This is a genomic window from Lysinibacillus sp. FSL K6-0057 (assembly GCF_038630885.1).
Classification (GTDB): Bacteria; Bacillota; Bacilli; order Bacillales_A; family Planococcaceae; genus Lysinibacillus; species Lysinibacillus fusiformis_F.
Genome location: NZ_CP152047.1, coordinates 576,714 through 692,056, shown reverse-complemented (window position 1 = coordinate 692,056; position 115,343 = coordinate 576,714). Strand labels below are relative to the sequence as shown.

General features: G+C 37.3%; 109 protein-coding genes (2 of these 109 cut by a window edge). 16 read left to right on the top strand and 93 right to left on the bottom strand.

Going from position 1 to position 115,343, the window contains the following annotated elements:
• Nucleotides 1-815, top strand: partial view of a hypothetical protein gene (locus MHB40_RS03265; protein WP_342533907.1) — the 3' portion only. It extends 691 nt beyond the left edge of the window; the window shows 815 of its 1,506 coding nt (coding positions 692-1,506); the start codon falls outside the window, past its left edge; the stop codon is at nucleotides 813-815.
• Between the two features lie 322 nt (nucleotides 816-1,137).
• Here the strand turns inward: MHB40_RS03265 and MHB40_RS03260 are convergent, their stop codons facing one another.
• Complete coding sequence (locus MHB40_RS03260) at nucleotides 1,138-1,734, bottom strand: helix-turn-helix domain-containing protein (protein ID WP_205446977.1); 597 nt, start codon at nucleotides 1,732-1,734, stop codon at nucleotides 1,138-1,140.
• Between the two features lie 508 nt (nucleotides 1,735-2,242).
• Here MHB40_RS03260 and MHB40_RS03255 point away from each other — a divergent pair.
• The 3 genes from MHB40_RS03255 to MHB40_RS03245 are packed head-to-tail and all read left to right on the top strand — an operon-like array spanning nucleotide 2,243 to nucleotide 3,952.
• The gene (locus tag MHB40_RS03255; protein ID WP_205446975.1) at nucleotides 2,243-2,812 is read left to right on the top strand and encodes a hypothetical protein; all 570 of its coding nucleotides are present in this window, start codon (nucleotides 2,243-2,245) and stop codon (nucleotides 2,810-2,812) included.
• Nucleotides 2,813-2,826: 14 nt separating this feature from the next.
• Entirely contained in the window at nucleotides 2,827-3,264 is a 438-nt protein-coding gene (locus tag MHB40_RS03250; RefSeq protein WP_205446973.1) for a hypothetical protein, read from the top strand.
• Entirely contained in the window at nucleotides 3,233-3,952 is a 720-nt protein-coding gene (locus MHB40_RS03245) for a hypothetical protein (RefSeq protein ID WP_342533906.1), read from the top strand. Before MHB40_RS03250 ends, MHB40_RS03245 begins: the two co-directional genes overlap by 32 nt.
• A 600-nt stretch (nucleotides 3,953-4,552) precedes the next feature.
• Here the strand turns inward: MHB40_RS03245 and MHB40_RS03240 are convergent.
• The 4 genes from MHB40_RS03240 to MHB40_RS03225 form a co-directional block, all read right to left on the bottom strand.
• Entirely contained in the window at nucleotides 4,553-6,322 is a 1,770-nt protein-coding gene (locus tag MHB40_RS03240) for a transglutaminase domain-containing protein (protein ID WP_342533905.1), read from the bottom strand.
• A 222-nt stretch (nucleotides 6,323-6,544) separates the two neighbouring features.
• Nucleotides 6,545-6,916: a hypothetical protein gene (locus tag MHB40_RS03235; RefSeq protein WP_342533904.1), complete on the bottom strand. Its 372-nt coding sequence runs from the start codon at nucleotides 6,914-6,916 to the stop codon at nucleotides 6,545-6,547.
• Between the two features lie 101 nt (nucleotides 6,917-7,017).
• Nucleotides 7,018-7,371 (bottom strand): hypothetical protein, encoded by a 354-nt coding sequence (locus MHB40_RS03230; RefSeq protein WP_342533903.1) that lies wholly within the window; start codon nucleotides 7,369-7,371, stop codon nucleotides 7,018-7,020.
• A gap of 174 nt (nucleotides 7,372-7,545) precedes the next feature.
• On the bottom strand, nucleotides 7,546-8,733 hold the full coding sequence (locus tag MHB40_RS03225) for an Ig-like domain-containing protein (protein WP_342533902.1): 1,188 nt from the start codon (nucleotides 8,731-8,733) through the stop codon (nucleotides 7,546-7,548).
• An 866-nt stretch (nucleotides 8,734-9,599) separates the two neighbouring features.
• Here MHB40_RS03225 and MHB40_RS03220 point away from each other — a divergent pair.
• Nucleotides 9,600-10,688 (top strand): YheC/YheD family protein, encoded by a 1,089-nt coding sequence (locus MHB40_RS03220; protein ID WP_342533901.1) that lies wholly within the window; start codon nucleotides 9,600-9,602, stop codon nucleotides 10,686-10,688.
• A 353-nt stretch (nucleotides 10,689-11,041) separates the two neighbouring features.
• On the opposite strand, the gene MHB40_RS03215 is transcribed toward MHB40_RS03220, so the two are convergent.
• The 8 genes from MHB40_RS03215 to MHB40_RS03180 all read right to left on the bottom strand — a co-directional run bounded on the left by MHB40_RS03215 (nucleotide 11,042) and on the right by MHB40_RS03180 (nucleotide 19,811).
• The gene (locus MHB40_RS03215; protein ID WP_342533900.1) at nucleotides 11,042-13,072 is read right to left on the bottom strand and encodes a hypothetical protein; all 2,031 of its coding nucleotides are present in this window, start codon (nucleotides 13,070-13,072) and stop codon (nucleotides 11,042-11,044) included.
• A gap of 400 nt (nucleotides 13,073-13,472) precedes the next feature.
• On the bottom strand, nucleotides 13,473-14,162 hold the full coding sequence (locus tag MHB40_RS03210) for a hypothetical protein (RefSeq protein WP_342533899.1): 690 nt from the start codon (nucleotides 14,160-14,162) through the stop codon (nucleotides 13,473-13,475).
• 112 nt (nucleotides 14,163-14,274) lie between these two features.
• The gene (locus MHB40_RS03205; RefSeq protein WP_342533898.1) at nucleotides 14,275-15,030 is read right to left on the bottom strand and encodes a hypothetical protein; all 756 of its coding nucleotides are present in this window, start codon (nucleotides 15,028-15,030) and stop codon (nucleotides 14,275-14,277) included.
• A 15-nt stretch (nucleotides 15,031-15,045) separates the two neighbouring features.
• A complete protein-coding gene (locus MHB40_RS03200; protein WP_342533897.1) occupies nucleotides 15,046-15,918 on the bottom strand; it encodes a tyrosine-type recombinase/integrase in 873 nt (290 codons plus the stop codon).
• A gap of 177 nt (nucleotides 15,919-16,095) precedes the next feature.
• Nucleotides 16,096-17,970: a hypothetical protein gene (locus tag MHB40_RS03195; RefSeq protein WP_342533896.1), complete on the bottom strand. Its 1,875-nt coding sequence runs from the start codon at nucleotides 17,968-17,970 to the stop codon at nucleotides 16,096-16,098.
• A 17-nt stretch (nucleotides 17,971-17,987) separates the two neighbouring features.
• Entirely contained in the window at nucleotides 17,988-18,410 is a 423-nt protein-coding gene (locus MHB40_RS03190) for a hypothetical protein (protein WP_342533895.1), read from the bottom strand.
• Nucleotides 18,411-18,547: 137 nt separating this feature from the next.
• Nucleotides 18,548-18,994, bottom strand: coding sequence for a hypothetical protein (locus MHB40_RS03185; RefSeq protein WP_342533894.1), 447 nt, complete (start codon nucleotides 18,992-18,994; stop codon nucleotides 18,548-18,550).
• A gap of 190 nt (nucleotides 18,995-19,184) precedes the next feature.
• Nucleotides 19,185-19,811 carry a hypothetical protein gene (locus MHB40_RS03180; RefSeq protein ID WP_342533893.1) on the bottom strand — a complete coding sequence of 209 codons (627 nt, stop codon included), beginning with the start codon at nucleotides 19,809-19,811 and terminating at the stop codon, nucleotides 19,185-19,187.
• Nucleotides 19,812-19,939: 128 nt separating this feature from the next.
• Between MHB40_RS03180 and MHB40_RS03175 the strand changes: the two genes are divergently transcribed.
• Nucleotides 19,940-20,377 carry a hypothetical protein gene (locus tag MHB40_RS03175; protein ID WP_342533892.1) on the top strand — a complete coding sequence of 146 codons (438 nt, stop codon included), beginning with the start codon at nucleotides 19,940-19,942 and terminating at the stop codon, nucleotides 20,375-20,377.
• A gap of 25 nt (nucleotides 20,378-20,402) precedes the next feature.
• Here MHB40_RS03175 and MHB40_RS03170 read toward each other — a convergent pair whose 3' ends face one another.
• The 24 genes from MHB40_RS03170 to MHB40_RS03055 all read right to left on the bottom strand — a co-directional run bounded on the left by MHB40_RS03170 (nucleotide 20,403) and on the right by MHB40_RS03055 (nucleotide 46,072).
• The gene (locus tag MHB40_RS03170; RefSeq protein ID WP_342533891.1) at nucleotides 20,403-21,281 is read right to left on the bottom strand and encodes a tyrosine-type recombinase/integrase; all 879 of its coding nucleotides are present in this window, start codon (nucleotides 21,279-21,281) and stop codon (nucleotides 20,403-20,405) included.
• A gap of 446 nt (nucleotides 21,282-21,727) precedes the next feature.
• Nucleotides 21,728-22,003 (bottom strand): hypothetical protein, encoded by a 276-nt coding sequence (locus MHB40_RS03165; protein ID WP_342533890.1) that lies wholly within the window; start codon nucleotides 22,001-22,003, stop codon nucleotides 21,728-21,730.
• A complete protein-coding gene (locus MHB40_RS03160; protein ID WP_342533889.1) occupies nucleotides 22,000-22,305 on the bottom strand; it encodes a hypothetical protein in 306 nt (101 codons plus the stop codon). Before MHB40_RS03160 ends, MHB40_RS03165 begins: the two co-directional genes overlap by 4 nt.
• 9 nt (nucleotides 22,306-22,314) lie before the next feature.
• Nucleotides 22,315-22,779, bottom strand: a complete 465-nt coding sequence (locus MHB40_RS03155) for a JAB domain-containing protein (protein WP_342533888.1) — start codon at nucleotides 22,777-22,779, stop codon at nucleotides 22,315-22,317.
• Nucleotides 22,780-23,211: 432 nt separating this feature from the next.
• The gene (locus tag MHB40_RS03150) at nucleotides 23,212-25,173 is read right to left on the bottom strand and encodes an Ig-like domain-containing protein (RefSeq protein ID WP_342533887.1); all 1,962 of its coding nucleotides are present in this window, start codon (nucleotides 25,171-25,173) and stop codon (nucleotides 23,212-23,214) included.
• A 195-nt stretch (nucleotides 25,174-25,368) separates the two neighbouring features.
• Nucleotides 25,369-26,145 (bottom strand): hypothetical protein, encoded by a 777-nt coding sequence (locus MHB40_RS03145; RefSeq protein WP_342533886.1) that lies wholly within the window; start codon nucleotides 26,143-26,145, stop codon nucleotides 25,369-25,371.
• Nucleotides 26,146-26,156: 11 nt separating this feature from the next.
• The gene (locus MHB40_RS03140; RefSeq protein ID WP_342533885.1) at nucleotides 26,157-27,029 is read right to left on the bottom strand and encodes a tyrosine-type recombinase/integrase; all 873 of its coding nucleotides are present in this window, start codon (nucleotides 27,027-27,029) and stop codon (nucleotides 26,157-26,159) included.
• 182 nt (nucleotides 27,030-27,211) lie between these two features.
• Nucleotides 27,212-29,773, bottom strand: coding sequence for a hypothetical protein (locus MHB40_RS03135; RefSeq protein ID WP_342533884.1), 2,562 nt, complete (start codon nucleotides 29,771-29,773; stop codon nucleotides 27,212-27,214).
• Nucleotides 29,774-29,859: 86 nt separating this feature from the next.
• Nucleotides 29,860-30,465 (bottom strand): hypothetical protein, encoded by a 606-nt coding sequence (locus MHB40_RS03130; RefSeq protein ID WP_342533883.1) that lies wholly within the window; start codon nucleotides 30,463-30,465, stop codon nucleotides 29,860-29,862.
• 166 nt (nucleotides 30,466-30,631) lie between these two features.
• Nucleotides 30,632-31,135, bottom strand: a complete 504-nt coding sequence (locus tag MHB40_RS03125; protein WP_342533882.1) for a hypothetical protein — start codon at nucleotides 31,133-31,135, stop codon at nucleotides 30,632-30,634.
• Between the two features lie 231 nt (nucleotides 31,136-31,366).
• Nucleotides 31,367-32,416: a hypothetical protein gene (locus tag MHB40_RS03120; RefSeq protein WP_342533881.1), complete on the bottom strand. Its 1,050-nt coding sequence runs from the start codon at nucleotides 32,414-32,416 to the stop codon at nucleotides 31,367-31,369.
• Between the two features lie 230 nt (nucleotides 32,417-32,646).
• Nucleotides 32,647-32,844: a hypothetical protein gene (locus MHB40_RS03115; RefSeq protein ID WP_342533880.1), complete on the bottom strand. Its 198-nt coding sequence runs from the start codon at nucleotides 32,842-32,844 to the stop codon at nucleotides 32,647-32,649.
• Between the two features lie 219 nt (nucleotides 32,845-33,063).
• Nucleotides 33,064-33,366: a DUF960 family protein gene (locus MHB40_RS03110; protein WP_342533879.1), complete on the bottom strand. Its 303-nt coding sequence runs from the start codon at nucleotides 33,364-33,366 to the stop codon at nucleotides 33,064-33,066.
• Nucleotides 33,367-33,495: 129 nt separating this feature from the next.
• Nucleotides 33,496-34,374 (bottom strand): tyrosine-type recombinase/integrase, encoded by an 879-nt coding sequence (locus MHB40_RS03105; protein ID WP_342533878.1) that lies wholly within the window; start codon nucleotides 34,372-34,374, stop codon nucleotides 33,496-33,498.
• Between the two features lie 597 nt (nucleotides 34,375-34,971).
• A complete protein-coding gene (locus MHB40_RS03100; RefSeq protein ID WP_342533877.1) occupies nucleotides 34,972-35,208 on the bottom strand; it encodes a hypothetical protein in 237 nt (78 codons plus the stop codon).
• A gap of 1 nt (nucleotide 35,209) precedes the next feature.
• The gene (locus MHB40_RS03095; RefSeq protein ID WP_342533876.1) at nucleotides 35,210-35,509 is read right to left on the bottom strand and encodes a hypothetical protein; all 300 of its coding nucleotides are present in this window, start codon (nucleotides 35,507-35,509) and stop codon (nucleotides 35,210-35,212) included.
• A gap of 19 nt (nucleotides 35,510-35,528) precedes the next feature.
• Nucleotides 35,529-35,768 (bottom strand): JAB domain-containing protein, encoded by a 240-nt coding sequence (locus MHB40_RS03090; protein ID WP_342533875.1) that lies wholly within the window; start codon nucleotides 35,766-35,768, stop codon nucleotides 35,529-35,531.
• A 58-nt stretch (nucleotides 35,769-35,826) separates the two neighbouring features.
• Nucleotides 35,827-36,543, bottom strand: coding sequence for an IS21-like element helper ATPase IstB (gene istB, locus MHB40_RS03085; protein WP_342533313.1), 717 nt, complete (start codon nucleotides 36,541-36,543; stop codon nucleotides 35,827-35,829).
• Nucleotides 36,540-38,039 carry an IS21 family transposase gene (gene istA, locus MHB40_RS03080; RefSeq protein WP_097075058.1) on the bottom strand — a complete coding sequence of 500 codons (1,500 nt, stop codon included), beginning with the start codon at nucleotides 38,037-38,039 and terminating at the stop codon, nucleotides 36,540-36,542. The genes istB and istA overlap by 4 nt, the downstream gene beginning before the upstream one ends.
• A 113-nt stretch (nucleotides 38,040-38,152) precedes the next feature.
• Complete coding sequence (locus tag MHB40_RS03075) at nucleotides 38,153-38,566, bottom strand: hypothetical protein (RefSeq protein ID WP_342533874.1); 414 nt, start codon at nucleotides 38,564-38,566, stop codon at nucleotides 38,153-38,155.
• A gap of 51 nt (nucleotides 38,567-38,617) precedes the next feature.
• A complete protein-coding gene (locus tag MHB40_RS03070) occupies nucleotides 38,618-38,941 on the bottom strand; it encodes a hypothetical protein (protein WP_342533873.1) in 324 nt (107 codons plus the stop codon).
• Between the two features lie 257 nt (nucleotides 38,942-39,198).
• Nucleotides 39,199-42,111, bottom strand: coding sequence for an Ig-like domain-containing protein (locus MHB40_RS03065; RefSeq protein WP_342533872.1), 2,913 nt, complete (start codon nucleotides 42,109-42,111; stop codon nucleotides 39,199-39,201).
• Between the two features lie 87 nt (nucleotides 42,112-42,198).
• Complete coding sequence (locus MHB40_RS03060; RefSeq protein WP_342533871.1) at nucleotides 42,199-45,498, bottom strand: S-layer homology domain-containing protein; 3,300 nt, start codon at nucleotides 45,496-45,498, stop codon at nucleotides 42,199-42,201.
• 343 nt (nucleotides 45,499-45,841) lie between these two features.
• The gene (locus MHB40_RS03055; RefSeq protein ID WP_342442440.1) at nucleotides 45,842-46,072 is read right to left on the bottom strand and encodes a hypothetical protein; all 231 of its coding nucleotides are present in this window, start codon (nucleotides 46,070-46,072) and stop codon (nucleotides 45,842-45,844) included.
• A 63-nt stretch (nucleotides 46,073-46,135) separates the two neighbouring features.
• Between MHB40_RS03055 and MHB40_RS03050 the strand changes: the two genes are divergently transcribed.
• The 5 genes from MHB40_RS03050 to csaB all read left to right on the top strand — a co-directional run bounded on the left by MHB40_RS03050 (nucleotide 46,136) and on the right by csaB (nucleotide 53,651).
• Nucleotides 46,136-47,986, top strand: a complete 1,851-nt coding sequence (locus MHB40_RS03050; RefSeq protein ID WP_342533870.1) for an S-layer homology domain-containing protein — start codon at nucleotides 46,136-46,138, stop codon at nucleotides 47,984-47,986.
• Nucleotides 47,987-48,329: 343 nt separating this feature from the next.
• Nucleotides 48,330-49,070 (top strand): WecB/TagA/CpsF family glycosyltransferase, encoded by a 741-nt coding sequence (locus MHB40_RS03045; RefSeq protein WP_342533869.1) that lies wholly within the window; start codon nucleotides 48,330-48,332, stop codon nucleotides 49,068-49,070.
• On the top strand, nucleotides 49,067-50,623 hold the full coding sequence (locus MHB40_RS03040; protein WP_342533868.1) for a polysaccharide biosynthesis protein: 1,557 nt from the start codon (nucleotides 49,067-49,069) through the stop codon (nucleotides 50,621-50,623). Before MHB40_RS03045 ends, MHB40_RS03040 begins: the two co-directional genes overlap by 4 nt.
• Before the next feature lie 20 nt (nucleotides 50,624-50,643).
• The gene (locus tag MHB40_RS03035) at nucleotides 50,644-52,557 is read left to right on the top strand and encodes a DUF5693 family protein (RefSeq protein WP_342533867.1); all 1,914 of its coding nucleotides are present in this window, start codon (nucleotides 50,644-50,646) and stop codon (nucleotides 52,555-52,557) included.
• On the top strand, nucleotides 52,557-53,651 hold the full coding sequence (csaB, locus tag MHB40_RS03030; RefSeq protein ID WP_342533866.1) for a polysaccharide pyruvyl transferase CsaB: 1,095 nt from the start codon (nucleotides 52,557-52,559) through the stop codon (nucleotides 53,649-53,651). The genes MHB40_RS03035 and csaB overlap by 1 nt, the downstream gene beginning before the upstream one ends.
• 86 nt (nucleotides 53,652-53,737) lie before the next feature.
• Here the strand turns inward: csaB and MHB40_RS03025 are convergent, their stop codons facing one another.
• From MHB40_RS03025 to MHB40_RS03010, 4 genes are all read right to left on the bottom strand, one after another.
• Nucleotides 53,738-54,727, bottom strand: coding sequence for a hypothetical protein (locus MHB40_RS03025; RefSeq protein WP_342533865.1), 990 nt, complete (start codon nucleotides 54,725-54,727; stop codon nucleotides 53,738-53,740).
• Nucleotides 54,724-55,635, bottom strand: coding sequence for a hypothetical protein (locus tag MHB40_RS03020; protein WP_342533864.1), 912 nt, complete (start codon nucleotides 55,633-55,635; stop codon nucleotides 54,724-54,726). Before MHB40_RS03020 ends, MHB40_RS03025 begins: the two co-directional genes overlap by 4 nt.
• Before the next feature lie 284 nt (nucleotides 55,636-55,919).
• On the bottom strand, nucleotides 55,920-56,750 hold the full coding sequence (locus MHB40_RS03015) for a flagellin (protein WP_342533863.1): 831 nt from the start codon (nucleotides 56,748-56,750) through the stop codon (nucleotides 55,920-55,922).
• A 173-nt stretch (nucleotides 56,751-56,923) separates the two neighbouring features.
• Entirely contained in the window at nucleotides 56,924-57,400 is a 477-nt protein-coding gene (locus MHB40_RS03010; RefSeq protein WP_342442433.1) for a transcriptional regulator, read from the bottom strand.
• Between the two features lie 205 nt (nucleotides 57,401-57,605).
• Between MHB40_RS03010 and MHB40_RS03005 the strand changes: the two genes are divergently transcribed.
• Nucleotides 57,606-59,180: a hypothetical protein gene (locus MHB40_RS03005; protein ID WP_205446894.1), complete on the top strand. Its 1,575-nt coding sequence runs from the start codon at nucleotides 57,606-57,608 to the stop codon at nucleotides 59,178-59,180.
• The gene (locus MHB40_RS03000) at nucleotides 59,177-61,942 is read left to right on the top strand and encodes a DEAD/DEAH box helicase (protein WP_342533862.1); all 2,766 of its coding nucleotides are present in this window, start codon (nucleotides 59,177-59,179) and stop codon (nucleotides 61,940-61,942) included. Before MHB40_RS03005 ends, MHB40_RS03000 begins: the two co-directional genes overlap by 4 nt.
• A 245-nt stretch (nucleotides 61,943-62,187) precedes the next feature.
• Here MHB40_RS03000 and ssb read toward each other — a convergent pair whose 3' ends face one another.
• Nucleotides 62,188-62,586, bottom strand: coding sequence for a single-stranded DNA-binding protein (gene ssb / locus MHB40_RS02995; protein WP_205446890.1), 399 nt, complete (start codon nucleotides 62,584-62,586; stop codon nucleotides 62,188-62,190).
• A gap of 297 nt (nucleotides 62,587-62,883) precedes the next feature.
• Between ssb and MHB40_RS02990 the strand changes: the two genes are divergently transcribed.
• Both MHB40_RS02990 and MHB40_RS02985 read left to right on the top strand, forming a co-directional pair.
• Nucleotides 62,884-63,309, top strand: coding sequence for a YwpF family protein (locus MHB40_RS02990; RefSeq protein WP_342533861.1), 426 nt, complete (start codon nucleotides 62,884-62,886; stop codon nucleotides 63,307-63,309).
• Nucleotides 63,310-63,391: 82 nt separating this feature from the next.
• Nucleotides 63,392-64,363, top strand: a complete 972-nt coding sequence (locus MHB40_RS02985; RefSeq protein WP_342533860.1) for a nuclease-related domain-containing protein — start codon at nucleotides 63,392-63,394, stop codon at nucleotides 64,361-64,363.
• A 237-nt stretch (nucleotides 64,364-64,600) separates the two neighbouring features.
• Here MHB40_RS02985 and MHB40_RS02980 read toward each other — a convergent pair whose 3' ends face one another.
• The 48 genes from MHB40_RS02980 to MHB40_RS02745 form a co-directional block, all read right to left on the bottom strand.
• Nucleotides 64,601-65,026 carry a hypothetical protein gene (locus MHB40_RS02980; RefSeq protein ID WP_205446888.1) on the bottom strand — a complete coding sequence of 142 codons (426 nt, stop codon included), beginning with the start codon at nucleotides 65,024-65,026 and terminating at the stop codon, nucleotides 64,601-64,603.
• Nucleotides 65,027-65,135: 109 nt separating this feature from the next.
• The gene (locus MHB40_RS02975; RefSeq protein WP_205446887.1) at nucleotides 65,136-65,519 is read right to left on the bottom strand and encodes a hypothetical protein; all 384 of its coding nucleotides are present in this window, start codon (nucleotides 65,517-65,519) and stop codon (nucleotides 65,136-65,138) included.
• Between the two features lie 147 nt (nucleotides 65,520-65,666).
• Nucleotides 65,667-66,110, bottom strand: a complete 444-nt coding sequence (gene fabZ / locus MHB40_RS02970; RefSeq protein WP_205446885.1) for a 3-hydroxyacyl-ACP dehydratase FabZ — start codon at nucleotides 66,108-66,110, stop codon at nucleotides 65,667-65,669.
• A gap of 55 nt (nucleotides 66,111-66,165) precedes the next feature.
• Nucleotides 66,166-66,456 (bottom strand): DNA-directed RNA polymerase subunit beta, encoded by a 291-nt coding sequence (locus tag MHB40_RS02965; RefSeq protein ID WP_205446875.1) that lies wholly within the window; start codon nucleotides 66,454-66,456, stop codon nucleotides 66,166-66,168.
• A 47-nt stretch (nucleotides 66,457-66,503) separates the two neighbouring features.
• A complete protein-coding gene (locus MHB40_RS02960; protein WP_342533859.1) occupies nucleotides 66,504-67,343 on the bottom strand; it encodes a flagellar hook-basal body protein in 840 nt (279 codons plus the stop codon).
• A gap of 24 nt (nucleotides 67,344-67,367) precedes the next feature.
• Nucleotides 67,368-68,201 (bottom strand): flagellar hook-basal body protein, encoded by an 834-nt coding sequence (locus MHB40_RS02955; RefSeq protein ID WP_205446864.1) that lies wholly within the window; start codon nucleotides 68,199-68,201, stop codon nucleotides 67,368-67,370.
• Nucleotides 68,202-68,222: 21 nt separating this feature from the next.
• Nucleotides 68,223-69,218 (bottom strand): rod shape-determining protein, encoded by a 996-nt coding sequence (locus MHB40_RS02950; protein WP_004269486.1) that lies wholly within the window; start codon nucleotides 69,216-69,218, stop codon nucleotides 68,223-68,225.
• A 209-nt stretch (nucleotides 69,219-69,427) separates the two neighbouring features.
• Nucleotides 69,428-69,688 (bottom strand): sporulation transcriptional regulator SpoIIID, encoded by a 261-nt coding sequence (locus MHB40_RS02945; RefSeq protein WP_004269485.1) that lies wholly within the window; start codon nucleotides 69,686-69,688, stop codon nucleotides 69,428-69,430.
• Between the two features lie 156 nt (nucleotides 69,689-69,844).
• Nucleotides 69,845-70,522: a M23 family metallopeptidase gene (locus MHB40_RS02940; RefSeq protein ID WP_205446863.1), complete on the bottom strand. Its 678-nt coding sequence runs from the start codon at nucleotides 70,520-70,522 to the stop codon at nucleotides 69,845-69,847.
• A 37-nt stretch (nucleotides 70,523-70,559) separates the two neighbouring features.
• A complete protein-coding gene (gene spoIID / locus MHB40_RS02935; RefSeq protein ID WP_342533858.1) occupies nucleotides 70,560-71,498 on the bottom strand; it encodes a stage II sporulation protein D in 939 nt (312 codons plus the stop codon).
• Nucleotides 71,499-71,579: 81 nt separating this feature from the next.
• On the bottom strand, nucleotides 71,580-72,890 hold the full coding sequence (gene murA, locus MHB40_RS02930) for a UDP-N-acetylglucosamine 1-carboxyvinyltransferase (protein WP_205446861.1): 1,311 nt from the start codon (nucleotides 72,888-72,890) through the stop codon (nucleotides 71,580-71,582).
• A 496-nt stretch (nucleotides 72,891-73,386) separates the two neighbouring features.
• Entirely contained in the window at nucleotides 73,387-73,626 is a 240-nt protein-coding gene (locus MHB40_RS02925; protein ID WP_205446857.1) for a DUF1146 family protein, read from the bottom strand.
• Nucleotides 73,627-73,707: 81 nt separating this feature from the next.
• Nucleotides 73,708-74,115 carry a F0F1 ATP synthase subunit epsilon gene (locus MHB40_RS02920; RefSeq protein WP_205446855.1) on the bottom strand — a complete coding sequence of 136 codons (408 nt, stop codon included), beginning with the start codon at nucleotides 74,113-74,115 and terminating at the stop codon, nucleotides 73,708-73,710.
• A gap of 24 nt (nucleotides 74,116-74,139) precedes the next feature.
• Nucleotides 74,140-75,555, bottom strand: coding sequence for a F0F1 ATP synthase subunit beta (atpD, locus tag MHB40_RS02915; protein WP_205446853.1), 1,416 nt, complete (start codon nucleotides 75,553-75,555; stop codon nucleotides 74,140-74,142).
• Nucleotides 75,556-75,604: 49 nt separating this feature from the next.
• Nucleotides 75,605-76,462: an ATP synthase F1 subunit gamma gene (atpG, locus tag MHB40_RS02910; protein WP_036123615.1), complete on the bottom strand. Its 858-nt coding sequence runs from the start codon at nucleotides 76,460-76,462 to the stop codon at nucleotides 75,605-75,607.
• Nucleotides 76,463-76,509: 47 nt separating this feature from the next.
• A complete protein-coding gene (gene atpA / locus MHB40_RS02905) occupies nucleotides 76,510-78,018 on the bottom strand; it encodes a F0F1 ATP synthase subunit alpha (RefSeq protein WP_036123620.1) in 1,509 nt (502 codons plus the stop codon).
• A gap of 28 nt (nucleotides 78,019-78,046) precedes the next feature.
• Nucleotides 78,047-78,583 (bottom strand): F0F1 ATP synthase subunit delta, encoded by a 537-nt coding sequence (locus MHB40_RS02900; protein WP_205446851.1) that lies wholly within the window; start codon nucleotides 78,581-78,583, stop codon nucleotides 78,047-78,049.
• On the bottom strand, nucleotides 78,580-79,101 hold the full coding sequence (gene atpF / locus MHB40_RS02895) for a F0F1 ATP synthase subunit B (RefSeq protein WP_205446849.1): 522 nt from the start codon (nucleotides 79,099-79,101) through the stop codon (nucleotides 78,580-78,582). The genes MHB40_RS02900 and atpF overlap by 4 nt, the downstream gene beginning before the upstream one ends.
• Nucleotides 79,102-79,275: 174 nt before the next feature.
• Nucleotides 79,276-79,500, bottom strand: coding sequence for a F0F1 ATP synthase subunit C (atpE, locus tag MHB40_RS02890; protein WP_004269474.1), 225 nt, complete (start codon nucleotides 79,498-79,500; stop codon nucleotides 79,276-79,278).
• A 63-nt stretch (nucleotides 79,501-79,563) separates the two neighbouring features.
• Complete coding sequence (gene atpB / locus MHB40_RS02885; RefSeq protein ID WP_205446847.1) at nucleotides 79,564-80,274, bottom strand: F0F1 ATP synthase subunit A; 711 nt, start codon at nucleotides 80,272-80,274, stop codon at nucleotides 79,564-79,566.
• Between the two features lie 36 nt (nucleotides 80,275-80,310).
• On the bottom strand, nucleotides 80,311-80,682 hold the full coding sequence (locus MHB40_RS02880) for an ATP synthase subunit I (protein ID WP_004269472.1): 372 nt from the start codon (nucleotides 80,680-80,682) through the stop codon (nucleotides 80,311-80,313).
• Nucleotides 80,683-81,219: 537 nt separating this feature from the next.
• Nucleotides 81,220-82,341, bottom strand: coding sequence for a UDP-N-acetylglucosamine 2-epimerase (non-hydrolyzing) (gene wecB / locus MHB40_RS02875; RefSeq protein WP_342534742.1), 1,122 nt, complete (start codon nucleotides 82,339-82,341; stop codon nucleotides 81,220-81,222).
• Nucleotides 82,342-82,509: 168 nt separating this feature from the next.
• Complete coding sequence (upp, locus tag MHB40_RS02870) at nucleotides 82,510-83,139, bottom strand: uracil phosphoribosyltransferase (protein WP_008180557.1); 630 nt, start codon at nucleotides 83,137-83,139, stop codon at nucleotides 82,510-82,512.
• A gap of 124 nt (nucleotides 83,140-83,263) precedes the next feature.
• A complete protein-coding gene (locus MHB40_RS02865) occupies nucleotides 83,264-85,420 on the bottom strand; it encodes an EAL domain-containing protein (RefSeq protein ID WP_342533857.1) in 2,157 nt (718 codons plus the stop codon).
• Nucleotides 85,421-85,707: 287 nt separating this feature from the next.
• On the bottom strand, nucleotides 85,708-86,949 hold the full coding sequence (glyA, locus tag MHB40_RS02860) for a serine hydroxymethyltransferase (RefSeq protein WP_205446843.1): 1,242 nt from the start codon (nucleotides 86,947-86,949) through the stop codon (nucleotides 85,708-85,710).
• A 59-nt stretch (nucleotides 86,950-87,008) separates the two neighbouring features.
• Nucleotides 87,009-87,551 (bottom strand): TIGR01440 family protein, encoded by a 543-nt coding sequence (locus tag MHB40_RS02855; RefSeq protein WP_342533856.1) that lies wholly within the window; start codon nucleotides 87,549-87,551, stop codon nucleotides 87,009-87,011.
• Between the two features lie 86 nt (nucleotides 87,552-87,637).
• A complete protein-coding gene (gene rpiB / locus MHB40_RS02850; protein ID WP_205446839.1) occupies nucleotides 87,638-88,075 on the bottom strand; it encodes a ribose 5-phosphate isomerase B in 438 nt (145 codons plus the stop codon).
• A 328-nt stretch (nucleotides 88,076-88,403) separates the two neighbouring features.
• On the bottom strand, nucleotides 88,404-89,687 hold the full coding sequence (locus tag MHB40_RS02845; protein WP_205446836.1) for a HAMP domain-containing methyl-accepting chemotaxis protein: 1,284 nt from the start codon (nucleotides 89,685-89,687) through the stop codon (nucleotides 88,404-88,406).
• Nucleotides 89,688-89,695: 8 nt separating this feature from the next.
• Nucleotides 89,696-90,136 (bottom strand): low molecular weight protein arginine phosphatase, encoded by a 441-nt coding sequence (locus MHB40_RS02840; protein WP_342533855.1) that lies wholly within the window; start codon nucleotides 90,134-90,136, stop codon nucleotides 89,696-89,698.
• A gap of 22 nt (nucleotides 90,137-90,158) precedes the next feature.
• Complete coding sequence (locus tag MHB40_RS02835; protein WP_205446832.1) at nucleotides 90,159-90,656, bottom strand: manganese efflux pump; 498 nt, start codon at nucleotides 90,654-90,656, stop codon at nucleotides 90,159-90,161.
• A 169-nt stretch (nucleotides 90,657-90,825) separates the two neighbouring features.
• Nucleotides 90,826-91,860, bottom strand: a complete 1,035-nt coding sequence (locus tag MHB40_RS02830) for an L-threonylcarbamoyladenylate synthase (protein ID WP_342533854.1) — start codon at nucleotides 91,858-91,860, stop codon at nucleotides 90,826-90,828.
• Nucleotides 91,861-91,961: 101 nt separating this feature from the next.
• Nucleotides 91,962-92,552 carry a stage II sporulation protein R gene (locus MHB40_RS02825; protein WP_342533853.1) on the bottom strand — a complete coding sequence of 197 codons (591 nt, stop codon included), beginning with the start codon at nucleotides 92,550-92,552 and terminating at the stop codon, nucleotides 91,962-91,964.
• Nucleotides 92,553-92,596: 44 nt separating this feature from the next.
• Nucleotides 92,597-93,457 (bottom strand): peptide chain release factor N(5)-glutamine methyltransferase, encoded by an 861-nt coding sequence (gene prmC, locus MHB40_RS02820; RefSeq protein WP_342533852.1) that lies wholly within the window; start codon nucleotides 93,455-93,457, stop codon nucleotides 92,597-92,599.
• Entirely contained in the window at nucleotides 93,444-94,520 is a 1,077-nt protein-coding gene (gene prfA / locus MHB40_RS02815; RefSeq protein ID WP_342533851.1) for a peptide chain release factor 1, read from the bottom strand. The genes prmC and prfA overlap by 14 nt, the downstream gene beginning before the upstream one ends.
• Nucleotides 94,521-94,693: 173 nt before the next feature.
• Entirely contained in the window at nucleotides 94,694-95,266 is a 573-nt protein-coding gene (locus MHB40_RS02810; protein ID WP_342533850.1) for a thymidine kinase, read from the bottom strand.
• Nucleotides 95,267-95,381: 115 nt separating this feature from the next.
• Entirely contained in the window at nucleotides 95,382-95,585 is a 204-nt protein-coding gene (gene rpmE / locus MHB40_RS02805) for a 50S ribosomal protein L31 (RefSeq protein ID WP_004269457.1), read from the bottom strand.
• 203 nt (nucleotides 95,586-95,788) lie between these two features.
• On the bottom strand, nucleotides 95,789-96,838 hold the full coding sequence (locus tag MHB40_RS02800; RefSeq protein WP_205446813.1) for an NAD(P)/FAD-dependent oxidoreductase: 1,050 nt from the start codon (nucleotides 96,836-96,838) through the stop codon (nucleotides 95,789-95,791).
• Nucleotides 96,839-96,948: 110 nt separating this feature from the next.
• Nucleotides 96,949-97,983 carry an iron ABC transporter permease gene (locus MHB40_RS02795; protein WP_342533849.1) on the bottom strand — a complete coding sequence of 345 codons (1,035 nt, stop codon included), beginning with the start codon at nucleotides 97,981-97,983 and terminating at the stop codon, nucleotides 96,949-96,951.
• On the bottom strand, nucleotides 97,980-99,032 hold the full coding sequence (locus MHB40_RS02790; RefSeq protein ID WP_342533848.1) for an iron ABC transporter permease: 1,053 nt from the start codon (nucleotides 99,030-99,032) through the stop codon (nucleotides 97,980-97,982). Before MHB40_RS02790 ends, MHB40_RS02795 begins: the two co-directional genes overlap by 4 nt.
• 45 nt (nucleotides 99,033-99,077) lie before the next feature.
• Nucleotides 99,078-99,872, bottom strand: coding sequence for an ABC transporter ATP-binding protein (locus MHB40_RS02785; RefSeq protein ID WP_205446807.1), 795 nt, complete (start codon nucleotides 99,870-99,872; stop codon nucleotides 99,078-99,080).
• 37 nt (nucleotides 99,873-99,909) lie between these two features.
• Nucleotides 99,910-101,634: an ABC transporter ATP-binding protein gene (locus tag MHB40_RS02780; protein ID WP_342533847.1), complete on the bottom strand. Its 1,725-nt coding sequence runs from the start codon at nucleotides 101,632-101,634 to the stop codon at nucleotides 99,910-99,912.
• 77 nt (nucleotides 101,635-101,711) lie between these two features.
• Complete coding sequence (locus MHB40_RS02775) at nucleotides 101,712-103,613, bottom strand: AraC family transcriptional regulator (protein ID WP_342533846.1); 1,902 nt, start codon at nucleotides 103,611-103,613, stop codon at nucleotides 101,712-101,714.
• 133 nt (nucleotides 103,614-103,746) lie between these two features.
• Nucleotides 103,747-105,030, bottom strand: a complete 1,284-nt coding sequence (gene rho, locus MHB40_RS02770; RefSeq protein WP_205446801.1) for a transcription termination factor Rho — start codon at nucleotides 105,028-105,030, stop codon at nucleotides 103,747-103,749.
• A gap of 228 nt (nucleotides 105,031-105,258) precedes the next feature.
• The gene (glpX, locus tag MHB40_RS02765; protein ID WP_004269449.1) at nucleotides 105,259-106,215 is read right to left on the bottom strand and encodes a class II fructose-bisphosphatase; all 957 of its coding nucleotides are present in this window, start codon (nucleotides 106,213-106,215) and stop codon (nucleotides 105,259-105,261) included.
• Between the two features lie 94 nt (nucleotides 106,216-106,309).
• Nucleotides 106,310-107,596, bottom strand: coding sequence for a UDP-N-acetylglucosamine 1-carboxyvinyltransferase (locus tag MHB40_RS02760; protein WP_205446799.1), 1,287 nt, complete (start codon nucleotides 107,594-107,596; stop codon nucleotides 106,310-106,312).
• 62 nt (nucleotides 107,597-107,658) lie between these two features.
• Nucleotides 107,659-108,309 carry a fructose-6-phosphate aldolase gene (fsa, locus tag MHB40_RS02755; protein ID WP_004269447.1) on the bottom strand — a complete coding sequence of 217 codons (651 nt, stop codon included), beginning with the start codon at nucleotides 108,307-108,309 and terminating at the stop codon, nucleotides 107,659-107,661.
• A 149-nt stretch (nucleotides 108,310-108,458) separates the two neighbouring features.
• A complete protein-coding gene (locus MHB40_RS02750) occupies nucleotides 108,459-109,313 on the bottom strand; it encodes a class II fructose-bisphosphate aldolase (RefSeq protein WP_205446796.1) in 855 nt (284 codons plus the stop codon).
• A 218-nt stretch (nucleotides 109,314-109,531) separates the two neighbouring features.
• Nucleotides 109,532-109,891 carry a response regulator gene (locus MHB40_RS02745; protein ID WP_205446795.1) on the bottom strand — a complete coding sequence of 120 codons (360 nt, stop codon included), beginning with the start codon at nucleotides 109,889-109,891 and terminating at the stop codon, nucleotides 109,532-109,534.
• A 153-nt stretch (nucleotides 109,892-110,044) separates the two neighbouring features.
• Between MHB40_RS02745 and MHB40_RS02740 the strand changes: the two genes are divergently transcribed.
• Nucleotides 110,045-110,575: a DUF2529 family protein gene (locus MHB40_RS02740; RefSeq protein WP_342533845.1), complete on the top strand. Its 531-nt coding sequence runs from the start codon at nucleotides 110,045-110,047 to the stop codon at nucleotides 110,573-110,575.
• Nucleotides 110,576-111,172: 597 nt separating this feature from the next.
• On the opposite strand, the gene MHB40_RS02735 is transcribed toward MHB40_RS02740, so the two are convergent.
• The 3 genes from MHB40_RS02735 to icmF all read right to left on the bottom strand — a co-directional run.
• Entirely contained in the window at nucleotides 111,173-112,765 is a 1,593-nt protein-coding gene (locus MHB40_RS02735; RefSeq protein WP_205446791.1) for a CTP synthase, read from the bottom strand.
• A gap of 445 nt (nucleotides 112,766-113,210) precedes the next feature.
• Entirely contained in the window at nucleotides 113,211-113,753 is a 543-nt protein-coding gene (gene rpoE, locus MHB40_RS02730; RefSeq protein ID WP_205446789.1) for a DNA-directed RNA polymerase subunit delta, read from the bottom strand.
• Nucleotides 113,754-114,216: 463 nt separating this feature from the next.
• Nucleotides 114,217-115,343, bottom strand: partial view of a fused isobutyryl-CoA mutase/GTPase IcmF gene (gene icmF / locus MHB40_RS02725; protein ID WP_342533844.1) — the 3' portion only. The gene runs 2,122 nt beyond the window's last position; only the last 1,127 of its 3,249 coding nucleotides appear in the window; its start codon lies beyond the right edge, outside the window; its stop codon occupies nucleotides 114,217-114,219.

Below are 115,343 nucleotides of genomic sequence, written 5' to 3'. Positions count from 1 at the left end.
TCGATCTATCTGAAAAAGAGCAGCTTATTTTAAATCCAACAATAAACAATAAATGGTGCCTGTTTGAGCTTTTTCGTGAAATTTTGCATAATGTCACAACAGATAAAATATCTGACCCTTTTTATCAAAATATGAGCCAAGCATTATCAAAGCTTGCGATGCTCGATGCTTACTTCTTCGAATACGCCATTATTTACTTTAGAAGAAATCCACATTTTTCAAAAATATTAGCCTTATCGTTAAGTACATTAGATACACCCTATGTGGATATTTATTTACGTACAGTAGAGATGAACACACATCATTCTGATATAGAGAACAACCGTATATTGATTACTACACTTATTGACAATGGGAATATCAAAAATTTATATCAACTTTGTCAAGGATTATTTGATAAGTGGCAGGAATTATTACAATCTCTATTACAAAATCAGCAGTATATTAATGACATCGTTTATTCCAGCTATTATTTTGGCGTACTCCAATATATCCATATGGAATATGATGTGCAACAACTATTTAATGAAATTGAAAAAACACTAGAGGAAATTAAACACCATCAATATAGTTGGAAAAAGAGTTCCAGTGATGAACATATTCATTATTTTATTGGTTTAACAAAGCTTTATACATGGGGTAGCGTATTTCATCAACGTTCCCTCCAGTGGACTGGATATCAACATTTACAAAAGACGATACAAAAGATTCTTCATGATCGGCAAGCTTGGCTATGGTATATTCACAAAGCAACAAAACCAAAAGTCATAGAAGTTATATGTGATTTTTTTGCCATTCAAAACGTTCATGAATAATTGATAGGGGGATATCTTAAAAATCGTATAAGACACTCCCCTATCAACATTTGTATTTAACTAAAGAGAATTCCTTGTCCATCTCCTCGCTCATCTATATCGTCTTTATACTCATCATGCGGTATTGTTTTTTGATGCTCTACCTCCGTCACTAATTCCTCCATAGTTGCCTCTTGAAAGAGACACATGGCAGTTGTTGTTGAAGTACCTCTTACTTAGAAGGGACACCAAAAGTAGATGTTGGCACTCACTTCCACTCCCACAGAGCCTTTCTTACGAGACACAAGAATCGTCCTGAGGGATTTTTGAATCCAAACATTATTTATTTAAAGGCTTGTAAATAGGATATAATATCGAATTCAAGAATATATTGGCTTTTTATAACAACCTTATTAATAAATCGTGTCACATCAAAATGCAGAGTATACTCCTCATCGGCATTTCCTAGATCAATATCCAAAATTAATAAATATGGTTTTCTGTTTTCCTGATGAAGTTGTCTAATAAAGCTTTCGATTTGACTATCCACAAACTCTTGCGAACGGAAAGTCTTTCCGTCCGAACATTGGATTGATATTAAAATTTCTTTCCCATTTTCCAATTTTATATAATAATCATGCGGATATATTAATTTACATTCATCTACTAATTGAATAAACGTATTTTTATTACTTTGACAACTGGCTAAATCATAGGAAATTTGGTGTTTTAATTCATATTCATGCCATCTGATTCTATCACCTATTTTTTCTGCATTTAAACCGCTTAACCATTTCTCCAATTGGTATTCCTCTATGCGAACACTTCCGTTATTAGCATTTAATTTCACAACAGGTAATCCTCTATGCATCCAACGTTCCACAGTCTTACGGGAAATTTTATAATGCTCACAAATTTCATTAATCGTTAATAATGGCATCTTAACTTCCTTCCTCCCTATAATGTAGTTGTTTAATTTATTATATGAGACATTTTATGACATTTCAATACTTTTTGTTTTTCTTGTATCTTATAAACCAGTCTCTTCAAAAATCATGTCACTGTCATGCTTTTACCACTATTTTCATATTATAAGGAGAATTAACTTATGCAATTGTGCCGGAATGTTATTGAAATACCAACTATGACTTGTTCGAATAGAGAATTTTCAGACCCGGAAATCCAAACAATGCTAACTATAAAACGCTATATTAGTATCATCACATAGCCTGCATGTATTTCATTATGAAAGATACTAACATTCAAACCTTAAAGAAAAAACAGTTAAGTGGTTTTGCTCACGAATCTGGTTTCTTTAATTAAAGGGCATTACATCATTTGTTTGCATAACGTAAAATCGTCAACTTACATGTAGAGAGTTTCGAAGTTGTATTTCGAAGCATTTCGGCTATACTTAAAGTATAAAACCTTTCGGAGGTGGATTAAACATGACTCAAAACATCCGAGAATTTATTGGAATGAAAAAAGATACAATGACAAGAGCAGATGAATTACTGGATTCAATTCTCATCACTATTTTTGAGGGATTTGAAATATATTTCAATATTCAACGGCAAAACTATAGCAAATTAGAAGATTTCTTCCATGATTTTTTAATTAAACACCCTAACAAAGAATATGTAGCCAATTGGTTCTTTACTAAGGGAATTCCGCAACTTAATCAATTGGATACTCCTATCAACATTGTATTTGATATCGAAGCATTTTTAGAATATGAACAATTTATTTTGGATACAGATATCACTGAAGGCACAATGCATGATTTTTTATATTCAATCACAGAAATCATTCCAGCAATCAATACTTATGTTAGTGAATATTATGAAGAGGCAATAAACGGTTCATTACCACAACAAGAAGATGTCATTTTATCTTCTGTATCACTTATAAATGACCCTCAATCATTTATAACAGACCAACAAGCATTAACTTGGTCTGTTGAAATGCCAAAAAGCTCTGCTAATAAAGAACAAGCAGAGCTTTTACTATCTATATAAAGGAGTAATTTCCAATGGAAAATAACGAACTTATTAAAGAATATGTCATTGCCAAGACTTCTATTCAATTAACAAATGTAAAACTAGTTAATTCAAGTTTTACACAAGTACTAGAAACTAATGATTTTCAACCAGCTATGTCACTTAAATACGAAGTGAAGCATGAAAATGAAAAGGTTTATGGATACCTACATACCACTATCAAAGGTTTAACTTCTACAGGTGAATTAGCTTTCAATATTAATGTTACCTATAAAGGCGAATATGTTTCTGTAACAGATATTGATGGAATAGATACGTTAATGAAATTCGCAAACATTCAAACAGTTCCACAGCTAATTTCTTACGCACGCTCACATATTTCAGCGATTACTAGCCAAATGCTTCAGCAGCCAATCCATTTACCAACTATGGATATAATTGAATCGTTATCAAAAAATAAAGGACAATAAAATGATAACGTTTGAGCCATCAGATATTAAAAGACCTGCACTAGATGCATTAGCAAAAGAAATAGCAACGGCTGTACTGAAATATCGTAGTAGAAATGAGGATATCACTGTATTTCTTAGACGAAGTGGAAATACACTAGAATCTTATAATAGATTTTATAAACAATGGAGTGCTCAATTTAACAAGAGAAAGCATCCCGCAGACGTTCTAGAATTTTCAGCTTTGCTTGGGAAAATAGGAACTGTTTGTGCGGATGATAAGGATTGGAAAAAACTGAGAGGTCTAATAGCTGAAAGCCTTTTCGAACCTTTTTTTGATAAAAAACATAGTGGTTCCTTAAAAGGTTATGGGGTAAAGGTGCTGATAGATGGTGTTCCTGTTTTATATAGACCAGCAGTTATTACAGAAACTGACCGTAACCGTCAATCTGTTGATGCCGGGGCATGGGATGGCGAAGTCGGTGAATTTGTCGAGGTAAAATTCAGCCCAAATGCCTTTCAAGAAAAGGACATTAACTATCTCAAACTATTAGAACAACACCTAGAAGAAAAAGAGATTAAACATGAGATTGTTTTAGCAACATTTGATGATATCATTATGACTAAAGGTGAACTAAAGGATAAAAATTTAATCGATGATTCTTCTAAATTCAAAATAATCGGTAGAGAAGACTTCATACAATATTAAAGCTCTAGATAAATAGAAAACCAGCTCCGTGATTCACTCACCAAGCTGGTTTCTTTCATTTATGCGACCATAAATCATTTGTTAGCATAACGTAAAATTTTCAAGAGTTCTTGTTCATAGCCATATTTTAAAAAAACTCAATCAGCGCGATTCCAAATAGCTGTTATATTTCTGCAAGGAGGCATAGTTTTAAAATACGCCACGTAACAACTTAGAAAAGAGGGCACCACATTTCACTTTATTGGCATGATACCTAGCTTGAGCTTCTTCAACTAGAGTGCTAGCCTTCCTCCTTCGAAAGCTTCAGTTAGAATAAAGGGTTTTCCAAAATTGCACGAACATTTTCTAGCAAATTTTTTTCAAATTGGTTGCACTCACACTGCTAGTACATCAAACTACTCTTTTAAGTAGACTTGTGATAGCCTCAATAAGTTACATAATTATTAATTTCCTTTTCGATTGCGTCGTATTGCAGTGCTTGAAATACCATCTCCTGAATACTTCAAACGCTTGTAAACTACAAGCTCATAACATAAAAAAATAAGAGCTTCGTGACTCATTTGGCCACGAAACTCTTATTTTTGTTCTCTCTTAATTCAATTATTTTTGATATTTAAATTGTAAATGAATACCTTTATCCAGCGTTTGATTATTTGAGTTTTTCAAATTTGATTTAATCACAAGCGTATAGGGGATACCTTCTATATAATTGTTCATTGGCGTTACCGTAATTTTTTTGCCATCTACTCGAACAGAACTATCTATTGGGTCGCCAAACATATCAAGTAATACAATTTGCTTTAAGTTTTCAGGAGTGTTTAACACTTCTTGACTTAACTGGATTGTCCAAGGCTTCTTTACATCATTCACCTTCGGCACAGATGTCCAAGCTGTTGAGTCATTAAAGGTAAGCGACTCCATTTTTTGATATTTCTCTCTTATGAGCTTAATGCGCTGCTGTACTCCATTTGATAGTCGTAATTGCTCAGATTGTGAGAGACTATCAAATAATGAAAATAATTGCTCTGCCTTCGATTTAAAATCTTTACTTAGAAATACGATTTGATTCGACAATTCTGTAACTTGGTTAATTTTCGTATCATCAGTAGGATTTTCTTGAAGACTTTCACGATAGATTTCAACATTGTTATTATAAGCTACTAAATTGCTACCTTCACGTGTTATCTTTGTCACTCGTTTGTTGGCAAGCATCATACTATTTGAGCCATTAGACTTCATTTTATAGAGATATCCACCATTTGAATAGTTACTAAAATATAACCAGTCATTTGCATAAAACAAATGTTGCACACGCGTATCGGATACCTTCTCTTCTTGTAAATTCATACTCCCTAAATCGATCTTATATAATTTTTGGTTGTCAGAGCCATTTGGATAATATAAAACTTTATTAATTTGTATTGGGCTTTCCACATTTCTCATTGCCACAAAACGCTCACTTGTTGCATTTGGGTAGCCTAAATCATCAATTTGATGGTCTTGGGAAATAGCATTATCTGAGATTAAAAAGTATTTATAGCTAACATAATCAGACATATCTCCCGCACTTGCAGAGAATACTGGATCATTCCAAGTCGTATCTAGATGATACCATTGGCCATCTACCTTTACGATATTCCATGCATGTGCTTCACCAGCCCAGCCAGTAACATAGCGTACTTCCATTCCAGCCTCTTGCAATAAACGATAAGCTAGTAGCGCATATGCCTGACAAACCCCTTTCCCTTCATTAAGAATGGCATACACTGCATGCGGTGTTGTCGATGAATTATAGGAGTATGTTGAATTTAACACAATATAATCATTGATAGCCTTTACTTTTTCAAAATCAGACATTGACGGATTAATTTCTTCTTGTACAATCCGTCTCACCTCTGATTGAATAAATGCCTCCTGCTCAGCTGTCGTATGATAGTCAAAATTTATACTAATGGCAATATTATTAGCAGTGCCCTTATAGCCATATTTCCAACTTGCAACTGTTCCATTTAAATAATCATTGTTATGTAAGTTGTTTTTTATGATGCTATTGATTTGTTCCATAATCATTGAGCTATCGCCTGTGTATTGGATAGACACATTTGTCTGAAATTGATTCATTTCACTCTCAATAAGCGCAGCAAGCTCTTGCACAGTCGTTGCTGTTAAAGTTGGTACACTTTCAGCTAATACTTGTACATCGCTATAAACATTAACGTTAACACCATTCATGTCAGGATTCGCGATTAATCCACTTTCTTCACTAACCCAATCCTGATTTTCGGCAAGACTCTCTATAGGATGAACTACTGATACTGCTACAATGGGTACAGTCATAAAGACAGACAGTGCTAATTTTCGTTTGTTCAATGGAAGTATCCCCCTTTAAATAAAAAAACTTAATGTTCTGAATTTGATAAATGATTTTTCTATCTATTAATACTTTTAGTATCGGTAAATCTATTAAGTGATTTAAATGATTCACCAGCCTATTTAATCAGTGTTTTAATATTAAAGTACTCATAACAATTTACTAAAAGGGTGGCGATTACTATACGCACACCCTTCATTGACTTTACATTTTTCTGCCGATTAATCTAACTCTACACTAGTGATTTCTTTCCCATCACGGATAATAGTAATGACTACTGCGAGATTGGGATATTCTTTTTTCATTTGTTCCGCATATTTTTCTGCGAGACGTTTTGCCTCGTCATCTTTTACTTCTTTCCCTACAACAAATTTTCCACCCGCTATATCTAATTTTTCCATAATAAATAGTTGGTGCTCTATGAACGCTTTTTCATTCTCTACTTGCGATTCAAGTGTTTCATTTTTAGTAGTTTCTAATTGTTCTAGAAATTCTTCAGCTTCTTTTTCTTGCTTCTGTGGTGTTTTATCATCTGTACATCCTGTTGTTAATAGGAGTACCATCATGAGGGCACTCATCAATTTCAATTTCACTTTTAAAACTTCCTATCTCTATATGGTCTAAATTAATTCATTCATTTCCCCAAGATAAAATAACCAGTTGAAGATTTTCTCCTCAACTGGTCTCAAAATTATTACTCAATTGATTCTACTTTAAATTCTGAGGTCTGCCCTCCGCCAATTATGTTTAAATATTCAGCTACCGTAATTTTAGAACTTTCTAACTGTTTATCATTCATTGTAAAAATATTTTTGGCTTCAACAAGTTGTTTTCCTAAAGAAACGTAAACCCCATTCTTCATGAGTAACTTAGCTTTATCAGCAGTCTTTAACTTTTTAAAGTCTGCAAATTTAATATGATACTTCCCATCAACGTAAATACCAACCTCTAACGTATCACTTGCAGCAGAAGCGGTATTACTAGTAGGTAAATGAATCGTAGTAAGCATGAAAATCGCTAAAAATAGTACACCTATATTTTTCTTCATACGTATCCTCCTGCTAATCTATTTCTTACTGATATTGTATATTTTAAACGATATTCTCTCTCTCCACAAGAACGGTTTTGGATAAATAATGAAATAACATTAATTTATGGTTGGTATATTAGGGTAAAAAAATATACCTTTCAAAAAGGAATGATAGAAAGTTTAGCAAGCACCTTATTCTTCTACTTTAATCGTAAAGTAATGGTAGACGTAAGGATCCCAATAGTAAGATACACTTATACTTTGCTCTCCTGCCTTATTACCAGTGATATTGCCCATATCATCGATAGAAATGATATTTTTCTTGGAATAATCGGAATAGGTATAACTTAACCCAATTTCTGAATACGTTAAATCGGGACCTACTGGAATATCAAAGGCAAATTGAACTTGTTCACCCTTTTTTAGCTTGATAACTTTGTTGGTATCTTCATATGCGATATATGTCCCTGTAGTTGGATCAATCACATAAATTTTCTTTATGGGCTGATCCGTTACAAAATTGTAATCATCATTTTTAGGATACCAATGAAATTCTCTAGTGGTATTGGTAGTATCATAACCATCACCATAAAAGTTTTTCCAACTTAGGAAAGGTAAACTCCAATAGCCAACTTGTAAGTTGGGATATTTATATCCCCCCTGATAATAGCCACCCTCGATTACTGCATTAGGAAAAACAGCCATCGCAATTGTCGCTACTTCTCGTTGGAAGTCTCGTAACTGCTTCTTCACCAAGGTAGCTTCTTCATTAGTAATCGGTCTGCCATACTCTAAAGCTTCTAACTCATCATCATCGTAATGCAAGGTATAAGGTGAACCACCTTGCCAACTCGTGACAATCCTTAATTTACTGTTCGGTGATCCTGATGATGTAAATTTCATTCCCCATTTTCCTACCGCAGTATCGAGCACTGAATAATGAGCATTTAGATAATTAGACAATTCTTCAGCTGTATGTATATTACTTATATCACCTATGGTTGGATTGTCTATCGTTTTAAATTTTAGGACGGTAGGTTTATTCAGACTATTTCCGTTCTTATCTTTTAGATTCTGTGTGAGATGCAATTGATATTCAGTGGAATAGGCATATCCACTGGTACTAGATATCTTCACTTGATTTTTAGGTGTATTCATTTCATTCCCGAAAAAAGTACTGATTTTATTCCCGTAACGATCCGTTACATAAATGTTTTCGTTGTTGACTGTCGAAAAATCAACCTCTTGATTAAACGTAATGGTCCACACTTTATCTAATGGAACATTCTCTTTTATAAAGGTCGGTTCACTTGCAAAAATAGTATGCGGATTCATAACAAAGAAGAAGAACAAGCAACTTAATAACACTAATTTCCTCAAAAACTCACCTCATTTAGAATTTCAATTTATCATAACCATTATATGTAGTTTATACATAATATGTATACATAAAAAATATAAGTTTGGCTCACAATTTGGTATCAAAAAACACTTACAAACTGTACACCAGATATATCAATCTATAGCCACAATACCTTGAATGCATCATAGACAAGTGGACATATTTCATTTAATTCACTAGAATTAAGATTATAAGAGGATGGAACAAAAAAGGTACATAAGGAGTTTAAACAAAAGTATTAGGCATTATCATTTTGGTACACTAATCCATCATACCAGATAAATGTTGAGAGACTATAGATAACCAGCATCAGACTTATTTTACACACAGATTTACATTCACAATATACAAGCACAGTTTTTTGGCAAACCCATAAAGTAATACGAAATTAACTCATTATTTTATCATAAAGTTTACCTTATTTAAATGTAATGAAGGCTGCTACAATAGCAAGGAGCATTCACAGAGCATTGTATATTTCACACCTGAAGAGTACGAGAAAATTGCCGCGCAGTAGCATAATAAAAACTGAGTTTTCCAAATTCCATCTAGTTGGTCAAAGTTTTTTCACTTTGATGGGCTATTAGGTATTTAGAAATCTCAAAATAGACTTTGTGCAACATAAAAAATTAACTTAATAGTCTCAAAAATTTTGATGTATATCCTCTATTTGCACAAAGTACATATCTAACAATCGAGAAATTTGAAAGGGTTTAAAGTAAGAATATTAGTGGATGGGTATTGTTCTGACTTATCTAAAATTATTTTTAGTAAAAGAATTAATAAGAGGTACAGAATCATAAGATTATATAAAATATTAATTACAGAATGAGAAGGTGCAACAATGTTAATTGGAGTTTATAGTCATGAACATCCGTTTGAGGTATTAAACCAGTATAGACTGGAATCTTATCTAAAAAAAGCATTTGAACAAAATGTAGAGCTATGTTTTTTTGGAATTGAGGATGTAGATTTTGAATCTAATAAAATTTTGGGAGATTACTATGAAAACGGACATTGGGTGAAAAAAGAGAGTGGTTTTCCTCTCGTTGCTATTAACGAATTTAACCAAGGTATCAATAAATTGAGATATCCTGATAAAGAATTAAAATTGCAAGCAGAAATATCATTCACTTCACATCTAATTAATAATAAATATGAAATGTATTGCAAAATTAAAGAAGCAAATTTACTTTCTCATTTACTTATTCCAACCAAGCGATTAAGACTGTTAAGCGATTTTTATAAAATGATGAAAGAAAATAAAAAGTTAGTTTTGAAACCAGATAATGAAGCAAAAGGGAACGGTATTTTAGTTGTAACTAAAAATAGAAGTAATTACTCTTTACAAGAAAAGACTATTACATATCATCTAAACTTGAAAGATATTAATAAAATTATACTTAATCTTATTGAGAAAGGGAATTACATTATACAGCCATTTATTAAATCTTCTACAAACGACGGAAAAACATTCCATGTTCGGGTTCATTTAATACGAAATGCCAATGCCCAATGGATAATTCTAAAAGTTATTGCAGATATTGCAGAACAAGGTATTGATATAAGTAATTATGAAGGTGTAACAACAATAGAGGGTAACGAATTTCTTTGTGAAAACTATGGTAAAGAAAATGGAGATGAGTTATTTAAAAATTTGCAAAACCTAGCTTACCAGTTTACTGAACATATTGATAGCTTTTATCCTTATTCCTTAGATGAATTAGCAATAGATTTTGCTATTGATCAGAAAGGAAAAATATGGTTCTTTGAAGGTAATACTGAACCAGAAATTATATTTTTTAAAGAAGAAAGAGAAATTGAAAGGGCTTATCATATTGTTGGCTATTCAAAAAGAATAGCACAGTTGTTAACTGAATATCCGGATCCCACAAGAAAAGGGAAATATTTCAAAATAAAACACAGAAAGTAATTAAAAAAATTAACGAGTAGATATTTCTACAAAAGGTAAAAATTACACTAACGCCAATTTGGAAAATGATTTTTAACAATTCTTTTGCATAACTTAATATTAATAGAAGATATCACTTTAGATTGGATTTTTTAACTAGTTGTTAAATAAAATTTTAATTTAGGTAATCAATACTTGATTAAACTAAAAACGATTAGCATATTTAGAAAATATATATCTTTTGAATCCAATTGGAAATTTTAAACAATAAAAATTAAAGAAGCCTTGTAGGCATTTATTCCTACAAGGCTTTATATTCGTTCTAAAACTGTGTTTAATCATTAGAATTATTTATTTATTTTATGAAATTAATTTTATTCCGTTGCAAATACAGAGACTTCAATTCCTGATTTAGCAGCTAAATTTACAGGTGTTATTGCTTTATCAGTAATTGCACTTAATCCAGATACATTAAGAGTTACGGCTTTCGTTAAATCAATATCAAGTGCAGGTGATTGAACTAACTTAATAACAACCTTAGTTTCATCAGCAGATGATTTATACACTGCAGCTACAGCATTATCACCCACTGCAGTACCAAGTGTACCATCAGTTTTCTTAGAGAAATTAACAGTGAATTCGCCTTCAACAGCTGATAAAATATTTACTGTTTCACTGAAAGTTAATTCAAGAAATACTGTTTGTTCAGAAACATCTCCACTCAAGTATGCAGCTGTTACTGTTGGAGCTGTTGTATCTTTAACATCTATTTCAGTTGTAGTGTAGCTTAACGCTGCTCCAGTTTCAGCTTTAACATTTGCCACGCTAATAGCCAATTTACCACCTGATTTTAATGATGTTGGTAAGTCTTTATCCGCCACTGCATTAAAGTCAAGTTTCACACCTGCTTTATTACTATTAGCAGCTGTTCCTGCTACAAAAGTAACTACAGTTCCTTCTGGAAGTGGTGTACCAGCTACTGTATAGTTAGCTGGATTATCCGCTGCTCCTGCTTGATACGTTCCTGTAGAAGCATCAAATCCATTAACTACATCTGCACGATTGAATTCAACGTAAGCTACACGATTAGCAGCCACTCCTGATTCAGTAACAGCTGTCCCTATTGCTGAGCCATCTTTATCATTTGTAATTGTTGCTGTTAAAGTTCCTATAGTTGCTGTTGGAACTGTGTAAGCGAATGATACAGATTGTGCATCATTTTTATTAGCTTTACCTGCAGTATCTGAAATTGAACCCTCTTTTGCAACGAGTTTATATGTTCCAGATTTCGGTAGAGCTGCACTTAACGTAACAGTTGCAATGTGTTGACCATCTGTTAATGTAGATGTTGCTGAGCCTACAGATGCTGTTACAGCTGAGCCACCTACTAATACCTGATTGCCATTAGCATCAACTACTGTGAAGACATCACCTGCAGAAGTACCCATACTAGCTACAGCTTTAGAGAATACTACTTTTAATTGAGTTGCATTATTAAATGTTTGTGTTACAGAAGTAATTGTTGGTTTTACAGCATCACGAGTCACAGTTAATTTTTCAGTTTTTGCAGTTACAGTATTTCCAACTGTATCCTTAATACCTGAAACCGCTACACTGATTTCACGTGATGTTTGAGTTGCGTTATCAAATACATCACCTGATAAAGTTAAACGAACTGTTTTCTTATCTGCTTGTAAAGCACCTAGATTTGCTTGAGCAATTGTTTGGTTTGTAGTTCCATCATTTAATAACTTAGTTACTTTGAATGAATCTACAGCAATGCTTGATGCAGTAACTTCTTTATCAAATACTACATCAATTGTTTTTTCGTTCACTGCTTTAACAGTAAATGTTGGTTTTGCTGTGTCACGTGTTACAGTAACGTTAGTTTTTAAGCTATTAGCTGCTGCATTACCAAGAGTATCAGTTAATCCAATAACTTCTACTTCGTAAGATTTGTCGATTTCTAAATCTTCAGTTGTAGTTAATGTGTAAACTGAATCAGACACTTTTGCAACACCAGCAAACTTACCATTCACTTTAACAGTTGGCTGAGCAACTGGCTCAGTTAACGTTAATGTTACTGTACGAGTTACTGTATCTTTCGTTGTAGCTGTTACTGATTTAATAGCAGGTGCTACAGTTTCAGTAGCTGTTAATGCCGAAGCGTAGTGTGGGAATGGTTTACCCTCTGCATCTGTTACACCTGAAATTGTGAACGTGTAGTCGTTATTTTTTACTAATTGTTCACCAGAATTTAATGTAATTGTTAAGACAGTATTTGTTGAATCTAGTTTTGCATCAGTAGTTGCATCAGTAGTTAAGCCAGTTAAAGTTACTTTAGCAGCAACTAATTTACCTCCTGATACAATTGTCGAAGGAGCTACTGGTTTAGCAAATTTCACTTGAATTTCTTTACCGTTAATCGCACAAAGGGAACTTCAATTTTTAGAAAACAGAAGCCTAGTGAATTCAATAATTTGTCATAAGTACAATTGTTGTTCAATAGAAAAACAAAGGTGAAAGTTGCTGTAAGTAGACAACCAATACTAAATCAAAAAAAGTAAATCAATATAAAACACTATATAATAGAAGAAACTCATATTTTTTTGTAGTGGTAAAACCTTTTACATCTACAAAAATAGCCGCGTATTCTTAACGAATACACGACTACTACATTTTAAATTGCTAACGATTGTTGAAATCGTCTTACGATATGGCTTACCCAATAATCTTCATCAAAGTGATGTACATAAATCTCATCACGAATTAAAAAGACTAATTCTAAGTCCAATTCATTATACTTTATGCTTGTTCAGCTAAATTCTCTACTCGTAGTTTACAATATTCAACTAATCCTTGCCCAAAATCACTTAGTATAAAATCCTCATCGATAATTGTACCTACTGCAGTTTCTTCAATAATACCTAATGTAACTAATTTATTTCGAACTCTGTTATGAAAACTAATATTTTCAGTATTATATTTCACTCTTCCAAAACCTTTTTCAGACTCTACGACTACATAATTTCTTTCAATAAAAACGTGTTTAAGTAGTCGAATTTCAGCTAAACGTAAACGTTTCAACACTTCATGATATTCCAAATAATCCTCTACATTCATTTCTCCCTGCATTAAACCAGTAACAAATTGATTAGCAAATAGCTTGATTTTTGCCGTTTCAACTTCATTTTCAATTCGATCTAACAGCATTTCTTCCATCGCTAAATAAGTCATCACATCTTGGATTTTGATATTCTCCTTATCAAGTCGTTCTTCAATTGTACTTACTGCTAAGTTTAGCTTGTCATTTATTTGATTTTGCTTTAGTGTATTTTTGATGCTTACTGCTCCACCTAAAAAAGTACCTGCAATGCCATCGAATGCTAATTCAATTGCACCTACACCTGCTTCTTGAATAACAGCTCCTGCATTTTCTTTATTAAACTTCCCGTCTTTAAACATTCTATCTTTCCATTCAACCAATTTACTCATTTTATATCCTCTCCTTTTACAAGTATCTATAAATCGTATTACGCTAGTAATTTCTTATTTACAGTTTAAATTCAAAAAAAGTGTGGCAAATTCCTTCACCACACTCAAAATATTATTTTAACAACAATTCCACCTGACGTTCATATCCATAACGTTTGAAGAAATCAATTAACGCTACTTCAAACACATCTCGTTGCGTCATGTTCTTCTCCTTTGCAAAATCTGTGACCATTTGATCCAACGAGTGAATCATTTGTACAGTCTTAGTTTTTGCAACACCAGGAATCGTATAGCGCGGAATTTGACAGCCCACTCCATATGGTTGTAACAAATTCATCAAACGCAGCTCATTGTTCTTCAACAATTTTAGTAGTGGCAAATATTCTGTAAGACCCTCTTCCTCTGTATTTGTCGTCAGTATCGGCAATGTCGGTTCTGACAATATTTTAGGGACAAACTGAGGTGAAGGTTCCTCCACCACAACTTGCTTGACGTAGTTGTTCTGTTCGCTCGACCAACTGTAGTGATTGGCTCCCATGTATGCGGCAAGTGCCTTATAGCCATCAAAACCCATCAATTGAGCAATACGCTGCAAGTCTGGCTCATCTTGCTGTTCTATGAGCTGAATGATTCGATGGGCTTTGCTAGTATCAATAACAGCTAGTTCTGGTTTTTCCATCGCTAGCTTGTAAATCCCTTTTTCACTATCCCATTCAAAGTTGCGTCTACGCATATACATATCGAGTGATTTATAGTTTTTATGTCCAAATTCCTCAGCAAGTTCATCCCGAGTGCTACCTTGAGTAAGTCCTTGTAGAATTTCTTGTACACGTTCATTTTCTAAAACATTTACTTGTTGATTGGTCATCTTTTTTTCACTCCTTTAGATAGATAATTGATTAACGGCATTTGTTAGTTCAGATTGATCTTTGTGTACATAAATACTTGTCACAGTGCGGTAATCGGAGTGTCCGAGCAATTTCGCCACTGTCGGAAGATCCGTGCCATGACGCACTAAAGATGAAGCGAAGCTATGGCGAAGTGTATGACAGCTCACCTTTTTGTCGATACCTGCTTTCTCAGTAGCAATCTTTAATTCACGATTGACGTATTTGTCAGAAATACTACCTGTTTTCTTAAGGGCAAAGAAGTTGTCTGATGTGACACTTGGACGTTTTGTATCACGATAAAGTAGTAGTTCATCTGCAAGATTTCCTGCAAGTGGCACAGTACGGTTTTTCCCACCTTTACCATTGATAACGCGAATGACGTTTTTATCAAAATCTACATCGGCAAGGGTAAGGTTTAAGCATTCGCTGATACGAAGTCCTGAGTATGCTAATGTAAGCACCACTAATCGAATGAGTGGATGATCGATAGCTCGGATTAGTTTCTTCATCTCAATTTCAGATAGGAAGTCCCGTTCTGCCGTTTGCTTTTTGAGTGTGTCAATGTGTAGCATGACATTGTTTTGAATCCATCCTTTACGTTCTGCAAAATGGAACAGCTTACGAACAGCGCTGATGGATATGTTGACACTAGCGACTGACCAGTTTCGCTCATGTTGAAGATGATAGAAGTAGGCTTCAACATCGTCCAGTGTGATGTCTACCATCATAATCGGTGCATTGTACATTGCATTCATAAATTTTGCGAATTCTTGTTGCTGATAAAGATAGCTTCGTTGCGTTTCTTTACTTGCATTCGTTTGTTCTAGTTGTTTTTGATTAGCTTGTGATGCAGCTAAAATATTCATATGAATGAGCCCCCTAAATTTTGTGTTTTATTACCATCTTATTAATAATATATGTCTCAAATTTCTGTATTTTCGATTCCTCTACCTATTTGTCCCGTAAATACCGTCAGTATCGACATTCGTTTAAAAGTACGAAACTGTCAGTACTGACGATAAATAAAAAGGAAATAGGGTGGATTAATTGCAATAGTCTAATTTTCCATCCAGTGATAATAAATCATCATCTTCTAGAGCATCTGTAGCTGGTCGTTGCAGTGTACTCCTTGAAACCGAATTCTCAGGAGTTGCTGTTCCTTTATTTCGCAAAGTGATTTTTCTATAATCGCCTACATGTCGGATATCATAGAAAATACCCACATTTTCAAGATTGGATTTGACCTCTTTTAGACGTCGACTCAACACATTGGATTCTTTTGCCCATGACTTAACGTTCGTATTAATACTTTCACGCTCTGCAACTACTTCTAGCTCTTTCACTAAATCAGAAACACTCGCTGCCCAAGTGCTACGATTTTTCATGAAAGCAATAACCGCAGCTGCAACTGGATGTGAACTAATTGCTTCTTCATTCGCAGTATCTTGATTCGTGAGATACGATTGCAGGAACTCATCTCCACCTATTCCAAGTACTTCTGCAATCGCATAGCCCCAGTAAGTGAAATCTGCCATACGACCAACTTCATCCAGTTCAACATCATCATATAAAGTCATAGCCGCGGAAATGGTATTGAAAATAGCACCTAAAAACCGAGGTAAATCTGCACCAAATCCTTTCCAAATAGCGTGTTCTGTTTTTCTTTCACCCTTTGGAATGCGTTCTAATTCTAGTAAAATTGAACGATCTAATAAATCTGGTCGAGTTGCTACCACATTAATGCCATTTAACCCTACACACCGTTTGAATTGCAGAATCGTTTCATCACTGTCTGAATACAGTGTACGTTTCGTGAATGCTCCACCAGTCGCAGCCATACACAACATGTTGCTTTTCTCCGCTGAAAGAGTATCTAAATTGTCAAAGCATGGCATATAGCTATTATTAAGATAAATTGCTAAATCTGCCTTAGATGTAGGCATCGATAGTAAATCCTGCTTAGCAGGATCAACAATTTTCTTTACCATACGCATTGTAGTTGACTTTGCCGCACCTTTCTCACCAGATAACACAAGAATGACATGCGCAATTTGTGGTAAGAAACAAGTGACAAGATACACGGAGAAGAGCAGTGTATCAGATTCCTTTTTGAAGCGAAAATGCTTCCTCACAAGTGTTACTAACTCTTTAGGTCCAACAGAAAAATCAGGTTCTTTCTGTTGATCCATATTTTTATTGCGTGTAAATAAAATTGGTGGATTCGATTCGATATGACAACCATCAGCGTTTACTTGTACAATCCGCCAATTTGCATCACATAAATCATAGTAGAAGTTGTTTTGTTCCCCCGAGATTCTTCTCTGAAGCTTATGTTCACTATCCGAAAAAATAGCTTTCATCTCTAAAACTTGCAGTGCTTGGTTAAGTCCATCGGAACCAGGTGCAGTACGTTGAATTTCAAAGAATTGCTTCGTTAAGTACAATTTAAACTTATTACTTCTCATATCAAGGACTTCCCAATGATTGTCTATTTGAATAGCCGCATACGGTTCTTCTAATTCATTGGTAAAGAACTTAAAATCTTTCGCAAGATTGATGATGATATCGGCTTGCTTTTCTTCTACTACCTTTACTGGTTGCTTTTTTATAGATTTTGTTGGCAACGTTGGTTGTTCTGGCTCTGCATTTTGTTGCAAACAGGCAGATGTGGCTTCAAGGTTAGCTTGTCCAACCTCGTCTATTTCTGTTGCCATGTTTGGTTGTAACTCTAGTGTTTCTAGTTCTGCTTTTTGAGTTTCATTCAATTTAATTTCCTCCGTTTTAGCTAGTGTTGTTTGGTTATCGGTAGTGAGCGACTGATTTTCATTGACTGTATCAATACTTGATGATAATGGTTGAGCGCTTTTTACAAATAGCCTTTTTTTAATTGGTTTCTTACGATTAGTTACTTTATTCATGATTGATTAGCTCCTTTTTAATATGATTCAATATCGAAAGTTAATTTAACATTGTTCAGTAAGTGATCTTCAATCACCTTCGTTAATGGCTCATGAATCGGATGCAATTCGTTTGAAATTAAGTCTGACAGTGAATCGTAGTAATTAAAATTCACTACTCCATACGTTAGAATCAAACTTCCATCTACTAGGTCTGAATCCATCAGATCGTAATCTTCAAAGTAGCATTGCATAAACGTTTGAATTGCAGGTAGGATTGTAATGACTTTCTCATCGACTAATGAAGAAGCTTCCATTGTAATTGCATGAATTACTGGACTAGCTGGATTATTAATCACATCTGATGCTGTGTTTAAAATTACTCCATACCTACTTGATGGAATTGTATTCATAAATATTTCACGCGCTGATTTGACACTCGGGTTTTCTTTTGTTAGCATTTGGCACACTCCATTTTCTTAGTCTAAAGACTAGGTATTTTTCAAATCTGTTTAATTCAAGTAACCAACATACGTTGACTACTTGAATTAAACATTGTTTTCATTACTGCTTGGCGCTAATCAACCTTCCAATTTGGTTAGTAATTAACATAGATATCAATAGCTAATTTCACATCCGTTAATAAATTGTCTACGATTAATTGCTCTAAGGATTCATGTATTGCTTCCAACTCACATTTTATTAGCCAATCAAATGAACCATAATGCTCCATTTCTGTAGCCCTATACTCCAGTGAAATTTCATTATTTTCCATTTTATTTACTTTTACTAATTCTAAATTTGGAAAAGTATTCCCCATATAATTCAGTACTTTAGGTGAAATTAAAGGGATATCACTATCCGCAATTGAGCCAGTTTCAATCTTCAAGCCCCCTAGCACTAAAGTATGGAACTCAGAGTCTATTCCGTCATAAACAGGTGAATCCATATTAAATTGAGTTGTATAATTCTTTGATACCGCAGGATACGCCTGTACGCCTAATTCCACTTTCTCGTTCTTACATTTTTTATTCTTCTTACTCATTCTGTTTCTCTCCCTTTTTGGTTGTAGTAGATTACAAATATTAGAATATTCCTTTTCGTCTGTTCCTCGCTATGACATCTCCCAATTAATTTTGTCATGAGCACTGGGTAATAAATTTTAGAACACACAAAAACAGCATAAACTCAGTAGTTTATGCTGCTTAGACAGTGGTAAATTTTATTAGTTTTATTTAAATTCCAGGTGCTTCTTCCTTTTCTTTAGCTTCAATTTGTTTAACTATAGATGATTTTGTTTCCTCAAAAAGTGGTACAAGCTGCTTTCTTAATTTCCTTAAAGCTTTTACTTTATTTGGGTATTCTAATGATTCAAGATTTGAAATAATATCAGCATATGCTTCTTGTATTGTTTTTTGCTCTACAGCATACGAATAGCCAATCGCTTTATCTAATACCTTTAACATCACCTGTAATCTTTTTTCATCTACTTGGTCTATAATCGCTTCCTTAACTCTTATATAAGTAGCAATGATTTCTTCATGTGATGCTTCTTTTGCACGATTTTGTTTCGCATAAAAAAAGTAACTCCCTTTAATTCTAGTTTCCTTTAAAAATGCTTTCATTAATGGTTCAGTACCTTTGTTGATTAGATAATTTCCCTCTGAATCTTTAAAGCGATCTTTTTCTACATTTAATGTTGCTAAAACAGCTTTGAAGTTTCTTATTAAAGTCCGATCAGACACTATTGGCTTATCACCCCTTGCCCCATCTATATCACTAGCGTTATAATATTCATCCTCTACTTCCTTTGCAATCGCTGAAAGACTTTTTTTCTTAGTTTCAACTTGTTTTTCCTTCAAAATTAACACTCCTTACAAGTTATCGTATTATAATGCCAACTATATTTTCCACATTATACCTTTCCGATGATTTTTAGTCGACCAAAAATATTCTAACAACTTATTATTCTATTTTAATGGAGTGATAAATGATGGGGAAAGTCATTTTTTCAAAGGATAAAGTAGCAATATGGAAAGAACAGGCGAATCAAAAAAATGAACAGTACATCCAACAACAGCTGCAATCCTTGCACGATGTGAAACAAAACCTACTGGACTTTAAGCAACAGCTTGCAGCAACAAACAATTCAGCTCTACACAAACAACTGGAAAAGAGAATTCACTTTCAAGAACAACAAATGACGAACATTTTAGGTCGACTCAAAAATGCTGGGTACGTTGAAAAAAGAGGTCGACCAAAAAAAGAAGTCGCTGACACCTACAAGGCAAATCACATTAAATTTACTGCTCATTTACAGAAAGAACAGTTGGACTATGTAAAACAATTACAATCTACTGGTCAGATTACTAACGTCTCTGCTTTTTTAGACGAACTCATTACACAACATCAAAAAAAGAACGGTTAGCTTCATTGGCTAGCCGTTACTTACTTCACAGTAAGTCTACTGCATTCTGCTTTTCCTCTTTCGATGTATTAATATAATACTTAACAGTCATATTGAAATTGGCATGCCCCGCCAATCGGCTCACCGTACTTAGCTCCACACCAGCCTTTAATAAACGGGTGCAAAAAGTATGTCTCATCATGTGCGGGTGGATGTGAAAGCCTAGTTGCTGTCCTGTTTGTTCCAAAAAACGTCTCACTCCGTCTCTGTGCATGTTGCCTGCTCTTTGGCTCAGAAGAAGAAAAGGACTGTCCGCAAACTTGTTGGCAGCTCGCTCTCCGCTGACGTACTGCTCCAGCACCTCTAGCACATCTTTTCGCAACGGAATGTCCCGAAACTTGCCCCCTTTACCTCTAACAGAAAGTTGAGCAGTCAGTCGATCCACATCCGTTAGTTTCAAATTAACGAGCTCACTCACTCGAACACCTGTAAAGAGTAGTAAATAACAAATGAGCTTATTCCGATTACTCTCTTTTTCTACGTGAAATAAAAGAGCATCCACTTGTTCAGGTGTTAGTACACTAACCTCTGCTTCTGAACCATTCGCTATTTTTAGCCTGTCTCGCTTTAATCGAATGACACTATCCGTTACTATCTTCTCTTGAATCAGCCAGTCATTGTACACCTTTAAGGAATTGATTTTCTTGTTGATTGTAGCGATGGCTAAACACTCTTTCTCCAGTTGCTTCAAGTAGCTCGTAAAATAAAAACGTGTCAGTAAAACATCTGGATCGGCATCTTTATCGACCAAATACTGTTGGAACAACTTTACATCAGTTATGTAACTCTCAATTGTCTTTGTCGCTTTTCCTTCTTCCTGTAACCATTCTTGAAATCGTTCCACAATGTTAATTTTTAAATCCATATCATTCATCCTTTCTGTTATCGCTGAAATCCCTACTTTCATAACTTTGCTTACAATGAATCGTTAAATTACGACACTGTCCTTTTCTACTAATGAAAACTAAAAAAAGTAGGAGAAGAAATTGATTGATTCTTCACCCACTCCCTACAAGTTCCGTTAGTTGATTACCATGAAAAGCTAAATCGTTGCTCAGACCGTTCAATGACATAATCAATAACAGCGGCAACAACTGCAACTAGTACTACTTTTAATAATTCTCCCCACATAGATTTCTCTCCTTTCAAATGAGCTTGTACCGAGGCCACTCACGCCAGTTATATAATTCTGTCGTTAGTTTTTCTGCACACAAAAATAGCTCATACCTTGTTCGGCATGAACTTCTGTTTTTCGGTTGGTAGCCAATTTACTTTTGTCGTCAGATTTCGTTTACTTTTGTCGCGAGCTACTTACTCTACGCCATCTACCCGTACTGCATAGTTGTAGAAGTTTTGCAGAATTTGACGGTCAAGTACATTCGGGATCGTCTGAATTATTGTATTCACCTGCTGGAAATTCACCATGAATTCTTCTTCAATGATTTCATTGTACACAGCATCTAAAATCATATTGTTGAACTCATCTTCTGCCATTCTTACGCCTAACTCATCATCCATACCAACCTCTCGAAAGTACGTTTCCTGATTGATTGTTACTGTGACATAACGCTTATCAAATATACTCATTGCTCATCCTCCATATCCGTAAAATTAGGTACTACTTCGTCATTTACCAGCCAAACCTCATATGGCTCTGGTTGGTCTGTTTCCACTTGAATGACTAAATAGTAATTACCTTCTGCATCAGTGTAGTTAGCAGATTCTGTTTGGATTAGATTTTCAAGATGCTCCAGCACAAACATTGGTACTAACCGTTCATCAATTTCCTCTTTGTAAAAAGAATGGCTCTCGTAACCGATTTCGGAAATCGGAACATAGTAACCGTACTTTTGAAATAAGACTTCTGAAATCCGTAAGATTGTATTCATGGGCAGCACCTACATATAGCCTTTCTCTTTTAATGATAAAAATGAATGAGAAGACAAAATGACATGGTCAAGAACATCAATGCCAAGTATTTTTCCTGCTTCTACTAATCTTTCAGTCACTTCAATGTCTTCTGGTGATGGTGTTACATCATTCGAAGGGTGGTTATGCCCTACTACGCAGCTTGCACAATTTGCTAGAATCAACGCTTTCATGACATCTCTCGGATGTACAATGGATGCGTTGATTGAGCCAGTGTGAACGACTTGTAGCACCTGTGGCTCGTTCTTCGTTGACATTCCTAACACCACAAAGCGCTCTCTGTCGCTGTCTCCAATGAAGTCACGGATGATGGTTGCGGCATCTTCTGGTGAGCGTACACGTCTGCCACTGAACAGTTGCGATCCCTTTCTTTCGAGTACGACATCGACTAGTTGAATGCGTTTAGCTGGTTGCTTCTTTTGATTTTCTTCCATGTGATTTCCTCCTTGAAAATAGAAATAGCCCTTCACTCCGCAGTTGGAATGAAGGGCTAAAATTGATACTTCAAGAATATAATATATGATTAAAACTGAATTTGTTGCGGATTAATTGCCGAATCTAGGTTTGACAATTTACAAAGTATAATTCAAAAGAAAATCTCCTTCAAAAATCGAGTATTTCATCGACTTTTGAAGGAGACTTGTTCTAATTATTCATGGATTTTGAGCTGTTATTTTTCGGGCGTATCCAGATTCTACTAGGGATTTAGTTTTTGAAGGCGACAACACTTTTAAATTGTAAGAATAATGAAGTCTAGATATAAAAGAAAATCTCCCTCAAAAATCGAGTTTTCATCGACTTTTGAAGGAGACTTGTTCTAATTATTCATGGATTTATTGCCGTTATTTTTCGGGCGTATCCATATTTTAGCGAGTTGCTGTAACAACTTCAACTGTTGAAATTTTGTTTCCTGCAGCATCAGCACCAGTTGTACCTGTTGATTTAACAGTGATTGTACCAGTTGCAAAGCTTACAGTACCTTTTGTTTTAATAACAACTTGATTTTTAGAAGAAGCTGTTGCATCAACTTCGAAATCAGTTCCAGCAGCTAAAGCCGCTCCATTAATAGCTACAATGAAATCTCCGTCAACTGGAGTAGTAGCAGCTGGTGCACCTGCACCAACAACATTCTCAGAGAATGTTAATACTAAGTTACCTGATGCGTTTACTGCTGCACCTGTAATAACTGGAGCTTTTGTATCTGTTAATGTAACAGTAGTGTTTAAAGTATCAATTGTAGCTGTAGCACCTAATGCTTGTACACCAGAAATCGTTAGAATTTGAGTAGTAGAAGCATCAATTGAACCTGCTGGTAATTGAATTTTTACAACTTGATTTGCACCATCAATAGTTAATACAGTACCTGTTGGTAATGCCTTACCATTTAACTTATAGTTAGATGCATCAGTTGCTGAACCAGCAACATTACCACCTTTAACTTTTGTTGTTGCATAAGTTACAGTAATTTCATTTGTTGCATTAGCAACTGCAGAAGTTAACGTAGGTTTAACAGTAGCTGAACCTGTGATATTAACTGGAGTAGAGAATCCAGCTGATTTATTTGCTGCATAAGAAGCATCAGTCACTGCTTGAGTTGCAAAGTGGAAAGTATAGCTACCATTAGCTAAATTTAATCCTGCTACAGCGTCGTTATCAAACACTACTGATTTAGAGTTAGCTGCAACAGCTTCAGAAGCTACAGCAGTTGCTACTGTTTGACCATTAGCGTTATTAACAATAGTTACATCTGCTAATGTTACAGTTGAAGCTGCTAATAAAGTTTCATCAAAGTTGAAAGCAATCTTATTAGTATTTGCATTGTACTCAGCATTTACAAATTTAGGAGCTACAGTATCCTTAGTAAATGTTACTTGTTGAGAAGTTGTAGTTCCTAAGTTTAATGCAGTATCTTTAAATCCAGTAAATGTAGCTGTTACTGCCTTAGAAGTATCATTAGCGCCAAATGGAGTAGCCGCTAAAGTAACTTTAAACGTTTTATTATCTGTTGAAGTTACAGTAGGTGCACCACCAGCTAATACACCAGCACCAGTAGTTAGGGTTAAACCTAGATCAGATGCTATTGGAGTATTAGGTGTAGCAAGTTTAATTTCCTCTGAGAATACTACTGTGAATGTTTTTTCATTGTTTACAGTTACTGAAGAAACTGTTGGAGCCACTGTATCAGTTACAACTGCATAAGTTACAGAACCTGAATATAAGTCCATTGCATTTGTAGCATAATCAGTTGCACCAGCTACAACTACTGTATAATTTTTACCAGCTTCAAGTGCTGCTGCACCAGTGAAGTTAGCTTTAGGTACAGTAACTTTAGTAGCTCCAGCAGTCGGAGTAACTGAATGAGATTGACCGTTTACTACTACAGTAGTAGCTGTTGCAGCCAATTTCTCAGAGAAGTTAACAACAACATCTCCGTTCACTGATTGTACAGAAGTTACAGTAGGTTTTACTTTGTCATTAAATTGGAAAGTTGCTGTTGAAGCTTGTTTTAAGCCTTCACCTTTTTCATTTAGTACGCCAGTTCCAACAGTTACATCATAACCAGTTGAGTTAGCTAATACTGCTACTCCATCTAAAGTAAGAGTTGCAGATAAGCCATCTGCAGCTAATTTAGAAGTAACTGAAATTGCAGCACCACCTGTTGGTTTTACTGTAATAGTACCAGCGGCAGTTGCTACAGCCCACTCAGCAGTAGCAGCTGTTACTTTTTGGTTAAACACTACTTTAATTTCTTTAGCGTTAATCGCACTAATGGAACCTGAATTTCTGCAATCTACAAACCCAATAAACACAACATCTCTCACAATCATCAATTGTTGCTCAATAGAAAATCAAAGATAAAAGTTGCTGTAAGTAGGTAAGCAATACTAAATCAAAAAAAGAGAAACAATAGAACACACTATACATATAGAGGAAACTCGATAATTTGTAGTGATAAAACCATATACTACTACAACTAAAAAGTGTAGCCGCATTTGAAGGCTACACTTCATCTTTTTCACCATTCATTTCAATAATACTTCCACCTGACGCTCATACCCATAACGTTTGAAGAAATCAATCAACGCTACTTCAAACACATCACGCTGCGTCATGTTCTTCTCCTTCGCAAAATCAGTCACCATCTGATCCAATGAATGAATCATCTGCACTGTCTTTGTTTTGGCTACACCTGGAATCGTATAGCGCGGAATTTGACCTCCCACTCCATACGGTTGTAGCAGATTCATCAAACGTAGTTCATTGTTCTTCAACATTTTCAGAAGTGAGAAATATTCTGCAAGACCTTCTTCCTCCGTATTTACCGTCAGTTGCGACAATATAGTCGCTGTTGCTTGTGACGGTTCTGACGGTATTTTAGGAGCAGATTGGGGCGAAGGTTCTTCCACTACAACTTGCTTGACGTAGTTGTTCTGCTCGCTCGACCAACTGTAATGATGGGCTCCCATGTATGCGGCAAGTGCCTTATAGCTTTCAAAGCCCATCAATTGTGCAATCCGCTGTAAATTGGGTTCTTCTTGCTGTTCAATGAGTTGAATGATTCGATAGGCTTTACTTGTATCAATCATAGCGGTTTCTGGTTTCTCCATTGCTAGCTTATAAATCCCCTTGTCACTATCCCATTCAAAGTCGCGTCTACGCATATACATATCAAGCGTTTTATAGTTTTTATGTCCAAATTCCTCAGCTAACTCATCACGGGTTTTTCCTTGGGTGAGCCCCTGAAGAATTTCTTGTACACGTTCATCATCTAGTACTTTTGTTTGTATGTCTGTCATCATATTTCACCTCTTTAGATAGATAGTTGATTGACTGCACTTGTTAGTTCAGATTGATCTTTGTGGACGTAGATGCTTGTAACCGTGCGAAAATCTGAGTGTCCGAGCAATTTCGCCACTGTGGGCAAATCTGTTCCATGACGAACTAAAGATGAAGCGAAACTATGGCGAAGTGTATGACAGCTCACTTTTTTGTCAATACCTGCTTTCTCAGTAGCAATCTTTAGTTCACGATTGATGTATTTGTCAGAAATGCTACCCGTTTTCTTAAGGGCGAAGAAGTTGTCTGATGTGACATTTGGACGTTGTGTATCACGATAGAGTAGTAGTTCATCTGCAAGGTTCTCGGCAAGTGGTACAGTACGATTCTTACCACCTTTACCATTGATCACACGAATGACGTTTTTCTCAAAGTCTACATCTGCAAGTGTCAGATTTAAGCATTCGCTGATACGGAGTCCTGAGTAGGCGAGTGTAAGCACTACTAACCGAATAAGGGAATGGTCAATAGCTAGAATTAGTTTCTTCATCTCCATTTCAGATAGGAAGTCCCGTTCTACCGTTTGTTTTTTTAGTGTGTCGATGTGTAGCATGACATTGTTCTGAATCCAACCTTTACGCTCTGCAAAGTGGAACAGCTTACGAACAGCGCTGATAGAAATATTGACACTGGCAACTGACCAACCTCGCTCATGTAGAAGATGATGGAAATAGGCTTCGGCATCATCGAGTGTAATGTCCGCCATCATAATCGGTGCATTGTAACGTGCATTCATATACTTTGCGAATTCTTGTTGCTGATAGAGATAGCTACGTTGTGTTTCTTTACTTGTATTTGTTTGTTCTAGTTGCTTTTGGTTAGCTTTTGATGCGGCTAAAATATTCATGTTCCTGAGCTCCTTCACAATTTGTATTTTATTACCATCCAATTAATAATATATGTCTCAAATCTTCGCAATTTCGATTCCTCTACCTTATTGCCCCGTAAATACCGTCAGTACCGACAATACCGACAAAAAATGAACGATTCTGCCAGTACTGACGAGAAAAACAAGGGAAGTAGGGTGGATCAATTACAATAGTCTAATTCTTCATCGAGTGATAACAAATTATCATCTTCTATAGTATCTGTAGTAGGTCGTTGCAGTTTGCTCGGTGAGATTGAATGCAGGGCAGCTGCTGTTCCTTGTTTTCGTAAGGTAATTTTTTTGTAGTCTCCTGCATGGCGAATATCGTAGAATATCCCGATTTCCTCAAGATTAGATTTTACTTCTTTTAGACGTCTACTCAGCACATTGGGGTCTTTTGCCCATGACTTCACGTTCGTATTGATACGTTCACGTTCTGCAACTGCTTCTAGCTCTCTCACTAGTTCAGAAACACTCGCTGACCAAGTACTACGATTTTTCATGAATGCAATCACCGCAGCTGCAATTGGTTGTGAACTCAGGGCTTCTTCATTCGCAGTATCTTGATTTGTGAGATACAATTGCAGAAACTCCTCACCACCTACTCCAAGAACTTCTGCAATCGCATAGCCCCAGTAAGTAAAGTCTGCCATACGTCCAACTTCATCCAATTCTACTTCTTCATATAGTGGTATAGCTGCAGAAAGGGTGTTGAAAATAGAGCCTAAAAATTGAGGAAGATCTTTTTCAAACTCTTTCCAAATGGCATTTTCTGTTTTCCGTTCATCTTTTGGAATACGCTCTAACTCTAGCAAAATAGAACGGTCTAATAAGTCAGGTCGGGTAGCCACAATGTTAATGCCATTTAACCCTACGCATCGTTTGAATTGAAGAATTGTTTCATCACTGTCTGAATACAGTGTGCGTTTCGTAAATGCTCCACCAGTCGCAGCCATGCACAACATGTCGCTTTTCTCAGCTGAAAGGGAATCTAAATTGTCAAAGCAGGGCATATAGCTATTGGATAGCGAAATCGCTAAGTCTGCCTTTGATGTTGGCATCGACAGCAAATCTTGCTTAGCAGGATCGACAATACGCTTTACCATACGCATTGTCGTTGATTTTGCTGCACCTTTCTCACCAAATAACACAAGAATGACATGTGCAATTTGTGGTAAGAAGCAAGTGACAAGATACACTGAAAAGAGTGCTGTATCGGATTCTTTTTTGAAGCGGAAATGTTTCTTTACAAGAAATACTAACTTTTTAGATTCAACAGAAAAATCAGGTTCAACTTGTTGCTCCATATTTTTATTACGTGTAAACAAAATAGGTGGATGGGCTTCGATATGACAACCATCAGCCTTTATTTGTACAACTCGCCATTCGTTATCACATAAATCATAGTAATAGTTTCCTTGACTTTCAGCGATTCGTCTCTGTAACTTATGTTCACTGTCAGAGAAGATAGCTTTCATCTCTAATACTTTCAACGCTTGATTGAGCCCTTCAGCCCCAGGAGCAGAACGTTGATTGTCAAAGAATAGCTTCGTTAAATACAATTTAAACTTTTGACTTTTCATATCAAGGACTTCCCAATGATTGTCTTTTTGAACAGCCGCATACGGTTCTTCTAATTCATTGACGAAGAATTGGAAGTTTTCCGCAAGTTTAATGATAGTATCGGCTTGCTTTTCTTCCTCTACCAATACAGTTGTCACAGGCTCCTCGTTTAGTAAAGAGCATAATGATTGCCAGTTCTCACCGCTACACCCATTATGATGACAGCCAGCCGCAATACCTCCATCTGCAAACTGAATGATATAGGCAGCACTATTGGTATGGTCACTGTTCCAAGGACAAGTCCGCAAAATATACTTGGTTGCATTAGTAGGATAAGGTGCACTATACGCAAGGTCTAATCCATGCTTTTCAATAAAAGCTGAAATATCAATAGATTCCCCTTGTTTTTTGCCTTTTGATTTAGCAGACAGCTCTATCTTCGGCTTCTTCTTCGCATATGCCTCCAACTGATTTTTTTCAGTTAGCACAAGCTCTTCAGGTACTTTTACGAGCATTGACCAGCGATGGGGACGATCTTCCGTATCATCACCTTTACACGCTTTTGTCCCATACAATTTGACAATACGAGATGGGTTATAGGTTGTGACATCTACTTGCGCTTGGTTGTTTGAGTAAAGAAAATCAAGCGTGCCTAAGAATTCTTTTACAGTCGCTACATTGTCTTTTGTATTGGCTAATTCAACTGGGAGTAACATATGATAACCATTGCCACTATCAGCAACAATCGGCTCTGGAAAATCATCGGCTACAAGGTCTTTGCGAATTTTTTTGATGAGTTCCAATGCCGCACGTTTTTCTTCATCTGTAGCAGATATACCACTCGCACGGATTGGATCAATGTCAATCAACACATGACGAATTACTTTGATGTCTTGGTCACTGCTTGTGTTTTTCGCGTATGTTTGGAGGCGATTGCTGCAACGGGCTAACATTTCATCTTTCGTTGGATTGAGCGTGACGTAGATATCATACTTACCCACATATTTCTGAATGCTATTGATTAACTTTTCATTATCATCAAAGTAACCAGAAACCGTACCTTTATCAGTTTTTAAGATTCGGACTTCTACTACTTCTTCTGGCTGTTTTAATGTTTCAAGTGTTTGTGTAATGGTTTCTTTGGATGTAAACTTTGTCATGAGATAATCGCTCCTTTAATAGTTTGATAAGAATACTCTGTAGACATAACCATCATGCCTACAGAGCTATTTTTCAAGGAGAAGTGCTAGTCCTCACCGAAAAGTTCATCGAAGTCATCATCTACCTCAATGGACTCATCTTCAGGAAAAAGATCATCAGCTTCATCATTTGAATTAGACTTTTTACCAAACAACGCTTCCTCCATCGCACTACGCTCGGATACAAGTGGCTTTTTAGCGATTGGTTTCTTCTTAATGGATTTATTTTGGATTGGTCTCTGTGATGGGGCTGTTTTGATTCGCTTGATACTGACAATGTTCGAATATGTCTCGCCATCTTTTTCAACATTTTCAACGATCACTTGTACAGGAATACCTACTAGCTCATCAAGATCAATCGATTCCCCTGGAGCTGGTAGAGCACCTAGCTTCTCCAAGATTTTCATCATACTGCCACGTTTGCTCCAAGTATAATTGGGAGCGATATACAGGTCGACTACTTCACCTTCATCATCTTCCACTTCTACTTTGATGTTCAGTACAACACGTTTACCATCATCAGTGTATTGGCTATCACGTTCAACAAATTCTGCATGCGCCGTTTCACCGTTATATGCTCCATCTGTGATTGAGCGTTTGTTGTTTGCTGGTCGTGCAAGTACATTTGCATGTTGTAAATCTTCTAGTTTCATTTTGTTGCCTCCGTTCATTTTTTTGGCGGGATTAGACCCATTCTTCCGTAATTACCGTCAGTATCGGCAATTGAGACTGTCGAGACTGACAGTACTGACGGTATTTTAGGGAGAGTCAGGGGAGAAGGTTGACTTTTGGAAAGAAAAGCAGGTATTTCACTTGATTCTAATAAGCTAACGAAATATTAAACATCATATGATAATCGTTTAGCCCAAGTTGCTTCGCTTTTGTTTCAACTTTAGGACCAAGGACTCGATTAATGTTATATACCGTTTCTTCAATCGAATTTGCAAAGGGACCTTCATCTAAGTAAACTGTGTACGTGATTGTTGCATCGTCTTCCATGACTTGAATCACATCGAATACTTCTTTGATCGCATCTGTTGTGGCTAATACTCGTGTTGGTTTTGGAATCGTCAAATCATGATAGAAAAGGGCTAGTTCTGAAAATTCCCCTTCGATTAGCGTACGTTTTACTTTTGGGAAATCGAATTTCACTTCAAAGCGTGGGTTACACAGTCTCGAATTTAGTAACTCTACTAAGTTACGTTTACCCATATCTACTACTACTTCTGGTAAATAAGTTGTATCCATATGGCTTGGATCAATCGCTCCTATCACTGTCCATGGTGTTTTTGTTGCGTTGTTACCTTCGTTTTGAGATTTCATATTCAATCGCTCCGTTTCTCTGAATGTTATCCCCATCCGTAATAGTAGGCACAGTAAGCAGCATTATTAGAAATTGTTGCGCTGACAGTACTACTAGAAAATGAGGACGATTACTGTTTTCGTAATCTTGTTCCCTATTATAGAACGGGGGAATGAATATCCTTCTGGAAAGAAAGCCGTGTATTTCACCAAAAAGCGCATAAAAAAAGCAAACGAATGTTATCGTTTGCTCTAAAATGATGATTCAGTTGCTTGCTCATTTCCTCGTTTGATTTCTTCCATTACAATGTTAAAGGTGCTACTTGAAAATCCCTTTCTTACTCCATAGTCATTTTGAAACCTTTTTGGGTCTATATATTTTCTGAAATGCTCCATATCACTTTCATCAAATACGATATCTTCATGCTCATTACAGTACTCCAATAAGATACATTTAATAAAGTTTGTCACTGAATCAATTTCTTGAATAAACAGATCGAAGTTATAGAATGGTAAATCATTTACTACTTTAATATATGGTTGCCATTGTTGAAGCATTGGCATATTGGTAGCATATAGCATTAACTGTAGTCGGGCTTGCCGATCATTCACTACAAATTGTTCCTGCGACAGATGACTCGTAGCCTCAAGTATTTCTTCATAACATTTACATATTTCCTTTAACGCATGTAATTTCAAATTCTTCTCAATCATGTATTGATGCAGATATTTTTCATCATCTGTTAGCTCTTGCTTTTGAATTTCTTCGTTCAAATACTCAGTAAAAAGCTTGTAATTTGTAAAGTTGATATTATGTGAGTTGTTTTTAAGTATTCTTTGATAAACCGTATTTAGTGGACCTTTTGTCTCTTTTACATCCATCAACATTGGCATTTCACTCTTTGCTTGGAAGTCATGGATTGTGATGGTATTTTCGAAACGGGTTCCTCTTGATCCTGCTTTAGCTTCGTTTGACTTCCTTTTGTCTGCTTCAATTGCTGTTTTATGATTAAGCGTATTATATCGATTGATCGCATTTCTAAGTGTGTTATGAAATTCCCTGTATTCTTCTTCCTCATCCTTGACTTTCTTTTTATATAAATTCAAGTATGTTTCATCTTGTTGTAGATACTGGCTCATACTCATTTTTGTACTCGACATGGTATTTCTCATTTTGATTGTAGCTATCAAATGGAAAGTCACAAATTCAATAAAGTCTTCTATGGGTATGTAGAAATCATTGGCTCCTGGATTCTTCTTTCGTGCCCGCTCAGCCGCTTGTTTTACTTTTTCGTATAACATATCTGGAACCACATCCCTCTAAAAATTGTGCAACTACTAAAAAGTAATAGAATATTGCTACATCTTATTACTTTTAGTATAACATCCATCTTTACCGACAACATCGGTAGTGCCGACATTTGCAGATATGTTCTGTACTGACGACAATTACAGACAAACCCCTAACCTTCAAAGTGGGAGGTTAGGGAGTTTGATTGTGATGAATACTAAAAAATATTAATTGCTATTGATTAGAGTAAGTCATATTTCTTCAGCAAATCTGCCACTGCTTCGTTGACTATTTTTTTGACACTGATACCTGCACATTTCAGGCGCATAACTTCTTCATATAGTTCTGCTTCTAAGTAGGTTGTGATGCGAATATCCTCTTGCTTCGCTGGGCGTTTGAGTAGCTGCTTCATTTCTTCAGGGATTGTAGTTGTTGTCATTTTATTTCATCCTTTCATCAAGTCCGTACTTTAGATTAATAAATTGTTTACAGCTACGTTTACTTTTTAATCTACAAAATAGTTTATTTTATATTCTGTTCCTCGCATTCTGTCAAACAAAAATAGGGGATACTGCACTTGCATTTTGTCAAATTCTAAATTAGCTATCTCTCAACTTATTAGTATGAGCTACTTCTTGCCGCTGCCTTTGCTGCTATATTAATAATCCTCAGGAAAGAGAATGATAACGTCTTTACTGCCTTGATTCATTGCCCATACTTTTCGGTGAATAGGTTGTGCGTTATGCAGTTGCACATAGATGGTTGTTTCTCTGTTTGGCTGTTCTTGCCGCTGAATAAGCCACTGCTCATCATTTTCGATGTAGAATTCAAAAATTTGAAGGTAATCGGTGAGTTGTAAGTGATGTTGCAGGAGAAATTTTAGGATGAATTGCTGATGCTCTTCGGGTAGTTCTTCATGGATGGCTCTTGTCATGTAGAAGTATGGAGTAGGTACAAACATATTTCCACCTCTGCTTCCTTTATAGTTTTTTGTAAAGAATCTAGTTTCCACCCTTTTGTCCCTAAAAATATCGTCACTATCGTCAGTGTCGGCACTGTCAGTATTTGAGGAGCAAAACAGGGGCAGATATCACAATCGATCTACTGCATTTTTCTTCTCTTCTTTAGATGTGTTGATATAGTACTTGACGGTCATATTCAAATTGGCATGACCTGCAAGCCGACTCACCGTACTTAACTCCACTCCGTTTTTTAGTAAACGAGTACAGAAGGTGTGCCTCAGCATATGCGGGTGGATATGTGTACCTAATTGCTTGCCTACACATTCAAGCCACCGCCTTACTGCATCTCTATGCAATTTCTCGGATCGTTGACTGACAAGCAGATAGGGACTATCACTGAATTTGCTTGTCACACGTTCACCTTGTAGGTATTGTTTGAGTGCTTCAAGTACATCCTTTCGCATAGGTATCTCTCGTAGCTTGCCACCTTTACCCTTGACCGTCAGCTGTGCCGTTAGTTGGTCAATATCAGTTCGCTGGATGTGCACAAGCTCGCTTACTCTGATGCCTGTGTACAACAAGAGGTAGCCAATGAGCTTGTTTCGCTGTGATTCCTTTTCTAGCTGGAATAGGAACTGCTCTACCTGTGTATCATCTAACACCGATACTTCATTTTCTGAGCCACTTGCAATTACCACCTTGTCTTTCTTCAAATGAATGAAAACAGACGCTACTAATTGCTCATGATAGAGCCAGTCATTATAGACCTTGAGTGAATTCATCTTTTTATTGATAGTAGCGACTGCCATGCCTTGTTGTTCCAAATGTCTCATATAGTTGGTGAACAGGAAACGGGTAAGTAATACCTCTGAATCCACGTCTTTTTCTGCAAGGTACTCGCTAAACTTTCGGACATCATTTACATAACTTTCTACCGTCTTCTCTGCTTTGCCCTCTTCTACTAACCACTGCTCAAATCGTTCAATGATAATGATTTTGGTTTCCATATGATTCATCCTTTCTATGCTTTTGTTTTCTTGAATTGTATCGTTCTGCATCAACTAGGCATCTAAACATGGGCACTTGTGATGTACCACCTAGACTATCAAAAAAAGTAGGAGGAAACAGTTTGCGTTTCTCTCCCACATTTTCTACTTGAACATAACAATGCCTGAACGACACAGTTCACATTTCTTTCCTGTGAATATACATGAACACATTCTGATCATTTACTTTTCCTCCTATGATTCAATGATTTCTTTTGCAATAGCTGTTACCACTGCAACTGCTGCAGCCACTACGACCTGTTGCCACATGCACATCACCCCCTTCAGTTGTTTTTACCGTCAGTACCGTCCGTGTCGACATTGTCGGTTCTGTCGATATTTACGGGACAAAAGTGTCCACTCACGACAGTTATATAATTCTGTCGCTAGTTTTTCTGCACACAAAAATAGCTCATGCTTTACGCTGCATGAACTTCTCAAATTCGGTTGGTAGCCTATTTAGTTTTGTCGTGAGATTTAGGTTACTATTGTCGCGAGTTTCTTCACTTACTTTCCATTTCGTCTAAAGTTGGTCTTTCATTCTCCAGACAAACGCAATCACTTTTTCATATACTCTCGATCATCCACGCTTTCTAAACGATGAATAATCGAATTCACCTTCTCTAGCTGAATGTCATATTCCTCTACAACCACTTTTTCTAGCGCTGCTTGGTGTAACGCTTCATGAAATAGAGTTTCCTCCATCACGGTTTCAACGGTATCATCTTTTGGGTACAATGCCATGTAATAGCCTACACCATTTATCGTCACCTTTACATATTTTTCATCTAACATCTTACTCTATCCCTTCTAAAAAGTTAGGTATTACCTCACCATTCACCAGCCATACCTCATAAGGCTCAACAGCACCCGTTTCTACTAAAATCACTAAGTGGTCATCTCCATTTTTATCAATAAAACTCGCACTTTCTGTTGTAATCAAACCCTCTAAATGGTCAATTACTGAAGGTGGTACGAACTGTTCATCAATCTCCTCTTTGTATAGATAGACCGTTTCATAGCCCACTTCATTAAGCGGAACATAGATACCGTACTTTTTCATCATGACTTCTGTTAGCCGTTGGATCGCTTTCACTGTTCCCCACTTCCTTTCATTACATGTAGCCCTTTTCCTTGAGCGAGAGAAATTTGTCTGATGCTAGAATGAGATGATCCAGTACATCAATGCCTAAAATCTTACCTGCTTCTACTAATCTTTCCGTCACATCAATATCTTCTGGTGATGGTGTTGTATCATTCGATGGATGATTGTGACCTACTACGCAGCACGCGCAATTTGCCAAAATGAGCGCTTTCATCACGTCTCTTGGATGAACAATTGATGCATTTGGCAATCAAAAAATGTAATAAATGGTCATTAATTTTGCGACCACTTGCCAACACTATTTTTACTTATTTTCGAATACTAGAATTACGGTATCGATAGCTTTCTCCAGTAAAGATGATTAAATGTGAATGATGGATTAAGCGATCGATTACCGCCTCTGTTAAAATTTGATTCCCAAATACATGATTCCATTGTCCAAATTGAAGGTTCGTCGTAATAATGATGCTACGCTTTTCATAACACATCGAAATCACTTGAAAGAGAAGCTCTGCCCCTTCTTTTCCTAACGGAATATAGCCTAGCTCATCAAGAATAAGGAGGTCTAATTTATCAATTTGGTTCATTAATTTATTCAGCTGCCCTTTTTGATTCGCATCAATCAGTTGATTAACGAGTCCTGCAATTGTGTAAAAGCGTACTTTATGACCAAACTTAGTAATGGCATTTAATGCAATGCAACGACTTAAGTAAGTTTTTCCAGTGCCTACACCACCGTAAAGAATAAGATTCTCCTTTTCAGAGATAAACTGTCCATCCCATAAATCCTCTTTCGATAATGTTTTGGCTAGTTGCACATGCTGCCAATTAAACGGCTCATGACCACTTTGAGGCAACTGCGCCTGCTTTAATAATAAATTCAGTTTTGTTGCTTCACGATGCTCAATTTCTCGTGTAAAGAGCTGCTCTAGAAACTGAATTTGATCAGCGGTTAATTCCGCAATATGTGAACGTAACTGACTTAATTTCAAACGTTTTGCACAATCCTCTAGTAGCTGCGTCATGATTTCTCCTCCATTTTAAAAAGATCATCATAGTGACTTGAACCTCTAGTCACTTCTGGCAGTTTAGGGATTTCCTCAGAGGTTTGAATGTCCTGATAGAGCTGCTGATTGAATTTTTGTGCATTAAAAGCCTGCCTAATTTGTTCAGCCGAAGGATGCCCATTACTAGATGCGGTCATCAACGCTTCGTTTAGTTGACCAAATGTAGCTACGGTCATTAATTCTGCTAAAAGTGATAGTGCTGCCTTTTGCTCATCTTCCGTAGAGGCTTTTAAATAGGCTTGCCATTCTGATGGTAAATGATCATATACACCCGAATATTTAATCGCTTTTGGCCGTTGTGCCAATAATTTTAAATAAGGTTGCCAAACCATAGATTTGGCCTGATTGCCATACAATCTCGGATGCTTTACAATGCATTCATAGTTTTCGTTTAAAATCCGAATTTCATCATACAGAACTTCTACGAACACTTTCTTTTGCGCAAAACGCGGGGAAGTAGAATAAAGTTTTGAATCGATGTGCACAAATCCAGATTTGTCTGCTTTCGCAGTCATGATACGAGCGCAATTAAACTCCTTTTCTGGTAAAACTAAATGTTTTGCGACGGACTCTAAATGAAGTTCAGACTGCTTTCGCTTCTTTTCATAGTGAATCCGTTCCCAGTCTTTCTCAGCCTTTTCCCATAATTGCTCATTCAATTCATTTAAATCTGTAAGCGATAGCGCAGGTAATAAATAGTTGTTTCGTGAATACTTCACCATGTTTTCAACGTGTCCTTTTTCATTTCCCTTGCCAGGATTACAGAATTCATATTCGAATCCATAATGTAAAACAAAACGTTCGAACATGTCCGTTAACTCACGCTCTCCCTTTGCGTGAATCTTTTTAACCGCAGGTGAAAGATTGTCAAAACGAATTGTTTTAGGTACGCTACCTAACCGTTTAAATATACGTTGCAGACCTTCTAATAGACATTCTGTATTTTCGGATGGAAATACCTGAAAGTAGAATGTATTTGAATAAGGAAAAGACATTACTAAAAATGGTAAATCTATTATTTCCCCTGCATATTTAAAAGGGGCTTTCCCAAAATCAACTTGTGCAGTACCTTTATGCGCCTCTAATGGAAGTACAGCACTTTCTGCTTCTTTCTTTAACTCTTCTTTTCGCGAGCTAACATAACGTCTTACAGTTCTTGCTGAACCTTTAAATCCATGTTCCTCAACTAACTGCGTATACATGCGTTTTGCAGTACGCTGGAACTTCTTTTTCATTTTTAAATCTTCTTCAAGCCAACTATTTAAGATCGGTTTTACGGCATCTAATACGGGCGATTTGCGTTTTTGCTTTAACTTTTGTGGAAACTCTTCTAAATCAGCGTACTTTTTAACTGTACGTTGATCATGATTTACGCTTTCTGCAACTTCCTTGTAGGAACGCCCTTTATGATTAACTTCATGTCTGATATAATTAATTTCTACCACTTGCAACATCTCCTATATTACCTCCTGTTAAACGTTGTTGGTCCAACGAGGAGTGTAACTTTATTGGATAATGTTGACAAGTGGTTTTTTCATGCATAAATTAATGTCCGAAAGGTACATTTTTAGTTTGCCATAACCACTTGTGCAGTACCTTTATGCGCCTCTAATGGAAGTACAGCACTTTCTGCTTCTTTCTTTAACTCTTCTTTTCGCGAGCTAACATAACGTCTTACAGTTCTTGCTGAACCTTTAAATCCATGTTCCTCAACTAACTGCGTATACATGCGTTTTGCAGTACGCTGGAACTTCTTTTTCATTTTTAAATCTTCTTCAAGCCAACTATTTAAGATCGGTTTTACGGCATCTAATACGGGCGATTTGCGTTTTTGCTTTAACTTTTGTGGAAACTCTTCTAAATCAGCGTACTTTTTAACTGTACGTTGATCATGATTTACGCTTTCTGCAACTTCCTTGTAGGAACGCCCTTTATGATTAACTTCATGTCTGATATAATTAATTTCTACCACTTGCAACATCTCCTATATTACCTCCTGTTAAACGTTGTTGGTCCAACGAGGAGTGTAACTTTATTGGATAATGTTGACAAGTGGTTTTTTCATGCATAAATTAATGTCCGAAAGGTACATTTTTAGTTTGCCATAACCAACAATTGAGGCATTAATTGAGCCAGTGTGAACTACCTGTAGCACTTGTGGCTCGTTTTTTGTTGACATTCCGAGTACCACAAAGCGCTCTCTGTCACTGTCTCCAATGAAATCACGAATGATGTTTGCAGCATCTTCAGGTGAACGTACACGTCTGCCACTGAACAGCTGCGATCCCTTTCTCTCTAGTACGACATCTACGAGCTGAATGCGTTTGGCTGGTTGTTTCTTTTGATTTTCTTCCATGTGAATTCCTCCTTGAATTAGAAAAAGCCCTTACTCCTATTTACAGGAATAAAGGCTTTAAATTACTTAATCAATATAATATTAACTATTTGAAGATTATGTTATTACGGTTTTTATCAAAGCTAGATTTAATCTAGCACACAAAGAAAATCTCCTTCAAAAATCGAGTTTTTCATCGATTTTTGAAGGAGACGTGTTCTAATTATTTCTGGATTTTGAGCCTTTATTTTTCGGGCGTATCCATGACTTTTTATTGCTTATTTAGCAACATTAACTGTAACATTAACTTTTTGAGCGTTAGCAGTTAAAGCTGGTGAAACAACTTTATCTTTGATATCTAATGTAGAAGATGCATTTTTAAATGTTGTTACAGTGATATCTTTTGTTAAATCTAATGTTTGAGCAGTTGTCGTAGAAGTTGCTGCATTTGTTGCAACTGTGAATAAGTCACCTGCTACTGCACCTGTAATTGTGAATGTTACTCCACCTTGTGTAAATTGATTTGAAGCAGCTGCTAAATCCGCTACTACTGGTGCATTTGTATCTGCATTTTGTAATTCTAATTTAGTTGTTGCTGCTGTTGTTGCAACCGTGAATACGTCACCATCTGCTGCACCTGTAATTGTGAATGTTACTCCACCTTGTGTAAATTGATTTGAAGCAGCTGCTAAATCCGCTACTACTGGTGCATTTGTATCTGCATTTTGTAATTCTAATGTTCCAGAATTATTTACTACTTTATAGTTAACTGCTGTTGTTGTTGTTGCACTTGTTAATGCTCCTGCCGCTACTTTAGAAGCGTTTGTACCTGTAATCGGTGCTGTTGCTACTACAGGTGTAGAAACTACTTTATAGTTAACTGCTGTTGTTGTTGTTGCACTTGTTAATGCTCCTGCCGCTACTTTAGAAGCGTTTGTACCTGTAATCGGTGCTGTTGCTGCTGTTGTTGTAGTGTTGTTTTTAGCAACTGTTAATAATACTTTATTATCAAAGCCTGCTACGTTACCAGCTGTTATCTCAGCTGCAGCTAATGTTAATGTAGTGCCACCTTGCTTGATAATAAACTCATCACCAACTTGTGCTGATGATAAAGTACCAATTGCTTCATCATATGTTAATTCGATAGTTTTGTTATCGATTAATCGTGCACTTTGTAATACTGGTGCAGAGTTATCTGCTAGTGTTACTGTACCATATGGAGCATTTAATGGTTTAGCTGAATCTAAAGTTACACCAGTCGCTGAGAATGAAGAAGCACCTGTGTATTTAACAGACTCGCTAGTTGGTAATGTAATTGAAATTGTAGTGTTAGCAGTAGATGTGAATTTGATGTCTGCATCACTTGAAATTTGAGTTCCATTGATAAAGAACTTGCCATTCGTTAAGCTTGAAGTAGCAAATTTCTCGCCAGCTGGAGCTGCAATTGTAATCACATTTGAAGCTGGTGTTGAAGCAACAGTTGCTGTTAAAGCTTCTTGGACTGATCCAGCTACAGTTACTAATGGAGCATTTGTAGTCTTAACATCTACCCCATTAATATCTTTAATAAAGCCTTCTGTTAAGCGAACTTGGTACGAACCTGCTTTAAGTTTACCATTTACAATTGCTGTTGAAGCAGCTGAACCTGATAAAGAAATTTCAACTACTTTATTATCAGTATTAGCTTTAATTGCAGCTGATACAGTAGGACCTCCTGCTTGTAATTCGCCACCATCTAAACGTAAGAATAATTTTGAGTTATCGATTGAAGAAGGATTTACTTCTTCACTGAATGTTAACTCGATTTTATCACCCGCTACGTTCACTTTAGAAGAAACAACTGTAGGAGCTGTAATATCTTTTTTAAGTGTTAACGTTTTTGTTTCTAAAGCGTTTTTGTTACCTGTAACATCAGTGAATGCATCTTTAGTGAATGACACAGAAACGGCAAAGTCATTAGAAGTTGCATATGTTGCGTCAGCGAATGTAATGTCATATACGTTTCCGTTAGCATTTACAGCTGACGGAGCTGCTGCTACAGTATAGTTCGTTGTTACTGTACCATCGTCTTTAGTTATTACTAAACCATTGTTTGGAGCAGAAGTTAAAATTTTAGCGTTAGATGCAGTATCTAATTTTTTATTTAAAGTTACACGAACTTTTTGGTTTGAAATTTGTTCAAAACCAGTTACTGATAAAGCAGATGCATCTTTAGTTAATGTAACTTGACCTGTATAAGGTGTTAGTAAGTTACCTGCTGCATCTTCAATACCTGCAACATTTACTGTTACTGTAGAACCTAATTCAATTCCAGCTGGTACAGAAACAGTTAAGCTAGTTGCTGGATATGAAGATGGCGCATCAAATGCATAAGGTTTGCCGTCGATGATTAATACAGCTTTACCGAAACCTACTGAAGTAATAGGTTCAGATAAAGTTACACGGATTTTACCTGAAGTAGTAACATACTCAGCTTTAGTTACAGTTGGTGCTACTGTATCTTTAATAGTTGCTGAACCATAATAGTTCGGCATTTTCACTTCGCTACTTGTAGCGTTCTTTACGATAACATCATAAGAACCTGCAAAAATATTGTTTCCAGATAATGTAATAGTTAATTCTTTACCATCTTCGCTTAAAGAAGCTGCGTTACCTGCTAAAGTACCATTACCTACTTGGTTAGAAACAACATCTGTTGAAGTTTTTTCAACTGAAACAATATTAGCATTTAAAGTTGTAGAAGAACCTGATGTTGTAACAACTGAGTTTTTATCTACGGCTTTAGAAAACTTAACTACTAATTGTTTAGCGTTAATCGCACTTACAGATTCTACTTTAAGATCTACAGTTTGATTTTCTCCACCAAGTGGTTTACCTGAAACTAATTTGTTACCATTAGCTGCATTGTAAGCATCTACAGTTACAGCAGAAGCATCTAATTTTGAATCACTAAGTGTAATTACGTTGTTACCAGAGTAAACTTTACCAGCAATAACAATTACAGCACCTTCAGATGTTAAAGCTGATGCTTTTGCTGAACCTGAAAGTTTCTTAAAAGCGTCGATTGAGTAGTAGTTTGTAGATGTATAAACACCATTATCAACAGTACTTTCTGCTGCAAATGCTGCAACTGGCGTTAATGCTGATACAGCTAATGCTGCAGCTGTTACCGCTTTAAATCCTTTTTTCATTACTATGTCCTCCTATAATTAGGCAATTTTTATTAAAAATAAAGATATAAACCATTTAGGGTTTATATCTTTATTCAATTATGATGATTAAGGTTGTACTTTTACTGTAACGGCTTTATCAGCAGTAGCTTTGCCACCAACTTGAGCTTTTACTGATTTAACAGTACCAGTTGATACTGGTAATGCATCAGTGAATGCACCGTTTGTTACTGTTACTGTACGAGCTGGAACAGTCGTACCATCTTCTAATGTGTAAACAAGTTCTACAGAAGTGATAGCAGCGTCAGCTACAGTACCTGCTACAGCGTACTCAGAGTAGATACCTAATGCAGCAGCAACTGAGTTAGCAGCTTTTGCTTCGAATGAAGTAATTACTACTGATGTTAAATCACCTGTTTGTACAGTTAAGTTAGCACGTGCAGCGTTTAAAGCATCTTTAGCAGCAAGTTTTTGTGCGTCAGTTGAAGCACTGTTGCTAGCGATTGCTTTAGCATTTGTTAATGCAGCTTGGAATGCATCCCAAGAAGCCTGAGTGTATCCAGTGTTTGTTACAGCGTCAGCAGCTTGGATAGCTTTTGCTAATTCTGAAGTTGCTGTAGCGCCAGTTTCAACTGGTTTGTTACCTGTTGTAGCAATGCTGTAGATGTAGAATGTAGTTACGCCATCTTTTACTTCATAAGTTACTTGAACAGTACCAGTTGCATTTGCTAAAGCTTTAATGAAGTCATCAGCAGTTGCGATTGGTGTGTTGTTAAGACCACGGTAGTATACTTTCTCACCAACATAAGATACTGATTCTTTACCAGCAAATTTAAGTGTTTGTTTGATAGAGTCATAAGAATCTACAACACCAGTGTAAAGTGCAGGAACAACTGTTGAGTTTGTGAATGATACAGATGCAGTTTGAGTTGGTAGAATGTTGCTTGCACCTGTTACATTTACGCTTACTGTATCAGCAGCATCAGTTGTAACACGTACAATTGCTTTACCAGTTGCATCAGATTTCACTTGGTAAGTTTTTGTGTTACCTAAGTTTTGAGAAGCGTTTAATACTTTACCAGCAGCATCTTTTACAGTTGCGTTACCGAATGTAGAAGTTACATCAAATGCTAATGCATATTCGTAAACTGTGTTACCTGGGTTAGTAACCACTTCTTGTACCCATACGATTGTACCATCTGGTTGAGTAACTGGTTTCCAAACGATTTGAGTTGTTTGACCAGTTGAATTGTAACCATTTGGACGGTAGTCGAATCCGTTTTGATCTACAGATTGGTAAGTGAAGATTGCATCTTTACCAGCAGTTGTAGATGTAATTGTACGGCCATACTCATCAGTAACTTTTAATACTGCATTCGTTACTTCTGGTGCTTTGAAGTAAGTTACTTCAGCTACAGCTTGAACATCAGCTTTGTCAAGCTCTACAGGAGAAGTTTTACCAGCTGTGTTTAAGAATACTGTTGGTTTTGCGAAAGCAGTAGAACCTTTACCAGTTACGTGGAATTGAGCTTTACCTTCTTTACCTACAGTTACTTTGTAAACTGTACCAGCTGTTACTTTAACAAAGTTTTCTTTAGCTGTTGAGAAGTAAACTGCATCAGTAGTGATAGAAGAAAGGTTTTCTTTATCAAATGTTACATAAGCAGCTGTACCTTCTGGAGCTAATTTACCGTCTTTGTCAGTTACAGTAACAGTATAGTTACGTCCACCAACAGAGTTTTGGTCGTAAGCTACTGGTGTATTTAAGAATTCTGCAGAATCTGCTTTACCTTCAGCAGCAACAGTAATCGCTAATTTATCGATTTTTGAGAATTTAACTGCTGGTGCTTCAGCTTGTAATGCAAGCTTAGAGTAAGAGAAATCAGTTGCAGTTTTGTTTACTGATGATGGTAAGTAAACGATTGGTGTTGCAGTTAAGTCAGAACCGTAAACAGTAAATGTTGCTTCACCGTTAGCATTTGTTTGAACTTTTGCAAATTTCTCAGAACCAGTTGTTAATTCATAAGGAATTACAAAGTTGTTTGAGTTTGCGTGATCTTGTACATAAAGGTTTGTGATTTTATCAGGGTTTACATCAATGTTTTCTTTAACTGCTACATAGTAAGTTGTGTTTTTAGCGCCAACTACTTTGTATGATTTTTTAGTATTGTTAGCTAATTCATTACCAGTTGTGATTTCAGAAACTGCTAATTGAATTTTGTTAGCCCAGTATACTTTACCAGTAGAAGAAACTGAAGATTTGCTAGTAGCGTAAGCTGCTACGTTATCGTTGTGCTCGTAGTAACGAGTGTAAGAGTAAGTAGCTACACCATTTTCATCAGTTAAAGCTTCAACTTCGATTTTAGCGTTAACGTTAGCGTTATCACTTACGATGTTGAATGTTACTGGGATACCAGCTTTAGATTGACCTTCAGCTACAGTAACTTGAGCTTTAAGAGTTACTTCTTTACCAATAACTCCTTGTACTGATGTAGTTGTTACATCGATTTTCGTAGGGATTACAGCTGCAATACCTTTGAATTTACCGATTTCTTCTTCTTTATAAGATAAAACGTATTCTTTGTCAGCAGTTTGAGCTTCAGTAGTTAAAACAACAACTTTTTTGTTTGTTTGTTTAACAGAAGCGTTTTTAACTTCTAAACCATCGATTTTGAAGTTTGAAGCTTTTACGTCATCAACGTTCACTTCTTCGTCGAATGTTACTTCAACAGTTGTGTTGTTGATAGCTTTGATAGAAGCATCCACTGGAGTTTCAGCGTCAACTAGGTCAAGAGTACGTGAGAATACTACTGCAAAGTCTTGACGAGTGATTGATGCATTAGGGTTAAGGTTTAATTTACCGTTTGCTTCAGAACCAGTGAAGATTCCGTTAGCTACAGCTGTTTCTAAGTAAGATTTAGCCCATGGTTTTACTGAAGAAGCATCAGCGAATTGGCTTAGGCTTTCGCTACCTTCTAAACCGAAAGCGTCAACTAGGATTTTAGCTGCTTCTGAACGAGTTAATGATTTGTTAGGTGCGAATTCAGTTGCACTAACACCTTCAAAAATTCCGTTTGATACAGCTGCTGCGATTGCATCGTAGTACCAAGCGCCAGCTTTAACGTCTTTGAAATCTACAGATCCATCAGCTTCTAATTCTAATGCTTTTGTGAAGATTGTTGCAGCTTCTGCACGAGAAATAGTTTTAAGTGGGTTGAAGTTTCCGTTAGCATCACCTTGGATTACGCCGTTGTCAACTAGTGATTGAACCGCTTCTTTCGCGTAACCTGAGATTTTGTTGTAGTCATTTAATTGAGCAGCAGATGCTACAGGAACGATTGCTGATGCAACTAATGCAGCTGTTGCTGATGCCGCGAAAAACTTACGGCCTTTGTTTTGCTTTGCCATTAATGTATTCCTCCCTAAAATTCCTTAAATTGATATTAATCCAACGAAAACTATAGTACCGCCTTATTAGTTACCTAAATGTATGTATTATAGCTTTCTTGAATAATACAAAACTAAAGCAAATTTGTTAGTAAATTTACTAGAAAAAGAGTAGTAGAATACCATTCTAGTAAGTTTATTCACTTTCTACAATAATATAACACTAACTTTTCCTAAATTCAAGCACTGGGACATAAATTTAGTTATGAAAGCTTATTTTACCATACCTATTATGGTATATAATAGATACCAATAAGCTACCATCTATTTATTGTCTAAAATGTATTGGTAACATATAGTTCCGTTACCTATTATACCTTACTCTCAATAATAACCAAGCATTTTCTGGAATGGTTACTAAATTGTCAAAAATTAAAGACTCCCGTAATATTTTAGTTATAATTGTAAAGAAACAGAAATATAGAAGGCGTTTCTTAGCGAATTCTGCCACTCCCCCACCAACTTCACGAGTTTCTTCTTTATTAAGTAAATAATCAATTCTATCTGTCCCCATGTTGTAATAATAGATTGCCACTTTTTATGCTACACTTTTGATAGTTTGATAGAACATGATCAACTATTGAAGGGAGCTTGAAAAATGAAACGTAAATTTCCTCTTTATGGAGCAGTTTTGGCAGGTATGTTATATCTTGCCCCTACTACCGCTTCAGCAGAAGATATTTCAAAGCACTGGGCCTACCATGAAATGAACTATCTCATTACCAACGATTTAATGAAGGGCGACGAATTCGGCCATTATCGTCCGAATGATGCTGTCACTCGTGCTGAATTTGCTGCTTTTCTTGTCAGAACCCTGAATTTGCCAGCAGCTTCTAGTCAGGCAACCTTTGCAGATGTTAAAAAAGGTGACTGGTATTATGGAGTGGTTGAGCAAGCAAGCTATCACGGGTTAATTAAAGGTGACGAGCAAGGCAAGTTCCATCCGAATAATCATATTAATCGTCAGGAAATGGCGGCTATGTTAAAAAGAGCTCTTACTTATCAAAACATCAACACATCTTCCTCCCCTATTGCTTTTAGTGACAATGCACGCATTGCCAAATGGGCCTATGCAGATGTACAAGCTGTCGTCTCAACAGGACTACTTGTTGGGAAGCCGGATAATCAATTTGCACCTCTTGCTCAAACAACTCGTGCAGAAGCAGCTACCGTGCTCTATCGTTTAATCCATCTGGAAGCGCCTGGGACAGGTGGTAAGCAATACATGACGACGAATTACTCACATGATTACTCTTCTGTAGTGAGTAAACAAACAAAGAATAATCCAAAGGTCGATGGTGCTGGCATTTTCACGGCTAACGAGGCACTAGTGTCATACTATGTACACCCAAAAAGCTTTATGCAGGATAGCCCATCTTATTATCAATTCCTAAAATTATCTACTGTTGTCAATAACCTGAGTGCAAAAGAGCTGAATGATAAAGTACTTGCAAATAAAGGAAGCTTAGCAGGTACAGCGGATGCCTTTATTCAGGCTGGTGTCGACAATAAGATCAATGCTATTTATTTGGTCTCACACGCCTTACATGAAACAGCCAATGGTGGTTCTGCACTTATTAAAGGGATTGAGGTTGGCTTAGATACAAATGGCAAACCGATGATGGCGACACCAGAAAATCGCGATAAATTAACCGCTATTAAGAAAACTTACAATGCTTACGGTATTGGCGCTATTGATGCCGATGCTAATAAGTACGGTGCTGAGCGTGCTTATACAAATGGTTGGTTTACTGTTCAGGATGCCATTATCGGTGGTGCCCAATTTGTAAAGGACCAGTACATTAGCAAGGGTCAAGATACGCTCTATAAAATGCGTTGGAATCCTGACAATCCGACAGTCCATCAATATGCAACACATGTGATGTGGGCCGTCATTCAAGCGAAAAAGATTTATGACATTTATGAATTAATTGGTGCTCATACGACAACAAATCTAGTGTTTGATGTACCTGCTTATCAAAGTCAATCTTCCGCTCCTGCATTACCAAGCCCAACGAAGCAATATGCAATGGATTTAGGTTTAGCTGGAGCAATAGGTAACACAACGATTAATCTCAATATGAGAACGTATCCAAATACAACAGATAATGCTTCGATTATTACGAATTTGCCAAAGGATACCTCCATTAAGGTCCTTGGTGAAAATGGTGGTTGGTTGAAAGTAAGTGTCAATGGACAAGAAGGCTGGGTGCTTGATGATTATGTGAGTCTTGAAAATGGCTTACAAATTGTCAACATGAATATCACACTCAATGTTCGAAGTGAACCATCTACTACGAGTGCTATTTTAGGTACTGTTAAACCGAATGGCTTTATTATCGGCGTTGTAGACGATAAAGGTGAATTTGTAAAAAATGATGCCTGGTATCAGGTAATCTACAACGGAAAAACAGGCTGGGTGCATGGCGATTATATTGTAAAAAAATAATTTTAATAGGATGCGCCAAAGAAGAGTGCGATGTTGATTCGCACTCTTTTTGTTGGTCATTTTTTATCACGGAAATGTAAGCGCTATATAATAGAAGAAACTCGAAATTTTAGGCTATCATTTTCAAAGCGTTTACCTAAAATTTAGTAAATTTCTACGCCTATAAAGTGCCCTAAAAAGCTTCATATGATGATCCATATTCTTTTTAAAATTCGTTATCTTATGAGAGCTATACCCTAGTTAATCCCCGTTAAACCCATTATCGAAAATTTCCTGTCAATATTGCTTTTATGGTATGATAGATTGCAGTGAAAATGGAATTACAGAAAGGTTTGAACACTATATGAGGCATGTAACGATTATGGGCGTACCCTTTTTACATATTGGTCAGCAAGGGTTTGTTGATTTACTCGTTAATCGTATTGAACAGCAAGAAAAAACTTTCGTTGTGACAGCCAATCCTGAAGTTGTTATGCAGGCAAATGAAAATCCAACTGTCATGAATTACTTAAAGCAGGCAACTTACATTTGTGCGGATGGCATTGGTGTCGTTAAGGCTGCACAAATTCTTGGTGAGTCACTTCCAGAGCGTGTAACAGGCTATGATACGATGGTACGTCTGTTGGAAGTTGGTCAACAAAAGCATTTTAAAATCTATTTATTAGGTGCTCAAAAGGAAACCATCGAAAAGACGGTTGCCAATATTCATAAGAACTATCCTAACGTTGATGTCGTTGGCTATCATGATGGCTACTTCGACTGGAATAATAATGATTTTGCAAAAGAAATTGCTACTCTACAGCCTGATCTTGTATTTGTGGCATTAGGTGTACCAAGACAGGAAAAATGGATAACGGAAAACCTTGAGAAATTTTCAAAGGGTGTATTTATCGGTGTAGGTGGCTCTTTCGATGTCATCGCGGGCACTGTCAAACGTGCACCAGTTATTTGGCAAAAATTAAATCTTGAATGGCTCTATCGACTGTTACGCCAGCCAAGTCGATTTGGCAGAATGCTTGTACTTCCACGCTTCGCTTTAAAGGTATTTGCATTAAAGCTTAAAGGTCAGGGCAAAACAAAATGAGTCAGTCAACATTTGTTAAAAGCACACTCATCTTAACGATTGCAACCTTACTTTCTAAAGTAATCGGTAGTATCTTCCGTATACCACTTCAAAATATTGCTGGTGATGAAGTACTCGGTATTTTTAGTCTTGTCTATCCTGTTTATATGGTAGCACTTTATTTATCCGTTGCAGGTATCCCTATCGCTATTTCTAAGCTGATTGCGGAAGCCAAGTCGAGTCATGATACTGCCAAAATTAAGAAAATTTATGTGACTGCAAGAATCCTTGCATTATCCTTTGGCGTCATTAGTTTTACAATCATTTACGGCTTTTCAGAGCAGATAGCGAATGCACTTGGTGGGCCTTCAACAGAGATTGCCTTAATTATTGTTGCCCTCACATTACTGGTAGCGCCCTATATGGCTGTCTATCGTGGATTTTTCCAAGGTTTTGGAGATATGCGACCTACTGCCATCTCGCAAGTGATTGAGCAGTTAGTACGTGTTGCGTTAATTTTAATTGTGGCGTATTTCCTAGTTGCGATGGATTATTCGAATGATATCGTAGCTGGGGGGATTATGGCAGGCTCTGTACTAGGAGCTCTCGGCTCACTTTTCTATTTACTCTTTAAATATTTCCGTTCTTCGGTAAAAGTGACGAGCAAGGAGAAATATTCTGGTAAGGATTTCTCTAAATACAGTAAAACCATTTTAAAAATTTCCATTCCAATTGCGATTGGTTCTGTCACAATGGCACTCTTTAACTTTGTAGATTCCTTTACGGTTACATATGGCTTAAGAAGTGCTGGTGCAGATGCTAGTGAGATCAGTTACCTTTATGGTATTTATGGTCGAGGACTAACATTAGTTCAAATTACGACTGTTTTTGCTTCTTCGATTATCTTACCGCTTGTACCGCTCATTACAACGAAGCTAGCTGAACGTAAATTGGATGAAACACGCAATATTATCGAAAAAACCCATCGTATGACACATCTTATTTCATGGCCAGCTGCGATTGGACTTCTAGCCTTAACCTTGCCTTTAAATCTAGCTCTTTTTAAAGACTTAGAGGGAAGCTTAATGTTAGCCATCATCAACCTGAGCTCTGTCTTTACATCTCTGACTTTGCTTGGAACAGGTATTCTACAGGGCATGAATGCTGCCAAAACAGGGGCTATCATTATATTGAGTGGTGTTGTCCTTAAGGTATTTTCCAATATCTTCCTTATCCAGGTATTCGGCTTAGATGGTGCTGCCTATGCAACTTTGCTAGTGTATTTTGTGTTATTTATTGTGAATTCTGTCTTTATTTATCGTACGATTCGCTTTACTGTCCTTGGAAAAGATACGGTAAAAATGATTGTGTCTTCGATTGTAATGGGAGCAGCAGTTGGATTACCAACGCTTTGGCTTGACTTTACACATTGGTCAAGAATGTCGGCAATGGGCTATCTAACTGTCGCAATCGTAGTTGGAGGGGCTCTTTACTTCCTGCTACTATGGCTAATGAAAGCTATTCATAAACAAGATTTAAAGAAAATCCCTGTTATCGGAAAAAGATTTTCATAAATAAGAGAGGTAGGACACTTATGTCAAAACAGAAATGGCTTTGGGGAATCATTGTTCTTTTACTCGTCGTTTCCTCTACAGGTATCATGATGAGGTGGAATGCGGAGCAATCGAATGATGCTTATGAGATTGTCATTCCCTATGATGAAATACAAACCGCAGAAAAAAATAGCGACCTAACAATGGATGAAATCCTTTCCTCATTAAAGGATGCTGGACTGAATACTGTGAGTCTAGAGCCCTTAACATTAAAGGAAATGGAAAAGCAAAACTTAATTACCGTTTATAAAGAAAGTGAATTAGCAGCACAATTATTGTTTACACCTTATAAAGATGCTGTTGATATCTCTAATAGTGGCTATTATATTCGAGTGCCTGAAAATGAAAGCTACCAAAAGCTAATCATGGAGAGCGTTGAACCAGCGGAAGTACAAATAGGAGAAGAAGCTTTCTATTTCCTTCCTGCTTCTAACCACAATTTTGATTTAAAAACACCAATTGGCTACGATCAGCCTGCTATTGACATGATTAGTAAGCATGGACTAGCTCACATCTTTAAGGTAGAAAATGCAGATAATGAAGTAGCTAATGAAAAGTTGGTTAATCAATTAGTCGCTTTAAAAGAAGCTTCTGCTGGCCGCTTACTTGGTCAAGGTGATGAAGCTATTGGTTTTGGACAAGAAGACGGCCATCAATTAGTTGAAAAATTAAATGATGCTGGCTATTACTTCTACACAATTGAAAGTAACCCACTTAAAGGTGAAAGTAAAATCGCTCAAATGACGGATTACAATATGATTCGTTTGCATAGTATCAATGTCAACAGAGAGACTAAATTAAAGTTAAATGCAAGTATTGACCGTACAACACGTGCTGTCAAAGAGCGTAATATTCGCTCCATCTTCTATCATATTAAAACAACAGGCAATGCCAAAGAAAATGTAGAAGAAACGATTGATTACTTAAATGGCGTGCATGACACAATGCCAGATCATTTCCAACCAGGTGAACCAAAGCTGTTTGATAAAGTAGCCGTACCAGCTTGGGTTACAGCAGCCGTATTAGTAGCAGGTATTTTATTTACCTTTATCATTTCAGAATTAGTAAAATGGCTGCCTCTTCGTATCGCAGCAGCTGGCTTTATGGCTGTACTAGCCATTGCGTACTTTATCCTAAAAAGTACCCTTTTCTTACAAGCATTTGCACTCATTATTGCAGTCCTTGCACCAACCTATGCAGTCATCAAATCGGCGCAAGGTTCTACGAAGCTGTCTAACATATTGATCCAATATTTAAAAGCAGTAGCGATTAGTGTTATTGGAATTGTTATTGTTATTGGCTTATTGAATGGTAATGCCTTTATGACAGGCTTTGCAGTGTTTAAAGGGGTTAAGCTTGTTTATCTTATTCCAATCATGGGTGTTTTATTATTTACAGTGATTGAGATTAACCGACTAGCAGATCAAAACATTAAGAACTCTTTATCGAATACGGTAACATTGTTAAATAAAGAACTAAAATATTGGCATGTGCTACTACTCGTTGTATTGGCAGGTATCGGATTATTTTACATTAGCCGAACAGGTAACTCTGGCTCTGTAAGTGATATGGAATTAGCCTTTAGACAATGGCTAGAAAATACATTGTATGTTCGACCAAGAACGAAGGAATTTTTAATTGGTTTCCCATTCTTCATTTTAGCGTTATATGTAATGGGCATTAATCGCAAATGGGGTAGCATTCTCCTTGTACCAGGTGTTATCGGTTTCTTATCCATCATGAATACATTTACTCACCTACACATCCCAGTAGCTGTTTCTGTCTTACGCACACTGTACAGCGTATCTCTTGGTCTTGTAGTAGGACTAGTGTTTATCCTACTCTTCAAAATCGGTTATCGTTGGGTTTCTAAGGCAATCGCGAGGTGGTCATAATGCACGTTGTTTTATCTGGCTATTATGGATTCGATAATGTCGGAGATGATGCCATTCTACTGTCCATCATCCAATCTCTCAAAAAGTGGCAAAATGATATAGAGATCACGGTATTATCTAATAACCCAGCAGCTACTGAGCTAACATATGGTGTCAAAGCCGTTAATCGTTGGAAAATGAAAGAAATTCGCCAATTACTTAAGACAGCAGATGGACTTATTAGTGGTGGCGGCAGCCTCATGCAGGATCAAACAGGCATGAAAACTATTCCTTACTATGCGGGCGTTATTCAAATTGCAAAATGGTTGAAGAAACCAGTATTTGTTTACGCCCAAGGCATGGGTCCGATTAATCATTCGCTTAGTAAATTCATTGTTCGTACAGTCTTTAATAAGGTCGAGCAAATAACCGTTAGAGATAGAGCCTCTCTAGCTCTTTTAACAGAGATCGGCGTACGAAAAGAAACAATGATCGTACCCGACCCTGTTATGGGACTAAACGGTAATGACTTTCATTGTGATTGGTTAGAAAATGAATCTTTGTCAGCCGATAGCTATATCTCGGTAAGTGTTCGTGACTGGCCTTCTGCTGTTGCCTACAAAGAAAAAATCGCACACAGCCTAGATGAATTAGCACGCCAAGGTGAGCAAATCGTCTTCCTCCCTATGCATGGTGAGCATGATTTTATCACTTCACAGGAAGTAGCAGCACTTATGAAGGAAAAGAGCTTGATTGCTCCTGCTGATTTATCCATTGAGGAGAAAATTGCCGTGATTGGTCAATCGCAACTATTAATAGGTATGCGACTACATTCCTTAATTTTCTCTGCAATCTATGCAACACCTTTTATTGCGATTTCGTATGATCCGAAAATTGATGCATTTGCTGATATCGTTGAACAACCTGTAATCGGTCATGTCGAAGTAGATGATTGGAATGGTGTGACATTGTTTGAACAAGCTGTGGCAATCCTTGAATCCTATACAACGGTTCAAGAAAAAATGCGCCAGGCTGTCATCCCATTGCAAGACGAAGCAACAGCAACAGCTAAATTAGCAATTGAAGCTTTTTCAAAAGTACAAAGAAGAATATAATTAATAAAAGATGAATTTCAAAAGTAAATATTGAAATTCATCTTTTATTGTCTTAGGTGAACAAAAACATTTTCGTTTTCATTTAATTATTGAAATAAAAAAATAATAATGCCTAGTACAATCACATATAAAGGAACAGTTAGTTTTAGTAGAGTCATTTTAGTATGTCTTGAGTGCTCTTGGATGGACTGATCTAGCTTGTGTGCACGAGTAGTCCATTGCTGATATTGATCCTGTAATAGTGATTCTATTTTAGATGTTCGTATATCAACAACCTTTTTTAGTTCATTTAATTCATCCATGGTAGTATAAAGCTCTTTTATTACTGAATCTACCTTACTTAGAATGCCTTCATCTTGGTTTTTTAACTGCGTCATTCTGTTATTCATAACTTTTTCTAATTGATCAGTTGCCTCCGTATGTTCTAATAGTTTCTCCTCTAAATCAGCAATTCGCTCAGTTGAATTTTTCAATTGAAATTTTAATAATAATACACTATTTCTATTTTCACCAAAGTCTTTGTTATATTGTGTTTTAAATTGATGATATTCTTGTGTAAATTGAGTAATATCCTGTTTGAATTTTAATAAATCGATTTGCTGTTTACCTGACTGCTTTTTTAAAGAAATAATCAGAGGATGATTTTGAAGATCTTCTAATTTAATTTGTAAATTTCCATTTAATGGAATTCGCTGCCTTACATCTTCTAATTCCAAATCAAGCTCATTTGATAATTGAGTCAAGGTTGTTACAATTCGAGCAATATCTAACTTTGTCGCATTTACATTGTTTAATTGTTCTTCTGTTGCTTGAATATTTGCTGTCATTTGCTTTTTCACCATCTCCCACATTTTTTTCATTTGTTTCATAGATTGATCATTTTGCCGTTCATTCATAAATTCTGCTAAAGTAAGCTGATTTTTTGCTAGTATTCGTTCAAAAGGATCCTCCATTTGGTCCAGTATTTTATCGATAGAGTCATTTGTACTTAACTCTCTTTCTAAAATATATCTACGGTTTTTTAATTCATGGTTATCTTTAAATCCTCTATACGTATTTACCAACGCACCTATCATTGTATATCACCTAAAAGCAATTGTTTATTTGGCAACAAATTACGCTGCTTCATATCGTCCATTAATAGGGCGATTACTGATAGTGAAGCACCATTACTTACTTGTTGCTTTAATGATTTAAACATGGCCAAGTCCTCTTCAATAAGTTGTACCTCTTCAACTAACTCTTTGTTCCATTCATTTGCTAAACCCTTAATCCCTTTTGAAACTAATAACATCACACCAAAAGAAACCACTCCATCTAAAATATCCGCAACATCTGATAATCCTTCTACCAAATCAAAATTATCACCAAGTTCCTCTATATTCTCTGGGATATTTATACCAACAACACCTGCACTTAGTGTAATGGCGGCTGTGCCCATACATACCCTCCCCGCAATTTGAGCTGTACGGTTAAAAAATTGTATTGAAGAATCACTTACTAATCGATGCAATTTTCCTTGTTTTAGTAGACGTAATGTATTGGCAACAACAATAAGAGGATTATCATCAATAATGCCTATGCCAGAGCCAAGAAGAAAAGCTATTTTATATGCTTTTGGGTTGTTTTTTGATAATTTTAAGGCTATCTCTTGTGTAATAAGCGAACCTGCATCGAAGGCATTTACTGTAAGCCAATCAATCGCAGTATTCATTTGCATACCGCTAACATTATAAATAGCTTCCGAAAAAGGGAAAGGGATGCCTGCTGGGGAGGTAAAGTCTTTTGTCATATGGTCAAACCAAAGTCCAATCCCCTCTATACCTTCAAGTTGATATGCCTCAATTAACCCTTGTGCATCATGCCCATGTTTAATACGATGCCCCATCCCAGCAACAGAATCCATCATTGCATCAACAGAGCTACCATTATGGCCCAAATCATGATAGTTTTCGGTCAAATCTATAACTAAATCCTTTAACATTTTTGGTATACTCCTTTAATTTAATTGATATATTTATCATATATTAACATCCAAAATTTACAATATACAGAGGTGTTTTTTCTTGTATTTATGAAACTAATGTTAATCGAATAGAATCATGTGAAGATGTTTTAATATAGTTTTGGTTGAAAATAGTCACTAGAAATGATGTAAATATTAAAGGATTTTTAAAGCGACGAATAATAAATTTTAATATAATTCTTACCAAATTATTAATTTTTCTTCAAAAGAAAATGATGAATTTCAATTAACATTGAAATTCATCATTTTTTTCCTACTTCTAATAATTTTAAAATCGATTGTGCTTGTTGCATATGCATGGCTAACACGTATTGACTTGCTTGCATCAAAATTTGCGCCTTCACCATATTCATCATCTCTTTTGCGATATCTGCATCTCGAATTCGAGACTCTGCTGCTTGTAAATTCTCTGCGGTGTTCACATTGGCATTGTAGGCATGTTCCAAGCGGTTTTGATAGGCGCCAAGTCGTGAGCGTTCATTGGAAACTCGTTTTAAGGCTTCATCCATTGAAGACATGGCTTTTTCCGCTTCCTCACGAGTGGCAATGGAAGCATCCTTCAAACCAAGTGCCTCGGACCCCATCCCATTGATAAGTAATTCTATACTTTGCCCTGCATTGGCGCCTGCTTGAATCTTAATGCCATTTGTTTCATAATCCCCATTGAGTAATGTCTTCGTATTAAATTCTGTATCGGTCGATGTTCGCTGGATTTCCTTTTTTAATTCCTGGAATTCCAGATCTAATTTTTTACGATCATCATCTGTTAGTGTATCATTGGCTGCCTCCACTGCTAACTCACGCATACGCTGAATCATAGCATGTGTCTCATTCAGTGCCCCCTCTGCCGACTGCACAAGAGAGATACCATCCTGTATATTTTTAGCTGCCATATTCAATCCACGAATTTGAGCACGCATTTTTTCAGAAATCGCCAGTCCAGCCGGATCATCCGCCGCACTATTAATCCGATAACCGGAAGAAATTCGTAGCATGGCTTTACTCATCGAACCATAATGTCGATTCATATTATTCAGGATCGCCATCCCCGTTGCTGACCACTTACCAAGCATGATTTCACCACCTTCTTGACCTATATATCGGTTCGTCCCCTCATCTATTGACTTTATTTTTGGAAATGGTTTCTAATTTTTTATGAGTTATTAACATTTTATAGTTGATTAACCACATCATAAAAGCACCTGCTTTTCATTTATGAAAAGTAGGTGCTTACTGGACAATCCATCTATTCAATTTTGAAACCTCCAAGTTGATGGCTCTTTTGCTGTAGCAACTCGAAAAAGAGTACTTTATCATTCTCTAATAATGCCTGATCAATTAAATGATCCAAATTTCTGTCCTCTAGCTCTGCAATAAGCTGGTCGATTTCGCCAACCGTCACAGTAGAAACCATCGGAATTTGTTGCTTTGGTGTAGCGCTTTCAAGTATTGGTGCTAGATGCTCGTGAACATTGGTAATAAGCAATAGTTGATAAAGTGGTAATCGAATAAAACGATTTCCTTTTTGGAAAACAAATACCTCAGATAAATTTTCAATTTGCTGTGTCTTCATGTTGATGATCATCTCTTTACCTTCTATGGGAATGAAATGGAAAATCTCATTCTCTTTTAAAATAGAGAAATATTGATAAGCAAATACGAGACGTAATTTATCTCCAGTAACTTTTGTGTAAAACGGCTTCATGTATTGAACTTGCATCATCCTTCATCCCTCCCTAGTTATCTGATTATTCAGATTTTAACACAAATCAAAAGCCTTGTTAACTATCTTTATTTCATTTTTTTCTTTCTGATCATTCAGCTTATCATTACTGCATTTTAATCGTATAATGGAAGGACAGTCTTTTTTTCCTTTTTTACAATTAACAATGTTAACTATAGCCATACATGATGAAAGGAGTGAGGTTATGGCATTGTCTATATCGCAGTTAGCTAAGGAACATCAAGCATTTGTGCTGACTAAATTAAAAGAAGCTGAACAAGGCTTACATCCTTCCTCTACCGAGGATGAGGAACTAGTACGTCGTGCTGTCTTTTCTGTAAGGAATAAATCCATTGTTTTTGAACGGTTTAATGGAGCGAGTTCTATATTATATGCAAGTGTTCAAGATGTCAGACCCGCTTCTGTTGAAATTGATTTTTCCAAGGAAGAGCTACACTGTAGCTGTCCTCAAGCAAAATGGTGCCGACATCAAATAGGTGCTTTACTCGCTCTCTATCAATATTTTGATTCGGTTCAAAATTGGTCGAGTGCTTGGCGTGCTCAAAAATCAGTTCAGTTAAAATTTTTAGCAGACGAACGCAGCCCGCAAAGCTGGTCGATGATGGTGGATGAGGTGATGAAACGATTATTACCACCTGGGCGCGTACTAGAAGGCTATGGGCTTTCTGCTGTAAGAACCGATGCATTGGAGCGTCTTCGTCGACATATGCCCTTTGAGCGTGAATGGCAACCCCTTTATAAGCTGTATATGGAGCTAGCTATTTTTAATTCGATATGGCGGCATTTAAATGAAACACCTGGACATTCGTTAGATTCACCTTATATGAAATATTTTATCGATCAAAGCACTCAATCTTTTGAGAGCATTCTCACAGAGCTTTCTAATCGGTCACGTCTGTTTGCGACTGACCCATTTTATGATGCCATCCAAGAGCTAGTAAGAGAATTTTTATTAGAACGACAAGGGCTTTTCGCTAACCGACTTCGTCTATACATGCTGCTGTGGGCAGTGCTTTTTTATGAGAAGCCTCGACGTGAACAGGAATTGGCATTTATAAATAATCTTGATCACCCTTCAGCAGAAATTTCTCTACAATCGCTAAAATTATTATTTTATGTGCTATTACAAAAAGAAGATTTGCTGCTTGAAAGTTTGGCACAGATTGATTTACCACAAATGCAGGATTTGTTTGAACTAGCTACTTTTGCTCAACGTGCTGGTGAGTCCTATTCATTAGCAGTCATTTTACGAGCAATTTTACCTTTGACTGAAGAATTTCTACAGGAAGTCGTTCCAGTTGTTCAGCGTGCCCAATACGTAAGGCAATTCCAACTTTTATTTGACGAGATACAGCTTACAGATGAAGAGGAAGCAATGCTATACAGTGCCTTTGGTGTGTATGGGCTACAGCCGTTCTCAAGTTTTTTAATAAAAAAAGGACGTTATCGTGAATGGGCAGCTCTCCATCAATTAAACCCATCATCTCTATCCTATTTAGAAATGTGTGGATTAAAGGATGTATTACAGGTTGAACCTGCAATTGTTTTACCTTTATATCATGTCTATGCCATGACTGAAATTGCTCAAAAATCACGACTAAATTATAAGCAGGCTGTGCGTATTTGGAAAAGTATGCGTAGCGCTGCAAAACGGGCTGGCAAAGTAGCTTATTTTGAAACATATATGCAAACCATTCGTGCAGAATATAAACGACTCCGTGCGTTACAAGAAGAAATTGAGAAAGGAAACTTAGTATGATGACAATAAATGCTCCTTCCCCTTTTTCCAAAACACAACAGCTCCGTATTGAAGTAGCTCGGGAAGGATATTTTACGTTGCAGGGTTTTACTGCAAATGGTACAACAATCGATGTTGATACATTAATTTCTTCGCTATTCTTTACTTATGAGGCAAATGTTTATGGATTATTAACAAATCGGGCTGATTTTACGATTGAGGTTTCTACAGCTGAGTTACTAGATATTTTTTCATCAAGCTTCCAGCACCCCTTTATCAGTTGGATTGGTGCAAATGAAGATAGTATGGAATGGTTGAAAAAAGTATACGCCTTACAGGAATACTGGCAAGAGCCTTCACTTTGGTCACATGCTGTCATTGCAGATGATTTTTCATCATTAAGTTTTCCTATTGATCATATAGATTCAGCATTATTGGAAACAGCTGTACAGCAAAAGCTTTCACAGGTTGGGCTAATACTAGCTGATTTACCAAAATTACTACCCTTTTTCCTACGAGGCGGCTGGCCATTGGATCAAGCTCGTCAAGCTGGAGCTGTTTCCGTTTCTTTACGGTTAAGTGAGCCAGAAGAAGATGCCGATGTATGGTTATTAGAAACGGTCCTAAGTACTGCTACAACAAAAAACTACTGGACACCTGCTATTCGTAAACAATCCTTACCTATAGAAGAAGCACTACCTACAAAGTGGCGAATGTTTGCAACTGAAATTGCGCAGCAACAACAGCAAATTGTAGAACTTCTATCCACCGATACGATCAATAGTGACATCTTTATTCGTGTGACACTGGAAGATTTAGAAGTGCGCTCTTTCCTACGTGAGGATCTCGCTAGATTGCAGGCACTTGGTTTTGATGTTGTACTACCAGCATGGCTAAAGGATTTAAAACAATCCAAAATTAGAGTACGCGTCACAACTAGTAATGTCTCCACAAGAAAGGTAGCAGGTTTAGATGATATTTTAACGTTTAAATGGCAGTTTTCTATGAACGGACAAACGATTTCAGCTGAGCAATTTAAAAAGCTCGTGGATGAGAAACGTGAATTTATTCGTATTGGAACTGAATGGTTCCGAGTAGACGCCAATTGGATGCAAGAAATGCGTGAATTAATGCAGCAGGCTGAAGATGAAAGCTGGACTGTTCGGGAATTGTTATTTAGAGAGTTACCAGAAGACTTGTCTGCTCCTCTTGAGGAAGAAGATGCAGATGATGCACTGAGAGATGATCCAATCTTTGCATTAGAAATACAACAATCATTAAAAGCATACATGGAGCAGCTTTTGGAGAAGAAAGGCTTGCCTGCCGTTCCAATCCCATTGTCCTTACAAACCGAATTACGCCCTTATCAATTAGAGGGCTTTGAATGGTTAGTCTTTATGCGTCAACAAGGTTTCGGTGCTTGTCTAGCCGATGATATGGGCCTTGGAAAAACGGTTCAATTGATTACCTATTTACTTCATATTTATGAGTCCGCAGCTGATTACACGAAGCCATCCATCATTATTTGTCCCACTTCAGTGCTTGGGAACTGGCAAAAAGAACTTGCTCGATTTGCTCCGTCCCTGATTGTGCATACGCATTATCAAACAAATCGAGCAAAGGATGAAGAGTTTAAACAGCTAGTGACAGCAGAAAAGCCACATGTCATTTTATCAACTTATGGTACTGTGTCACAGGATACTGAATTTTTACAGAATATCGATTGGGCAACGGTTGTACTCGATGAAGCTCAAAATATAAAAAATATGCAAACATTACAATCAAAAGCCATTCGTAAATTGCTAGGTGACCATCACATTGCTCTCACTGGGACACCTGTAGAAAATCGTTTATCTGAGTTATGGGCTATTTTTGATTTCATTCATAAGGGCTATTTAGGTAGCTTTGGCCGCTTCAATGAAGAATTTATTTTGCCTATTGAACGGGACGAATCAGAATCGCATAAGCAGAAGCTTCGAGCTAAAATTCAGCCATTCTTATTGCGTCGTACAAAGCGTGATCCACATTTACAGCTTAACTTACCTGATAAGCTAGAATCGAATGAATATTGTCCATTAACAACAGAGCAAGCTTCACTCTATGAGGGCTATATTTTAGAGACACTTGATCAACTAGAGCAGTTAACAGGCTTTCAAAAAAAGGGTCGCGTCTTAAAGATGCTCAGTAAATTAAAGCAATTATGTAATCATCCTGCCTTATATTTAAAGGAACCTTTCGAGGATGCCGAAACAATGCTTGCACGTTCGACTAAGCTAGAGCGCATTGTACAAATGGCAGCTGAGATTGTGGACAATGGGGAGCAATGTCTCATCTTTACACAGTATATTGGAATGGGACAATTGCTACAGCATTGCTTTAGTGAATTATATAATGTAGATGCACCGTTTTTAACTGGTGCTATGCCTAAGCAGCAGCGAGATCGCTTAGTAGAGGCTTTCCAGGCAGGAGATTTCCCTATATTTATCCTTTCATTAAAAGCTGGTGGAACAGGACTTAATTTAACAGCTGCTACTCATGTTTTACATGCGGATCGCTGGTGGAATCCCGCTGTCGAAAATCAAGCAACAGATCGTGCTTATCGCATCGGACAGACACAATTTGTGCAGGTCCATAAATTTGTGACAATTGGTACGATCGAAGAAAAAATTGATAAAATGCTGGTGCAGAAATCTGCATTATCGGAAGAGCTTATTCAATCAAGCCAGTGGTTGACTGAGTTAGAAGATCAAGAACTCCGCGATTTAATAACATTAGATATATAATAATGAGATGCGCCAAGAGCAAATAGTTCTTGGCGCTCTTTTAGTGGAACTTGCTACTTCTTTTCCCTACTTACTTCATCATTCATATTTAGTTGTGTTGTAAATTCCATTGCTGTGCGGTCTTCAGCAATGTTTATTATTAGTGGTACACATCATTCCTTTCTGCTGTTACGGTGCAAGAAATATAAGGAGAATGGCGGATCAGACAATGAATGTTCTCTTGCCCCGTATGTAAACTTTCCTTGCTAAGGTAAGACAAAATCCTTTAAGCCTTCCTGTTCATTCGGTGGCTGCGACGGTACTATAGCTGTTTCGTCACTATCTCTTTGTTTAAGTTGATAAAATCTAACATCCTCAACCACTACCTCTGTCATAAAAATCTTCGTGTTCTCCTCATTTACAAATGACCTTGTTTGAATACGGCCATTGACACCGATTAATGAACCTTTACCGCAATATTTAACGATATTCTCTGCAAGCCTTCCCCAAGCTGTACAGAAAACAAAATCTGTATCTACTTCCCCATGATTGTTTTTAAAATTACGGTTAATGGCTAGTGAAAAATGAGTCTGCACACGATTTCCAGATAAGTAACGTAACACCGGGTCTTTCGTAAACCTTCCAACCAATCCGACTTGATTCATCCGTTCACCTCCTTTGTTTTTGATTGCTCTCATCTTACAAAATGATTCCGGCTTTAGCAAAAATCAATATTGTTAATTTCCTTCAGTTTTTGAGCATAAATTGGGTAAATTAACATTTTTGTTTTTCTATTTTTTATTAATTTTTTAGCTGAATGCTTTAGGCTATAATAGCAAATGCTATTTCATGAAATCTGCAATTTCGCAGTTTTTGAAAAATCGTCACAGGGGCACATCACAAACAACCGCTACCTCATGTGTTATACTAAAAGAATGACAGACTTAGGAGGAATATACATATTGAAAACATTTAAAATGCTTTCCTTTGACCTTGTCACAAAAGATGGCGTGCAACCATTCCCTTTAATCGATGGCATCATTATTAATCAGGAAAATAGTCATCAATCTTGGGTACTTGAATTGTTTATGGAAAAACAATTTCGCTCAACCTTTGATGAGCTCTTAGCGAATGCTACAGTATTCAATGTACGTGCAGTTATTTCGTTTCCAGATAATGAACCCGCTCCTTTCCAGGTGATCGTACATACTGTTGAAGAAATCGGTGACCATGTTTCAGTACTATTAAAAGGTACGCTTAAAATTAAACGCTCTAAATATGCTGAGCAATTACTGTCAGAGTTACTTGCTGAGGGCGTTTCCCTAGAGGATTTATTAGATCGCTTTACACAAGATATGAAAAAGCGACCAAAATTAAAAAATGACTAGCGATGCGAATTTTTGCATCGCTTTTTTGTTGGACAAGCAGTTATTTTTATGTACAATACAATTTAAAAAAGGAGGGTTAAATTTGGTTGTTACTATGAGGGAGAAGCCTTTAAAATTATTATGGCTTGAGGCTTTGATGAGGCGTCTTTTAAAGGATGATGTAGAATTTCATTATTATCAAGAACAGTATCGTCGACTAGATGCAGGGTTTGCGGGGGAGCAAAAGATTGATCGCGTATGGCATGAATTAATATACCCAAATACCTTTTTTGTCTTACATAATGTATGCCTTGTGAACACTGCTCAACATCTGCATCAGATTGATACACTTTTTATTTGTCCTCAATTTATGTTGGTAATAGAAATCAAAAATATACATGGTCGACTTGAATTTGATCAACACACACATCAATGCACACGCACAAAGGTTGATGGTACTGTTGAAGGATTCCCAAATGCTCTTACTCAAACTGAGCGTCATATACAATTTCTTAAAGATTTTTTTGCAAGTTATTCGCTCCCTGTTGAAGGGGCTGTTGTTATAGCGAATCCTTCAACAATCATTGTCAATCCATCTAATACTCTCCCCATTTTTCATGTGTCAGGTCTTCATAAGTATCTTCAGTCACTTTTTAAAAAGCATCCTAAAAAAATAATGACGGATAATCATTTAACTCAATTCGTGCAAGGCTTACTTGCTAAGCGTACGATTCCTCAGATTCATACAACGATAGCCCCATCACGATTTCGACACGGTGTTCTTTGTCCAAAATGTTCCTATCAAAATAATATGTATTTCCATCGTGGCATTTGGAAATGTTCGTTTTGTCATTATAGGAGTATAGAAATTTTTGCAGAGGCCATGCTTGATTATCGGTTATTAGTTAGTCATTGTATTACCAATCAGCAGTTACGAGCTTTTTTTAAAATTAATTCTAACGATGCAGCTACTCGATTGTTAAGGAAATTTCAGTTTCCATATACCGGTACCTATAAGGATCGTGTTTACCATTTACCTGAAAATTTGCTGGAGCATATGAAGAAATTTTATTGATGGGGGTTTTGCTTTGCCTCGCGGGTATTCGCTTATCTTCCGCAGATATTCGCTTTCCTTCCGCAGGTATTCGCTTTCCTTCCGCGGGTATTCGCTTTCCTTCCGCGGGTATTCGCTTTCCTTCCGTGGGTATTCGCTTCCCTTTCGCGGGTATTCGTTTCCCTTTCGCGGGTATTCGTTTCCCTTTCGCGGGTATTGAAAAAGAGTGTTTTCCATAGAGGAAACACTCTTTTTATGTTATCGGTTGTTCATACCATCACGGTACTTTTCAGTGTCGTTAACTTTATCGTCGACAACATCATTATTATTGTTGCTGTTTATGTTGTCATTACGTTCAACACCATTTACACCGTTTGCATTTGGTGTGTTGTCATAGCCGTTTGTGCCGTTGATATCGGCATTTGAACCAGGTGTTGTTGCTTCAGGTAATGTTGTATTATCGTTTACAGTACCTCGATCAACACCATTCCCATTTACGTTATTGCGATCGTATGCATCATCACGATTATTCGGATCTAATGCGTCCTCGACATCGTCGACACCACGACGAACGTCATTCTCGACTTCTCGGACAGGGTGATCTTCTACTGCTTTATTTCCCCAGTTACAACCTCCAAGGAATGCAGTTGCAAGAATAATGGTTAAAAATGACATTTTCCACATAGTAAAAAACCTCCTTTCTTGGGTACTATGTCATCAAATACATCATCTGTATTTGTGATCCTACATAGATTGCCCGGGAAAGGAGGGAACTATCCGATTTTTGTACAAACTATTTTTGTTTTTCTTTTAATAATTGTTCAATATAAGCTGCTTCTGCTTTACAGTCGTAGCTATAGTTTGTGCCTAGCTCTTTTTGCAATGTTTCGATTGTTTCGATTTGCTGCGCCGTTGGTTCTTCATTTAAAATTTTGGCAATAACCTCATCGATTTTTTGTGCCATTTCTTCATGAAACTGTGCACTCATCAATGTATCAGCAGGGATTTTTTCGATCCATGCGGCATTCTCCTGAAAATAAGTCTGCCAGCTTGCAATGAAGTCTTCCATGGAAAAGCGCTCTTCATCCCAACCAATACTTGCTAAGTATGTTTCAAAAGATGTTGAAATCGAACGAGTAATGCTAATTTTAATACCTGAAGACAATTCCTTATACATCTTAATAATCCTCCTACATTCGTAAAACCTGAAAATTACATCTATTTCAATTCACAATCGCTTATTTGCCATCGCAATTTAACAACCTACTAATCAATTTTTGACTTGACTTTATCTATTTTATATCTTTTGGTCTACAAATGCAAATTAAGCTTGTTTAGGCTGTTCAGGCCCAATTGCAAATAGAATATCGGCTTCACATACAAGTTCTCCATCTACTGTTGCTACACCATGACCTTTACCCATTACGCCACGAAGTTTTACAAATTCTACTTCCAATTTAAGTTGGTCGCCAGGTACGACTTGACGTTTGAAACGACAATTGTCAACACCCGTTAAAAATGCTAAACGGCCCTTAAATTCTTCTGCATTTAATAAAGCCACTCCACCTACTTGAGCTAAAGCTTCCACAATTAACACACCTGGCATAACAGGGTAACCTGGGAAGTGCCCATTAAAAAAATCTTCGTTGATTGAAACGTTTTTTAAACCTACAGCACGTTTCCCTTCTTCTAATTCAACGATGCGATCTACGAATAAAAATGGATAGCGGTGTGGTAAAATTGCTTGAATTTGTTCTGCTGTTAACATGTCATTTCCCCCTCAAAATTAAGTATGTATACACAAAGTAAGGTAAAGAATAATGTTATTCTTTACCATTCATAATATCAAATATATGCTGCCATGTTTCTCTTTTAAAAATATCCATAGCATTGCCTTCTCCAATAACGCTAAAGCCAAACATTGCGCCTAATGATGCGGCAACAACGACTAAGATGAGAACAATTACAATGCGTAACCAAATCGGAATCAGTCGGATTTGCACCCATCGAACCTCGCGTTGCTCTCCAGTCGAGCGGCGTTCTTTCTTTTCTGGTTGCGGTTGCGTATCGGTTTCTTGTGTCGGCACAGAACGTCGACGTGAATCGTTTGTCATAGATTGTACTCCTCTTCATTCCTTACTATGCGGTTTTGGATGACTTCTTATCGAATGCCATTAATTAGTCCAAGCATTTGATCTGCTAATGTAACCGCTCTTGCGTTGAATTGATAAGAACGTTGTGTTTGAATGAGTTCTGTCATTTCTTTCGAGAGGTTAACATTGGACATTTCTAGTGTACCACTTTGCATGCTAATTTGCTGACGGTTCGCTCCCACAAGCTCTGTTAGAACTTCCGCCTGCGTATAGCCAAGTTCAGCTAAATTATTAGGTAATCCCATATAAGAACCAGCAACATGCTCCATTAATTGCGGTTTTTGGAATTCTGTTACAGCTAAATCCGTACGAATGACATCCCCATTTGGATAAGATGCTTCTAATACACCACCATCTCGAACGGCAAACTTTTGAACAGTATCTGGTAATGTAATAGCTTGTCCTGCAGCATTTGCTACAGGGTATCCCTCTGCTGTTACGAGCATGACTGTTCCATTGTTTAATGGAGATAAATAAAAGTCACCTTGTCGAGTATACACTGTTTCTGTTCCATTTTCACCATCTGGCATTAAAATATTGAAATATTGTTTCGCTTTTGTGAAAGCTAAGTCTAAATCACGATTCGTTGTTTGTAATGAACCTTGCTTTTCATTGGATTTAATTTGCCCAACCATTGCACCCGTTCCATAACGAATACCAACAGGAGTTTGACGCTCAGCACGATCCTGCTTATCATTATTAAACTGCTGATAAAGTAGTTCATTAAAGGATGCTTCCTTTGCTTTATAGCCCGTTGTATTACTGTTAGCAATGTTATTACTAATTGTATCAAGTTTGTTTTGTAATTGACCCATTGTGTTTGTTGCTGTAATCATTGTACGTAGCATTGATAAAAGCCTCCTGTTCGCCCATTAAATTTTTCCGATTTCATTCACAGCTTTTTCCATGCTACGATCATAAGCTTGCAATACTTTTTGGTTTGCTTCAAATGCACGATAGGCTGTCATTAAATCTGTCATTGTGCGACTAGAATCTACGTTTGAACCTTCTAAATAGTTTTGACGTAGTGTAAAGGAAACACCATTCGCTCCATAGGCTGTTGGCAAGTTCTCACCATTTGCTGTACGAATAAGGCCATTATCCTGTTTTTGTAGCATGTTCGGATTTTCAGCGAATGATACACCAACACGAGCTACTTGTTGATCATTTACAAAAATAGCGCCACTTTCATCCAAACGAAAATCATCATTTGGTAGTTGGATACGTTGGCCCGCATCGTTTAGTACGTATAATCCTTGACCGTTAACTAAATAGCCTTGACCATCTAGCGTGAAATTACCATTACGTGTGTACGCCTCACCACCATTAGGATGCTCTAGTCTGAAGAAAATTGAACCAGTAACACCATCTTCATTTTGTGGTAAGTTTCCATCAATCAATGCCATATCTGTTGTAAAATCAGTGTTATAGATTTGGCCCTGTATGTAATTAGGCAATGTTTCTTGTAAATATGTCCCTGTATTTAAAGCTCCTACTTGACTCATATAATCAGCGCCGGCTTGTTGATGAGCAGGTGCATTTGTTTTTCCAATGCTAGACATTAACATGTCTGGAAACGAGCGGATGGTAGATTGATCTGCCTTAAATCCTGGTGTATTCGCATTTGATAAATTATTGGTAAGTAATTCTGTTCTTCTTTGTTGCGTGATCATACCTGTTGCAACTGTATAAAATCCTTTAAACAAAGAAATCACCTCATTTTAATTTTATAAGGATGCTGGCACACGATCTATATTTTCAAGCATGATACCTGTACCAATGGCTACACAATCCATAGGTCTCTCTGCAATGAATACAGGTACCTTTAACTCTTCTATTAATAGCTGGTCCATCCCATGTAACAATGCACCACCACCAGTAATAATCACTCCACGATCAATGATATCAGCTGATAGTTCAGGTGGTGTTTTTTCTAAGACATTTTTAGCTGATTGGACAATCATCGCTACTGATTCGTGTAGTGCACGTTCAATTTCCTCAGACTCAATTGTAATTGTACGTGGTAAACCTGTTACCATATCACGTCCACGAATATCCATTGTATCATTACGACTACCTTTGAAAACTGTACCAATTGTCATTTTGATTGCCTCGGCAGTACGTTCACCAATTAGCAATTTATATTCTTTTTTAATATATTGCAAAATATCGTTATCAAACACATCGCCTGCTACTTTAATGGATTCACTTGTTACGATATCACCCATTGATAGAACGGCGATATCTGTTGTTCCGCCACCGATATCGACTACCATATTTCCACTTGGTTGGAAGATGTCCATTCCAGCACCGATTGCTGCTACCTTTGGCTCTTCCTCTAAATATACTTTTTTACCACCTGATTTTTCAGCCGCTTCACGGATTGCCTTTTGTTCAACACTCGTAATATTCGTCGGACAGCAAATTAAAATACGAGGCTTCGCCAAAAATCCTTTTACATTTAGTTTATTGATGAAATGTCTTAACATCGCCTCTGTCACATCAAAATCTGCAATGACTCCGTCTCTTAGTGGGCGAATAGCTGTGATATTACCTGGCGTTCTCCCTACCATTTGGCGGGCTTCTTCCCCTACCGCTAATACTTTATTTGTCTTTTTATCGATCGCCACAACAGATGGTTCATTGAGGACGATCCCTTTCCCTTTAACGTGGATTAATACGTTCGCAGTCCCTAAGTCAATGCCAATATCTTTCGAAAACATTCTATAATTTCTCCTTCCCGCCAGTTCCAACTACATAACGTTCATTTTATCTCTTTATCTAGAATATTTTATCATATTCTATTGGTAATTTCACCTAAATTTAGTGAATAAGACTGTTTTCTTTTTAGGTTGTGAACGGCTATAATATAGAATTACTATTCCTAAGAAATCATCAATTATTCTTGTCCAGCACAACAAAAAAGAACGAATCATTCTTGACTCGCTCTTTCTTTCCACTTGTTTTTCGTTGCTTCTCCTCCACGAATATGACGTACGGCCTTATGGTAGGCGAGTATTTCTTTCACTTGGTCAGCTAATCCTTCATGAATTGTTGGTAATCGCTCTGTTAAATCCTTGTGCACCGTACTTTTTGAATAACCAGTCATTTTCGCGAGGACACGCACAGTCTCACGCGTCTCAATCAGTAATTCACCGAGGCGTATGCAGCGCTTCCGAATGTGCTCATGCACGTTCTTCGTCCTTTCCACACAATTTCACAAAATGCTTTGGCAATCAGATGCACATTTGCGCATTTCTTCACCTTATGTGGGGACAAAGCTATTCAGAACACATTTTGCATTTTCTTGATAAAATGCTGACTTTTTATGCGTTACTAGCTTTTCTCATTAAAAAGCTAGTAATTTTTTCGGATTGATATATTTTCCGTTTTCAAGAATTTCGAAATGCATGTGGACGCCAGCCGCTTGATTCCACTCGTTGTCAGTCGCTTTACCTAATGCTTGACCTTGTGTAACCTCATCGCCTTCTTTAACAGCGATATCTTTTACAGAGCTATAATGTGTTTGCATACCATTTGGATGCTCGATCACGATCTTATTGCCTGTAAATGCGTCTAGTTTTACCTCTAGTACTTTACCACTCATAGCAGCTAGTACTTCAAATTCTTCACCATTCATAGCAATAGAGATTCCAGAAGATGTAGTAAATGTTTGATTAAATACCATTAGTGCATTTTCACGAGACTCTTCATTTGCCTCTAACTCGTAAAATTCTTGTAAGACTTGTACTTTACTAAAGTTCTCTTCTTTGAATGGATACATCATGTTTTCAGTTCGTGCATTTGTTTCTACTACAGGACCAGGATCTACTTCAGCTAAATCTGGTAAAGGAGCCTCTTCTACTTTTGATACGAGACTATTGTAACCAAATAACAATCCTGCTAGAACGAGTGCACCACCTGTGTAAACGACTGGCCAAAACCACGGTTTCTTTTGTAATTGGCCATTTTCCTTTTGATTTGGATCTTGGTTTTGAGAAGTTTTGTTATTTTTATCCTCTCTCATTTTCATCACCTCTAGTTGCAGTGTGAACAACTAGAAGTTATTTTAAACATGCATCTATTTTTTTTATTTCAATATCTTGATAATAATAGTGTAAAATTTCGGCAGCTGTTTCCCCTTCATTTGCCATTGCCTCTGCTCCATATTGACTCATACCTACTCCATGACCATAGCCCTGAGTTTTCACTTGAACCTTTCTTTTATTGGTATCAAAGACAATGGTAAAATCAGTTGATGGAATACCAAGGAGGGTCCTTACCTCTCTCCCCGTCCAGACATTATTCCCCAACTGTAAACGCTCTACTCGCCCAGAGTCATTATAAAATAACTGGATACGATTAAAATCATTAGGTTGCCATTGTATAGGCCAGAGCTTATTCCATTGCGCTAATGGCCACTCTTGCTCAGCCTCAAACTTTGGAGATGTTTGATCGGATATACTTGCAACACTTTGCAAATATGGAATTTCATTTCCACCATAACCATAAGCACTTTCTGTTTTACCATTACTTGTTGAATGGAACATAGCTGTAATTAATTCATTATTATAAAGAATAACTTGTCCTTGTGTTTCATTGATAGCTTCGACAATTTTCTTTTCATTTCCCAGGAAATTGCTAGCCCAATTCGCCTTTCTTTGCTCTTCATCATAGAAGACTTGCTTTGCCACAGTTGGAGCAATCGTATTTTTACCGTAATTTGTCGTTTTCAACGCATATGTGCGTGCTGCAATGGCTTGTGCCTTCAGTGCCTCTTTTTTAAAAGAAACGGGCATTTCCGCAGCAACTACCCCTGTAATATACGTTTCCAAAGGGATTTTTTCTTCTTGTCCCTCCACTTCTATAAATATTTCACAAGCATTCTCATCACTAGCTGGAGATTTGACAGCTTCTTGCCTTTCACTAAGCCCTATTATAGGAAGCATATATAATGCCCCAATCAAGCAAATGACACCTATACTAATCATCCATTTTTTCATAAGGAATAATATGCTAGATTTCTTTTAGTTATGAGAAAACAAAAACCCTCTGCTTAAAAAGCAAAGGGTTTTGAAATCTATTTAGTTTGTAGGCAATTCAACTGTTATATCTTCAATTGTCACTACTTCTTCTGTAATACGTTCAATATTAGCACCAAGAGATGCTAATTTGCCATGGAAATCAACATAACCACGATCTAAATGATGAAGTTTAGTAACACGTGTCATTCCTTCAGATACAAGACCTGCTAAAATTAATGCAGCCGCAGCTCGTAAATCCGTTGCCATTACTTCAGCTCCCTGAAGATCCACAGGCCCCTCGATAAACACAGAACGTCCCTCTATTTTAGCACCGGCATTCATGCGACGGAACTCCTCAACATGCATAAAACGGTTTTCAAATACCGTTTCTGTAATAATACTCGTACCTTCAGCAGTAAGCATTAAAGCCATCATTTGCGATTGCATATCTGTTGGGAAACCAGGATGTGGCATCGTTTTGATATCAACTGCTTTTAGCGTTTGAGGAACTCGTACACGGATTCCTTCATCCAACTCTGTAATTTCTACGCCCATCTCACGCATTTTAGCAATTAAAGCAGTCATATGCTCAGGAACTGCATTTTCAATCACTACATCTCCTCTAGTAATAGCTGCTGCTACCATAAATGTACCAGCTTCAATACGGTCAGGAATAATATGATGTTCTACTCCGTATAATGTATCGACTCCTTCGATACGAATCGTATTTGTCCCCGCACCGATTACACGGCCACCCATACTATTGATGAAGTTTGCAAGATCCACGATTTCAGGCTCTTTCGCAGCATTTTCAATTACAGTTGTCCCTTCAGCTAAAGATGCAGCTGTCATAATATTTTCAGTTGCCCCAACACTTGGGAAGTCTAAATACACATTAGCCCCTTTTAAGCGACCTTCTGTCTTCGCCTCTACATAGCCATGGCCAAATGAAATTTTTGCACCCATTGCTTCAAAGCCTTTTAAGTGTAATTCAATTGGGCGCGAACCGATTGCACAGCCTCCAGGTAGTGCCACACGAGCATAGCCATTACGAGCAAGTAGAGAACCCATTACTAAAATGGATGCACGCATTTTACTAACAAATTCAAATTGAGCTTCACTTGAAAGTTCTTTTGTTGCATCTATATATACGGCATTATCTTCAGGTATATATGTAACTGCTGCGTTTAAACTTTTAAGTACTTCATTTATTGTAAAGACGTCTGCTAAATTAGGGACTTCTTTAATTACATTTTCTCCTTTTGAAGCAAGTAAAGCTGCTGCAAGGATTGGTAACACTGCATTTTTTGCGCCCTCTACACGAACTTTTCCCTGTAGTTTTTGGCCGCCAGTCACTATTATTTTATCCACCCTATGTCCCTCCGAATTCAATCTATTAACCTATCGAATTTTTATTTTAAAAAGAAGTATAATGTCATAATCAGTAAACAAACAACTCTATAGTACAACTTTTCTAACGCTCGTTCAAGCGTCCAAATCACTATTTTAAGCCATTATTAGATATTTTGCTATTTATTTATTGTACGCTGCCAATTTTTTTTTGTGAATGACCAATAACCCGTTCGCTTCTAATACATACCCAAAGATATATGAATAAAAAACAACTTTTCACTTCTTTTTCTATAAAAAGTGATGTGGTGGATGCCCATTATAGCCCATCTCTCAATGGGTATCTCAACAGCTAATAGCGTAGAATTTATAAGAATCTAATGTGTTTAGCGCAATTAGATTTCTGATCCAGCGTTGATCAGTCTTTTTACATAGTTCAAAGGGCCACACAAATGGTATTATAAAGTCCTTTGAAGTATGTAGGCACATAAATTTATTGAAGATAGAAGTGAATTCTTTAAAATAAATATGGAAGTTTGCCTGACCAGTTAGATATTTGGAGAAAGAAATTCGATACTGCTGAGCCTATCGCAATACTAAGTAAAATATATATGAGCTGAATTTGAAAAACTCGATTCTTTTTAAATAATTTTTCGATCATAAAAGCTTGTAATGCGTAAAAAGTTATAGCAATAAAAAATAGATGCGATAATATACCCAATAAAGCTTCTTGTCCTATCGCCTCATATAGTTCCATGCGGCATCCTCCTTTTCGCCTTCAATATGTTGATTCACCTTAAAAAACGGGCAGATGCTATATCTGCCCGTTAAAAATGAATTAGATATTACCCTCATGAACGTTGATACGATTCAACGCACGTTTTAATGCTAGGTCAGCACGTTTGAAATCAATGTTGTCTTGTTTACTTTGAAGACGTCCTTCAGCACGTTTAACGGCTTCTTTAGCACGTTGAACATCGATGTTTTCAGCAATTTCAGCAGACGGCGCTAAAATTGAGATTTTATCTGGACGAACTTCAATGAAACCACCACTTACAGCAACAATATCAGTCGAACCGTTTTCTTTTTTAAGCTTCACTGCACCAATTGCAAGTGGAGCAACCATTGGAATATGGCCTGCAAGAACACCGATTTCTCCTGAAGTTGTTTTGGCGATTACCATTGATACTTCAGAATCGTATACTGGGCCGTCGGGAGTGACAATATTGACTAGAACTGTCTTCATATTTTTTCCTCCTCGTCCCTAGTATTAAACCTCTACGCCCATGCTTTTCGCTTTTTCAACTACTTCATCAATAGAACCAACTAGACGGAAAGCATCTTCTGGTAGGTGATCCCATTTGCCATCAAGGATTTCCTTGAATGAACGAACAGTTTCTTTTACAGGTACATAAGAACCTTTTTGACCAGTGAATTGTTCCGCTACGTGGAAGTTTTGTGATAAGAAGAATTGAATACGACGAGCACGTTCTACTGTTTGCTTATCTTCATCAGATAATTCATCCATACCTAAGATTGCAATGATATCTTGTAATTCACGGTAACGTTGGATTGTACGTTGTACACCAGTAGCAATTGCATAGTGCTCAGCGCCTACGATTTCAGGTGATAATGCACGAGAAGTCGAAGCTAATGGGTCAACCGCAGGGTAGATACCCATTTCTGATAATTTACGCTCAAGGTTAGTAGTTGCATCTAAGTGGGCGAAAGTTGTAGCTGGAGCCGGGTCAGTATAGTCATCGGCTGGTACATAAATCGCTTGGATAGAAGTTACAGATCCTTTGTTCGTAGATGTGATACGCTCTTGTAGTTTACCCATTTCAGTTGCAAGTGTTGGTTGGTAACCTACCGCAGAAGGCATACGACCTAATAGGGCAGAAACCTCAGAACCTGCTTGTGTGAAACGGAAGATATTGTCGATGAATAAAAGTACGTCAGCGCCTTGCTCATCACGGAAGTATTCCGCCATTGTAAGACCCGTTAAAGCTACACGCATACGCGCACCAGGAGGCTCGTTCATTTGACCGAATACCATCGCTGTTTGCTTGATAACGCCTGAATCGCTCATCTCGAAGAATAAGTCGTTCCCTTCACGAGTACGCTCACCTACACCAGCGAATACAGAGATACCTGAGTGCTCTTGTGCGATGTTATTGATTAATTCTTGGATTAATACTGTTTTACCTACACCGGCACCACCGAATAGACCGATTTTACCACCTTTAATATAAGGTGCTAATAAGTCTACTACTTTGATACCTGTTTCAAGAATTTCAACTGTAGTTGAAAGTTCATCGAAAGATGGCGCTTCGCGGTGAATTGAATCACGACGAGCATCAGCTGGAATCTCTTCACCTAAGTCAATTACTTCTCCAAGTACGTTGAATACACGACCTAGTGTCACTTCACCAACTGGTACTGAGATAGCTTTTCCTAAGTCTGTTACTTCTGCTCCACGTTGTAAGCCATCAGTAGATGACATTGCAATTGTACGAACAGAATCATCACCTAAATGAAGTGCAACTTCTAATGCAAGAATTGTTGGATCTTCATTAGGACGTTCAATCTTAACTGTTAATGAGTTATAGATTGCTGGTAATTGGCCGTTCTCGAATTTTACGTCGACAACTGGACCCATTACTTGAATAACATGTCCTTTATTCATTACTGTGTACCCTCCTATCGTATTCTTATACGACATTGGTGAGCTGAGCCTATTCTAAGGCTGCAGCTCCACCAACGATTTCTGTAATTTCTTGTGTAATCGCTGCTTGACGTGCACGGTTATATTGCAATGAAAGATCTGCAATAAGATCAGATGCATTATCAGTTGCATTTTTCATAGCAGTCATACGAGAAGCATGTTCACTTGCTTTTCCATCTAATAATGCGCCATAAACTAAGCTTTCCGCGTATTGTGGAAGTAATACTTCAAGAATTGCTTCACCAGATGGTTCAAATTCATAAGAAGCTTTACTGTTTACAGGTGCGATATCTGTTAATGGAAGAAGTTTTTTCTCTGTCACTTCGTTAGCAATTGCGCTGACAAAGTGATTATAGTACATATAAAGCTCATCATACGTACCGTCAATGAACATACCAACAGCATTACGAGCGATTTCTTTAATATCAGCGAATGTAGGTTGGTCAGGAAGAGCAACAACACTGCTGATGACATTATGATCACGTTTCACAAAGTAATCACGAACAACACGACCTACTGCTAAAATCACGTATTCGTCTTTTGATTTATGACGCTCGTTGATTGTACGTTGTACTTGACGTAGGATGCTTGAGTTGTAAGCACCTGCTAGACCACGGTCAGAACCAATGACTAAGTAAGCTGTTTTCTTTACAGGACGAGCAGTTAACATTGGATGTCCACTGTCTTTTGTACCTGCTGCAATCGCGCCTACTACGTCTTGGATTTTTTCCATATAAGGAACGTAAGCTTTAGCATTTTGCTCTGCACGACGTAACTTGGAAGAAGAAACCATCTGCATCGCTTTCGTAATTTGTTTCGTACTCTTTGTTGAATTAATACGACCTTTTATTTCGCGTAAGTTTACCACTGGTATTTCACCACCTTTTGTTTTTTAATCAAGTGACTAGCTAGAACTTATTCTGATTTAGCGAAAGTTTTCTTGAATGCATTGATTGCTGCTTCATAATCCGCATCAGGAGCAAGCTCTTTTGTAGTACGAACATGATCTAGAACGTTAGTGTGGTTTGAATCTAACCAGCTTAAGAATTCATTTTCGAAACGAACGATATCTTGTACTGGGATATCATCTAAATGACCTTTAGTTAATGCATAAAGGATTGCAACTTGTTTTTCAACTTTAAGTGGTTTGTTTAGGTCTTGTTTAAGCACTTCAACCGTACGTTTACCACGCTCAAGTTTAGCAAGTGTAATTTTATCTAAATCTGAACCGAATTGAGCAAATGATTCAAGCTCACGGAATGCAGCTAAGTCAAGACGTAGTGTACCCGCAACTTTTTTCATTGCTTTAATTTGAGCTGATCCACCTACACGTGATACAGAAAGACCTGCGTTGATCGCTGGACGTACACCTGAGTTGAATAAGTCAGATTGTAAGAAGATTTGACCATCAGTAATTGAGATTACGTTAGTTGGGATGTATGCAGAGATATCCCCAGCTTGTGTCTCTACGAATGGAAGAGCTGTGATAGAACCACAGTTGTAAGTTTCATTTAACTTCGCAGCACGTTCAAGTAAACGGCTGTGTAAGTAGAATACATCACCAGGGTATGCTTCACGACCTGGAGGACGGCGTAAAAGAAGTGAAAGTTCACGGTAAGCTGATGCTTGTTTAGAAAGATCATCATACACGATTAAAACGTGTTTACCTTGTAACATGAATTCTTCTGCCATAGAAACACCAGCAAATGGTGCTAAGTATAATAATGGAGCAGGTTGAGATGCTGCTGCAGTTACAACGATTGTATAATCTAAAGCACCGTGTTTACGTAAAGTTTCAACAACACCACGTACAGTAGATTCTTTTTGACCGATTGCAACATAGATACAAATCATGTTTTCACCATTTTGGTTTAAGATTGTATCGATTGCTACAGATGTTTTACCTACTTGACGGTCACCGATGATTAACTCACGTTGACCACGACCGATTGGCACTAATGCGTCAATCGCTTTAATACCAGTTTGTAGTGGTTCGTGCACTGATTTACGAGCCATTACACCAAAAGCTGGACTTTCAATTGGACGAGATTTTGTAGCGTTGATAGGACCTTGTCCATCCACTGGTTGACCAAGTGGGTTTACAACACGGCCAATTAGTTCTTCACCAACTGGTACTTCCATGATACGACCTGTACGACGAACTTCATCGCCTTCTTTGATGTCAGTGTATGGACCTAAGATTACGATACCAACGTTACCTTCTTCTAGGTTTTGAGCCATACCCATAACACCATTAGAGAACTCTAAAAGTTCTCCAGCCATGGCGTTGTCGAGGCCATGAGCAAGAGCGATACCGTCACCAATACGGATAACTGTACCAACTTCGCTTACTTTAAGTTCAGATTCATAATTCTCAATCTGTTGTTTAATCAGACTGCTGATTTCTTCAGCCTTGATGCCCATGTATGTCACCTCTCACATTTCTAAATTATTAACCGATTAATTCACGTTTTAGACGCTCTAGTTTGTTAACTACTGAGCTGTCATAAATATGGTTACCGATTTGAACACGAATACCACCAAGCAAAGTTGGATCGATTTCGTTTGTAATGTTTAATGCTTGTTTTCCAACAAGTTTCGCAAACGCTGTCGAAATATTAGCGCTTTCTTCTGCAGAAAGTGCACGTGTTGAAAATACTGTTGCATCTGCCATACCTTGTGCTTGTGCAGCAAGCTCAGCATATGCATTAGCAATTAGCTTAATCTCGTTTACACGTTTTTTCTCAACTAGAAGTTGAACTGTGTGTAAAACTTCTGGTGTTGCACCAGTGAAAATGTCAGCTACCATTTGTTTTTTACGTTCGATGGAGAACTTAGGCGCACTTAAAAGCGTTAAAAAATCCGGAGATTCTTTCATTACTTTTGTTAGTTCGTTTAAGTCTGCTCCAACTTCAGTAAGCTTGTTTTTTTGTTGCGCTAATTCAAAAAGCGCTTGAGCGTAACGTTTTGCTACAGTTGAATTACTCATCGAGCTTCCCCTGCCTTCGCAATCGTCTCTTCAATAAGAGCACGGTTGTCTGCCTCAGAAATCTCTTTGCTAAGGACTTTAGATGCTGCAAGTACAGATAATGAAACGACTTCATCACGTACAGCTGCAATAGCTTTTTCTTTTTCAGACTCAATTTCACGTAAAGCCGATTCTTTTAAGCGATTTGCTTCATTGCGTGCTACAGTAAGAATTTCTTCTTTTTGTAGTTCGCCTTGCTTCTTAGCGCCCTCAACAATCGATTGTGCTTCTGTACGAGCTTCCTTAAGAAGGCTCTTTTGTTCTTCTAAAAATTGGTGCGATTCTTTGCGGGCTTTTTCAGCTGCTTCGATTTCACTCGCTACTAATTCTTCACGTTGTTGCATGATGCCCATAAGTGGACCCCAAGCGAATTTCTTAAGTAGTAACATTAATACTATGAAAATAACTAATGTTGCGATGATATCTCCACTATTAAACGAAGCACCGCCTGAACCTAGTACAAGATTATCTAAAAACACGATTGTTTCACTCCCTTCAAGAGCTTTAACTTCAACATAATTTAGTGATTAAAAAAAACTACCTATTTTAAAAAGCTATATTTACACATAGCTTTTATCCGTCCCAAAATGAAGGGCGAAGTTTCATCTGGTGAATCCTGCTTCGCCACTAGTAAAATTCAGTGTTCAACTGAATTATTTGTTCATTACGATGAATGCTACTACTACTGCGATGATCGGTAGGGCTTCAACTAATGCAACCCCGATGAACATTGTAGTTTGAAGAACGCCACGAGCTTCTGGTTGGCGAGCGATACCTTCTACTGTTTTTGATACGATAAGACCGTTACCAATACCTGCACCAAGTGCACCTAAACCGATTGCGATTGCTGCTGCTAATAAACCTAATGAACCTGTCATTTGAAAATTTCCTCCTTGGAATTGTTTGTATTTGTTGTTCAAGCATAGGATATATGCTTTATATTAATGGTCATCGCTCACTTTATGAGCCATGTAAACCATTGTTAACATTGTGAAGATAAAGGCTTGGATAAAGCCGATGAAAATTGAGAAACCTTGCCATGCCATCATAGGAACGATTGCCCCGATGAATCCCACAGCACCTGATGATGCTAAACCTGCAAGTAAGCCAAGTAAAATCTCACCCGCGTAAATGTTACCGTAAAGACGTAAACCTAATGTTAATGTGTTTGCAAATTCTTCTACTATTTTAAGTGGGAACATGAATGACATTGGTTTGAAGAATGTACCAACATAATGACCTGTACCCTTCATTTTAACACCATAGTATTGCGTTAAGACTAAAATCATCGCTGCCAACGTCATCGTAACTGTAGGATCAGCTGTTGGTGATTTCCACCATAGCTCATGATCATAGACGATAGAGAATGGAAGACCTAATAAGTTAGATACTGCGATAAACATAATTAGCGTAATGGCTAGAACGTGGAATCGTCCACCAGTTTTCCAGTCCATGTTGCTTTTAATAATATTCTTAACGAAATCCATAATCCATTCCATAAAGTTTTGCATACCAGTAGGTTTTAACTTTAGGCTTCTAGTTGAAATAAAGGCAATTAAAAATACGATAATTGCTGCAACTAGTAACATCATAACTGTCGATTTGTTAAATGTTAAAAAACCGACTTCTAGTAACGGAGCTTCATGATTCATTGTTATTTTTCACCTCTCTTTCTAATTTAAAGCACATTAGCGGTTCCTTACATGTGACACAATTCTCTCGACAAAGAGAAAAACGTACGGAATCATTAGCCCTATAACCGTGCTAATTAAGTGAAAATAGTTTGGCAACGAAATGGCTATTGCGACTGCCGCAACACCTGATCCAAAGCGAAGCGCTGTACCAAGTGAGCCTATTTTCTTCCCTTCACTAATGGATCTGTCAAACTTCTCCATACGACGAACTAAGATCCAAAAATTATACGTACCAAAGAATGCACCGACTGCGATGCCCGCAAAAACAGTTTGATAGGGGGTAAATCCCCAGCCTAATGCGCAGAGTGCAAGCAAAAAAAATAACGCCCTCTTCTGCACAGCAAAAATGTGATGCAAATCTAGCATTGGTTGTAATCTCCTGAATCATTTTTTCGAGTAATGAAAACGTTTGCTGACCACTATGTGAAATCAGAAAAGAGCAGTGAAAAGCACTACTCACAGCGGAATAGTAATGGGAGAGTCATTTCAATTACAGGTGTAAATGCCCAAAAAAATAACTTACACCCCTTACCGACTCGGTAAAAACCGAAACGCACAAAACGTTGCAAATCGACAGTTTTATTTTGAACTGTCAATTTAGTAGAAAGTTGATATAACAAGTGTTTCAACGTCCTATTTATGAACAGAAACCCTTATCATTCTTACCCTTTGTAAGCATACAATAGGTGATATTTGAAGTCAATTGGTAAAGGAGAAAAACTTCACAGCCTCTATACTCTTGTCAAATTGTTGACAAATTTGTGTATGAAATTTCATAGTTTCAAAATTTCACAACCTTCTCACGCATAAAAAAAGCTAATTTACGACAAGATTATGCTCGTAAATTAGCTTACCCATTTCAATAGGTACATTAGACTTATTTTTAATATAAAATATAGTATATTAATTAGTTTTTTGTAAAAATCCTAGCAATGCCTCCACAATACGCTTAGATGCATGCCCATCGCCATATGGATTTGATGCTTTAGCCATTGCTTCATAGGCGCTTTTATCTGTTAGTAATTCCTTTGCTAAAGCGTAAATCGTTTCCTCTTCCGTTCCTGCCAGCTTTAATGTTCCTGCTGCAATCCCTTCTGGACGTTCTGTCGTATCTCTAAGAACAAGCACCGGCTTTCCTAATGAAGGAGCCTCTTCTTGTACACCACCTGAGTCCGTTAAGATCATATATGAATTTGCTGCAAAGTTATGGAAATCAAATACTTCAAGGGGCTCAATTAAATGCACTCGTTCATTATCCCCTAAGATTTCATTTGCAATTTCTCTCACAGCTGGATTCATATGCACTGGATAGACAACTTGAACATCCTCATGTTCTGCTAGTATTCTGGTGATCGCTTTAAACATATGGCGCATTGGTTCACCAAGATTTTCGCGACGATGTGCCGTTAATAAAATCATGCGATCTTCACCCATTTTATCTAATACAGGATGTGTGTAGTGTTCACTGACCGTTGTTGCTAATGCATCTATTGCAGTATTACCTGTAACAAAAATCGTCTCAGAATTTTTATTCTCATCTAAAAGATTCTTTTTAGATACTTCTGTTGGCGCAAAATGTAAATCAGCCATCACACCTGTTAGTTGACGGTTCATTTCCTCTGGATATGGTGAATATTTGTTCCATGTTCGAAGTCCCGCTTCTACATGCCCTATAGCAATTTGGTTATAGAACGCCGCCAAGCTAGCAATGAAAGTTGTCGCTGTATCACCATGTACCAACACGATATCTGGCTGTGCTTCTTTCATTACTTTATCTAAACCTTGTAATGCGTTTGTCGTTACATCGATTAATGTTTGGCGATCCTTCATAATATTTAAGTCATAGTTTGGTGTAATTTTAAATGTCTCTAGTACTTGATCGAGCATTTGGCGATGCTGTGCTGTTACAGTTACAATGGATTCTATTTGCTCAGGATACTTTTGCAACTCCAAAACAAGAGGAGCCATTTTAATTGCTTCTGGTCTTGTACCAAAAATCGTCATTACTTTCCATTTCTTTGTCAAAACGATCTGCACCGTCCTTTTTGTTATTGTATGCAAAGGTCAATCCTCCCCATTGATGCTAATCAAGAGGAATTACTTACCTACACATACTATGAAACGCCCTTCAATTTGAAGGACGCTTTCACAAGTTATTAGTTTCCTAAATGAGGAAACTTCATGTATTGATTTTTATTTTGTACCGAATAAGCGGTCTCCCGCATCACCTAAACCTGGTACAATATAGCCATGATCGTTTAATTTTTCATCAAGTGCAGCAATGTAAATATCTACATCCGAATGTTCTTCTTGAATAGCTTTTACACCCTCTGGTGCAGCGATTAAGCACATGAATTTAATGTTTTTAGCTCCACGTTTTTTCAGTGAATTGATTGCTTCCACTGCAGAACCACCCGTTGCAAGCATTGGATCTACAATGATGAAATCGCGTTCTTCAACATCTGCAGGAAGTTTTGCGTAATATTCAACTGGTTTTAATGTTTCTGGATCACGATAAAGACCAATATGACCAACTTTTGCAGCAGGGATAAGCTTTAATACGCCATCTACCATGCCGATACCCGCACGTAGAATCGGTACAATTGCAAGTTTTTTACCAGAAAGTACTTTTGTTTTTGCAATTGTTACAGGTGTTTCAATTTCAATTTCTTCTACCGGCATATCGCGTGTAATTTCAAATGCCATAAGTGTTGCCACTTCGTCTACTAGCTCACGAAATTCTTTTGTTCCTGTGTTCTTGTCGCGAATATAAGTTAATTTGTGTTGGATTAGTGGATGATCAAATACATAGACTTTGCTCAAAGGGATTCTCTCCTCACCGTTCGGATTCATTTTTATCTCAACTAGTATAACAGAAAAAAGGAGTCGCCTCAAAAATAAATTTAGGACGACTCCATTTATCATCTATTCTTTTGTCAAAAATAAGTTATTGATCCAGGATTATATCTAATTGTTCAATTGGCATTGGCTTAAAATAGAAGTATCCTTGTCCTACTGTACAGCCTAGCGCACGTAAAATTTCAACCTGTTCCTCCGTTTCTATGCCCTCTGCCACTGAAATCATCCCTAAATTTAATGCTAACTGAATGATAGAGCGAACAATAGCTAGTGTTGCGGGATCTTCAATAGCATTGATAAAGCTACGATCAATTTTTAATTCAGCAAACGGTAGTTGTTGCAAATAGCTTAACGAAGAAAAGCCTGTTCCAAAATCATCCACTGACGTTTTAAAGCCATAGCTCTTTAGCTCTTGAATTATTTTATAGGCAGATTGAAAATCTACTAAACCAATATTTTCCGTCACTTCTAAGATAACATAGCTAGGGTCAATATTATACTTCCGCACAAGTTTCAGCGTATCCTGAACAAAGTGTGTGTAGTAAAAATGATCAGGTGAAATATTGACAGCTATTTTCACTAATTTCTTTCCCAAGCGTTGTCGTTCGGAAAGCCATGTGAGCACCGTCTCTAAAATAAGCACATCAATTTCTCGAACCTTGCCAGCACTCTCTGCCACAGGAATAAAGACTGCTGGTGAAACAAAACCTAGTTTTGGAGAAATCCACCTTGCAAGTGCTTCAATACTTTGAATTTCTCCATTGCGTAAATCGACTTTAGGCTGTAAATGGACTGTAATTTCTTTATTTTTGATGGCTTCTGACAAATGATTTAAAACCGTCATCTTCTGTACAAGCACATCATTTTTCTCTGTTGTAAATATTTCGGTATGTGTGCCTGGTCTATCGATTGCAAAGGATAGCGCATTATCTGCAAAACGGATCGCATCATTAATATTTGTATCATCATTATATGAAGCAATTCCTGTTTTTAATGTAATATAGATTTGCTTTCCTCCTATAATAAAGGGCTGGCGAATCGTTTCTTTTATTCTCATCTCATAATCATGCAAATTTTCTTTCAGTGACATTGTAGTCATAATCAAACTAGAACTTGTAAATCTAGCAACATACTCATTATTTTCCAACTTGTCTTGCTCAAGACGTTTGGCAAGTTGTCTTAAAAGTTCATCACCAATTTCACGGCCGTACAGTTCAACTACTTGATGAAATTCACTTGGTTTTAATATTTTAATAAAACCGCTTTGTCCCTGTTGAACTTCTCGTTCAATCGTATTAACAAAGCTGTGACGATTAGGTAGACCTGTTGTAATATCTGTATAGGCTAAATCCCAAATTTTTTTCTGCGTCCTTGCATACGAAAAAGCTAATGCAACAAGTGCCCCCATTTTCCGAAACATATTTTTAAACGTTTGGTCACTTTGTGTTTTTTGGCTAAATATCGAAAAAACACCTATCACTTGCCGCTGTTGATTGCGTATAGGTATAAACCATCCATGCGGCTTTTTAGCTAGCGAAGCATATTGCTTATGTTCTATAGGAATATTCACTTCATCTAAATTCTCTATAAAAGTAGACGTTTCTGATTGCATAACCTTGTTAAAGAAATCATTATTTGCACAACATCTTGGTATGCTCTCTGTTTGATTATCTCCTGTAAAAACTTGTAATTGGTTTACTTCTGTTTTTATGAGCACCATACTCGCAATATTTGGCATAAAAAATTCATTGAGACCGTTACAAATAATCTTCATCTTCTGCTCGAAGGTAAACTCCTTCTCAATTGCCTTGTACATATCATTTTCTAGACGCATTAAGAAGTCTTCCGTATGATAATACGTAACATCCTTCACAAATACTAAAACAAATTGCGTTATATTTGCATCATTGCAAAATGGTAGTGCTTGTATTTCTGCCCAAAAGGGAGGTTTATTGATGCCGTTATGATTTAGTTTTGCCTGCACCATTATGCCGTTATGTATTTTTTCTTTAATCATTTCAATGGTTGTCTTTTTTTCGTCCATAGATAGCCATGAAAAATAATTAGTATTTAGAATTTGAGAGCGTGAAGCATTAGTAAGCATACAAAAAGAATCATTACACTCTAATATGCAATGATGATTTGTTGCATCAAAAATAACGTAGCTTTCTTTAGAATTATTCCCTAATTTGCGAATGCTGTTTAATAATACATCATAATCTGTGTTTAACGATTTAGTGACCATCCAACCCCTCCTTTTCTATCACTTCAGCTCATTTCCATTGTACATAAAATTTAATTAAATTTTCACTTTTATTAAAAAAAACTTCTTTTCTAGGACACTATCTGTCCTCTGCCTACTATAATATATCCCTTTATACCGATTTAATGTAAATTTATTCAAAAATAAGGGGATTATTCTACTTTATTAGAAAAAAGATGTTTTTTACAGTTTAATCCTTCGTTTACAAAATAAAAAGCTGTATTTAAAGTAAAATTTGTACTTTAAACACAGCCCTATTATTCTATTGATTATGCGTATAGTGGATGCTTATCTGTTAATGCTTTCACACGATCTTTTGCATCTGCTTTAACTGCTTCATCTTCAGGGTTTTTAAGAACTGCTGCAATAATTGCTCCTACTTCTTTCATATCTTCTTCTTTAAACCCACGAGAAGTAACAGCTGGAGTACCAATACGAATTCCAGAAGTAACGAACGGAGATTCAGTATCGTAAGGAATTGTATTTTTATTTGTTGTAATACCCACTTCATCTAGTGCATGCTCTGCTACTTTACCTGTTAAACCAAGAGATTTAACATTTAGAAGTAATAAGTGGTTATCTGTACCACCAGAAACAATTTCAACACCTTCAGCAATTAATACTTCAGCTAAAGCTTTTGCATTCGCTTTAATTTGTTTTGCATAGTCTTTAAATTCTGGTTGTAATGCTTCTCCAAATGATACAGCTTTAGCAGCGATAACATGCATTAATGGACCACCTTGAATTCCTGGGAAAACAGATTTATTTAGTTTTTGCTCCCATTCCTTTGAAGCAAGGATTAATCCACCACGTGGTCCACGTAATGTTTTATGTGTCGTTGATGTAACAAAGTCAGCGTATGGTACTGGTGATTGGTGTTCGCCAGCAGCAACAAGACCAGCGATGTGTGCCATATCCACCATGAAATAAGCACCTACTTCGTCTGCAATCTCACGGAATTTAGAGAAGTCAATTTCACGTGGATAGGCAGATGCACCTGCGACAATAAGTTTTGGTTTATGTTCTAAAGCTTTTTGACGTACATCTTCATAATCAATCACTTGTGTATCTTGTGTTACGCCATACTCAACAAAATTGTATAGGATACCAGAGAAGTTTACTGGAGAGCCGTGTGTTAAGTGACCACCATGAGAAAGGTTCATACCAAGCACTGTGTCACCTGGTTCTAAAATTGTATGGTAAACAGCCATGTTTGCTTGTGCACCAGAGTGTGGTTGTACATTTGCATATTCTGCTCCGAAGAGTTCTTTCACACGATCACGCGCAATATCTTCTACTACGTCTACATGTTCACAGCCACCATAGTAGCGTTTACCAGGATAACCTTCAGCGTATTTATTTGTCAGTACTGATCCTTGCGCTTCCATAACTGCTTCGGATACAAAGTTTTCTGATGCAATCAATTCAATATTTGCTTGCTGACGTGTTTTTTCTGCAAGAATTCCATCTAATACTGCTTTGTCTTGTACTGCTAATTTTTCATATGCCATGTTTGAAAAAGCCTCCTAAAGTATCATTATTTATCTATACCACTAATAAATAGTGGTAATTATTTATATACTGCACGTTCTCCGCCAATTAGCTTAGGACGTGTTGTTGCAATCGTTACAACTGCTTCTCCTACCATTTTTACCGATGTTCGAACTGGAACAGCTACTGCTTTCAAATGCATACCGATTAATGTTTGTCCAATATCAATACCTGCATGTGCCTGTATTGTTTCAACAATCACTGGGTTATCAAATTGCGTATAGGCATATGCTGACATCGAGCCGCCTGCCGTACGTACTGGGACTACCGCAACTGGATCATAGCCAAATTTTTCAGCTGTCGATGCTTCCATAGTAATGGCACGATTTATATGCTCACAACCTTGGAATGCTAAATGCAATTGATGCTTTGATGTAAATTCTTGTAACGGCTCAAAAATGGCCTCTGCTATTTCCAATGCGCCCGCTGTGCCAATTTTCTGACCAATCACTTCAGATGTAGAGCACCCTACTACAAAAATTGTATGGGGTCGTAACGTTACCTGCTCTTCAAATTCACTGAGTAACTGAGTCAAATGTGTTCGTATTTGTTTTACAACCATTAAGCTCAGCTCCTTCATCTATATCCATTAAAATCATGCCATATATGACAGCCTATAAGAATGCCATATATGGAATAACAAAATCACTATTGCTCTAGTTCAGTAATTTTTTCAATGCGGCGTGTATGACGGCCGCCTTCAAAATCTGTTTCTAGCCATGTTTGTACGATTTCACGTGCAAGGCCTGGACCAATAACACGTTCACCCATCGCTAAAATATTTGAGTCGTTATGGCAACGCGTTGCCTTGGCACTAAATACATCATGTACTAATGCACAACGAATGCCCTTAACCTTGTTAGCGGCAATGGACATACCAATGCCTGTGCCACAAATTAAAATACCTTTATCAAATTCTCCGTTAGCAACACCCTCAGATACAGGTTTTGCATAATCTGGATAGTCTACTGAATCCGCAGATTGTGGACCAAAATCTTCGTAGCTAATGTGAAGTTCATCTAATAGCTGCATAATCTCACGACGTAAGTTATTGCCTCCGTGATCAGAAGAAATTGCTATTCTCACTGGGTTCCCTCTTTTCGAATTATAGTCAACCTTAGTGTACCACTTCTTTCTGAAGAATAACATGATTTTTCTTGTATTTTTACGCTGATTTCTCCCGAAAGACGAACATTAATTGTATATTAACATAAAAACATTCACTTTTAAACCTATATTTTTGTGGATAATGTGAATATCATGTTAATAAGTTCGGATAATGGTCTTTTGTTGTAATATTCCATCTTCTGAAGTTTTTTTAGCTTTTTACTTACAGTGGACATAAATTGCCCTCTAATAAAAAAGGCTATACATAAATCCGATTTTTCATCGCATTTACGTATAGCCTATAGCACTATGCTTGTCTATCAAATTGTTGAATCATTTTATGCAGTGCTTCCGATTGCTTTTTCAAACTTTGAGCTAGATGCTCTACCTGTTCAATTGCGTAGGCTTGCTCTTCAGCGGCACTACGAACTTCCTGTGCACCTGCTGACGTTTGTTCCGCAATGGCAGCAACTTCCTGTGATTGTCGCGCTGTCGTTTCAATATTATGCATTTGCTGTTCGATTAAAGAAGAAATCTCAACAATTGATGCTGCCATTTCATGTACATTAGAAGCCATATTTTCTACTGCTGTCGTTGTTTCAGAAACTCGATCGGCTTCCTTTGTAGCAAAGGCCACTTGTTCGTTCATTTGTTTCACAACTACTTCTACATTTTGCTGCATGGATTGAATTAAAGCTGTAATCCCTTGCACAGCTTTCGCACTTTCATCAGCCAAACCACGAACTTCCTCAGCTACTACCGCAAAGCCCTTTCCATGCTCCCCTGCACGTGCAGCTTCTATAGAGGCGTTTAGTGCCAATAGATTGGTTTGTGCCGCAATGTCACCAACTAAGCTAATTATACGTTCTACCTGTCCCGCATTTTCTTCTAGCGCATGAATGCTCTTTAATGCTTCACTATTGCCTGTCGCAATTTGTTGAATACTATTCACTAATGTTTCAATGGCTTTTGTTGTCGTCGATAAATTATGTAGAATCTCTTTCGTTTGTGATGCTGATGCCTCTGCTCTACTATTTACTTCTGTTGCAAGCGTTCTTACATCTTCAATTGCTTCAGCAGTATCTTGTACAGCTGTTGCAGATGCTTCTGCTCCAGTAGAAATATGCTTTACTGTAGACGCAATACCCTCTGCCTTTTTTGTTGCCACGCCTGCCTCATCGGATAGCTGAATAATTGATTGATTTGTTTGTTGGAAGTTATGATCAATACTTTCCACCATTTGGCGCAAGTTTAACACCATTTGTTGGAATGCCTCTGCAACTGATCGAATCTCATCATTTGTATTAGGCATTTGGACATCCTGCCCTATTTTTCCTTCTGCCACAAGTGTTGCTGAATGCTCAAGCTGCTGTAATGGCTTGATGAGAATTACACTTAAAAAGGCAGCTAGTATACCTGACCATGTTATGCCTAACGCGTAAGTAATCACTTCAAAAACTTTCCTGTTAGTGTCAGGGAAGAAGGTAGGTTGTAAAAACTCAATGAATATAAAACTGACACTGTAGGTGATTAGTGCAAGAACACTAACAAATAATACCAACTTTAGTCGTAAACCAAATTGTTTTTTCATAGGACCCCTCAATTCTTTTCTAGTTTTTGTATTAATTGATCAACCAGTTCCTTTAATTCTGCAAATGTTGCTTCGTAAATTGCTCTATTACCACCGTAAGGATCCCCTACATTTTCCAGACTGCCCTCATTTGTATACTCTTGCAATGTAAATACTTTATGTTCAGCTTCTGGATAATTAGAAATGACGGCATCTTTGTGAGCAGTCGTCATCGTTAAAATTAAGTCTGCCCATTCCATTTCAGCTTTTGATAATTGCGTTGCCAAATGCTGATGAGGCATTTGGGCTTCATTTAGCACTTGTTGTGCATGTGCTGACATTTGTGCATTAGGCATCGCATAAATACCTGCTGAGCGCACGTCTACATTGTTTATTTGTTTATGTTTTAAAATAGCTTCTGCCATCGGACTGCGACAAGTATTGCCTGTACAAACAAATAATATTTTCACACTTATCACTCTCCAGTTTAATCTATTGTTGAATAGCTAGAATACTCATGATAATAAATATAATGCCAGCAACTACTTGAATTTTATTGCCAAAAAAGACTTGGCTTCTACGTGCAATGACTAATGACCCATATGCACAAATTAATGCACTTAAGCCTGCACTCATAATAAAGATTGTTTTTTCTAAGTTAAGCATACCAAAAGAAACACTAACTGAAAAGGTATCTAGGCTTGCAGTCACTGCTAAAAGTACAGGTGAAATTGTTACTTTTTCATCTCTATGAGAAAATAATAGTAAATGTATACCGATACAAAATAATAAAATACTTGAAATCCATTGTCCCCATTCTAATAGAAATTGAACTAAATAGCTTCCTAATTCAAATCCTAATAAAGGGAAAAGCATATGCAATGCAGCCGTCCATAATGATAAAAATAATCGATATCTAACATTGGGCAGCAAAACATATAGACCAATCACATCAACAGACGTTAATATACCTGCAAGAATTCCCTGCAAGAACGCACTCCTTCGCTCCCTAATATTTTATCATTTTATGCTCGAAAATACATTATTATCATAGTTGTTCACTATTGTTTTTCATTTTTAACGTCTAATAATTAGACAAAAAAAGACAAAAAACATCAGGTTGTTCAATGTCTTTTGTCTATAATGGCTCTATTATTTTTTACAATGAATACCATTTACCTCCAGAGGCTTTTTCAAGTCTATTCATAATAGCTGCTCCAACTCCTTCTATTGAAGTAGTTGTTGCTAATATAACGGTAGCGGTAGTTTTATCACATGCTCTTAGTGCATTGTATAAGGCCGCACCCATTTCTTCTTTACTTCCAGCTTCTCCAATCGAAAAGTAAAAATCAGCCTTGATCTTCTCAAAATTCACAGGTGCAAGCAACGCTACGCTATGTCCATCACTCTGTAATTGCTGAACTGCTTCACTGACTTTCTCAACATCACAATCTATTAAATATACTGGAGCATTTGGTGCATAATGTGTATACTTCATTCCTGGTGCTTTAGGCGTTGTTTCTAGCTTCTGCTCTATTTTACTTGGTTGAATAACAGGGCCAATCTTAGCTTCAAGCATTTCCTTTGTAATGCCGCCTGGACGTAAAATTACTGGAGGTTCATGTGTCACATCTAACACAGTGGATTCAAGCCCAATTCCGGTAGAACCTCCATCTAAAATATAAGGTATGTACCCTCCTAAATCATCTAATACATGAACTGCTTCTGTAGGACTTGGCTTTCCACTACGATTAGCGCTCGGTGCAGCTAGCGGTTTTTGGAGCTGTTGCAGTAAGGCAAGTGCTACTGGGTGGTCAGGCATCCGAATGCCCACTGTTGATAGCCCAGCTGTGACACTTTTAGCTAATACATTTGGCTTCGCTGGCATCACAAGTGTTAATGGTCCTGGCCAAAATAAATCCATGCATTGTTTCGCTATGTCAGAAATATCATCGATATAGATTGCTACTTCCTCTTTTGTACCTACGTGGACAATTAAAGGATTATCTGAAGGTCGACCTTTCGCTTCAAATATCTTTTTAACTGCCAGCTCATTTGTGGCAATTGCTCCTAAGCCATAAACCGTTTCTGTCGGAAATGCGACTACCTCTCCTGCATTTAAGATATCCACAGCTTGTGTATAATTAATCTGACTATTCACATTACTGTCCACAACCTTACAAACGGTTTCCATGATTAATACCTACCTTCAATTATTCGTTTTTACTGAATTATCCACATATTGTTTATAACTTATTAAAAAATGTGTATAAGTTGTCTGAATTTGTGCACAATTCATCCAAAAATCCCTTTAATCCATTCCCATATAAAGAATGTTACTTGCTCTTTTTCTTCCTCTACTTCTTCTTTTACCTCTTCTTTATCCGGCTCACAAATAGATGGGAAGATACTGCACCACCAGTTATCCCCACGCGCATCACCAATCTTCACAACAATCGATTGATATACATTTTGTGGATAAAGTACAGCACCTTGTCTTTTCGGTGGGAATAAGTTATCCCCAACAACAACCTGTGTATCTAATTGTGGATAATTTTCGCTCAGTTCAGCTTCAATTTGTTGTTTTAACGAAAGAATTTGCTCATTCCCTACAAATCCAGCGGTAGTCACCTGCAGAAAGTAAGGCTTCAAATCTTGGACAAGCTGCTGTTTCTCTAGCTGATCTTGTGTAGTATTACTGTTTGCAATAACACGTATACGAAAATCTTTTTCTTGCTCCTCATCGGAAGATTCCTTCGCAAAACCTACTAATGATGGAATATATAAAACACATAACTGTAAAGCAATCGCAATTAATACTAGTCTAGCAAAAGCTAGCAAGATATTTTGTTTAGGTAATCTAATAATCTTGTATTCGTTTAACATAAAAATCCCTCCTTGCTCAACATTGTTGGCAAGATTAAGAAACTTTATACATGAATCTCACAAAAAATCATTCGAGGTTTACCATTAATATCTTTTTCTACTGAAACTGTCGCCTGTGGAAAACTATCTTGAAAGAGTTTGGCTACTTTCTCCCCCTGTGTATAACCGATTTCTAATCCAATCAATGCTGGCCTATTCATATACGCTGGTAATTGTTCAGCTAATTTTCTATATAAAATAAGACCGTCTTCCTCTGCAAAGAGGGCACTATGCGGCTCATGCTCTAGAACAACACTGGACATTTCTTGTGCCTCATCAAAAGCGATATATGGTGGGTTCGATAAAACAATATCAAATTTCTCTCCTGCAAGTGGCGCGGCTAAATCTCCCAATCTAAAATCAATATCCGCCTCTAATTGCTGTGCATTTTTTTGTGCGGTTGCTAGTGCATCTTTCGATAAATCAGTTGCTATGACTGTTAACGCGGGACATTCTAGCTTCATTGAAATAGCTATGGCTCCACTGCCTGTACCGATATCAGCCAGCTTCAATGCTTGCTTTGTAAATAGTTTAGGTAGTCGATTAATTGTTCCAAGTACCAATTCCTCTGTTTCAGGTCGCGGTATTAAGACAGATTCATCCACTAGAAAAGAACGTCCATAAAATTCCTCACGCCCAACACAATATTGTACAGGGCGTCCACTCGCATGTTCTTCTATGAGCTCATTAAATCTCATTTGCTGTACTGCTGTTAATTCATCCTGCAAATGCAACATAACCTCTGCATAACTAGTACCAAGCACATGTTGCATGACAATACGCGCTGCTGTTTGTTCACGACCATTATCCACTAAAAAAGAAGAAGCCCACTCAAGGGCCTCCATTACATTTTTATAAGTCATCATTTAAGCGCTCTAACTTCGATGCTTGTTCTTCTAAAATTAGAGCATCGATAATCTCGTCTAGTCTACCTTCGACGATTTGGTCTAGCTTTTGAATCGTTAAACCGATACGGTGATCAGTTACACGGTTTTGTGGATAATTGTATGTGCGAATTCGCTCAGAGCGATCGCCAGAGCCAACAGCAGATTTACGTGTAGCATCAATCTCTTTTTGTGCTTCCTGCAAATACATATCTGCAACACGAGCACGTAGAATCTTCATTGCCTTTTCACGGTTTTTAATTTGTGAACGTTCATCCTGCATCGAAACCACAACACCTGTCGGTAAATGGGTCATACGAACAGCAGACATCGTTGTATTTACAGATTGACCACCCGCACCAGAAGATGCAAATGTATCTACACGGATATCTTTTTCATGGATTTCAACATCTACTTCCTCAACTTCAGGTAAGCAAGCAACTGTTGCTGTGGATGTATGAATTCGGCCTTGTGATTCTGTAGCAGGGACACGTTGTACACGGTGCGCGCCGTTTTCAAATTTGAATTTTGAATAGGCTCCTTGTCCGTTAATCATAAAGATTACTTCTTTATAGCCGCCCATTGGGTTTGGCGTAGCTTCCATAATATCAATTTTCCAGCCTTGCGTTTCTGCATAGCGGGAGTACATACGGAACAAGTCACCTGCAAAAATATTGGCCTCATCACCACCAGCTGCGCCACGGATTTCCATAATAACGTTCTTATTATCATTGGGATCTTTTGGAATTAATAAAATGCGTAAACGTTCTTCTAACTCTTCCTGCTGTGCTTTTAATAGGTTAAATTCTTCCTTTACCATTTCATGCATATCAGGATCTTTTTCGCTATCTAACATTTCACGTGTGTCTACTAGTTGCTCTTTAACATTTTTATATTCTCGATAAGTATCTACTGTCTCTTGGATATCTGATTGTTCCTTGGAATATTCGCGTAATTTCTTACTATCATTAACAATATCCGGATCGCTCAAAAGCTCTGTTAGCCTTTCATAACGATCTTCCACTGCCTGTAATCGATCAAACATGGATTTCACCTCTATTTAGTTTTTTAAGATGCTCCTTTTTTACAGAGAAGCCGCTTCAATCAAAATTACGCTTAGGCGTAATGGCTTTTTCATTTCTTATTTCCACTACTTAGTATAAGGAAAATTTCACATGTATGCTACTTTTTCTTAGCGCTGTTACATGCTATTTAGCTTTATAGTGGTGGATTTGCGTGACATTTTCGGCAAACAGGATAATACGAATCATTGCCACCGATTTGAATTTGATCACCTGTGTAAACTGGCTTTCCACTTTCATCTACTCGCAAATTCATTGTTGCTTTTTTATGACAGAACCAGCAAATTGTTTTCATTTCCTCAATTTTATCTGCATATGTAAGCATGTACTGGCTACCTTCAAATAGCTCATTTTGGAAATCATTTTTTAAACCAAAGCCCATTACGGGGATGTCCAATTTATCCACAATGTTAGCTAGTTGTAAAACATGTGCCTTTTTTAAAAATTGAACTTCATCCACAAGCACACAGTAAGGTTTAACAGCATTACTTTTCACTATTTCAAAAATATTTGTATCTTCATAAACAGGAATGGCTTGTTGTCGTAAACCTACCCGACTGGAAACAAAGCCCACCTCATCACGCGTATCTAGACCTGAAGTAAATATCATTACAGGCTTTTGTTGTTCTTCATAATTATGGGCAACTTTTAGAATTTCTATTGATTTCCCACTATTCATTGCACCATGTTTAAAATATAGCTGTGCCACTTTGTCTTCTCCCTTTCTTTGCGTCAATCTGGATTTTGAAAAGACTTGCATCAACGTAATTATTTACTGAAAAAAATACCTGCCAAGCGCATGCTTGGCAGGTATTAAACTAACATTAGTTTTTAAGACCGTATTTTTTGTTGAAACGATCCACGCGACCATCAGCAGACGCGAATTTTTGACGGCCAGTGTAGAATGGGTGACATTCGTTGCAGAACTCGACAACGATGTTTTCTTTTACTGAACCAGTTTTGAAAGTGTTCCCACAAGAGCAAGTTACTGTTGCTTCTTTGTAGTCTGGATGAATTCCTTGTTTCATATTCGTTTTCTCCTCTCGCCCTGAACCATCTGGAACAGAGTATTATCGAACTGTACCTTACATAGCCCGAATATGTCGACTACAAAAATTGTGTCGAAGTGGAACGTCAGCTACATATGTACACGTTGCATACTTTTGAAGTATAGCATAGTCATTTTATCATTTTCAAGTAAAAAATATTAACTGGGAGCCTTCCCTAATTCTTATCCGCGAACTTCACGATAGTCATTATCTACTAACCCAATTTTTTCATTTCGTTCTTTGAAGCGAATATTATGGGACGATACATAGGCTACTTTCGGTGCATCTGGTTCCAAATAGAGTTTGGCACTATTTAATGCTAGTACCCCATCCGTAAATGCACCTGCTATTAATCTGACTTTACTAGGATGATCAATAAAATCACCAGCGCCATAGATTCCTGCTACGTTCGTTTCACGATTCTCATTGACAATCGCTACGCCATCTTGGATGTTTAATCCCCATTCTTCAAGTGCACCGTAATCACATTTTAAACCATGATTTACAATGACAGCATCTACTTCTACTCGTTCCATTTCATCGGTTTCTTTATTGACAATGGATACGTATTGAATTAGATCACCGTCCCCATGCAATTGAACAACTTCATAAGGCGTTTTTACACGAACTGAAGATTCCTTCATGCGCAAGACATTCTTTTCATGACCACCAAAATCATCTCGACGATGCACAACTGTAACACTTGCTGCAATTGGCTCGAGCTCATTTGCCCAATCGACCGCAGAATTGCCACCACCTGAAATTAACACATGCTTGTTTCGGAAAATTTCTAATTCCTGTACTGTATAATGTAAATTCGTTACTTCATAGCGATCTGCTCCTTCTATTTCAAGCTTTTGCATAGAAAGAACGCCATAACCTACTGCTAAAATAACGGTTTTAGAATAATGCTTTTCACCTGTAGAGGATGTTAAAATAAATGTTCCATCCTGTTGTTTATCTAATTTTTCCACCTTTTGATTTAAGACAATCGTAGGATCAAATGTTTCAGCTTGCTCCACAAGTTGTTTAATAAGCTGCCCGCCTAAAATAGGTGTTACTCCACCAACATCCCAAATCATTTTTTCAGGATAAATTAACATACGACCACCTAGTTGTGAGCTATATTCGATAATCTTCGTTTTTAAATCTCGCATTCCACTATAAAAGGCAGTATAAAGCCCTGCTGGACCACCGCCAACAATCGTAACATCATATAGTTCTTCTGACATTTCTCCTTCTCCATCCCCTTCTAACTTGATTCAAACGTTAAATGTTTGATAAGTATTAATCTAATTTTCCCTTGATGGCAATACTATTTATACAACGGAAAAAGCGCCATTTATTCTTTTAATCGTGCTAGTAAATATAAGAAATAAGGTGCGCCTAAAACTGCTACCACAATCCCTGCTGGAATTTCTGAAGGTTCTAAAATCGAACGACCGATTGTATCAGCCATTAACACTAAAAAACCTCCTAATAATGCTGCAGTTGGCAATAAAAATTGGTGTTTGGCGCCAACAAGCTGTCGAGCTAAATGTGGCGCTACAAGTCCTACGAAACCAATACCACCACTTACAGAAACACTAGCTCCAGCTAAACCAACAGCAGCAGCCAACAGCCAACGTCGCTCTTTTTCAATTGAAGCACCAAGTCCTACCGCTGTTAATTCACCTAAATTCAATATGTTTAATACACGTGATTTTGAATAGACGAAGGGCAATAAGATGACTAACCATGGTAATAATGACAGAACAAATCTCCAATTTGAGCCCCAAATGCTACCTGCTAGCCATGTTGCGACAAATTGATAGTTCTCTGGTGATAGACGTAGTGTTAGCACAATCATAGCCGAGCTAATCCCTGCTGCCACAGCTACCCCTGTTAAAATTAAACGCATTGGTGTAATACCTTCATGGCGTCGATAAGAAAGTGAATAAATCAGTACTGCTGTCAAACCTGCTCCTACAAAAGCCAGTATCGGCAGTAAATAAACTGGCGCTGCTTTCGTAGTTGGGAAAAATGACACATAGAGCATAACGGCAAGACCTGCCCCAGCATTAATCCCTAAGATTCCTGGGTCTGCTAAAGCATTTTTAGAAATGCCCTGTAAAATAGCGCCTGAAATAGCTAAACCCATACCTACTAAGACAGCAATCACAATTCTTGGAAGTCTGAACTCATATAAAATAAGTTGCTGTTGTGCATCACCTTGACCAAAAAGTGTCCGAAGAACTTCCATTGGTGTTAGTTTAATTACCCCTGTATTCATACTTATGACAAAGGTAATAATGATTAACACAATGAGCGTAGCAAGAATGGAGAAATTTTTCCTTTTCGCTTTCAGCTGACTTGGTGTTAAATAGCTGTTACTCATAGTTCTTTTCCTCCTTTTCGAGCTAAATAAAGGAAGAATGGTACACCGATAAAGGCTATGAGCGCACCAATTGGTGTTTCATAAGGTGGATTGATCACACGTGCTACTAAATCAGCTAACACAACAAGCAATGCTCCATATACCAAGGAACAAGCGATAATCCAGCGATAATCATGACCAACTATGTATCTCGTTAAATGAGGGATAATTAACCCTACAAAACCAACCGCACCGACAACAGATACTGCTGCACCCGCTAAAACTAAAACAATAATCATTCCCCATACTTTTACCACAGCAGTACGTTGCCCAAGCCCGACTGCAATTTCTTCACCTAAACTTAGCACTGTGATGGAACGCGATAGGATAAGAGCTCCTATCATCGCAACAAATATCCATGGAGATAAAATTTGTAGATGACTCCATTTTGTGCCTGAAACACCGCCCGCATACCAAAATGCTAGGTCTTGTCCAATACGAAAATAAAGAGCAATCCCTTCTCCTAGCGCTCCAAGTAATGCACTAACAGCAGCTCCGGCTAAAACTAGTCGCATAGGTGTTAAGCCACCTTTAGAAAGTGAGCCAATACCGTAAACGATGGCAACACCAAGACCTGCACCTACAAAGGACCATAAAATTAAAAACATATAAGGCAGACCAGGGAAAAAGGCAAAACACACAGCTAACATAAAGGCAGCTCCTGAGTTCAAGCCTAATAATCCGGAGTCAGCTAATGGGTTACGTGTCATCCCCTGCATAATCGCACCTGCTACTGCAAAGCTTGCACCAACTAATGCTGCTCCCAGTACCCGTGGTAAGCGAATATCATGGATAATTTGATGTGTTGTTAATTCTGGTGAAAAATGGGTAACTGCTGTCCAAACAGTACCCAATGAAATATCTGCAGCACCAAAAGAAATTGATAAGCCAATGGCAAATATTAATCCAATAACTCCTACGATTAAAGCCACTACTCCACGGATCGGATGAGATCGCTTCTGTAGCTCTTCTAAATCGTTGAGCTCTCCTACTCCTGTCGACGTAGTCATTTTATTTCCTCCTCATAACTTCCAAATAACCATACTAACTAGCTTTTATTTTTTCATATCGTACAACTGATAAGATAGGCAGATTGGATTTTTACTATAGGGACATACAGCCATTTCAGCATCGATATTAAATACCTTTTGTAAATTTTCTTTTGTCATCACTTCTTTTGGACTGCCATTCACCATTAAATTGCCGTCTCTCATGGCCATCATAAAATGAGAGAATCGTGATGCATGATTTAAATCATGTAAAACCATGATAATTGTTCGTCCTTCTTCCTTATTTAGTTTTTGCAGCAGCAATAAAATATCAAGCTGATGTGCTAAATCTAAATAAGTTGTTGGTTCATCCAGTACTAAAATATCCGTGCCTTGCGCCAATGCCATGGCAATCCATACTCTTTGACGCTGACCACCTGATAATGCTTCAATTGGTCGATCACTAAATTCCCTTAGCCCCGTAACATCGATAGCCCAATGGATATATTCATAGTCTTCCTTTTGCAATGTACCAAACCCTACTTGATGCGGAAACCTACCATAGGATACTAGCTCAAAAACCGTTAATCCTCCTGGTGCTGTTGCTGTTTGAGGTAAAATAGCCATTCTTTTAGCCACTTCTTTAGTCTTTAATTGATGTATAGCTTTGCCATCTAAATAGACAGCTCCATTTTGTGTGCGTAATACACGTGCAACAGCCTTTAGTAAAGTAGACTTGCCACAGCCATTTGGACCGATAATCGTGGAGATTTCCCCTTTCGGAATCTCCACACTTAAATCATTGACGATGAGCGCTGAGGAATAACCAATCGCAACATGATCTATTTCGAGTACTGACATCTTTAACTTCCTTTCATTTTTGAGAATGCTATTGATTTTAAATTTGTAAACCGAATTGAGCTGTATACAAGCCATAATATGCATTTTGGCGTTCCATTAATTGCTCGTGTGTGCCCTCTTCAATGATGCCCTTTTTCGATACAACGACAATTCTGTCTGCATCCTTAATTGTTGCTAAGCGATGGGCAATCACTAATGTAGTACGACCGATGGAAAGCTCGTTTAGGGCTTGCTGGATAGCTTGTTCTGTTTCTGTGTCCAATGCAGATGTTGCTTCATCCAGTATTAAGATTTTTGGGTTTTTCAAGAAAATACGGGCAATCGATAATCGTTGTTTTTGACCACCTGATAATTTCACGCCACGCTCACCAATTAATGTATCCATGCCCTCTGGTAAAGCATTGATCACATCTGTCAGTTGTGCTCGTTGTGCGGCATACCAAATATCTTCTTCACTGGCATTTAAATCACCATAGGCTATGTTTTCACGAATGGTACCATCGAATAAAAAGACATCTTGCTGAACAATCCCAATATGCGAACGTAAAGATTGCAGTTTAAAATCTCGTATATCAATACCATCAATTTTGATGGAACCTTCATTTACTTCATAAAAACGTGGCAATAAACTACAGATTGTAGATTTCCCTGCACCAGATGGACCTACCAAGGCAACGGTTTCACCAGGATTTACTTTTAAATTAATATGATGTAGGGCACGATTATTGGCAGCGTAGCCAAACGATACATTTGAGAAAGTAATGGCGCCCTCAATTTCCTCAACCGCTTTTGCCTCTGGACGATCAGCAATTTCAGGTTCCGTTTCTAGAAATTCGATATACCGTCTAAATCCTGCCATACCTTTCGGATAGCTTTCTATAAACATATTGATTTTGTTAATCGGGCCTAAGAGAATGCCTGACAGTAAAATAAATGCGATAAAATCACCATTTGTTAAATGTCCATTTAACACAAAATACGCTCCTACAGATAAAGTGAAGAGTGATAAGACCTTCGTGAGTATGCCTGAAATAGCTTCATTCCAAGCCATTACTTTATAGGAGAACAGCTTTGTCATACGGAATCTTTCATTATTTACTTTAAAGCGTTTAATCTCATGATCCTCATTTGTAAAAGCCTGTACAACACGAATACCACTTACATTGTTTTCAACACGTGCATTGAAATCTGCGATATCTCCAAACATTTGACGGAATGCTTTGGACATTAATTTACCAAAAATAATGGTTAAAATTAAGATGATCGGTACTAGTAGGAAAATAAGAATCGTAAAGGTTGGATCAATATAGTACATGACACCGAATGTTCCAATAATCGTCATTGCTGCAATAAAGATATCCTCTGGACCATGGTGAGCAAGTTCGCCAATATCCATTAAGTCATTCGTTAAACGAGAAACAAGATGCCCTGTTTTATTGTTATCAAAATATCTAAAGGATAGCTTTTGTACATGGCTGAAGGATTCTTTTCTCATATCCGTCTCTATATTAATGCCCAGCATATGTCCCCAATACGAAACGATAAAATGAAGAATGGAGTTAAAAATGTATAATCCAAACAGCAACAAACTTGCCATAATGATCCACTTTATTTCCCCATCTGGCAGAATATCATCTATTACCTTATTTAAAACAATTGGAAACGCTAGCTCGATTAGTGCCACTAATATGGCACAGCTAAAATCTAAAATAAATAAGCCTTTATAGGGCCTATAATATGAAAAAAAGCGCCGTAATAACATGGTGTAGCCTCCTATTGTGATCTCGTTTTACGTATCTAATAAATGAGCTATCAACTATAGCTCTCATGTTTTCTCAGTTATTGTTGATGAGCCTTCGTAAAATCAACTATTTTGTCAGCTAGTTCTTCAGCTTGATGTAAGCCAGAGAGCGGATCAGAAGCAAAATAATATTCAGATGGAAGCTCTAATACTTGATTATTTTTAACGACATCTAAATTTGTCCATGTTGCTGGCAACTGGCCATCTTTGTTAAAGAAATTAATCATGAAGTTATAGTCACCTACATAATCACCTACTACTTCATAGGAAATCTCATAACGTCCATTACTTGCTTCCTTTGTATCAAAAATCTCCTGCACCTTTTCTTGAGGTTTCATGCCCAAAATTTGATAGAGCGCTCTACCGCCCGATACACTTGATTGCCCTACAATCGTTGCATTTTTTTCAAACATTTCATAAATAGTAAATGTGGATCCTTCTGGAATCACATCCATGATTTTTTCTTTAGCTCTTGCTATACGATCTTCAAATTCTTTTGTAAAGGCCTTAGCCTCTTCTTGTCTTCCTAAGTAATTCCCCATTGCCTTAATCTCCTCAATCGCTGATTGATGGGCATCTTCAGCGAAGACAATTGTCGGGGCAATTTTTTCATATTTCGCTACATCTTCCACATTCCAAGTAATAATCAAGTCTGGCTTTAACTCTAAAACTTTTTCTAATGATACCTTACCATCTGTACCAATATTCGTAATTTCCCCATCCTTATAGTGTTGCTTTAAGAAAGCTGCATAATCAAGGTTAGCCGTGACGCCTCCAACTGGTACAACATCTAACGCTAAAATTTGCCCAAGATACCAATCGGTTACGATTCTCTCTGCCTTTACTGGAATTTCTACTTCGCGTCCACTATCATCTGTTACGGTTCTAGTCTCTGCCGTATCAGGCGAAGTTTGTTCGTCAACCTTAGATTGGCTCGTATCTTCATTACATGCTGCCAGTAACACAATCAGGCCTAGTAAAAAAGGTAGCTTTATATGCTGAATCATCTTGCTCATCATGATTTCATTTTCTCCATTCTCAAATCGTTTTGCTTGCGCGAGCTGATTATTATTGTATTGAAAATGATTCTCATTTGTAATGGCAATTTCGGATATACTAGCTGTATATTTCAGCCTAAAGCTACTTGGAGCCATATTTGTTGCTTTTTTAAAAGCACGACTAAAATAATATTCATCTTCAAACCCAAGAGAAATGGCAATTTCTTTTATGCCATATTGATTGGTTAGTAAATACTGCTTAGCTTGCTCTATTCTCAATTGTTGTAAATAAATTTGTGGACCTATTTCATAACGCGCTTTAAAGATGCGTAATAAATGCCGTGTACTAATCTGAAGCATATCTGCTAATGTCTGTATAGATAGTGGTTGATGAATGTGTTGCTTAATAAACAATCGTGCAGATTCTGCCTTATCCATCTCATGTGGTTTCCCTTGCCCTTCCGCTAATTCTCGAAAGACATGGTAGATAAGCTCATAGAAGGAGGCCTTTACGGATAAATGCTCCTGAATAGAGCCAGATTGCCATTTACTGTACATATCTTGAAGGATACTGTGAATGACGATCGGATTAGCGGGTACACAAGAGAAATGTGTTTGAAATGGTTGATAGTGCATGTGCAAATGTTGCATAAAAGCATCTTTGTACATGACATCCCCTTTATAGCTAATGAGAAAATAGCTAACACTCTGTTGTGCTGTAATCTGAAGACATTGAGATTTTCCTATATGAAAAATACTGAAGCGCTGCACATGATAGGGTTGATCATCAATGACAATCTGTGCAACACCTGCTGTGACAATAAGAAACGAGCTATATGTTAAAACCTTTGACACATGAACATCTGATTTATTTATGTAATCGATTTGCTTCAACTGGATAAATGCATTTTGCCAAAGAAGCATATAGGCATCATAATTCATCTTCGTCTCCTTCAAAATACATATTTACTTACTATTATATTGATAATGATTATCAATTTCAATATACATTTATAAAATAAAACTTATACAAAAAAATCACCATTGACAATTTGCTCGTCAATGGTGATGCCTTTTATAAAAGCCCCTTACCTTTTGTTGCTTTTTTCATATCTTCGTTCAGCTTTTCAAAAAATTCTTCATTTGATTTTGTGGTACGTATTTTTTTCAGGAAGCGCTCTGCAAAATCAGGTGCATCAGAAAATGTTTTACGAATTGCCCATAGTTTTTCAAGTTGTTCTGGCTCAAGAAGAAGCTCTTCTTTACGTGTACCTGAACGACGAATATCAAGCGCAGGGAATATACGGCGTTCTGCTAACTGACGATCAAGATGAAGCTCTAAGTTCCCTGTTCCCTTAAATTCTTCATAGATAACTTCATCCATACGAGACCCTGTATCTACTAAAGCGGTCGCTAAAATTGTTAAACTACCACCTTCTTCAATATTACGAGCTGAACCAAAGAAACGTTTTGGTCTATGGAATGCTGCAGGATCAATACCACCAGAAAGTGTACGTCCACTTGGAGGAATTACCAAGTTATAAGCACGCGCTAAACGTGTAATGGAGTCCATTAAAATAATTACATCACGCTTATGTTCCACTAAACGTCGTGCACGTTCTAATACTATTTCAGCCACTTTCACGTGGTTCTCAGGTACTTCATCAAATGTCGAGCTGACAACATCTGCATTGACAGACCGTTCAATATCTGTCACTTCCTCAGGACGTTCATCAATCAGTAAGACAATCAACTCCGCTTGTGGATGATTGGTTGTAATAGCGTTCGCGATCTCTTTTAATAAAGACGTTTTCCCTGCCTTTGGCGGAGCCACAATTAAACCACGTTGTCCAAAGCCTACAGGTGCCACTAAATCCATTATACGTGTCGATAAATTGCGTTGGTTTGTTTCAAGCTTAATTTGTCGATTTGGATATAAAGGGGTTAGTGCTGGAAAATGAACACGTTCCTTCGCTACCTCAGGATCTTCACCATTGACAGCATCTACTTGTAATAGGCCATAATAGCGTTCATTTTCCTTTGGTGGTCGCACCTTTCCTGACACCTTGTCCCCATTACGTAAGTCAAAGCGACGGATTTGGGATGCAGAAATATAAATATCTTCTTTACTTGGTGAGTAGTTGATTGGTCGTAGGAAGCCAAAGCCCTCTTGCGAAACAATTTCTAGTACGCCTTCCATAAAGAAATAGCCCTCTTGCTCTGAACGCGTTTTCAAAATAGCAAATATTAATTCTTTTTTCGTTAGCTTGCTATAATATGAAATTTTATATTGGCGTGCAAGGGCGTAAAGCTCTTTTAACGTCATGTTTTCTAATTGAGCGATTGTCAATGCAGACATATGCACAACTCCAGTCTTTTTCAAAATATAATACAATTTTATGGGGTTATCATTGAAGTTTACGATCGGCTCTGCTATTGCTTATATGGCTGCCTCAGTTTAACAATAACTATTGATATACTTTCCACCATATAACTAAACATAGCCTTAAAAATATGGGATGGTTATTTTAAGAAGAAGGTACCTAGCACAAAAGATGTACTAGGTATATTTTAGAAGAAAATAACATTAATATCTAGGTTTTTTCTCAAGAGCGTGACGGCCTTCAACAAAGCGAACCGTACCAGATTTAGCACGCATAACTACTGAATGGGTTAAGGCATAAGCACCTTTATATTGTACACCCTTTAAAAGCTCGCAATCTGTTACAGCTGTCGCTGCAAAAATAGCATCGTCACCTTTTACTAGGTCATCTAAATAAAGAACTTTTTCAACATCCACACCCATTTTTGTGCAGCGTTCTAATTGTTCTTCATCTTCAGGTACTAGTTTTGCTTGGAAATCTCCACCAAGGCATTTTAAGGCTACAGCCGCAATAACACCCTCAGGTGCGCCGCCTGTTCCAAACATAATATCAATACCTGTTTCATCAAAGGCCGTATTGATTGCTGCGCCAACATCGCCATCTTGGATAAATTTAATACGTGCACCAGCCTCACGAATTTCATCAACAATCGCTTGGTGACGTGGTCGATCTAAAAGAGTAGCCACAACATCAGAAATATCTTTATTTTTAGCTTTTGCTACTTGTAATAAGTTATAAGTGACTGAAGCATTGATATCTACTTTGCCTGCTGCTTCTGGTCCTACAGCAATTTTCTCCATGTACATATCTGGTGCATTTAACAGATTCCCTTTGTCTGCAATAGCAAGAACTGTCATTGCACCATTAGTACCTTTTGCCACAATATTTGTACCTTCTAAAGGATCCACTGCAATATCTACTTTTGGACCACCATTTCGTAAACCAAGTTCTTCACCAATATAAAGCATTGGCGCTTCATCCATTTCACCTTCACCAATTACTACTGTAGCATGCATTGGAATTGTATCGAACATTTTTCGCATCGCTGTTGTTGCTGCATCATCTGCCTCAATTTTTAAACCGCGTCCCATCCATTTCCCGGATGCGATTGCTGCTGCTTCTGTTACTCGTACTACTTCCATCGATAAACTACGTTCCATTGTTGCTTTGCCTCCCGTTATCGGCATCTTTATGTGCCAAAACATTCAAATTACCTCTATTGTAACATAATTGGTTGAAAACTTTTAGCTCTCATTATTCCTTTGTTTCAGCTACACGTGCCATGATTGTTTCACGTCGAATATCAGCGCCTAAATCACGTAATTTCTCAATAAGTGAGCTATAGCCACGTTCGATATGATAGATATCCTGAATCTCAGTTTCTCCTTCCGCTAAGAGTCCAGCTAATACTAAAGCTGCTCCAGCGCGAAGATCTGTAGCTGTTACGGTTGAGCCATGTAATTTACTTGGCCCTTTAATAATCGCTGTGTTTCCTTCTACACGAGCATCTGCATTCATACGACGAAGCTCATCGATATGCTTAAATCGAGCTGTATAAATAGTATCTGTTACTTTTGAGGAACCGAATGCTTGTGACATTAACACGGCCAGTGGTTGCTGAATATCTGTTGGTAACCCAGGATATACCAATGTTTTGACATCCACTGCCTGTAATGTGGAGAGATCTGTTTTTGGTACATAAATACTTTCTTCACCGATTTCGAATTTCACACCCATTTCACGAAGCTTGGCAATGATGGCTTCTAAATGCAGTGGGATAACGTTATCAATTGTAATACCATCACCGACTGCTGCAGCCATAATCAAAAATGTGGAGGCTTCAATGCGATCTGGTATAATCGTATGCTCAGTACCATGCAGCTCTTCTACGCCTTCAATACGAATGACACTTGTACCTGCACCTTTAATATTGGCACCCATATTCGTTAGAAGTGTCGCTACATCAATTATTTCAGGTTCTTTTGCAGCATTTTCAATGACAGTACGTCCCTTAGCAAGTACAGCAGCAAGCATAATATTAATAGTTGCACCGACACTTGCCACATCTAAATAAATTTTTGCCCCAATTAACTCATCTGCACGTAAATAAATGGCTCCATGTTCATTGGTGATTTTAGCTCCTAAAGCCTCAAAGCCTTTTATATGTTGATCAATAGGGCGTGGTCCTAAAAAACAGCCTCCTGGTAAACCAATGACTGCCTTTTTGAAACGTCCAAGCATAGCGCCCATTAAATAATAAGAAGCGCGTAACTTTTTTACGTTGCCATTTGGTAAAGGTAATGCAATCATCTCTGATGGATCGATTGTCATTTTCCCATTCTCAAACGAAACTTCCCCACCAATTTCCTCTAATAAAGCCTTTAACGTCCAAGCATCTGAAATTTCGGGTATCCCTCCAATAGTCACTGGAGAGTTCGCCAAAATTGATGCAGGAATTAAGGCGACTGCACTATTTTTTGCACCACTAACTTTGATTGTACCTTGTAGACGATTTTCGCCAGTAATTTTATAAACATCCATTTTGCGTTCTCCCTCATGATTGGAAAGTAGTATTTTTGCAATTGACACACTTTATAATCTTATTATTCGCCTTTTCTCTTATTCCAATCCGCTAAAAATCCTTCAATTCCTTTTTCAGTTAATGGATGGTGGAAAAGCTGCTTTAATACTTTAAACGGAGTCGTTGAAATATGTGCACCTGCTAAAGCTGCTGCTGTAACGTGTTGCGGATGACGAACAGAGGCAGCAATAATTTGCGTATCGATATTATGAATTGTAAAAATATCTGCAATTGTTTCAATTAACTCAACACCATTTTGACCAATATCATCTAAACGGCCGATAAATGGTGATACGTATGTAGCACCTGCACGCGCAGCCATCAATGCTTGGTTTGCACTAAAGATTAATGTCACGTTTGTTTTAATACCTTTATTTGCAAAGAAACGACATGCCTCTAATCCAGCAGGTGTCATTGGTAGTTTTACTGTAATGTTTGGAGCAATAGCAGCTAATTCCAAACCTTCTTTAATCATACCTTCTGCATCAAGTGCAATAACTTCCCCACTTACAGAGCCATCAACAAGCTCAGCGATTTCGCGAAGACGATCATGGAAAGAAACATTCTCTTCTTTAGCAACTAATGATGGGTTTGTCGTCACTCCTGATAAAATACCCCATGCATGTGCCTCTTTAATCTCTTCAAAATTTGCTGTATCAATGAAAAATTTCATACTATTTCCTCCTGATCATTTTTCTTATATTATTAAATATTTTCCAAAATTTCTTTATTTCAAAAACAAGAGAAGGTCGATTGAAAGCATCAACACTTCTCTTATTATGTGTATTTTTCTATGCTTTTGTAACATATTAAATGCAAAAATTATGCTTTTTGTGCACTTCCAAATTCACGAATTTTACCAATAACCGTTGCTTTAATGGCTTCACGTGCTGGACCAAGGAATTTACGAGGATCGTAAACAACTTTGTCGTTGTCAAGAATTTCACGAATTGCTTTTGTTGCTTCAATTTGATTTTCAGTATTGACGTTGATTTTAGCCGTACCTAATGAAATAGAACGTTGGATATCTTTTGTTGGGATACCTGTACCACCATGTAAAACAAGTGGAAGATCTGCCAATTTAGAGATTTCCTCCATTTCCTTAAAGCCTAAGTTTGGCTCTCCTTTGTAAGGACCGTGTACAGAGCCAAGTGCTGGTGCTAAGCAGTCGATGTCTGTTAGTTCAACCATTTTGCGGCATTCTTCTGGATCAGCGTAAATAATACCACCGATTACGCCATCTTCATCTCCACCAACTGTTCCTAATTCTGCTTCCACAGAAACGCCTTTAGCATGTGCGTATTCTACTACTTCTGAAGTAATTTTCACATTTTCCTCAAATGAATGATGTGATGCATCAATCATCACGGAAGTAAAGCCTGCATCAATTGCTTCTTTACATTTTGCAAAGCTAGAACCATGGTCAAGATGGATCGCTACAGGAACTGTAGTACCGTAAGATTCCATTAAACCTTTTACCATATGAACAACAGAAATAAATCCGCCCATATATTTACCTGCACCTTCAGAAACACCAAGAATCACTGGAGATTTTTCTTCTTCAGCTGCTTGTAAAATTGCTTGAGTCCATTCAAGGTTGTTAATGTTGAATTGACCAACAGCATAACCTTCTGCTTTTGCTTTAATTAACATCTCTTTCATAGATACTAATGCCATACTAAAAATCCTCCTCATAGGACTATTATTTCTACATAAACATGCCCCTCAATCATAGCAAAAATAATAGCCCCTGAAAAGCAGGGGCTATTATTTTCTACCCGAAAGCGTAGTATAACGGAGCGGCAGGGTCGACGAAGTGCAGTGTAACGAAATATCCATTCCAATTCGTCTTATATCAACATAAAAAAACAGGCCGTGTGTCCACCGCCTGCTTTTTAAACTTGTAAAGCTTTATTTACCTCATCACGCACTTCGAAAATATCAAACGGTTTCGTAAAGTAACGAATGGCTCCTAGTTCTAACGCTTCTTGCACAACATCCAACTCGCCATATGCTGTCATCATAAAGACAGGAAGCTTTGGAAATTTTTCTTTTAAACGTCTCAAAATTTCAATACCATCCATTCCTGGAATTTTCATGTCCAGTAAAACACAATCCATCTCTTGTTCGTCTGCATACTTTAATGCCTCTGAACCATTAGCTGCTAAATATGTAAGATATCCTTCCTTTTTCAGCACTTCATTTAAAAGTAAACGAATCCCCTGCTGATCATCGACAATTAGTAATCGTTTCACATTTCATTCCGCCCTTTTTAGTTTTATTCTTACACAAAAACTTTCTTTATTATGTATAATTCTCCTTTTTTAGCTTAATACCTTCTAGTATTATAAATTATCTGCTTTTGCTTTCTACCTTTTACCCCCTATAATATGAATAGAGGTGGGAACATGTCAAAAATTCTAACAACACAATTAAGTGGATTATTACAAAGAATTACACAAAATGAAGAAGAAGCTATTGAGGAGACTGCAAGGTTATTGGCGCAAGCCGCCATTGGCCAAGGAACTGTCTATTTTGCTTGCTTTGGGGAAATGCAGATTGTGGAATTAAATGCACTTCATGCAGTTGAACCGTTTAGCAAGTTAGCACCTTGGACTTCAGACACAAGCTTAACAGAAGCTGATCGTGTTTGCATTTTTACTCGAAGTGCACACGATGAAGAAGCACTAGTGTTAGCTCAAAAATTAAATACACAATTTATTCCCTTCGCGGCTGTGGCTAGTGAAATAGCCAGTGTAGATAACCCTCTTGCAGATTTAGCCTACACATATGTTTCTACACGCATTAAAGGCGGTTTATTGCCTAATGATTTAGGTCAACGGATTGTTGTACCACATGCACTTGCAGGTCTATTTGTATATGAAGCTGTCAAAATTGCTTATGATGAAATGATTGGGTTTGATGAAGAAGAACTGTAATCATCTATTTAAAAAGAGTTGTTGAAAAAAGATGATGTCAACGGCAGAAAAAGCAACTTTGCAAGGTGAGGGGTTGATTTCCGTTCCGCCAGCGTCCTTTCCAGGGGCGTCCGAGGAGCCGCTTCACTCACTTCCGTTCGCTCCAGGGTCTCCTCTGTGACGCTAAATCCCCTAGGAGTGACGCTGGCTCCACTCCAATCAACCATTCTGCAAAGTGTCTTTTCCTCATTTTTCATACTAGCGGTAGCGATCAAAATAGCCCATGATTTGTATTCTTAGAGGGGATAAACTCTTATTTTCAATGTGGAGAAGTGATGCGTGACAACACCTCTTCATAAAGAGTAGAGAACACCTTCACTTTATTTGAAAACCTTTGCTAAAAAGTTAGTGGGTTGAAGTGGAAGGCTACTTGACTCCCGTGGGATAGCGAGACAGGCGAAACCCTGCACGGAGCGGTAGCGGAGGAAGCGATTCGGCGCTCGCCCACAGGAAAGCAAGTAGCCTGCAACGGAAATCCATTTCTACCTTTCAATTGACTGTTTTGTTTTTCAACACTAAAAAGAGTTGTCTCGATATACACGAGACAACTCTTTTTGATTATTTAAATGTTGCGCCGATAAAGTCGCGGAACAATGGTTGTGGACGATTTGGACGTGACACTAGCTCTGGGTGGAATTGACACGCTACAAAGAAATTGTTTTCTGGTAGCTCAATAATTTCAACCAACTTGCCATCAGGGCTTGTACCTGAGAAGACAAGGCCAGCTGCTTCCATTGCCTCACGATATTCATTGTTAAATTCATAGCGGTGACGATGACGCTCATAAACAAGCTCTTTGCCATAAGCATTGCTTGCTTTTGAACCATCTTTTAATTTACATGGATATAATCCTAAACGTAATGTACCACCGATGTCTACAGTATCATTTTGATCTGGTAAGAAGTCGATAATTGGATACTCTGTATTTGCATCAAGCTCTGTAGAATGAGCACCTTTCAAGCCAAGAACATTACGTGCAAATTCTATTGTTGCTAATTGCATACCTAAACAAATACCTAGGAAAGGAACATTATTTTCACGTGCATATTGTGTCGCTAAAATTTTACCTTCAACACCGCGATCACCAAAGCCACCTGGTACTAAAATAGCGTCAGCACCTTTTAATAGAGAGGTAACGTTATCTGCATCAACGTGTTCTGCATTAATCCAGTCAATTTCAATATCAGAATTAAATGCATACCCTGCATGCTTTAATGCCTCAACTACAGAAATGTATGCATCTTGTAGTTCTACGTATTTCCCTACTAATGCTATCTTTCTTTTATTTGGTAAGTTCTTCACTTTTTCTACAAGGTCACGCCATTCTCCCATGTCTGCCTCTGGTGCTTCAATGCCAAAATGATCTAGAACGATATCATCTATATCTTGTGCATGTAGGTTTAATGGTACTTCATATAAATGCTCAGCATCACGAGATTCAATAATTTCATGTGGTTGAACATCACAGAATAATGCTAATTTCTCTTTCATCTCTTGTGGTACTTCTTGTTCAGTACGGACTACGATAATATTTGGCTGGATACCTAAAGAGCGTAATTCTTTAACAGAATGCTGCGTAGGTTTTGTTTTAAGTTCACCAGCTGCTTTAATATAAGGAATTAGTGTACAGTGGATATACATTACATTGTTATGACCTAAGTTCGTTTTCATTTGACGGATAGCTTCAAGGAAAGGTAATGATTCAATATCCCCTACTGTTCCACCAACCTCAGTAATCACAACGTCAGCATTTGTTTCTCGACCAGCACGTTGGATACGGTCTTTAATTTCGTTTGTAATATGAGGAATTACTTGTACTGTTCCACCGTTGTAATCACCACGACGTTCTTTCTGTAATACAGATTGGTAAACACGACCTGAAGTTACTGTAGAATGTTTCCCAAGGTTAATATCAATAAAGCGTTCATAGTGTCCTAAGTCTAAATCAGCCTCAGCACCATCATCTGTTACAAAAACTTCCCCATGTTGATAAGGGCTCATCGTACCTGGGTCAATATTGATATATGGGTCAAATTTTTGAATCGTAACTTCTAAACCACGGTTTTTTAATAAACGGCCTAGAGATGCTGCAACAATCCCTTTTCCAAGTGATGATACAACCCCACCTGTTACAAAAATATACTTCGTCATGAATAAATTCCTCCTTATGATGTTCTAAAATATTAGTGCGTTTAGGGGGGATCAGAACCATTTATATTCTAATACCCTAAAAAAAGAAAAGCCGAGAATGTCTACAAAAATGTAGTCGATTCGAAGCTGTAATCGGTTCTATCTCTTTTCCACTTTCCTTTAAACCTTAAAACTCTAACAACTGTTCAGTCACCGTTTACTATACATCATGAATAAATAAAAACATTTATATTCATATCGTTATGAAAAGTATGGGAGAACTAAACTGAATAAAGTTAAAAACAAAAAAACGCTCCTCCTGCATAGGTTTGCAGGGGGAGCGTATTATATACACGGTCTTTCTCCTTCTTTTAAGGAGCCCAAGTAAAAGATTAAACGTAACCGTGATAGAAGTCAAGATTTTTTGCTTCAAGCTTAAAAGAAAGAAAATTCTAAGAGTACTGTGCTAGACCTCTTCCTCTTCTTCATCAAATTCTTCTTCCTCTTCATCGATAAACTCTTCATCGATTTCTTCATCAATTTCTTCTAGATCTTCATCGTCAAAGTCGATATCTTCTTTTTCATCTTCTTCTTCCTCAAGGTCTTCTTCATCAATGAACTCTTCAAAGTCTTCATCAAAGTCGATATCTTCTTCCTCTAAATCTACATCCTCATCAAGATCTTCATCATCAAAGGCAGCTTTAGATTTTTTCTTTTGAGTCTTAACAGAAGGTGCTGTTTCTTCTTCAATTTGCTCTACTTTAAACCATTCACGTAAGCCCCAGCCTGCTTCCTGATTATATAAAAAGCGGCCATCAATATTCATATCTGTATAAAATTGTAACAGACGAGATTTCATTTCTGCATCACTATAGCCCACAAGTTCTTGAATTAATTTTAATAAATCATTAAAAGACACTGAGGCACGTTTTTCATTTAAAATTGCATAAGCTAAGTTAATTAACGATTCTTCTGTTAATTGTTCCTTTGTCATTTCACGAAAATTCAATTCGTGCACTTCCTTTCCCTCATCACAATGGACGTTTTAAAATTACATGGTGCTTTATTCTCCAAGCGCAGCAAAAAAGGCTACGCAAAAGGTTCTTTCCATACAATAAGCATAATACCCATTATATACAAAGTTTTAGCCCCTTTGCTAGCTTCAATTACTGTTTTTTATATTACGCATTTTTTTTATTCCAAGATAAAACAAATAGACAGATAATAGTAGTAAAGGAATAGCGCCAATTTGCTTATTATACAGGAAAATGGCTCCCAATACTAAAGCTAATATAATTATGTAGTGAATAACTGATCTCATCCTCTACTGCGCCTCCCCTTTTTTTACATTTCTATTATAGCGAAAATAAAAAGAAGTGCCTAATCTTAAGACTAGACACTAGAAACTAGAGAAGCATGTTACATAAATTAGAAAAAAATGTTAGAAAACAAGCAGTTTTGAACGACACTACTTACATATTACGACGATACTGTCCGCCAACTTCATATAAAGCTTTTGTAATTTGTCCTAAGCTTGCTACTTTTACTGATTCCATAAGCTCAGCAAAAATATTACCATTATTGACAGCCACTTCTTGTAAACGTGCAATCGCAGCTTCACTTTCCTCTTCATGTGCACTCCAAAATGTTTGTAAATTGCGAATTTGCGTTTCCTTTTCTTCTGTCGATGCACGAGCGATTTCCATATTATCTATATCAGCATCTGAAGCTGGATTTGGGTTCAAGTAAGTATTAACACCAATGATTGGTAACTCCCCTGAATGTTTTAACATCTCATAGTACATGGATTCTTCTTGAATTTTACCTCTTTGGTATTGTGTTTCCATTGCACCTAACACACCGCCACGATCATTGATACGATCAAATTCTTCAAGAACCGCTTCTTCCACAAGGTCTGTCAATTCTTCAACAATAAACGCACCTTGTAGTGGGTTTTCATTTTTCGCTAGACCATGCTCTTTTGTAATAATCATTTGAATAGCCATCGCACGTCGTACGGATTCCTCAGTAGGTGTAGTAATGGCCTCATCATAGGCGTTTGTATGCAATGAGTTACAGTTATCTTGTAATGCCATCAATGCCTGTAATGTTGTACGAATATCATTAAAATCAATCTCCTGAGCGTGTAAACTACGTCCAGATGTTTGAATATGGTATTTTAGCTTTTGAGCACGCTCATTAGCACCGTATTTATCACGCATAACAATGGCCCAAATACGTCGTGCAACACGTCCAATTACTGTATATTCTGGATCCAGTCCATTTGAGAAGAAGAATGATAGATTTGGTGCAAAGTCATTGATATTCATGCCACGGCTTAAATAATACTCTACATACGTAAAGCCATTAGCTAAAGTAAAGGCTAATTGGGAAATAGGATTTGCTCCAGCTTCCGCAATATGGTACCCCGAAATGGAAACAGAATAGTAGTTACGTACTTTATGGTCAATAAAGTATTGCTGAATATCGCCCATCATACGTAAAGCAAACTCTGTTGAGAAAATACATGTATTCTGTCCTTGATCTTCCTTTAAAATATCTGCTTGCACTGTTCCACGTACAACCTGCAATGTTTTTT

Coding starts and splice junctions, on each gene's coding strand:
- MHB40_RS03260 (WP_205446977.1), bottom strand. CDS start 1,734: ATGCCATTATTAACGATTAATGAAATTTGTGAGCATTATAAAATTTCC.
- MHB40_RS03255 (WP_205446975.1), top strand. CDS start 2,243: ATGACTCAAAACATCCGAGAATTTATTGGAATGAAAAAAGATACAATG.
- MHB40_RS03250 (WP_205446973.1), top strand. CDS start 2,827: ATGGAAAATAACGAACTTATTAAAGAATATGTCATTGCCAAGACTTCT.
- MHB40_RS03230 (WP_342533903.1), bottom strand. CDS start 7,371: ATGAAGAAAAATATAGGTGTACTATTTTTAGCGATTTTCATGCTTACT.
- MHB40_RS03220 (WP_342533901.1), top strand. CDS start 9,600: ATGTTAATTGGAGTTTATAGTCATGAACATCCGTTTGAGGTATTAAAC.
- MHB40_RS03210 (WP_342533899.1), bottom strand. CDS start 14,162: ATGAGTAAATTGGTTGAATGGAAAGATAGAATGTTTAAAGACGGGAAG.
- MHB40_RS03205 (WP_342533898.1), bottom strand. CDS start 15,030: ATGACCAATCAACAAGTAAATGTTTTAGAAAATGAACGTGTACAAGAA.
- MHB40_RS03200 (WP_342533897.1), bottom strand. CDS start 15,918: ATGAATATTTTAGCTGCATCACAAGCTAATCAAAAACAACTAGAACAA.
- MHB40_RS03195 (WP_342533896.1), bottom strand. CDS start 17,970: ATGAATAAAGTAACTAATCGTAAGAAACCAATTAAAAAAAGGCTATTT.
- MHB40_RS03190 (WP_342533895.1), bottom strand. CDS start 18,410: ATGCTAACAAAAGAAAACCCGAGTGTCAAATCAGCGCGTGAAATATTT.
- MHB40_RS03185 (WP_342533894.1), bottom strand. CDS start 18,994: ATGAGTAAGAAGAATAAAAAATGTAAGAACGAGAAAGTGGAATTAGGC.
- MHB40_RS03175 (WP_342533892.1), top strand. CDS start 19,940: ATGATGGGGAAAGTCATTTTTTCAAAGGATAAAGTAGCAATATGGAAA.
- MHB40_RS03170 (WP_342533891.1), bottom strand. CDS start 21,281: ATGGATTTAAAAATTAACATTGTGGAACGATTTCAAGAATGGTTACAG.
- MHB40_RS03165 (WP_342533890.1), bottom strand. CDS start 22,003: ATGAGTATATTTGATAAGCGTTATGTCACAGTAACAATCAATCAGGAA.
- MHB40_RS03160 (WP_342533889.1), bottom strand. CDS start 22,305: ATGAATACAATCTTACGGATTTCAGAAGTCTTATTTCAAAAGTACGGT.
- MHB40_RS03155 (WP_342533888.1), bottom strand. CDS start 22,779: ATGGAAGAAAATCAAAAGAAGCAACCAGCTAAACGCATTCAACTAGTC.
- MHB40_RS03150 (WP_342533887.1), bottom strand. CDS start 25,173: ATGATTGTGAGAGATGTTGTGTTTATTGGGTTTGTAGATTGCAGAAAT.
- MHB40_RS03145 (WP_342533886.1), bottom strand. CDS start 26,145: ATGATGACAGACATACAAACAAAAGTACTAGATGATGAACGTGTACAA.
- MHB40_RS03140 (WP_342533885.1), bottom strand. CDS start 27,029: ATGAATATTTTAGCCGCATCAAAAGCTAACCAAAAGCAACTAGAACAA.
- MHB40_RS03135 (WP_342533884.1), bottom strand. CDS start 29,773: ATGACAAAGTTTACATCCAAAGAAACCATTACACAAACACTTGAAACA.
- MHB40_RS03130 (WP_342533883.1), bottom strand. CDS start 30,465: ATGAAACTAGAAGATTTACAACATGCAAATGTACTTGCACGACCAGCA.
- MHB40_RS03125 (WP_342533882.1), bottom strand. CDS start 31,135: ATGAAATCTCAAAACGAAGGTAACAACGCAACAAAAACACCATGGACA.
- MHB40_RS03120 (WP_342533881.1), bottom strand. CDS start 32,416: ATGTTATACGAAAAAGTAAAACAAGCGGCTGAGCGGGCACGAAAGAAG.
- MHB40_RS03115 (WP_342533880.1), bottom strand. CDS start 32,844: ATGACAACAACTACAATCCCTGAAGAAATGAAGCAGCTACTCAAACGC.
- MHB40_RS03110 (WP_342533879.1), bottom strand. CDS start 33,366: ATGTTTGTACCTACTCCATACTTCTACATGACAAGAGCCATCCATGAA.
- MHB40_RS03105 (WP_342533878.1), bottom strand. CDS start 34,374: ATGGAAACCAAAATCATTATCATTGAACGATTTGAGCAGTGGTTAGTA.
- MHB40_RS03100 (WP_342533877.1), bottom strand. CDS start 35,208: ATGTTAGATGAAAAATATGTAAAGGTGACGATAAATGGTGTAGGCTAT.
- istB (WP_342533313.1), bottom strand. CDS start 36,543: ATGACGCAGCTACTAGAGGATTGTGCAAAACGTTTGAAATTAAGTCAG.
- istA (WP_097075058.1), bottom strand. CDS start 38,039: ATGTTGCAAGTGGTAGAAATTAATTATATCAGACATGAAGTTAATCAT.
- MHB40_RS03075 (WP_342533874.1), bottom strand. CDS start 38,566: ATGTTGCAAGTGGTAGAAATTAATTATATCAGACATGAAGTTAATCAT.
- MHB40_RS03070 (WP_342533873.1), bottom strand. CDS start 38,941: ATGGAAGAAAATCAAAAGAAACAACCAGCCAAACGCATTCAGCTCGTA.
- MHB40_RS03065 (WP_342533872.1), bottom strand. CDS start 42,111: ATGAAAAAAGGATTTAAAGCGGTAACAGCTGCAGCATTAGCTGTATCA.
- MHB40_RS03060 (WP_342533871.1), bottom strand. CDS start 45,498: ATGGCAAAGCAAAACAAAGGCCGTAAGTTTTTCGCGGCATCAGCAACA.
- MHB40_RS03050 (WP_342533870.1), top strand. CDS start 46,136: ATGAAACGTAAATTTCCTCTTTATGGAGCAGTTTTGGCAGGTATGTTA.
- MHB40_RS03045 (WP_342533869.1), top strand. CDS start 48,330: ATGAGGCATGTAACGATTATGGGCGTACCCTTTTTACATATTGGTCAG.
- MHB40_RS03040 (WP_342533868.1), top strand. CDS start 49,067: ATGAGTCAGTCAACATTTGTTAAAAGCACACTCATCTTAACGATTGCA.
- MHB40_RS03035 (WP_342533867.1), top strand. CDS start 50,644: ATGTCAAAACAGAAATGGCTTTGGGGAATCATTGTTCTTTTACTCGTC.
- csaB (WP_342533866.1), top strand. CDS start 52,557: ATGCACGTTGTTTTATCTGGCTATTATGGATTCGATAATGTCGGAGAT.
- MHB40_RS03025 (WP_342533865.1), bottom strand. CDS start 54,727: ATGATAGGTGCGTTGGTAAATACGTATAGAGGATTTAAAGATAACCAT.
- MHB40_RS03020 (WP_342533864.1), bottom strand. CDS start 55,635: ATGTTAAAGGATTTAGTTATAGATTTGACCGAAAACTATCATGATTTG.
- MHB40_RS03015 (WP_342533863.1), bottom strand. CDS start 56,750: ATGCTTGGTAAGTGGTCAGCAACGGGGATGGCGATCCTGAATAATATG.
- MHB40_RS03010 (WP_342442433.1), bottom strand. CDS start 57,400: ATGATGCAAGTTCAATACATGAAGCCGTTTTACACAAAAGTTACTGGA.
- MHB40_RS03005 (WP_205446894.1), top strand. CDS start 57,606: ATGGCATTGTCTATATCGCAGTTAGCTAAGGAACATCAAGCATTTGTG.
- MHB40_RS03000 (WP_342533862.1), top strand. CDS start 59,177: ATGATGACAATAAATGCTCCTTCCCCTTTTTCCAAAACACAACAGCTC.
- ssb (WP_205446890.1), bottom strand. CDS start 62,586: ATGAATCAAGTCGGATTGGTTGGAAGGTTTACGAAAGACCCGGTGTTA.
- MHB40_RS02980 (WP_205446888.1), bottom strand. CDS start 65,026: ATGTGGAAAATGTCATTTTTAACCATTATTCTTGCAACTGCATTCCTT.
- MHB40_RS02975 (WP_205446887.1), bottom strand. CDS start 65,519: ATGTATAAGGAATTGTCTTCAGGTATTAAAATTAGCATTACTCGTTCG.
- fabZ (WP_205446885.1), bottom strand. CDS start 66,110: ATGTTAACAGCAGAACAAATTCAAGCAATTTTACCACACCGCTATCCA.
- MHB40_RS02965 (WP_205446875.1), bottom strand. CDS start 66,456: ATGACAAACGATTCACGTCGACGTTCTGTGCCGACACAAGAAACCGAT.
- MHB40_RS02960 (WP_342533859.1), bottom strand. CDS start 67,343: ATGCTACGTACAATGATTACAGCAACAAACACAATGGGTCAATTACAA.
- MHB40_RS02950 (WP_004269486.1), bottom strand. CDS start 69,218: ATGTTTTCGAAAGATATTGGCATTGACTTAGGGACTGCGAACGTATTA.
- MHB40_RS02940 (WP_205446863.1), bottom strand. CDS start 70,522: ATGAGAGAGGATAAAAATAACAAAACTTCTCAAAACCAAGATCCAAAT.
- spoIID (WP_342533858.1), bottom strand. CDS start 71,498: ATGAAAAAATGGATGATTAGTATAGGTGTCATTTGCTTGATTGGGGCA.
- MHB40_RS02925 (WP_205446857.1), bottom strand. CDS start 73,626: ATGGAACTATATGAGGCGATAGGACAAGAAGCTTTATTGGGTATATTA.
- MHB40_RS02920 (WP_205446855.1), bottom strand. CDS start 74,115: ATGAAGACAGTTCTAGTCAATATTGTCACTCCCGACGGCCCAGTATAC.
- atpD (WP_205446853.1), bottom strand. CDS start 75,555: ATGAATAAAGGACATGTTATTCAAGTAATGGGTCCAGTTGTCGACGTA.
- atpA (WP_036123620.1), bottom strand. CDS start 78,018: ATGGGCATCAAGGCTGAAGAAATCAGCAGTCTGATTAAACAACAGATT.
- MHB40_RS02900 (WP_205446851.1), bottom strand. CDS start 78,583: ATGAGTAATTCAACTGTAGCAAAACGTTACGCTCAAGCGCTTTTTGAA.
- atpE (WP_004269474.1), bottom strand. CDS start 79,500: ATGACAGGTTCATTAGGTTTATTAGCAGCAGCAATCGCAATCGGTTTA.
- atpB (WP_205446847.1), bottom strand. CDS start 80,274: ATGAATCATGAAGCTCCGTTACTAGAAGTCGGTTTTTTAACATTTAAC.
- MHB40_RS02880 (WP_004269472.1), bottom strand. CDS start 80,682: ATGCTAGATTTGCATCACATTTTTGCTGTGCAGAAGAGGGCGTTATTT.
- MHB40_RS02865 (WP_342533857.1), bottom strand. CDS start 85,420: ATGGTCACTAAATCGTTAAACACAGATTATGATGTATTATTAAACAGC.
- glyA (WP_205446843.1), bottom strand. CDS start 86,949: ATGGCATATGAAAAATTAGCAGTACAAGACAAAGCAGTATTAGATGGA.
- MHB40_RS02855 (WP_342533856.1), bottom strand. CDS start 87,551: ATGGTTGTAAAACAAATACGAACACATTTGACTCAGTTACTCAGTGAA.
- MHB40_RS02845 (WP_205446836.1), bottom strand. CDS start 89,687: ATGAAAAAACAATTTGGTTTACGACTAAAGTTGGTATTATTTGTTAGT.
- MHB40_RS02830 (WP_342533854.1), bottom strand. CDS start 91,860: ATGGAAACCGTTTGTAAGGTTGTGGACAGTAATGTGAATAGTCAGATT.
- MHB40_RS02825 (WP_342533853.1), bottom strand. CDS start 92,552: ATGTTAAACGAATACAAGATTATTAGATTACCTAAACAAAATATCTTG.
- prmC (WP_342533852.1), bottom strand. CDS start 93,457: ATGATGACTTATAAAAATGTAATGGAGGCCCTTGAGTGGGCTTCTTCT.
- prfA (WP_342533851.1), bottom strand. CDS start 94,520: ATGTTTGATCGATTACAGGCAGTGGAAGATCGTTATGAAAGGCTAACA.
- rpmE (WP_004269457.1), bottom strand. CDS start 95,585: ATGAAACAAGGAATTCATCCAGACTACAAAGAAGCAACAGTAACTTGC.
- MHB40_RS02800 (WP_205446813.1), bottom strand. CDS start 96,838: ATGTCAGAAGAACTATATGATGTTACGATTGTTGGCGGTGGTCCAGCA.
- MHB40_RS02795 (WP_342533849.1), bottom strand. CDS start 97,983: ATGAGTAACAGCTATTTAACACCAAGTCAGCTGAAAGCGAAAAGGAAA.
- MHB40_RS02790 (WP_342533848.1), bottom strand. CDS start 99,032: ATGACTACGTCGACAGGAGTAGGAGAGCTCAACGATTTAGAAGAGCTA.
- MHB40_RS02785 (WP_205446807.1), bottom strand. CDS start 99,872: ATGTCAGTACTCGAAATAGATCATGTTGCGATTGGTTATTCCTCAGCG.
- MHB40_RS02780 (WP_342533847.1), bottom strand. CDS start 101,634: ATGTTATTACGGCGCTTTTTTTCATATTATAGGCCCTATAAAGGCTTA.
- MHB40_RS02775 (WP_342533846.1), bottom strand. CDS start 103,613: ATGAATTATGATGCCTATATGCTTCTTTGGCAAAATGCATTTATCCAG.
- rho (WP_205446801.1), bottom strand. CDS start 105,030: ATGTCTGCATTGACAATCGCTCAATTAGAAAACATGACGTTAAAAGAG.
- glpX (WP_004269449.1), bottom strand. CDS start 106,215: ATGGAACGTAGTTTATCGATGGAAGTAGTACGAGTAACAGAAGCAGCA.
- MHB40_RS02760 (WP_205446799.1), bottom strand. CDS start 107,596: ATGGATGTTTATAAAATTACTGGCGAAAATCGTCTACAAGGTACAATC.
- fsa (WP_004269447.1), bottom strand. CDS start 108,309: ATGAAATTTTTCATTGATACAGCAAATTTTGAAGAGATTAAAGAGGCA.
- MHB40_RS02750 (WP_205446796.1), bottom strand. CDS start 109,313: ATGGCATTAGTATCTATGAAAGAGATGTTAATTAAAGCAAAAGCAGAA.
- MHB40_RS02740 (WP_342533845.1), top strand. CDS start 110,045: ATGTCAAAAATTCTAACAACACAATTAAGTGGATTATTACAAAGAATT.
- MHB40_RS02735 (WP_205446791.1), bottom strand. CDS start 112,765: ATGACGAAGTATATTTTTGTAACAGGTGGGGTTGTATCATCACTTGGA.